The organism is Thiocapsa imhoffii, assembly GCF_016583985.1.
Lineage (GTDB): Bacteria > Pseudomonadota > Gammaproteobacteria > Chromatiales > Chromatiaceae > Thiocapsa > Thiocapsa imhoffii.
Genome location: NZ_NRSD01000001.1, coordinates 402,484 through 514,554 on the forward strand (window position 1 = coordinate 402,484; position 112,071 = coordinate 514,554).

The 112,071-nt window shown below is 62.5% G+C and carries 113 protein-coding genes, 2 tRNA genes and 1 other RNA gene (2 of these 116 cut by a window edge); 79 read left to right on the forward strand and 37 right to left on the reverse strand.

Going from position 1 to position 112,071, the window contains the following annotated elements:
• Positions 1-221, forward strand: the 3' end of a protein-coding gene (locus CKO25_RS01765; RefSeq protein ID WP_338115044.1) for a type III pantothenate kinase. Its footprint begins 547 nt before the window's first position; 221 of the gene's 768 nt are visible here — the last part of the coding sequence; the start codon falls outside the window, past its left edge; its stop codon occupies positions 219-221.
• 66 nt (positions 222-287) lie between these two features.
• Here the strand turns inward: CKO25_RS01765 and CKO25_RS01770 are convergent.
• From CKO25_RS01770 to CKO25_RS01780, 3 genes are all read right to left on the reverse strand, one after another.
• Positions 288-364 (reverse strand) — tRNA-Arg (locus tag CKO25_RS01770).
• A 148-nt stretch (positions 365-512) separates the two neighbouring features.
• Positions 513-800: a hypothetical protein gene (locus tag CKO25_RS01775; protein WP_200386160.1), complete on the reverse strand. Its 288-nt coding sequence runs from the start codon at positions 798-800 to the stop codon at positions 513-515.
• Between the two features lie 24 nt (positions 801-824).
• On the reverse strand, positions 825-2,033 hold the full coding sequence (locus CKO25_RS01780; RefSeq protein WP_200386161.1) for a geranylgeranyl diphosphate reductase: 1,209 nt from the start codon (positions 2,031-2,033) through the stop codon (positions 825-827).
• Between the two features lie 117 nt (positions 2,034-2,150).
• Between CKO25_RS01780 and CKO25_RS21535 the strand changes: the two genes are divergently transcribed.
• On the forward strand, positions 2,151-2,282 hold the full coding sequence (locus CKO25_RS21535) for a hypothetical protein (protein WP_276568995.1): 132 nt from the start codon (positions 2,151-2,153) through the stop codon (positions 2,280-2,282).
• A gap of 8 nt (positions 2,283-2,290) precedes the next feature.
• Here the strand turns inward: CKO25_RS21535 and chlG are convergent, their stop codons facing one another.
• Together chlG and ppsR are read right to left on the reverse strand one after the other, a co-directional pair.
• Positions 2,291-3,199: a chlorophyll synthase ChlG gene (gene chlG / locus CKO25_RS01785; protein ID WP_200386162.1), complete on the reverse strand. Its 909-nt coding sequence runs from the start codon at positions 3,197-3,199 to the stop codon at positions 2,291-2,293.
• 5 nt (positions 3,200-3,204) lie between these two features.
• On the reverse strand, positions 3,205-4,629 hold the full coding sequence (ppsR, locus tag CKO25_RS01790) for a transcriptional regulator PpsR (protein ID WP_338115045.1): 1,425 nt from the start codon (positions 4,627-4,629) through the stop codon (positions 3,205-3,207).
• A 621-nt stretch (positions 4,630-5,250) separates the two neighbouring features.
• Between ppsR and bchF the strand changes: the two genes are divergently transcribed.
• The 14 genes from bchF to CKO25_RS01860 all read left to right on the forward strand — a co-directional run bounded on the left by bchF (position 5,251) and on the right by CKO25_RS01860 (position 22,767).
• Entirely contained in the window at positions 5,251-5,730 is a 480-nt protein-coding gene (gene bchF / locus CKO25_RS01795) for a 2-vinyl bacteriochlorophyllide hydratase (RefSeq protein ID WP_200386164.1), read from the forward strand.
• Complete coding sequence (locus CKO25_RS01800) at positions 5,727-7,013, forward strand: ferredoxin:protochlorophyllide reductase (ATP-dependent) subunit N (RefSeq protein ID WP_200386165.1); 1,287 nt, start codon at positions 5,727-5,729, stop codon at positions 7,011-7,013. The genes bchF and CKO25_RS01800 overlap by 4 nt, the downstream gene beginning before the upstream one ends.
• A gap of 4 nt (positions 7,014-7,017) precedes the next feature.
• Positions 7,018-8,595, forward strand: a complete 1,578-nt coding sequence (gene bchB, locus CKO25_RS01805; protein WP_200386166.1) for a ferredoxin:protochlorophyllide reductase (ATP-dependent) subunit B — start codon at positions 7,018-7,020, stop codon at positions 8,593-8,595.
• Complete coding sequence (locus CKO25_RS01810) at positions 8,570-12,307, forward strand: magnesium chelatase subunit H (protein ID WP_200386167.1); 3,738 nt, start codon at positions 8,570-8,572, stop codon at positions 12,305-12,307. Before bchB ends, CKO25_RS01810 begins: the two co-directional genes overlap by 26 nt.
• Positions 12,304-13,215 (forward strand): ferredoxin:protochlorophyllide reductase (ATP-dependent) iron-sulfur ATP-binding protein, encoded by a 912-nt coding sequence (gene bchL / locus CKO25_RS01815; protein WP_200386168.1) that lies wholly within the window; start codon positions 12,304-12,306, stop codon positions 13,213-13,215. The genes CKO25_RS01810 and bchL overlap by 4 nt, the downstream gene beginning before the upstream one ends.
• Positions 13,215-13,916 (forward strand): magnesium protoporphyrin IX methyltransferase, encoded by a 702-nt coding sequence (gene bchM, locus CKO25_RS01820; RefSeq protein ID WP_200386169.1) that lies wholly within the window; start codon positions 13,215-13,217, stop codon positions 13,914-13,916. Before bchL ends, bchM begins: the two co-directional genes overlap by 1 nt.
• 275 nt (positions 13,917-14,191) lie before the next feature.
• The gene (gene puhA, locus CKO25_RS01825) at positions 14,192-14,959 is read left to right on the forward strand and encodes a photosynthetic reaction center subunit H (protein WP_200386170.1); all 768 of its coding nucleotides are present in this window, start codon (positions 14,192-14,194) and stop codon (positions 14,957-14,959) included.
• Positions 14,956-15,618, forward strand: coding sequence for a photosynthetic complex putative assembly protein PuhB (gene puhB, locus CKO25_RS01830; RefSeq protein WP_200386171.1), 663 nt, complete (start codon positions 14,956-14,958; stop codon positions 15,616-15,618). Before puhA ends, puhB begins: the two co-directional genes overlap by 4 nt.
• 55 nt (positions 15,619-15,673) lie before the next feature.
• Complete coding sequence (gene puhC / locus CKO25_RS01835; RefSeq protein ID WP_242467333.1) at positions 15,674-16,132, forward strand: photosynthetic complex assembly protein PuhC; 459 nt, start codon at positions 15,674-15,676, stop codon at positions 16,130-16,132.
• Positions 16,133-16,413: 281 nt separating this feature from the next.
• Positions 16,414-17,334 carry a putative photosynthetic complex assembly protein PuhE gene (puhE, locus tag CKO25_RS01840; protein WP_200386173.1) on the forward strand — a complete coding sequence of 307 codons (921 nt, stop codon included), beginning with the start codon at positions 16,414-16,416 and terminating at the stop codon, positions 17,332-17,334.
• Between the two features lie 366 nt (positions 17,335-17,700).
• A complete protein-coding gene (bchE, locus tag CKO25_RS01845; protein WP_200386174.1) occupies positions 17,701-19,356 on the forward strand; it encodes a magnesium-protoporphyrin IX monomethyl ester anaerobic oxidative cyclase in 1,656 nt (551 codons plus the stop codon).
• 13 nt (positions 19,357-19,369) lie between these two features.
• Complete coding sequence (hemN, locus tag CKO25_RS01850; protein WP_200386175.1) at positions 19,370-20,728, forward strand: oxygen-independent coproporphyrinogen III oxidase; 1,359 nt, start codon at positions 19,370-19,372, stop codon at positions 20,726-20,728.
• Complete coding sequence (gene bchJ, locus CKO25_RS01855) at positions 20,725-21,333, forward strand: bacteriochlorophyll 4-vinyl reductase (RefSeq protein WP_200386176.1); 609 nt, start codon at positions 20,725-20,727, stop codon at positions 21,331-21,333. Before hemN ends, bchJ begins: the two co-directional genes overlap by 4 nt.
• A 183-nt stretch (positions 21,334-21,516) precedes the next feature.
• Positions 21,517-22,767: an AMP-binding protein gene (locus CKO25_RS01860; RefSeq protein ID WP_242467274.1), complete on the forward strand. Its 1,251-nt coding sequence runs from the start codon at positions 21,517-21,519 to the stop codon at positions 22,765-22,767.
• A 45-nt stretch (positions 22,768-22,812) separates the two neighbouring features.
• Here CKO25_RS01860 and CKO25_RS01865 read toward each other — a convergent pair whose 3' ends face one another.
• Positions 22,813-23,685, reverse strand: a complete 873-nt coding sequence (locus CKO25_RS01865) for a carotenoid 1,2-hydratase family protein (protein ID WP_200386178.1) — start codon at positions 23,683-23,685, stop codon at positions 22,813-22,815.
• A 41-nt stretch (positions 23,686-23,726) separates the two neighbouring features.
• Entirely contained in the window at positions 23,727-25,223 is a 1,497-nt protein-coding gene (gene crtD, locus CKO25_RS01870) for a 1-hydroxycarotenoid 3,4-desaturase CrtD (protein ID WP_200386179.1), read from the reverse strand.
• Between the two features lie 166 nt (positions 25,224-25,389).
• Here crtD and CKO25_RS01875 point away from each other — a divergent pair, with 166 nt between their 5' ends.
• From CKO25_RS01875 to CKO25_RS01970, 20 genes are all read left to right on the forward strand, one after another.
• On the forward strand, positions 25,390-26,256 hold the full coding sequence (locus tag CKO25_RS01875; protein WP_200386180.1) for a polyprenyl synthetase family protein: 867 nt from the start codon (positions 25,390-25,392) through the stop codon (positions 26,254-26,256).
• A gap of 189 nt (positions 26,257-26,445) precedes the next feature.
• Positions 26,446-27,561, forward strand: a complete 1,116-nt coding sequence (locus tag CKO25_RS01880) for a methyltransferase (RefSeq protein ID WP_200386181.1) — start codon at positions 26,446-26,448, stop codon at positions 27,559-27,561.
• Positions 27,562-27,628: 67 nt separating this feature from the next.
• The gene (gene bchC / locus CKO25_RS01885) at positions 27,629-28,582 is read left to right on the forward strand and encodes a chlorophyll synthesis pathway protein BchC (RefSeq protein ID WP_200386182.1); all 954 of its coding nucleotides are present in this window, start codon (positions 27,629-27,631) and stop codon (positions 28,580-28,582) included.
• Between the two features lie 77 nt (positions 28,583-28,659).
• Positions 28,660-29,571: a chlorophyllide a reductase iron protein subunit X gene (locus tag CKO25_RS01890; protein ID WP_338115052.1), complete on the forward strand. Its 912-nt coding sequence runs from the start codon at positions 28,660-28,662 to the stop codon at positions 29,569-29,571.
• On the forward strand, positions 29,564-31,069 hold the full coding sequence (gene bchY / locus CKO25_RS01895; RefSeq protein WP_200386183.1) for a chlorophyllide a reductase subunit Y: 1,506 nt from the start codon (positions 29,564-29,566) through the stop codon (positions 31,067-31,069). The genes CKO25_RS01890 and bchY overlap by 8 nt, the downstream gene beginning before the upstream one ends.
• Positions 31,070-31,094: 25 nt before the next feature.
• The gene (gene bchZ / locus CKO25_RS01900; protein WP_200386184.1) at positions 31,095-32,537 is read left to right on the forward strand and encodes a chlorophyllide a reductase subunit Z; all 1,443 of its coding nucleotides are present in this window, start codon (positions 31,095-31,097) and stop codon (positions 32,535-32,537) included.
• A gap of 932 nt (positions 32,538-33,469) precedes the next feature.
• Positions 33,470-33,613 (forward strand): light-harvesting antenna LH1, beta subunit, encoded by a 144-nt coding sequence (pufB, locus tag CKO25_RS01905; protein ID WP_200386185.1) that lies wholly within the window; start codon positions 33,470-33,472, stop codon positions 33,611-33,613.
• A gap of 82 nt (positions 33,614-33,695) precedes the next feature.
• A complete protein-coding gene (pufA, locus tag CKO25_RS01910) occupies positions 33,696-33,908 on the forward strand; it encodes a light-harvesting antenna LH1, alpha subunit (RefSeq protein WP_200386186.1) in 213 nt (70 codons plus the stop codon).
• A 115-nt stretch (positions 33,909-34,023) separates the two neighbouring features.
• Complete coding sequence (gene pufL, locus CKO25_RS01915; protein WP_200386187.1) at positions 34,024-34,845, forward strand: photosynthetic reaction center subunit L; 822 nt, start codon at positions 34,024-34,026, stop codon at positions 34,843-34,845.
• Positions 34,846-34,860: 15 nt separating this feature from the next.
• A complete protein-coding gene (pufM, locus tag CKO25_RS01920) occupies positions 34,861-35,832 on the forward strand; it encodes a photosynthetic reaction center subunit M (RefSeq protein WP_200386188.1) in 972 nt (323 codons plus the stop codon).
• Between the two features lie 2 nt (positions 35,833-35,834).
• Positions 35,835-36,905, forward strand: coding sequence for a photosynthetic reaction center cytochrome PufC (gene pufC, locus CKO25_RS01925; protein ID WP_371829689.1), 1,071 nt, complete (start codon positions 35,835-35,837; stop codon positions 36,903-36,905).
• Positions 36,906-37,098: 193 nt separating this feature from the next.
• Complete coding sequence (gene pufB / locus CKO25_RS01930) at positions 37,099-37,245, forward strand: light-harvesting antenna LH1, beta subunit (protein ID WP_200386190.1); 147 nt, start codon at positions 37,099-37,101, stop codon at positions 37,243-37,245.
• 82 nt (positions 37,246-37,327) lie between these two features.
• Complete coding sequence (gene pufA, locus CKO25_RS01935) at positions 37,328-37,462, forward strand: light-harvesting antenna LH1, alpha subunit (protein ID WP_200386191.1); 135 nt, start codon at positions 37,328-37,330, stop codon at positions 37,460-37,462.
• A gap of 130 nt (positions 37,463-37,592) precedes the next feature.
• Positions 37,593-37,736 (forward strand): light-harvesting antenna LH1, beta subunit, encoded by a 144-nt coding sequence (gene pufB / locus CKO25_RS01940; RefSeq protein WP_200386192.1) that lies wholly within the window; start codon positions 37,593-37,595, stop codon positions 37,734-37,736.
• 88 nt (positions 37,737-37,824) lie between these two features.
• Positions 37,825-38,028 carry a light-harvesting antenna LH1, alpha subunit gene (pufA, locus tag CKO25_RS01945; protein WP_200386193.1) on the forward strand — a complete coding sequence of 68 codons (204 nt, stop codon included), beginning with the start codon at positions 37,825-37,827 and terminating at the stop codon, positions 38,026-38,028.
• A gap of 81 nt (positions 38,029-38,109) precedes the next feature.
• Positions 38,110-38,538, forward strand: a complete 429-nt coding sequence (locus CKO25_RS01950; protein ID WP_200386194.1) for a secondary thiamine-phosphate synthase enzyme YjbQ — start codon at positions 38,110-38,112, stop codon at positions 38,536-38,538.
• Between the two features lie 3 nt (positions 38,539-38,541).
• Positions 38,542-39,861, forward strand: a complete 1,320-nt coding sequence (locus tag CKO25_RS01955) for a RuBisCO large subunit C-terminal-like domain-containing protein (protein WP_200386195.1) — start codon at positions 38,542-38,544, stop codon at positions 39,859-39,861.
• Positions 39,862-39,904: 43 nt separating this feature from the next.
• The gene (gene idi / locus CKO25_RS01960) at positions 39,905-40,477 is read left to right on the forward strand and encodes an isopentenyl-diphosphate Delta-isomerase (RefSeq protein ID WP_200386196.1); all 573 of its coding nucleotides are present in this window, start codon (positions 39,905-39,907) and stop codon (positions 40,475-40,477) included.
• 392 nt (positions 40,478-40,869) lie between these two features.
• Entirely contained in the window at positions 40,870-41,865 is a 996-nt protein-coding gene (gene lipA, locus CKO25_RS01965; RefSeq protein WP_200386197.1) for a lipoyl synthase, read from the forward strand.
• Positions 41,852-42,718 carry a TVP38/TMEM64 family protein gene (locus CKO25_RS01970; RefSeq protein ID WP_200386198.1) on the forward strand — a complete coding sequence of 289 codons (867 nt, stop codon included), beginning with the start codon at positions 41,852-41,854 and terminating at the stop codon, positions 42,716-42,718. Before lipA ends, CKO25_RS01970 begins: the two co-directional genes overlap by 14 nt.
• A 105-nt stretch (positions 42,719-42,823) precedes the next feature.
• Here the strand turns inward: CKO25_RS01970 and CKO25_RS01975 are convergent, their stop codons facing one another.
• The 3 genes from CKO25_RS01975 to murU form a co-directional block, all read right to left on the reverse strand.
• Complete coding sequence (locus tag CKO25_RS01975; protein ID WP_200386199.1) at positions 42,824-43,864, reverse strand: M14 family metallopeptidase; 1,041 nt, start codon at positions 43,862-43,864, stop codon at positions 42,824-42,826.
• A gap of 310 nt (positions 43,865-44,174) precedes the next feature.
• Positions 44,175-45,590 (reverse strand): glutamate-cysteine ligase family protein, encoded by a 1,416-nt coding sequence (locus CKO25_RS01980; RefSeq protein ID WP_200386200.1) that lies wholly within the window; start codon positions 45,588-45,590, stop codon positions 44,175-44,177.
• Positions 45,591-45,665: 75 nt separating this feature from the next.
• Positions 45,666-46,355, reverse strand: a complete 690-nt coding sequence (murU, locus tag CKO25_RS01985; protein WP_200386201.1) for an N-acetylmuramate alpha-1-phosphate uridylyltransferase MurU — start codon at positions 46,353-46,355, stop codon at positions 45,666-45,668.
• A gap of 44 nt (positions 46,356-46,399) precedes the next feature.
• Here murU and CKO25_RS01990 point away from each other — a divergent pair, with 44 nt between their 5' ends.
• The 3 genes from CKO25_RS01990 to murI all read left to right on the forward strand — a co-directional run bounded on the left by CKO25_RS01990 (position 46,400) and on the right by murI (position 48,814).
• A complete protein-coding gene (locus tag CKO25_RS01990; protein WP_200386202.1) occupies positions 46,400-46,918 on the forward strand; it encodes a hypothetical protein in 519 nt (172 codons plus the stop codon).
• A gap of 17 nt (positions 46,919-46,935) precedes the next feature.
• Positions 46,936-47,754 carry an exodeoxyribonuclease III gene (xthA, locus tag CKO25_RS01995; protein WP_200386203.1) on the forward strand — a complete coding sequence of 273 codons (819 nt, stop codon included), beginning with the start codon at positions 46,936-46,938 and terminating at the stop codon, positions 47,752-47,754.
• Between the two features lie 163 nt (positions 47,755-47,917).
• Positions 47,918-48,814 carry a glutamate racemase gene (gene murI, locus CKO25_RS02000; RefSeq protein ID WP_200386204.1) on the forward strand — a complete coding sequence of 299 codons (897 nt, stop codon included), beginning with the start codon at positions 47,918-47,920 and terminating at the stop codon, positions 48,812-48,814.
• Positions 48,815-48,882: 68 nt separating this feature from the next.
• Here the strand turns inward: murI and mtaB are convergent, their stop codons facing one another.
• The 5 genes from mtaB to CKO25_RS02025 are packed head-to-tail and all read right to left on the reverse strand — an operon-like array spanning position 48,883 to position 52,441.
• Positions 48,883-50,289: a tRNA (N(6)-L-threonylcarbamoyladenosine(37)-C(2))-methylthiotransferase MtaB gene (gene mtaB, locus CKO25_RS02005; RefSeq protein ID WP_200386205.1), complete on the reverse strand. Its 1,407-nt coding sequence runs from the start codon at positions 50,287-50,289 to the stop codon at positions 48,883-48,885.
• Positions 50,286-50,684 carry a YybH family protein gene (locus tag CKO25_RS02010; RefSeq protein ID WP_200386206.1) on the reverse strand — a complete coding sequence of 133 codons (399 nt, stop codon included), beginning with the start codon at positions 50,682-50,684 and terminating at the stop codon, positions 50,286-50,288. Before CKO25_RS02010 ends, mtaB begins: the two co-directional genes overlap by 4 nt.
• Positions 50,685-50,702: 18 nt before the next feature.
• Entirely contained in the window at positions 50,703-51,308 is a 606-nt protein-coding gene (locus CKO25_RS02015) for a hypothetical protein (RefSeq protein WP_200386207.1), read from the reverse strand.
• Positions 51,309-51,322: 14 nt separating this feature from the next.
• Positions 51,323-51,898: a hypothetical protein gene (locus tag CKO25_RS02020; RefSeq protein WP_242467276.1), complete on the reverse strand. Its 576-nt coding sequence runs from the start codon at positions 51,896-51,898 to the stop codon at positions 51,323-51,325.
• A 9-nt stretch (positions 51,899-51,907) separates the two neighbouring features.
• Complete coding sequence (locus CKO25_RS02025) at positions 51,908-52,441, reverse strand: TlpA family protein disulfide reductase (RefSeq protein WP_338115046.1); 534 nt, start codon at positions 52,439-52,441, stop codon at positions 51,908-51,910.
• Between the two features lie 637 nt (positions 52,442-53,078).
• On the opposite strand from CKO25_RS02025, the gene CKO25_RS02030 reads away from it, so the two are divergent.
• The 10 genes from CKO25_RS02030 to trpC all read left to right on the forward strand — a co-directional run bounded on the left by CKO25_RS02030 (position 53,079) and on the right by trpC (position 63,547).
• On the forward strand, positions 53,079-53,744 hold the full coding sequence (locus CKO25_RS02030) for an energy-coupling factor ABC transporter permease (RefSeq protein ID WP_200386209.1): 666 nt from the start codon (positions 53,079-53,081) through the stop codon (positions 53,742-53,744).
• A 14-nt stretch (positions 53,745-53,758) separates the two neighbouring features.
• Complete coding sequence (gene djlA / locus CKO25_RS02035) at positions 53,759-54,565, forward strand: co-chaperone DjlA (RefSeq protein ID WP_200386210.1); 807 nt, start codon at positions 53,759-53,761, stop codon at positions 54,563-54,565.
• Positions 54,566-54,858: 293 nt separating this feature from the next.
• Positions 54,859-55,545 (forward strand): ribulose-phosphate 3-epimerase, encoded by a 687-nt coding sequence (gene rpe / locus CKO25_RS02040; RefSeq protein WP_200386345.1) that lies wholly within the window; start codon positions 54,859-54,861, stop codon positions 55,543-55,545.
• 161 nt (positions 55,546-55,706) lie between these two features.
• The gene (locus CKO25_RS02045) at positions 55,707-56,375 is read left to right on the forward strand and encodes a phosphoglycolate phosphatase (protein ID WP_200386211.1); all 669 of its coding nucleotides are present in this window, start codon (positions 55,707-55,709) and stop codon (positions 56,373-56,375) included.
• A gap of 102 nt (positions 56,376-56,477) precedes the next feature.
• Positions 56,478-57,956, forward strand: a complete 1,479-nt coding sequence (gene trpE / locus CKO25_RS02050; RefSeq protein ID WP_200386212.1) for an anthranilate synthase component I — start codon at positions 56,478-56,480, stop codon at positions 57,954-57,956.
• 377 nt (positions 57,957-58,333) lie between these two features.
• Positions 58,334-58,816 (forward strand): hypothetical protein, encoded by a 483-nt coding sequence (locus CKO25_RS02055; RefSeq protein ID WP_200386213.1) that lies wholly within the window; start codon positions 58,334-58,336, stop codon positions 58,814-58,816.
• 394 nt (positions 58,817-59,210) lie between these two features.
• Positions 59,211-60,566 carry a magnesium transporter gene (gene mgtE, locus CKO25_RS02060; RefSeq protein WP_200386214.1) on the forward strand — a complete coding sequence of 452 codons (1,356 nt, stop codon included), beginning with the start codon at positions 59,211-59,213 and terminating at the stop codon, positions 60,564-60,566.
• 475 nt (positions 60,567-61,041) lie between these two features.
• A complete protein-coding gene (locus CKO25_RS02065) occupies positions 61,042-61,620 on the forward strand; it encodes an anthranilate synthase component II (protein ID WP_200386215.1) in 579 nt (192 codons plus the stop codon).
• Positions 61,621-61,697: 77 nt separating this feature from the next.
• On the forward strand, positions 61,698-62,723 hold the full coding sequence (trpD, locus tag CKO25_RS02070; RefSeq protein WP_200386216.1) for an anthranilate phosphoribosyltransferase: 1,026 nt from the start codon (positions 61,698-61,700) through the stop codon (positions 62,721-62,723).
• Between the two features lie 17 nt (positions 62,724-62,740).
• Positions 62,741-63,547, forward strand: coding sequence for an indole-3-glycerol phosphate synthase TrpC (gene trpC, locus CKO25_RS02075; RefSeq protein WP_200386217.1), 807 nt, complete (start codon positions 62,741-62,743; stop codon positions 63,545-63,547).
• 41 nt (positions 63,548-63,588) lie between these two features.
• Here trpC and crp read toward each other — a convergent pair whose 3' ends face one another.
• A complete protein-coding gene (gene crp / locus CKO25_RS02080; RefSeq protein ID WP_200386218.1) occupies positions 63,589-64,245 on the reverse strand; it encodes a cAMP-activated global transcriptional regulator CRP in 657 nt (218 codons plus the stop codon).
• A 204-nt stretch (positions 64,246-64,449) separates the two neighbouring features.
• Here crp and CKO25_RS02085 point away from each other — a divergent pair, with 204 nt between their 5' ends.
• Together CKO25_RS02085 and speD are read left to right on the forward strand one after the other, a co-directional pair.
• Positions 64,450-64,899: an OsmC family protein gene (locus tag CKO25_RS02085; RefSeq protein WP_200386220.1), complete on the forward strand. Its 450-nt coding sequence runs from the start codon at positions 64,450-64,452 to the stop codon at positions 64,897-64,899.
• Positions 64,900-64,939: 40 nt separating this feature from the next.
• Positions 64,940-65,764 carry an adenosylmethionine decarboxylase gene (speD, locus tag CKO25_RS02090; protein WP_200386221.1) on the forward strand — a complete coding sequence of 275 codons (825 nt, stop codon included), beginning with the start codon at positions 64,940-64,942 and terminating at the stop codon, positions 65,762-65,764.
• Positions 65,765-65,858: 94 nt separating this feature from the next.
• Here speD and coq7 read toward each other — a convergent pair whose 3' ends face one another.
• Entirely contained in the window at positions 65,859-66,503 is a 645-nt protein-coding gene (coq7, locus tag CKO25_RS02095) for a 2-polyprenyl-3-methyl-6-methoxy-1,4-benzoquinone monooxygenase (protein WP_200386222.1), read from the reverse strand.
• Between the two features lie 262 nt (positions 66,504-66,765).
• Positions 66,766-68,076: a (Fe-S)-binding protein gene (locus tag CKO25_RS02100; RefSeq protein WP_200386223.1), complete on the reverse strand. Its 1,311-nt coding sequence runs from the start codon at positions 68,074-68,076 to the stop codon at positions 66,766-66,768.
• Between the two features lie 104 nt (positions 68,077-68,180).
• Between CKO25_RS02100 and CKO25_RS02105 the strand changes: the two genes are divergently transcribed.
• From CKO25_RS02105 to CKO25_RS02125, 5 genes are all read left to right on the forward strand, one after another.
• On the forward strand, positions 68,181-68,495 hold the full coding sequence (locus CKO25_RS02105) for a (2Fe-2S) ferredoxin domain-containing protein (RefSeq protein ID WP_200386346.1): 315 nt from the start codon (positions 68,181-68,183) through the stop codon (positions 68,493-68,495).
• Positions 68,496-68,778: 283 nt separating this feature from the next.
• Complete coding sequence (gene rplM / locus CKO25_RS02110) at positions 68,779-69,216, forward strand: 50S ribosomal protein L13 (RefSeq protein WP_200386225.1); 438 nt, start codon at positions 68,779-68,781, stop codon at positions 69,214-69,216.
• Positions 69,217-69,227: 11 nt separating this feature from the next.
• On the forward strand, positions 69,228-69,617 hold the full coding sequence (rpsI, locus tag CKO25_RS02115; protein ID WP_200386227.1) for a 30S ribosomal protein S9: 390 nt from the start codon (positions 69,228-69,230) through the stop codon (positions 69,615-69,617).
• A 133-nt stretch (positions 69,618-69,750) separates the two neighbouring features.
• Positions 69,751-69,824 (forward strand) — tRNA-Gln (locus CKO25_RS02120).
• A 792-nt stretch (positions 69,825-70,616) separates the two neighbouring features.
• On the forward strand, positions 70,617-72,002 hold the full coding sequence (locus tag CKO25_RS02125; RefSeq protein ID WP_200386228.1) for a porin: 1,386 nt from the start codon (positions 70,617-70,619) through the stop codon (positions 72,000-72,002).
• A gap of 125 nt (positions 72,003-72,127) precedes the next feature.
• Here the strand turns inward: CKO25_RS02125 and rpiA are convergent, their stop codons facing one another.
• A complete protein-coding gene (gene rpiA / locus CKO25_RS02130; protein ID WP_200386229.1) occupies positions 72,128-72,790 on the reverse strand; it encodes a ribose-5-phosphate isomerase RpiA in 663 nt (220 codons plus the stop codon).
• Between the two features lie 196 nt (positions 72,791-72,986).
• On the opposite strand from rpiA, the gene ilvA reads away from it, so the two are divergent.
• On the forward strand, positions 72,987-74,519 hold the full coding sequence (gene ilvA, locus CKO25_RS02135; protein ID WP_200386231.1) for a threonine ammonia-lyase, biosynthetic: 1,533 nt from the start codon (positions 72,987-72,989) through the stop codon (positions 74,517-74,519).
• Positions 74,520-74,683: 164 nt separating this feature from the next.
• On the opposite strand, the gene CKO25_RS02140 is transcribed toward ilvA, so the two are convergent.
• The 4 genes from CKO25_RS02140 to CKO25_RS02155 form a co-directional block, all read right to left on the reverse strand.
• Positions 74,684-75,292: a 5-formyltetrahydrofolate cyclo-ligase gene (locus CKO25_RS02140; RefSeq protein ID WP_200386233.1), complete on the reverse strand. Its 609-nt coding sequence runs from the start codon at positions 75,290-75,292 to the stop codon at positions 74,684-74,686.
• An 18-nt stretch (positions 75,293-75,310) separates the two neighbouring features.
• Positions 75,311-75,497: non-coding RNA, 6S RNA (gene ssrS / locus CKO25_RS02145), on the reverse strand.
• Positions 75,498-75,510: 13 nt separating this feature from the next.
• Positions 75,511-75,840, reverse strand: a complete 330-nt coding sequence (locus CKO25_RS02150; RefSeq protein ID WP_200386234.1) for a cell division protein ZapA — start codon at positions 75,838-75,840, stop codon at positions 75,511-75,513.
• Positions 75,837-76,046 (reverse strand): TIGR02449 family protein, encoded by a 210-nt coding sequence (locus tag CKO25_RS02155; protein WP_200386236.1) that lies wholly within the window; start codon positions 76,044-76,046, stop codon positions 75,837-75,839. Before CKO25_RS02155 ends, CKO25_RS02150 begins: the two co-directional genes overlap by 4 nt.
• 347 nt (positions 76,047-76,393) lie before the next feature.
• Between CKO25_RS02155 and CKO25_RS02160 the strand changes: the two genes are divergently transcribed.
• The 9 genes from CKO25_RS02160 to yihA all read left to right on the forward strand — a co-directional run bounded on the left by CKO25_RS02160 (position 76,394) and on the right by yihA (position 85,202).
• Positions 76,394-76,945, forward strand: coding sequence for a UPF0149 family protein (locus CKO25_RS02160; protein ID WP_200386238.1), 552 nt, complete (start codon positions 76,394-76,396; stop codon positions 76,943-76,945).
• Positions 76,942-78,258: a Xaa-Pro aminopeptidase gene (gene pepP, locus CKO25_RS02165; RefSeq protein WP_200386240.1), complete on the forward strand. Its 1,317-nt coding sequence runs from the start codon at positions 76,942-76,944 to the stop codon at positions 78,256-78,258. The genes CKO25_RS02160 and pepP overlap by 4 nt, the downstream gene beginning before the upstream one ends.
• A gap of 76 nt (positions 78,259-78,334) precedes the next feature.
• Positions 78,335-79,567, forward strand: a complete 1,233-nt coding sequence (ubiH, locus tag CKO25_RS02170; protein ID WP_200386241.1) for a 2-octaprenyl-6-methoxyphenyl hydroxylase — start codon at positions 78,335-78,337, stop codon at positions 79,565-79,567.
• Positions 79,560-80,846 (forward strand): UbiH/UbiF/VisC/COQ6 family ubiquinone biosynthesis hydroxylase, encoded by a 1,287-nt coding sequence (locus CKO25_RS02175; protein ID WP_200386242.1) that lies wholly within the window; start codon positions 79,560-79,562, stop codon positions 80,844-80,846. Before ubiH ends, CKO25_RS02175 begins: the two co-directional genes overlap by 8 nt.
• 255 nt (positions 80,847-81,101) lie before the next feature.
• Positions 81,102-82,355 carry a 6-phosphofructokinase gene (locus tag CKO25_RS02180; protein WP_200386243.1) on the forward strand — a complete coding sequence of 418 codons (1,254 nt, stop codon included), beginning with the start codon at positions 81,102-81,104 and terminating at the stop codon, positions 82,353-82,355.
• Positions 82,356-82,699: 344 nt separating this feature from the next.
• Positions 82,700-83,248 (forward strand): inorganic diphosphatase, encoded by a 549-nt coding sequence (ppa, locus tag CKO25_RS02185; RefSeq protein WP_200386245.1) that lies wholly within the window; start codon positions 82,700-82,702, stop codon positions 83,246-83,248.
• 103 nt (positions 83,249-83,351) lie between these two features.
• Positions 83,352-83,834: a cyclic pyranopterin monophosphate synthase MoaC gene (moaC, locus tag CKO25_RS02190; RefSeq protein ID WP_200386246.1), complete on the forward strand. Its 483-nt coding sequence runs from the start codon at positions 83,352-83,354 to the stop codon at positions 83,832-83,834.
• Positions 83,835-83,959: 125 nt separating this feature from the next.
• Positions 83,960-84,445 (forward strand): bacteriohemerythrin, encoded by a 486-nt coding sequence (locus CKO25_RS02195; RefSeq protein ID WP_200386247.1) that lies wholly within the window; start codon positions 83,960-83,962, stop codon positions 84,443-84,445.
• A 121-nt stretch (positions 84,446-84,566) separates the two neighbouring features.
• Complete coding sequence (yihA, locus tag CKO25_RS02200) at positions 84,567-85,202, forward strand: ribosome biogenesis GTP-binding protein YihA/YsxC (protein WP_200386248.1); 636 nt, start codon at positions 84,567-84,569, stop codon at positions 85,200-85,202.
• A gap of 59 nt (positions 85,203-85,261) precedes the next feature.
• Here the strand turns inward: yihA and CKO25_RS02205 are convergent, their stop codons facing one another.
• Positions 85,262-86,023 (reverse strand): hypothetical protein, encoded by a 762-nt coding sequence (locus CKO25_RS02205; RefSeq protein ID WP_200386249.1) that lies wholly within the window; start codon positions 86,021-86,023, stop codon positions 85,262-85,264.
• A gap of 584 nt (positions 86,024-86,607) precedes the next feature.
• Between CKO25_RS02205 and CKO25_RS02210 the strand changes: the two genes are divergently transcribed.
• The gene (locus tag CKO25_RS02210) at positions 86,608-88,101 is read left to right on the forward strand and encodes a phosphomannomutase (protein ID WP_200386250.1); all 1,494 of its coding nucleotides are present in this window, start codon (positions 86,608-86,610) and stop codon (positions 88,099-88,101) included.
• A 188-nt stretch (positions 88,102-88,289) separates the two neighbouring features.
• Here the strand turns inward: CKO25_RS02210 and ptsP are convergent, their stop codons facing one another.
• The 13 genes from ptsP to CKO25_RS02275 form a co-directional block, all read right to left on the reverse strand.
• Positions 88,290-90,032: a phosphoenolpyruvate--protein phosphotransferase gene (ptsP, locus tag CKO25_RS02215; protein ID WP_200386251.1), complete on the reverse strand. Its 1,743-nt coding sequence runs from the start codon at positions 90,030-90,032 to the stop codon at positions 88,290-88,292.
• Positions 90,029-90,298 (reverse strand): HPr family phosphocarrier protein, encoded by a 270-nt coding sequence (locus CKO25_RS02220; RefSeq protein WP_200386252.1) that lies wholly within the window; start codon positions 90,296-90,298, stop codon positions 90,029-90,031. The genes ptsP and CKO25_RS02220 overlap by 4 nt, the downstream gene beginning before the upstream one ends.
• Positions 90,299-90,416: 118 nt before the next feature.
• Complete coding sequence (locus CKO25_RS02225) at positions 90,417-90,848, reverse strand: PTS sugar transporter subunit IIA (protein ID WP_200386253.1); 432 nt, start codon at positions 90,846-90,848, stop codon at positions 90,417-90,419.
• A complete protein-coding gene (gene rapZ, locus CKO25_RS02230; RefSeq protein WP_200386347.1) occupies positions 90,845-91,702 on the reverse strand; it encodes an RNase adapter RapZ in 858 nt (285 codons plus the stop codon). The genes CKO25_RS02225 and rapZ overlap by 4 nt, the downstream gene beginning before the upstream one ends.
• A gap of 56 nt (positions 91,703-91,758) precedes the next feature.
• Positions 91,759-92,721 (reverse strand): HPr(Ser) kinase/phosphatase, encoded by a 963-nt coding sequence (gene hprK / locus CKO25_RS02235; protein WP_200386254.1) that lies wholly within the window; start codon positions 92,719-92,721, stop codon positions 91,759-91,761.
• 18 nt (positions 92,722-92,739) lie between these two features.
• Positions 92,740-93,189 carry a PTS sugar transporter subunit IIA gene (locus tag CKO25_RS02240; protein ID WP_200386255.1) on the reverse strand — a complete coding sequence of 150 codons (450 nt, stop codon included), beginning with the start codon at positions 93,187-93,189 and terminating at the stop codon, positions 92,740-92,742.
• Between the two features lie 223 nt (positions 93,190-93,412).
• Complete coding sequence (gene hpf / locus CKO25_RS02245) at positions 93,413-93,745, reverse strand: ribosome hibernation-promoting factor, HPF/YfiA family (RefSeq protein WP_200386256.1); 333 nt, start codon at positions 93,743-93,745, stop codon at positions 93,413-93,415.
• A 30-nt stretch (positions 93,746-93,775) separates the two neighbouring features.
• On the reverse strand, positions 93,776-95,260 hold the full coding sequence (locus CKO25_RS02250) for an RNA polymerase factor sigma-54 (RefSeq protein WP_200386257.1): 1,485 nt from the start codon (positions 95,258-95,260) through the stop codon (positions 93,776-93,778).
• Between the two features lie 434 nt (positions 95,261-95,694).
• Positions 95,695-96,432, reverse strand: a complete 738-nt coding sequence (gene lptB, locus CKO25_RS02255) for an LPS export ABC transporter ATP-binding protein (protein WP_200386258.1) — start codon at positions 96,430-96,432, stop codon at positions 95,695-95,697.
• Positions 96,429-96,959 (reverse strand): lipopolysaccharide transport periplasmic protein LptA, encoded by a 531-nt coding sequence (lptA, locus tag CKO25_RS02260; RefSeq protein ID WP_200386259.1) that lies wholly within the window; start codon positions 96,957-96,959, stop codon positions 96,429-96,431. Before lptA ends, lptB begins: the two co-directional genes overlap by 4 nt.
• Positions 96,956-97,570 carry an LPS export ABC transporter periplasmic protein LptC gene (gene lptC / locus CKO25_RS02265; protein ID WP_200386260.1) on the reverse strand — a complete coding sequence of 205 codons (615 nt, stop codon included), beginning with the start codon at positions 97,568-97,570 and terminating at the stop codon, positions 96,956-96,958. Before lptC ends, lptA begins: the two co-directional genes overlap by 4 nt.
• Positions 97,567-98,088 (reverse strand): 3-deoxy-manno-octulosonate-8-phosphatase KdsC, encoded by a 522-nt coding sequence (kdsC, locus tag CKO25_RS02270; protein WP_200386261.1) that lies wholly within the window; start codon positions 98,086-98,088, stop codon positions 97,567-97,569. The genes lptC and kdsC overlap by 4 nt, the downstream gene beginning before the upstream one ends.
• A 160-nt stretch (positions 98,089-98,248) precedes the next feature.
• Positions 98,249-99,268 carry a KpsF/GutQ family sugar-phosphate isomerase gene (locus CKO25_RS02275; RefSeq protein ID WP_200386262.1) on the reverse strand — a complete coding sequence of 340 codons (1,020 nt, stop codon included), beginning with the start codon at positions 99,266-99,268 and terminating at the stop codon, positions 98,249-98,251.
• A gap of 467 nt (positions 99,269-99,735) precedes the next feature.
• Here CKO25_RS02275 and CKO25_RS02280 point away from each other — a divergent pair, with 467 nt between their 5' ends.
• From CKO25_RS02280 to carB, 12 genes are all read left to right on the forward strand, one after another.
• Complete coding sequence (locus CKO25_RS02280; RefSeq protein ID WP_200386263.1) at positions 99,736-100,311, forward strand: hypothetical protein; 576 nt, start codon at positions 99,736-99,738, stop codon at positions 100,309-100,311.
• Positions 100,312-100,596: 285 nt separating this feature from the next.
• The gene (locus CKO25_RS02285) at positions 100,597-101,442 is read left to right on the forward strand and encodes an ABC transporter ATP-binding protein (protein WP_200386264.1); all 846 of its coding nucleotides are present in this window, start codon (positions 100,597-100,599) and stop codon (positions 101,440-101,442) included.
• Positions 101,442-102,224 (forward strand): lipid asymmetry maintenance ABC transporter permease subunit MlaE, encoded by a 783-nt coding sequence (mlaE, locus tag CKO25_RS02290; protein WP_200386265.1) that lies wholly within the window; start codon positions 101,442-101,444, stop codon positions 102,222-102,224. The genes CKO25_RS02285 and mlaE overlap by 1 nt, the downstream gene beginning before the upstream one ends.
• Before the next feature lie 5 nt (positions 102,225-102,229).
• Complete coding sequence (mlaD, locus tag CKO25_RS02295) at positions 102,230-102,694, forward strand: outer membrane lipid asymmetry maintenance protein MlaD (protein ID WP_200386266.1); 465 nt, start codon at positions 102,230-102,232, stop codon at positions 102,692-102,694.
• Between the two features lies 1 nt (position 102,695).
• Positions 102,696-103,325 (forward strand): MlaC/ttg2D family ABC transporter substrate-binding protein, encoded by a 630-nt coding sequence (locus tag CKO25_RS02300; protein ID WP_338115047.1) that lies wholly within the window; start codon positions 102,696-102,698, stop codon positions 103,323-103,325.
• A 14-nt stretch (positions 103,326-103,339) separates the two neighbouring features.
• Positions 103,340-103,636: an STAS domain-containing protein gene (locus CKO25_RS02305; protein ID WP_242467279.1), complete on the forward strand. Its 297-nt coding sequence runs from the start codon at positions 103,340-103,342 to the stop codon at positions 103,634-103,636.
• 100 nt (positions 103,637-103,736) lie between these two features.
• The gene (gene murA, locus CKO25_RS02310; protein WP_200386268.1) at positions 103,737-105,047 is read left to right on the forward strand and encodes a UDP-N-acetylglucosamine 1-carboxyvinyltransferase; all 1,311 of its coding nucleotides are present in this window, start codon (positions 103,737-103,739) and stop codon (positions 105,045-105,047) included.
• Positions 105,044-105,688: an ATP phosphoribosyltransferase gene (gene hisG, locus CKO25_RS02315; RefSeq protein ID WP_200386269.1), complete on the forward strand. Its 645-nt coding sequence runs from the start codon at positions 105,044-105,046 to the stop codon at positions 105,686-105,688. Before murA ends, hisG begins: the two co-directional genes overlap by 4 nt.
• Before the next feature lie 70 nt (positions 105,689-105,758).
• Positions 105,759-107,054 (forward strand): histidinol dehydrogenase, encoded by a 1,296-nt coding sequence (gene hisD, locus CKO25_RS02320; RefSeq protein ID WP_200386270.1) that lies wholly within the window; start codon positions 105,759-105,761, stop codon positions 107,052-107,054.
• A 6-nt stretch (positions 107,055-107,060) separates the two neighbouring features.
• Positions 107,061-108,137, forward strand: coding sequence for a histidinol-phosphate transaminase (gene hisC / locus CKO25_RS02325; RefSeq protein WP_200386271.1), 1,077 nt, complete (start codon positions 107,061-107,063; stop codon positions 108,135-108,137).
• A 219-nt stretch (positions 108,138-108,356) separates the two neighbouring features.
• A complete protein-coding gene (carA, locus tag CKO25_RS02330; protein WP_242467280.1) occupies positions 108,357-109,508 on the forward strand; it encodes a glutamine-hydrolyzing carbamoyl-phosphate synthase small subunit in 1,152 nt (383 codons plus the stop codon).
• Between the two features lie 17 nt (positions 109,509-109,525).
• A protein-coding gene (gene carB / locus CKO25_RS02335) for a carbamoyl-phosphate synthase large subunit (protein ID WP_200386273.1) crosses the window boundary here: on the forward strand, positions 109,526-112,071 show its 5' portion. The gene runs 664 nt beyond the window's last position; the window shows 2,546 of its 3,210 coding nt (coding positions 1-2,546); its start codon is at positions 109,526-109,528; the stop codon falls past the right edge of the window.

Genomic DNA, 112,071 nt, shown 5'->3' on the forward strand with positions numbered 1-112,071 from the left:
CCGCCGTCGCGGCTGGCAGCCTCCTGGCGATTTCCGCCCTCGCTAGCCGACTCTACGATCGGTTGCGCGAGGAGGTCGGGGCGGAGCCGAAACTGCTCTTGACGGGGGGCGATGCCGAGCGGGTGCAGCCTGCGATCGAGCGGCCTTGCGAGGTGCGGGAAGACCTCGTGCTGCGCGGTCTCCTCCAGGTTGCCCTCGATGAGACGGCGACGCTTGACTAAACGGGATCAGGACCGTCCCGGTTATGACGCTCGTACTCGGTTGACTCAAGGTGTGATGCAGCGAGATGGTGCCCTCGACAGGATTTGAACCTGTGACCTACCGCTTAGGAGGCGATCGCTCTATCCAACTGAGCTACGAGGGCAGCGAAGGGGCCGGTTGGCGATTGGCCATGAGCGCGTGCGATTGCAACACGACACGACTGGACTAGTGTACCCCAGCAGGTCGTTCCAGGCATGGCCTTCTGCTCCACCGAGATTGGCCTGATACCGGGCGATTGAACCATGAGGTGTTTAAGGTCGATCGCCGCGGGAGCCACGGCGCCAACGCATGATGAGATCAGCCAGGTGGGCGATCAAGGCTAGGGTCAGCCACAGTGCGATCCACTCCCAGCCCGCATGCTGCAAAGCGGCTCGCAGTGCCAGCAAGAGGAAGGCACCCGCCAGGAGCAGGCCGATGAGTTCGCGACCGGCAACGCCTTGCCCGGTCAGGCGATGCCAGAGCCACAGCCCAGCGCCCTCGACCAAGACCAACACCAGGATGAAGTCGACGAGCCGGGCGCTCGTTACCAAGTCCTCCATGGCAGCATCCGCTCGACGGCCTGCTCAGGAGCGCGCGGAGACGAGTCCGAACAGGTGGGCCATATCCTTCATGAAAATCCGCAGATGCGCGCCTGGCCGGGCTCGCACGAGGCGTTTGTTCATGTAGGCCTCCCAGGTCAGATACTGAACATCCGGGTCACGGCACATGCTCACGAATCGTTCGCGTCGTTTGTCGCTCGCGTACCAGAAATGTTGCATTATCCCGAGGACCCAGAAGACCTTGCCGTGCGCCTTCATAAACCGCTTGCGCGCGCTTTTCAGCGCACTGGCGTCGCCGGTGGTCAGAAAGGTGTCGACCGCATCGCCCGCGAGCCGACCACCAACGAGCGCGTAATAGATGCCCTCGCCGGATGCCGGCGCAACGACGCCCGCCGCATCCCCGGCGAGTAGCAGGTCGCGACCATTGTCCCACCGCCGCATCGGCTTCAAGGGGATGGGGGCCCCCTCACGACGCAGTGTCTCGGCGTCAGCGAGGCCCGCGCGGCGACGCAGTTCCGCGGTTGCCGAGCGGAGTGAAAACCCTTCCACGGCCGTGCCAACCCCCACGCTCGTCGTCTCGCCGTGGGGAAAGACCCAGCCATAGAAATCGGGTGAGATATCACCCTGGTAGTAGACGTCACAGCGGCTGCCGTCAAAGTCCGCAATGCCGCCGTTCGGGGGGGTGCGTACGATCTCGTGGTACGCCGCCACGTATTTGATTTTGTCGGCTCCCGGCACGCATTGTTTGCCAACGGTTGAGTGCGCGCCATCGGCACCGATCACGGCGCGCGCGCGGACCTGTTCGCTCGGGCTGTCATTGCGGCCCACTCCCGGGCGATAACGGATGATGGCGACCCCGTCCTGATCGCGCTCAAGGCGCTCGAAGGTGCCGGTCCGACGTTCCGCGCCCGCTTGAGCGGCGCGCTCGCGCAACCATTCGTCGAAATGTTCGCGATCGACCATGCCGACGTAACCACCGTTGATCGGCATGTCGACCCGTTGCTCGGATGGCGACACCATGCGCGCCGAGTTGACCTGATTGGCCAGCATCGACTCCGGGATGTCGAATTCGCGCATCGCTTGGGGCGGAATGGCGCCGCCGCAGGGTTTGATCCGCCCCCCACGATCGAGCAAGAGGACGCGGCGACCGCGCGCGGCGAGATCGGTTGCGGCCGTGGCGCCGGCGGGTCCACCGCCCACCACGACAACGTCGAAGGTATCAAGTTTGGTCATGGTGTGTTGGCCCTCAGCCGGGGTCATGCAGAGCAGTGTGTTGATCGGACGCCTCGGATCGAGACGCGCAGGTGTTGACGACGACATCCTTGTGGTGCTCGATCCTGATGTTACCGCATGGACTGCACATTCTGGATCCTCATCATCCAAGCACGGCGGCAACTTCGTCCAGACCCGTTCGACGGGGGGATCACGGTGTTCGATCGCCTAGAGAGCCGGGCGCCCGTGCCGGAGCGAACCACGCCATGACGCCGTGCTCAGCCCATCAGTGCCCGCACGGCGAACGCACTGATCATCATCCCGGTGACATAGACGCTGACACCGAGGCCGCTGAACCAGGTCGCGCGCTCCAGCGGGCTGCGCAGGAACCGCACCATGAGCGCGACTTGGATCAAGAGCACGATGGTGACCGCGATCCCGTGAGCGGGCTTGTCCCAGGCGAATAGGAAGGCGATCACGACGACCTGGGGCAAGGCCATCACGAGACTGGCCAGCCGGGCCGCGCCATCAACCCCCAATTGCACCGGGAGTGAGCGGACGCCCATTTGCCGATCACCCTCGATCGCTTTGAAATCATTCAGGGTCATGATTCCATGTGCGCCAATGCTGTAGAGCACGGCGAGCACCAGGATGCGCCAATCGGGCATCGCCCCGCCGAGCATCACCGCGGCCCCAGTGACCCAGGCGAGTCCCTCATAGGAGAAGCCAACCGCCAGATTCCCCCACCAGCCGTTGCCTTTGAGACGAAACGGTGGCGCGCTGTAGGCCCAAGCCAGGGCCATTCCAAGCAATGCCGCCCCGAAGACCCATGGCCCCAGGAACCAGGCCAACACCAGTGAGACCGTCGTCCAGATGAGGGCAAGATAGAGTCCCCAGCGTCCTGGGATGCGGCCGGAGGGGATCGGTCGATTGGGTTCATTGATCGCGTCGACATGGCGGTCGAACCAGTCGTTCACGACCTGGCTTGTTCCGCACATCAGGGGGCCGGCGAGCAGGACACCAGCGAGCAGCAGCCACCATTGCTGCAGGATCAGGGCGCCCGAGGACACGACACCGCAGGCGAACGCCCACATCGGCGGGAACCAGGTGATCGGGTGCGAGACCTCGAGAATGGCGGAGGGGGATAGCCTTGCGGGCGCGGCCGCAGCAGTCGGGCTCGGATTCATGCGGCTCACTTTTCGTCTGTCACAGTGGGGTCTGGGGTTTGATCAGAGATCCCGTAGCGGTCGATTTTGACGTATAGACTTTGACGGCTCAACCCCAGAAGCTCGGCGGCCGATGCGCGATTGTCGCCCGTCAGTTTCAGCGCGGCCTCGATGCATAGACGCTCGATGGTATCAGTTGATTCGCGCACCAGATCCTTCAGCGGCACGCGCCCGACTCGGTCGGTGAGTTGGTCGAGCCACCGGGGTTGCTCGGGACTCGAGGGCTGCTCGGCATTCAGGCGCCGCCCCACGTCACGAATGAAGAAACCGAAATAGGGGCGCTCGCCACTGCGCACCGCGGCCGCGGAGATCTCAACGTCCGTCGTCGAGCCGTATTCGCCGCGCAGGGTGGTGGCGAACAGCCGGACCGTATCATGTTGCCGCAGATTCGCCATCAGGACGTTCAGGTCGACCCCTGGGCGACCGAGCCAGCGATCTAAGGACTCGCCACGCGCCTGCTGCTCGGCGGCAATCTCGGTCAAGGCAAGGAAGGTATTGTTGGCGCTGAGAATGCGCCCCTCGGCGTCCGTGATCACGACACAGTCGGGGGCATTCTCGAGGACGCGCAGATAGCGCGCCCGATTCTCTGGCAAGGAGGCGCCGCTGGTTTCCGCGCGCAGGGGGGACAACCGCACCAGTAGGAACGACAGGTTCTCTTGTCGCAGCAATGAGGCGGACACCAGGAATTCCTGCAGCCCATCGGCAAGCTTGGCGCGCACGTCATCGGCGCGTCCGGCGGCGCGCACGCCAGCGAGGAGGCTATTGATCGCCTGCGTACCGTCGGTGTCGAAGCCTTCGGGAAAGGGTCTTCCGATCACGCGCGTGGGCGATTCGCCCAGGAGTTGACCCGCGGCCGGGTTGGCCTCGACGACCCGCTGGGTTGGGGCGTCGATGATCAGGATCGCTTCGGAGACCATCCGAAAGAGCAGGCGATAACGGGTCTCGACCTGGCGAAACCGCCAGTAATCCCGTTCCAGTGCCTGCTGTGCGTCAACCAGTTGTTGCTGCAAGGCAGCCATACCCTGAAGATTCCGGCCCATGGCCATGACGTTCGCGCCAACCCGCAGCGCGCGGTATTGGATGAGGATCTCGGAGCCGCGTACCGAAGGGTGGGTGACTTGGCGCCAGCGCGTGAGCTCTTCCGTGGTGGCTTCGTCCAACAAGGCTTCCACATTGGGGCGGCTCTCCGGGAGAACCGTGGTGAGCCAGGAGTGTCCAACCCAGTCCTGACTGAACTCATGCGAGAGATCCTCGCTGCCGAACGAGATGTCACGAACGATCCCGCTGGGGTCGATCACCAAGGCGATATCGGTCGCGCCCTCGACCAACGCCGTTGCGGCCGTGGCGTCAAGCGTACCGAGCATACGTTGTGGGGTTCTGAACGGACTCACGGCGACCGGACCCTCCCTTAAGACTCGAAGGCGTGCCCTAGCGACCCGAACGAGAGGTCGGCGGTGAGCGCGCTGAGAACGGTACGGCTCGTTGCGCTGTCCAGTCGCTGTGGGCGCCATCGGACTGCGGCGCGTCGTCTGGCGCGCTCGACATAGCCGTTAGGTTCACCGACGCCCTGCGAAATGGCGATGATCACGAAAGACTCTATTGCTCGTGCGCTGTGCGCTCTACTCTCGGGCTGGACAGCACGAAGGTCACCAGGCAGGGGCTGCGTCGAGGCGCTCGCGTAGGCGATCCTGACGAGCGACGTCGAGCTGCTGACTCTGAGTACTGCCGTTGTGCGAAGACCAAGTCGATGTTGTGCATCCTCGTCAGGACCCGGGCGTTGCGCGGGTCGAGGCATCGCTGCTGGGGAGGCCAGTGCACCCGTGTCGGGCTCGCTACCTTATTGTGATGCCTGGATCGGGGTTGTCAAGTCAGGTTTACGTAAAGTTTGGTTGACGCACCCGGGAAAGCAGACTAGATTCGTTGTATGTTGAAGCAAGACGTCGGATCATAACGTGGTTGGTGATCCCGGGCGGATCTTGACTTGGCCAAAGAACTAATTGAGTGTCCTGCGCATGCAAGCGTCACAGCCCAAACCTCTCTACACGCCGGAAGAACGCCGCCGCCGTGATCAGACCCCGTGGACCCTGGTTCAGGGGATCCTTGCGCCCGTGCAGTTCCTGATTTTTTTAGTCAGTCTCTACCTCGTCCTGCACTATCTGGTCACCGGGGAGGGTGCCTTCGCGGCCACCGTCTCGATCGTCATCAAGACCCTGGTCCTCTACGCGATCATGATTACGGGCGCGATCTGGGAGCGCGTCGTCTTTGGCCAGTATCTCTTCGCGCCGGTGTTCTTCTGGGAGGATGTCTTCAGTATGCTGGTGCTCGCCTTGCATACGGCCTATCTGATTGCCCTGGCCACGGCCGCGCTCGATACACAGGCCCTGATGTGGCTCGCGCTCGCGGCCTACGCGGCCTATGTCATCAATGCCGCACAGTTCCTGATCAAGCTGCGCGCGGCGCGACGTCAAGAGCACGCCGGGGCGTCCGCATGACGGTGGACGCGAATCCGGTGGATGCGCCAAGCGGCCCAGGTCCACGCTTGCCGGTGATGCGTGAGCGTGGGCAACGGCAAGTCTTCTGCGGGCTGGCCGGTATCGTCTGGCTGCACCGCAAGATCCAGGATGCCTTCTTCCTGGTCGTCGGCTCGCGGACGTGCGCGCACCTGCTGCAGTCGGCCGCCGGCGTCATGATCTTCGCCGAGCCGCGTTTCGCCACCGCGATCCTCCACGAACGGGACCTCGCCGGCCTGGCCGACTGCAACCAAGAGCTCGACCGAATCGTCGCTGAACTGCTCGGGCGGCGTCCCGACATCGGAACCCTGTTCTTGGTGGGGTCGTGCCCCTCCGAGGTGATCAAGTTGGATCTCGCCAAGGCGGCGGAGCGGCTCTCCGCGGCGTATCACGGACGGGTCCGGATCCTGGACTATTCGGCCAGTGGCCTCGAGACCACCTTCACCCAGGGTGAGGATGCCTGCCTCAGGGCGCTGGTGCCCGAGCTTCCGTCCCTGCCCGATGGGGCACGGTCGCTCCTCGTCGTCGGTACCTTGCCGGATGTCGTCGAGGATCAATTCGCCCGGCTGTTCGCCGAACTCGGGATCAGTCCGGTGCATTTCCTGCCGCCGCGCCACACCAGCGCCTTTCCTCCTCTAGGCAGCGGAACGCTGGTGTTGTTGGCCCAGCCGTTCGTGGGCGACACTGCCCGTGCTTGCCAAGCGCGTGGCGCGCGGATTCTGCAAGCCCCGTACCCGTTCGGGGTCGAGGGCACCCTGGCTTGGTTGCGTGCGGCGGCTCAGGCTTGGGGGATCGACGAGGAGGTCGTCACGGCCGTGACGGCGCCGGCGATCACGCGCGCCGAGCGCGGGCTTGCGCACCATCGCTCCGAACTCGCGGGCAAGCGCATCAGTTTCCTGCCCGATTCGCAGCTCGAGATTCCGCTGGCTCGCTTTCTTCAACGCGAATGTGGCATGACTCTGGTCGAGGTTGGGACACCGTTTCTCGATCGTCAGTTGATGGCCCAGGAGCTCGACCTCTTGCCGGATTCCGTGCGGCTGAGCGAGGGACAGGACTTGGAGCGGCAGCTCGACCGCCTGCGCGCCGATCAGCCCGACCTCACGGTCTGTGGGCTCGGCTTGGCCAATCCGCTCGAGGCCGAGGGGTTGCGCACCAAGTGGTCGATCGAATTGGTGTTCTCGCCGGTGCATGGATTTGATCAGGCGGCCGATCTCGCCGAACTCTTCGCGCGACCGCTGCGGCGCGGCGCACTGCTGCGGGTCTAACGCGATGCAGCTCACACTCTGGACCTACGAAGGACCACCACACATCGGCGCGATGCGCGTCGCCGCGTCGCTGGACGGGGTCCACCTCGTTCTGCATGCGCCCCAGGGCGACACCTACGCCGATCTCCTCTTTACCATGATCGCGCGCTCCGAGCGACGTCCGCCGGTGACCTATACCACCTTCCAGGCGCGCGAACTCGGTGGCGACACCGCCGAGCTGGTCAAAGCCAGCGTCAGCGATGCCTACGAGCGCTTCAAACCGCAAGTCCTGATGGTTGGCGAGGCCTGCACCGCCGAGCTGATCCAGGATCAGCCCGGTGCGCTGGCGCGCGGCATGGGGCTGCCGATTCCGGTTCTTTCGCTCGAGCTGCCCGCCTATGCACGCAAGGAGTGTTGGGGCGCCAATGAAACCTTCTATCAGCTGGTGCGCGGTCTCTTGCGCGCGCAGGTCCCGGAGGCGGGACGCAAGCCGGCGCCGCGTCCGGCGGGTCAGCGGCCACGTGCCAATCTGCTCGGCCCCACAGCCCTAGGTTTCCGCTGCCGCGATGATGTGATCGAAGTGCGGCAGTTGCTCGCCGCGATCGGAGTCGATGTGCATGTGGTCGCCCCCTTGGGCGCCAGCGCGCAAGATCTCCTGCGCATTCCCGAAGCAGACTTCAACGTCTGTCTGTATCCTGAGACGGCCGATCAGACCTGTGATTGGCTGGAGCGGATGTTTGGCATGCCGACCGTGAAGACGGTCCCGATCGGAATCGGCGCGACGCGCGACTTTCTCGATGAGGTGGGTCGGGTTACTGGAATCGATGTCGCTCATGCCAAGGCGCCGAATTCGTCTAGAATGCCCTGGTATTCGCGCTCGGTGGATTCGACCTACCTGACCGGTAAGCGAGTGTTCATCTTCGGCGATGCGACCCATGCCGTTGCCGCAGCGCGGATCTGCGCCGAGGAGCTTGGCTTCACCATCGTCGGCCTTGGGACCTATGCCCGTGAATTCGCACGCGACGTGCGCGAGTGCGCGCGGCGCTATGGGGTGGACCCCCTGATCACGGACGACTATCTTGAGGTCGAGGCGCGTGCCGCACAGTTGCAACCCGAGCTGATGTTGGGCACGCAAATGGAACGGCACATCGCGAAACGCCTAGGCGTTCCATGCGCCGTGATCTCGGCGCCGGTGCATGTGCAGGATTTCCCCGCACGCTATGCACCGCAGATGGGGTTCGAGGGCGCGAATGTCATCTTTGATACGTGGGTACACCCGTTGATGATGGGGCTTGAGGAACACCTCATCACCATGTTTCGGGAGGATTTTGAGTTTCATGATGCGGCGACGCCGTCGCATCTTGGCTCAGGAGCCGGGCGTGACCGGCCGTCGGCGATCGAGACCGGACCGACGGTCACACCCGCTGAAGCCAGCCATTCAGACATCAGGTGGGCAGCGGAAGCCGAACAGGAGCTGAAAAAGATCCCTTTCTTCGTGCGCGGCAAGGCGCGTCGGAATACCGAGCGCTTCGCGGAGGAACAGGGCATCCAGACCATCACTGTGGAGACGCTCTACGATGCCAAAGCGCACTTCGGCCGCTGACAACAAGCGCGCCTCGACGACTGATATCACCCCGGTTCGCGTCGTCATCGTGAACCTCGACGGGCATCTCGCCGGAACCACCGAGCGGGCCCGCCCCTCCCTGCAGCGCGACCTGCCCGGACTGCAACTTTCGCTGCACGCCGCCACGGAATGGGCCGAGTCTCCGGAGTCCCTTGAGCGATGCCTTGAGGACATCGCCCGGGGCGACATCATCATGATCACCATGCTGGTGATGGAGGAGCATTTCAAACCCATCCTGCCCGCGCTGGCGGCACGCCGGGATGCATGCGATGCCATGATCGTGTGCATGTCCGCCGGTGAGCTCATGAAGATGACGCGCATGGGTGGGTTCAAGATGGACGGCTCTCCAGGCGGCCCCATGGCGCTGCTCAAGCGCCTGCGCGGGAGCAAGGAGAAGAAGCAGAGCGCGGGCGCGCAACAGATGTCGATGCTCCGGCGCATCCCCAAGCTGCTGCGGTTCATCCCAGGGACCGCGCAAGACGTGCGAGCCTATTTTCTCACGCTCCAGTATTGGTTGGCGGGTTCCGACGAAAATCTCGGCAACATGATCCGGTTCCTCGTCGATCGCTACGCGGACGGTCCGCGTCGTCATCTGCGTGGGACGATCAAAGCCGCCCCGCCGGTCGAGTACCCGGAGGTCGGTCTCTATCATCCCAAGCTCAAAGGCCGCATCACCGAGGATCTGAACGCGCTGCCGGCGCTCTCGGCTCGTCCCAACGGACGGGTTGGGCTGTTGCTGATGCGCTCCTATGTGCTGGCTGGCAATGCGTCTCACTACAACGGCGTGATCGAGGCCCTGGAGGCGCGCGGGCTGCAGGTGGTCCCAGCGTTCGCGAGCGGTCTGGATGCGCGTCCCGCGATCGAGCGTTTCTTCCTCAAAGACGGTCGCGCCACGGTCGATGCCGTGATCTCGCTGACCGGTTTTTCCTTAGTCGGTGGTCCGGCTTATAACGACTCGAAAGCGGCCGAGGAGATCCTGTCGAAACTCGATGTGCCCTATCTCTCAACACTCGCGGTCGAGTTCCAATGCGTCGATCAATGGGAAAGCTCGAGCCAGGGGTTGCTCCCGGTTGAGGCAACCATGATGGTCGCGATCCCGGAACTCGATGGGGCGACCGGCTCGATCGTCTATGGCGGGCGCAGCGGCAGTGGTTCCAGCGAAGGCGGACGTGACATGCAGTCACACGCCGAGCGGGCGCGACGTCTGGCCGATCGCGTCGAACGACTCGTCCGGTTGCGCCGCACCAAACGTGCCGAACGCAAGGTCGCGGTGGTTCTGTTCAACTTCCCGCCCAATGCCGGCAACACCGGCACGGCCGCCTATCTGTCGGTCTTCGCCTCCCTGTTCCATACCCTGCGGCGGATGCAGGCGGAGGGCTATACCGTCGAGTTGCCCGCCGACGTCGATGCACTGCGAGAGCGGATCATCAATGGGAATGCCGGACGCTACGGGGCGCATGCCAACGTTCATGTCCGCATTCCGGTCGATGACCATGTGCGCCGGGAACCCTGGCTGTCCGAGATTGAGGCGCAATGGGGTGCCGCGCCCGGCAAGCAGCAGACCGACGGTGCTTCGCTGTTCGTGCTCGGTGCCCAATTCGGTCATGTCTTCGTGGGCATTCAGCCGGCTTTTGGTTACGAAGGGGATCCAATGCGACTCCTCTTCGAGAAAGGGTTCACGCCCACGCATGCGTTCACGGCCTTCTATCGTTGGATTCGCGACGATTTCGGCGCCCATGCCGTGCTGCACTTCGGCACCCACGGGGCGCTCGAATTCATGCCAGGAAAGCAGGCCGGACTCTCTGGCGCTTGCTGGCCGGATCGTCTGATCACGGATCTGCCAAACATCTATCTCTACGCCTCGAACAACCCCTCCGAGGGCACGATTGCCAAACGGCGCGCCGCGGCAACCCTGATCAGCTACATCACGCCCCCCATCGCCCATGCGGGTCTGTACAAGGGGTTGATCGATCTGAAGTCAACCATGGAGCGCTGGCGTGGCTTGCCGCCCGGTGAGGATGACGAGCGGGCCGAGCTGGCGGTGCTGATCCAGGCGCAGGCGGCGGAACTCGAGTTGGCTGAATTGGAACCGGCCTGGGGCGGGGATGTCGAGGCGCGCATCGCCAAGCTCAATGACCAGGTCCTGGAGCTCGAGTACACCCTGATTCCACATGGGCTCCATGTCGTCGGTGAGGCGCCGAGTGAAGCGGAGCGACTCGATCTATTGCTCGCGGTGGCCGAGGCGTCAAAGGATCTGCACCCGGCCCGTGAGGCAGTGGCCGCGCTGGTCGCTGGCAAAAGCCCCGAGAAAGCGCTCAAGGCCGGCGGCATGTCCGCGAGCCACGAGCATCTCGAACTCTTTCGTGAGTTGGCCGAGACAGACCGGCTCCTGGTGCAGGATAGTGAGACCCCGGCGCTGCTGCATGCGCTCGACGGTGGATTTATCCGTCCCGCGCCCGGTGGCGACCTGCTCCGGACCCCGGCGATTCTGCCGACCGGTCGTAATCTCCACGGTTTCGATCCCTTCCGGCTGCCGAGCCTCTATGCGATCAAGGACGGGGCACGTCAGGCTCAGCGTCTGATCGACCGCCATCTTGCCGAGGGTAACGGCTTCCCCGAGACGATCGCGTTGGTCCTGTGGGGGACCGACAACCTCAAGACCGAGGGTGGGCCGATCGGGCAGGCGCTAGCATTAATCGGTGCCCGCCCGCGGTTCGACAACTACGGCCGACTCGCGGGCGCGACGCTCATCCCCCTTGAGGAATTGGGGCGAGCGCGGGTCGATGTGGTCATGACCCTCTCCGGGATCTTCCGGGATTTGCTGCCCCTGCAGACACGTCTCCTGGCCGAGGCGGCCTTCCTCGCCGCACAGGCCGATGAGCCCTTGGAGCAGAACTTCATTCGCAAACATGCCCTGGCCTACCAGGAGGCGCAGGGTTGTGATCTGGAGACCGCGGCGTTGCGGGTCTTCAGTAATGCCGATGGGGCCTATGGTGCGAATGTGAACTATCTCGTCGACAGCAGTCGCTGGGACGGCGAGGACGAACTGGCGGAAACCTACACACGCCGCAAGTGCTTCGCCTATGGCCGCTCGGGTCAGCCGATGCGCCAGGCCGAACTGCTGAAGAGTGTGCTGTCCACGGTCCAACTGGCTTACCAGAATCTGGATTCGGTCGAACTGGGTGTGACCACGGTTGACCATTACTTCGACACGCTCGGGGGCATCACCCGCGCCGTCGGTCAGTTCAAGGGGGACGAGGTTCCAGTCTATATCGGAGACCAAACGCGTGGTGATGGGGTGGTCAGGACCCTCGCCGAGCAGGTCGCCCTCGAGACCCGGACCCGCATGCTCAATCCCAAGTGGTACGAGGGCATGCTCAAGCATGGCTACGAAGGGGTGCGTCAGATCGAGGTTCATGTCACGAACACCATGGGATGGTCGGCGACGACAGGTCAGGTGGCGCCCTGGGTCTACCAACAGCTCACCGAGACCTACGTGTTGGATGAGGAGATGCGCAATCGCCTCGCGCAGCTCAACCCCACGGCATCGGCCAAGGTCGCGAATCGCTTGATCGAGGCCCACGAGCGCAACTACTGGTCGCCCGATGCAGCGACGCTTGAGGCGTTGCGACAAGCTGGCGAAGAGCTCGAGGATCGCCTCGAAGGCATCGTCGAGGAGGCTGCCGCGTGACGATTCAACAGCTCCCAGCGGGCCTGTTCGACGAGGCTCCAAAACGTCCGGACGGGGAGGGCAGCGTGCAGGTCCAGCTCGACCCCGACATCCGGATCGATACCGCGAAAGTTTTCGCGGTCTACGGCAAGGGGGGGATCGGCAAGAGTACGACCTCCTCGAATCTGTCCGTGGCCTTCTCAAAGCTAGGCAAACGGGTGTTGCAGATCGGTTGTGATCCCAAGCACGACTCGACCTTCACCCTCACCAAATGCCTGGTGCCAACGGTGATCGACATCCTCGAGTCGGTTGATTTCCACGCCGAGGAGTTGCGCCCGAGCGACTATGTCTACGAGGGCTATAACGGGGTCATGTGCGTGGAGGCCGGAGGCCCGCCCGCGGGGACGGGTTGCGGTGGCTATGTCGTGGGCCAGACCGTGAAGCTTCTCAAGCAGCATCATCTCCTCGAGGACACCGACGTCGTTGTCTTCGACGTCCTTGGCGACGTGGTCTGCGGTGGCTTTGCCGCGCCTCTACAGCATGCCGAACGGGCCTTGATCGTCACGGCCAATGATTTCGACTCGATTTTTGCGATGAACCGAATCGCCGCGGCGATCCAGGCGAAGGCCAAGCACTATGGTGTGCGGATTGGCGGCGTGATCGCCAATCGCAGTGTCAACACCGACGAGATTGATCGGTTCAACAACGCGGTTGGACTGCGGCGACTCGCCCATCTCCCGGATCTCGATGTCATTCGGCGCAGCCGCCTCAAGAAATCGACACTCTTTGAAATGGACGATGCCCCCGGGCTCGACCAGGCACGTGCCGAGTACCTACGGCTTGCCGAGATGCTGTGGGAGGGCGTCGAGGCGCTGGATGCACAGCCGATGCGGGATCGCGATATTTTCGACTTCCTGGGGTTCGATTGATGGCTCATGGTTCGTATCAAGAACGTCGGCAGGCGATCGAGACCTACTTCAATCGCACGGCCGCGGACGCCTGGAAGAAGCTCACCTCCGATGCGAAGGTGAACCCGATCCGTGCGACCGTTCGGGCGGGACGCGACGCGATGCGCGCGACCCTGTTGGACTGGCTGCCGAGCGATTTGACGGGGCAGCGGCTGCTCGACGCCGGCTGCGGAACGGGCGCCCTGGCCATTGCCGCCGCGCGCCGAGGTGCTCAGGTCGTGGCCATTGATGTGGCGCCAACGCTGATCGAGATCGCGCGTGAGCGCACCCCGTCCGACATCGGGCCGGGCTCCGTGCGCTTCGAGGCGGGAGACATGCTGGACCCGGAGTTCGGGCAGTTCGATCACGTGGTCGCGATGGATTCGCTGATCCACTATGTTCCCGCGGATGTCGTGGCGGTGCTGAGCGGTCTCGCGAGTCGCACCAGTGGCTCGATCCTCTTCACCTTTGCGCCGCGCACACCCGCCCTCGCGCTCATGCATGCGGTCGGCCAGTGGTTTCCGCGCGGCAACCGTTCGCCGGCCATCGAACCGGTCGGCGAGCAGACCCTGCGGGCCCTCCTCGCTGAGGAGCCTGGCCTGGCAGGCTGGCGATCCGATCGCACCAAGCGGATCGCGGTGGGTTTCTATACCTCGCAGGCACTCGCGTTGGTGCCGGCGTGAGCAGTCGACCATGCCGTTTTGAGACTGCCGTTCGTGCACTCTGGCGCGCGTTGCCGATCGCTTCGGCACAGCGTCCGGATGCGATTTCGGCCCGGCTTGCGCCGGTCCTTTCACTGGCTAGGGAGTCGTCTATCACATCGAGATCCAGAGCAGCTTTTGCCACGTTGGTCGCCGTTTGTCCGCCCGTCACTCCGACGAGCTGGGTCATCGACGGTCATCGCGCTTCGGTCTAGCCGGCACGTCCGGTTAGCCTTTTGTCCTACGGAGGTCACATCATGTCTGCAGCCATCACCAGCTATATCGACGTCGCGCAGCTCGTTCTCTATGTCTTTTGGTTCTTCTTCGCCGGGCTCATCTTCTATCTCCATCGCGAGAACAAGCGGGAAGGTTATCCGCTGGAATCGACTCGTGGCGGTCGCGTCAAGATCGAAGGTTTCCCGGCAGTGCCGAAGCCCAAGACCTATGTGCTCCCACACAATGGTGGCACCGTCATGGCCCCACGGGTCGAAGCTCCGGAAACCGTCAATGCGACGCCGGCACAACCGTTCTCAGGTGCACCCTTGATCCCCAATGGCGATCCCATGCTGTCCGGCTTTGGGCCAGCGGCATCACCTGATCGCGCGAAGCACCCTGATCTGACGTTCGAAGGCGCTCCGAAGATCGTGCCGATGCGCGTCGCAACCGAATTCTCGATTGCCGAGAAGGATCCCGATCCACGCGGCATGACGGTCATCGGATTCGACGGCGAGGTCGGTGGCACGGTGACGGATGTTTGGGTCGATCGGGCTGAGCCACAGATTCGCTACCTGGAAATGAAGGTCGCGAAGGGTGGCAAGCAAGTCCTGTTGCCGATTAACCTTGCACGCTTCGATAAGAAGAACGGGCAAGTCAAGGTGAAGTCCATCATGGGCAAGCACTTCGTGAATGTCCCGACCTTGGCGAAGCCAGATCAAGTGACCCTCTACGAAGAGGACAAGATCTGCGCCTACTATGCCGGCGGACATTTCTATGCAACAGCCGATCGGTCAGAGCCTCTGCTGTGAAGGAATACGAGTACGAGCCCGTTCGGGGCTTGCCCGAGCATCTTCCTCCTGGTGAGGAGATGCTTTGGCAGGGTGCGCCACGCTGGACGACTCTGGCGCGGCGCGCCTTCCATAGCTGGAAGGTCGCACTCTATTTCGCCCTGATCATCGCCTGGCGGGTGCTGGCGGATCTCGCCGCGGGGCGGGCACTGGCAGAAGTCCTGGCCGGTGCGCTCTGGGTGCTCGTGCTCGGTTTGCTCGCCGTGGGTGGCCTGTCGCTGCTCGCCTGGGCGATGGCACGCGCCACGGTCTATACCATCACGACGCGACGGGTGGTGTTTCGGTTCGGCGTCGCCTTGCAGATGATCGTGAATTTTCCCTTTGCGAAGATCCAGTCGGCCGAGCTGAAACGGCACCTCGACGGCACGGGTGACATCCCGCTGCTGTTGGAACCATCCGAGCGGACGTCTTACATCTTGCTGTGGCCTCATGCTCGTCCCTGGCACTTCCGTCAGCCACAGCCGATGTTGAGGAGTATCCCGGATGTTGCGAAGGTTGCGGAGATCCTCTCGAACGCTCTCAATACCTATAGTTCGGAGACTGAATCCGCTGACGCCGCGGTTGCTGATGTGGCATCCGTGGAAGCCACCGGTGCCAGCGAAGGGACGACGACACCCTGAAGCAAAGGCATCCATTGAAGCCTGATTGATTCCGTGAGGCCGTCCCTTGAGTGACATGCACGATCGCCCCTTCCCGCGGGGCATCCTGATCGCCCTAGCCGCGTTGATCGCGTTCACGGTTCTTGCCGTGGGAATCGCGCGATTGAGTGGTTTCGATCCCAGTCAAGAGCCGCGGTCTCCAGCGACCGTGATGCGCGACGTGCGGTTTGTCGATGCCGATAATGGCTTCCTGCAGGTCTATGATTTCGATACCGGCGAACTTATCGAAGCCATCGAACCCAACGAGGATGGTTTTCTGCGCGGACTCCTGCGAACCCTGCTGCGAGAACGTCGGCTTCATCAAACCGACCTCGATGGCCCCTACCGGGTGAGTCTGCGTGAGAACGGGCACTTCACGATCGAGGATCTCTCGACTGATTTCTACGTTGATCTGAGGCCCTTTGGACGGGACAACGAAGCGGCAATCGGTCGCTTCGTCGCATCGCCCCAGACCTCATCCCAAATGTCACCCTAGCGGTTCGTGACGATCCCACACGCCCGTTGGCGAGTGCCGCCCGCGGCGTCGACGTGGATTGGGCGCAGGTCGGGGCGGGCTCTCTATCCCGACCTGGGCTCTTCACTGTTATCATCCCTCATCCGTGACCTCGTGGTCCGCTGCCGGCGTATTGCGGCAGACCGAGCACGAGCGTCTTGAGGTCCCTGATCCGGCTGCGTGGCCATCCGAGGTGGGCAGGGATGAGCGGCCCCGGGCTGTGACCGGTGGACCAGGATCGGCTGGAGAACAGGGCGCACGTCATGCTCGAATATGCCTTACCCGTCTTCTTTGCGCTCGCGCTCTGGTGGTTCAGTACGGGCGTGGTGCTGTTTCTCGACAACCTGCCAGGCCGGACCTTTGGTTGGACCATGCTGGGCGGGGCCGCGGTGTTGGCGGTCGCGATCTTCGCCGTGGTGGTGGTGAGTCCTGCCCACACGCTCGTTTCGGCCTATATCGGCTTCAGCGCCGGGATCTTGATCTGGGGAGTGCTCGAGATGAGCTACTTCACCGGGCTTCTGACCGGACCGCGCAAGCAGCCCTGTCCGGCGAATTGCGCCTCCTGGAAACGATTCGGACTCGCGATTCTGACGAGCCTTTATCATGAGTTGGCCGTTCTTGCGATGGTGGCGTTCCTCGTCCTGGTGACGTGGAATGAACCCAACCAAGTCGGCACCTGGACCTTCGTCGTTCTCTGGTTGATGCGCTGGAGCGCGAAGCTGAACCTCTTTCTCGGCGTGCCGAATCTCAACGATTGGCTGCCCGATCATCTTGCTTACCTGAAGACCTATATGCCGAAACGGAGCATGAACCTCTTGTTTCCGGTTTCCGTGACCGCCTCGACAGTGGTGGTCGTGATCCTGGTGGCCCAGGCACTGGGGCCCGGCGCGGATCCGTTCCTGGTCGTTGCGCTGTTGTTGGTGGCAACCTTGCTCGCGCTGGGCATCCTGGAGCACTGGTTTCTGGTCTTGCCCTTACCCGACGAGGCCCTGTGGGCCTGGGCCCTGCCACCGCGGGAGACCGAAATCCCGCCCAACCCTGGGCCTGAATCCGCTGCTCCCCCCGACAGTGTGGCCCCACGGCGCACGACGCGCGAGGGCGTCGTGTCAGTGGTGCCATCCCGTTCAGGGGATGCCATGCTGGAGCGCTCGCTTGCCTCGCGCAAGCACTCGAGCGAGGGATGACGAACTGCGGCATGCCGCCCGGGCAGAAGCGATCGCCGATCGTCTCACCAGCACCGTGCTCGCGCTCCGCGGCGGAGGCCTTCGCGAACGGCGGCCGGCAAGTGTCATGAGGTAGTGCGTTTGTTTTTGCTTCGATTCGTCGACTGGGCTAGGCTTGCACAAACGCGGCGCAAGTGAGGCACGATGCGGCGGGCGGTGCGGAATCGGTGCTCTCTTGACTCTAATCATATGGCGTTGCTAGGAGATCGGCTATCGTCCGAATCCTGATGCGTCGCAATCTGGATGCGTGCACGACCTGACTTGCTCAAATCGCAGTGCGACCGAGCCGGCACGGCCGCGTGCTCGAACCCTTTCCGAGGAATGCTCATGCGTATTTTGATGATCCAGCCGAACTATCACTGCGGCGGCGCCGAGATTGCCGGAAACTGGCCGCCGGGGTGGGTGGCCTATATCGGTGGTGCCCTGAAGCACGCGGGCATGACGAACATTCGTTTCATCGATGCGATGACCTACGATCTGTCGGATGACAAGCTCCGTGAGATCATTCGTGTCAATCAGCCGGACGTGGTGCTCGCGACCGCCATCACGCCTCAGATCTACAAGGCGCAAACGACCTTGCAGATCGCCAAGGAGGTGCTGCCGAGTGTCGTGACGGTGCTGGGTGGGATTCATCCAACCTTTATGTATACGCAGGTCTTCAGCGAGGCGCCTTGGATCGACTACATCGTGCGCGGTGAGGGCGAGGAGATCGCGGTGGCCTTGTTGAAGGCGATCGAGGCGGGCACGGATCGGAAGGATCGCAAGCGCATTTGGGGGATCGCCTTCATCGACGACGATGGGCAAGTCGTTGCAACCCCCGCCCGTCCCGTCATCGAGGATCTCGACACCCTGACGCCAGACTGGTCACTGCTCGATTGGGACAAGTACATCTACACGCCACTCAACTGCCGGGTCGCCGTTCCGAACTTCGCGCGCGGTTGCCCCTTTACCTGCCGGTTTTGCTCGCAGTGGAAGTTTTGGCGGAAATACCGTCATCGCGATCCGAAGAAATTTGTCGACGAGATCGAGACCCTGGTGCGTGATTACAACGTCGGCTTCATGATCTTAGCCGACGAAGAGCCCACCATTTTTCAGAAGAAATTCGTCGCACTCTGTGAAGAACTCATCAAACGCGACCTCCCCCTCTACTGGGGCATCAATACGCGTGTGACCGACATCATGCGTGACCGGGATCTCCTGCCACTCTACCGCAAGGCCGGTCTCGTTCATGTCTCGCTCGGCACTGAGGCAGTCTCGCAGCTCAACCTCGATACCTTCCGCAAGCAGACCACGGTCGAACAGAACAAGCTCGCGGTCAAGCTTCTGCAGCAAGCGGGCATCGTCGCCGAAGTCCAGTTCATCATGGGGCTCGAGAACGAGACGCCCGAGACCATCGAGGAAACCTACAAGCTCGCCCAGGACTGGAAGCCCGACATGGCGAACTGGAACATGTATACGCCATGGCCGTTCGCGGAGTTGTTCGAGGAGTTGGGTGATCGCGTCGAGGTGCGTGATTACTCGAAATACAACTTCGTCACGCCGATCATGAAGCCCGAGGCCATGACCCGCGAACAGGTTCTGAAAGGGGTGCTCAAGAACTATGCGCGGTTCTACATGCGCAAGAGCTTCTTGGAATATCCCTGGATTAAGGACAAGTTCCGTCGCCGCTACATGCTCGGTTGCCTGAAGGCATTCGCCAAGACCACGGCATCGAAAAAGTTCTATGATCTCGAACGGCTGAAAATGAAGGGAATGTCAGCCGAGGTCGATCTCGGTTTCGACGCCTCCAAGGTCCTGACCGCCGATGAGATCGCACAGTTGAAACGCGATCGCCCCGACCTCGCCGCCGATATGAACTTCAAGGGGACACCGCTTAAGGTAGTCGCCTGCGGTGCGCCGGACGATCTCAAGGTCTCCGAGGATGACTTGCCGCTGAAGACAACTGCCGGCAAGCCGAAGATGACAGCGGTGCAAACTGACTGACTGGGCCTCAGACATGGTGCCTCCATTACCTGCTCGTTTGCCGCCGGAACTGCTCGAGCGGTTCGGACATCCGACGCCCGGGCATGCTCAGTCGGTCATTCTCGGTGGTGACACCGCCTTCAGTGATGTCCACTATCGAGAGGCGCTGGTGGCCTTGAGCCAGCGCCCTCAGGACCACTTCGCGCTCTATGTACATGTTCCCTTCTGTCATGTGCGCTGTCTCTACTGCGCTTGCAATACCACGATTACGCACAGCGAGGAGCGGGTAGACCAATATCTGGATGCGCTGGATCACGAGATGTCGCTCGTTACCGAGATCATCGGCAAGCGGCGAGTCTCGGACCAACTCCACGTGGGAGGCGGAACGCCGAATCATCTGAACGAGCCGCAGCTCGCGCGACTCATGGAGATCGTCGAGCGGCATTTCGAGATCGCCGAGACGGCCTGTACCTCGGTTGAGTGCAATCCACGTCGAACCTCTGCCGGCCAACTCGATCTTCTCTACGGACTCGGCTTCCGTCGCATCAGCTTTGGTGTTCAGGATCTCAATGCCGATGTGCAGCGCGCGATCGGACGAGTCCAGTCCCTCGATATGGTGCGCGATGTCTTTCTCACGGCACGCGACACTGGTTTTGAAAGCATCAATCTTGATCTCATCTACGGTCTGCCGTTCCAAACCCTGGCGGGTTTCCAGCACACGCTCGATCAGATCGTTGCGCTCAGCCCCGATCGGATCGCCTGCTTCAGCTACGCTCATGACCCTGTGAGTCGTCCTCATCAGCACGCCATCCGTGCTGAGCATCTCCCCTCGATTGCCGAAAAACTCCAGTTGTTCCATCAAGCGGTTGAGTCCTTCTCGGCGGCGGGCTATCGCTGGGTTGGCACCGATGTGTTTGCTCGCGAGACCGATGAACTGACCAATGCGCAGAAAGAGCGGCGTCTGTATCGTAATGCGATCGGATACACGCCAGCGCCAGCGAAGCAGGTGCTGGCGTTCGGACCCAGTGGTATTGGCGAGGTCGGTGGGGTGCTGGTGCAGAACGCACCGGATCTGAAGACCTGGGAGCGGCAACTGGCGCAGGGGCTATTGCCGGTTGGGGGCGGGCGGCGGTTGACCGAGCAGGATCGGCGCAGACGTGAGGCCATCCTCTACCTGATGTGCAATTTGGAGTTGCCCGCGAGTTCGGCTAAGGGGCTGGAGCACGAATACGAAAGCCTGTGTCGCAATGGCGGCCAGGGTCTACTGGAGGTCACGAACGAGGGGATCCGGGTGACGCCCGAGGGACGTTATCTGCTGCATGGTCTCTGTGTCGAGCAGGATGCTTCGGTCGATTGGGGTAGCACTCAGTGGCGCGCGATGGTGTCACCATGACGCAGGTGGCCGCACCAGCGGCGGCGCGGGTCGGTCCGAATGCCATCATACGTGTTGCGGAGGTGTTGCGGGAGGTTGGGGAACCGGACTCGCTCAGTCTGATCCTCACCGCGGCCGGACTGGCTCCATACCTCGATGCCTTACCCGAGGAGATGGTCGAAGAGCATGAGGTCACCCGGCTGCAGGAGGCTCTGAGGACACATCTTGGCGTTGCTCAGGCACGCTCCGTGGCACATGACGCCGGGTTGCGAACAGGTGATTATCTCCTGGCCAATCGGATTCCCAAGCCGGTGCAGCGGCTCTTGAAGCTGCTGCCGGCGCGGCTTGCGAGCCGGATCCTGATCAAGGCGATCAGCCGCAATGCGTGGACCTTCGTGGGGAGTGGTCGCTTCGCGGGAACCCCGGGTCATCCAACCGAACTCAGCGTGGTCGATGGCCCGATCTGTCGCCAGGCGATCGCAGCCGAGCCCATCTGTGACTTCTACGCCGGGAGTTTCGAGCGCCTGTTCTCGACGCTCGTGCATCCGAACGCGCGCGTCACTGAGGTGGCCTGTCAGGCGATGGGCGCGCCGCGCTGCGTCTTTGAGGTGCGTTGGTCTGAGTGACGCGTGTGGAGCGTCTCGCTCCGCATCCTGATCGTCTCACTCATCCGCTAGGCTCCTGATCCCACGATCATGTCAGACGTGAATGCCACGGCAGGTCCAAGCGACTCAGGGCGTGTCATCCTGGCCGCTTCAGGGCGCTGGACGTCCACGTCATGGTCGAGCTGGGTGGCGACGCGAGCGTCCATGCTGCAACAGCAAGGTGTGCGCGCCCGGCAGGTCGTCATCTGCCCCGACTCACCCGCGCTCGACTTGGTGCTGATGCGTGAAGCGCTGATGCGACTGGGGGCGGCTCTGTTCCCGATGCGCAGCGGCATGTCCTCGGACGACATCTTGGTCTTGGCGTCCTCATGTGGCGCCGAGTGGCGTTGGTGTTCGAGGGCGGGTCTGGTCCAGTCCACGGGGGTCGCTGGGCCACCTGACGCCCCGGCGGCCGCGCTGCTGGTGAAAACGAGTGGGAGCAGCGGCGAGCCGAAGATCGTCATGCTGGCCAGGGACGCGTTGGATGCGGCTGCGGACATCGCCAACCATTGGCTTGCGTTTGGACCTGAAGATCGGTGGCTCTGCTGTCTGCGCCTGAGCCACATCGCCGGGCTCGCAATCCTGCATCGCTGGTGGCGCGCCGGTGCCGGTTTGGTGTTGCACGAGGGCTTTGATGCCGCGCGTCTGGCGCAGGATCTTCAGCGTCAGGCCGTGACCCATGTCTCCCTGGTCCCCGTGATGCTCGACCGGCTGCTGGCCATTGGTGCCCCACCGCCGGCATCGCTGCGGGTGGTCCTGATCGGCGGTCAGGCGCTCAGCACGCGCCTCGCGCGACGCGCCCTCGCCGCGGGTTGGCCGCTCTATCCGACCTACGGCATGACCGAAACCGGCGCACAGATCGCGACCTCCGCGACATCACTGACACAGATCCCGGAGGCTGGGCGTATCGGGCCTCTGTTACCCGGGGTGGAGATCGATCATCCGGGGACTGGCGATGAGCCGAAGCCGATTCGCATTCGTGGCCCCATGCTGATGGCGGGTTATGCCAATCCCGCACGCCGGCCGGGACAGGGGCTCCTGGGTGACTGGTTTGCAACCTCGGATCTCGGCTGGGTTGATCAGGACGGAACACTGACAGTCGTTGGTCGCGTTGATGAGATCGTCCTCATCGGGGGGCAGAAGATCGCACTGCCGCGGATCGCTGAACAGGTCCTGCGTGCGCCTGGAGTCCAGGAACTGGAGATTGTCGGTCTCGATGACTCGGTCTGGGGGTGTCGCCTGGTGGTTGTCTATGCGGGGACAATCGACGAAGCGAGGCTGGCCGCTTGGTGCAAACAGCAGCTTGCGGGTGCCGAGCGACCGCGCGCGTTCAAGCGGATCGCGGCACTTCCGCGACTCGCGACCGGCAAGCACGACCGGGTTGCCATCCGCGCCCTCGCTCAGGACGGGGTCTGAGCGAGAGCCGGGTCACAGCATGCACCTCATCTCGCGGCATGGACCTCAGCCGCTGACCCGGGGCATGCGAAACGGCAGCATCAGCTGCACCACCGGCGATGCAAAACGATCGAGTGAGAGGCTCTCGTGCACGCAGGTCGCCGTCTCGCCGAACAGTCGCGTCTCCACCAGCGATCGAGCATAGAACGGCGTGTCCTCCAGGGTTTCCACGACCCGAGCCTGATATCCTGGCTCGCATTGGGTACCGCGTTTGATCCGCCAGATCCCCGTGGTGGGTAGGCGTACGCGCGGTGGTGCTGGACACTCTTCGACCTCTCCCGCGGCGTTGAAGCGTAGGGCGAGGCTGGCTCCAGTTCCGGAGCGCGCGGTCACGTCATAGAGCATGCTGGTACCGCTCGGGGTGTTAGCGCGCGACCAGTCCCAACACTCGAAGGCGTCCTCGAGCGGTTCCTCTCCGCGATTCGAGTCGAAATAGCCTTGACCGCTCCACTGCAGATCCGGCTTCTCGAAGGCGACTTCCACACGCGAGATCGGGGCGATCGGCCACCAGATATGGCGCCCGGCAGAATCGAGCTCGAACTCACGTGGGTTCAGCGCCGCGGGGATCACCCGCACCCGCCCGCGCAGCCGCGACGGGATCGGCGCGGTGATCTCATTCACCTCGATGCTCAATGCGTTCCCGTCCCAACTGACATGGCTGGGGCCGATCTCGAGTCGGCTGGCCGTTTGGTGGAGCGCCTTGCGCCCACGCTCGGTCATCGCCCATCGTTTCCCCCCCTGTCCGTAGAGCGCGACATTAAGGGCGCAGTGGTTGAGCGGATCGGGCTGGCCGCGCCGTCGCGACCAGGCGTAATAAGGCGAGAAGACATTGCCAAGCATGGCGATGATGGTCAAGCCGTGAGCGCCATCATCGCTCAAGGCGTCGAGATACCACCAGAGATAGCCTCCTGGTGTGATCGTCAGGTCGAACCGAGGTCCCCCAGCAGGGTCGCGGCCGCGAGGCGCCCCGACATCGCTGCCATCGGCACTCCGGCTCCCGGATGCGCGCTCCCCCCCGCGAGGTAGAGCCCCGGGATCTTGCTGCGAGACGGAGGCCGCGTGAAGGAGGCCCGCCACCCGTGGGAGGCCTGGCCATAGAGCGCCCCCCCGGTCGCCGGGAAGAGCTGGTTGAAGACGGCTGGCGTCGTCACGACGCGCGCCTCGGGGTTGCGGTCGACCCGCAGACCGCAACGTTCCAAGAGAGAGAATGCCCGCTGCTCGCATTGTTCGATCTCCGCGCTATCGAATGGGTGCTGGTCACCCCGGGCTGGGGCGTTGAGTAGACAGAGTAGGCGCTCAGGTCCCCGCGGCGCGCTTGCGTCGTGATCGCCGCGATCCTGCGCGCAGATATAGATAGTGCCCTCACGCGGGACCTGTGAGCGTTCGAAAATATCCGCGAACTCGCTCGGATAGTCGCGACAGAAGAAGACACTGTGGCGCAACAAGGGGAAGCCCTCGGTCTTGGCGACGAGGCTCCAGGTGATCGCGGAGAGAGAGCGTTCGCGCGGGCTCGTCTTGGCGACTGCCCGCGTCACATCCGCGCCGAGAAACCCTTGGGCTAGGGCGGCAACATCACCATTGAAGACCACGGCATCGGCCGTGAGCGACTCCCCGTCACCCAAGCGGACGCCCCGCGCGCGTCCACGCTCGACCTGGATCTCGCTCACATCCGCGCCATAGGTGATGGTGGCACCCAAACGCTCAGCCAACCGCGCCAGCGCGACGGCCGTTTGATGCATCCCGCCTTCGACCGACCATACCCCTTGGCGTTCAACATGCGCGATCAGCATCAGGGTTGCCGGCGCGAGGAAGGGCGATGAGCCACAATAGGTCGAGTAACGCCCAAAGAGTTGGCGCAGGCGTTGATCCTCGAAATGCTCGCCGAGCGCCTGCCACAAGGTGTCGAAGGGCTTGATCTGGCGCAAGCCAGGGAAACCCTGCACGCCACAGCGACTGACGAGGCTGAGTGGATTGGGCCGCGACGAGCGGATGAAGGGTTGATCCAGGGTCTCGAAGATGGTGCGGGCGTGATCGCAGAAGCCGCGGTAGCGTTTCGCCTCGGCCGCGCCCGAGAAGTCACCGATCGCCTCAATCGTGCGCTCCTCGTCCGCATAGAGATCGAAGCGCTCACGCTCACTCCAGGCGTGGCGTGCTAAGATCTCGAACGGACGGAGGGTCAGATAGTCCTCAAGGGCGGCGCCCGCCTCGGCGAAGATCTCATCGAAGATCCAACGCATCGTGAAGACCGTGGGGCCTGCGTCGATCCGTTGATCGCCGATTTGGATCTCGCGCATCTTGCCGCCGGGCGCCGGTGCCCGTTCGAGCACCCGCACTTCGAGACCCCGCGCGGCCAATTGCACCGCGGTGACAAGTCCGCCGATCCCGGCGCCGACGACGATCACTGTGTTGGTGGGCATCGGATGCTGGCCTCTTCTTGAGATGGAGTGTGTCAGGAGGACTCGCCTGGGCGGCCACTGAGGACGCAATCCTCGGATTGACGTGAATGACCTTGATGTCTATTGTACATGACACAATCAAGTGTCAACTAAAATTTACATTCCGGTGACGACAGGGGACCCGGCGATGGACTTCACTGCGAAAATCGAACAAGCCTTGTCCACGGCACTGGGATCGGTCATCACCGATGCTTGTCCGCCCCGTTTGGCCGAGGCCGTGCGCCATGCTGTCTTTCCGGGTGGTGCGCGGGTGCGACCGCGGCTGTGCCTGGCTGTTGCGACGGCCTGTGGCAGCCCTGATGTCGAGATCGCCGCCGCGGTTGCGGCCTCCATTGAGTTGTTGCACTGCGCCTCGCTGGTGCACGACGACTTGCCCTGCTTCGACGATTCGCCCTTGCGCCGAGGGCTGCCCTCGGTTCATCGCGCCTATGGCGAGCCCCTTGCCGTGCTGGCGGGGGATGCTCTGATCGTGCTGGCGTTCGAGAACCTGGCCCGGGTCCTCGCGGAGGATCCGGCACGTCTTGCGCCACTGCTGCTCACGCTGGGACGCGCGGTGGGGATGCCGATGGGAATCGTGGCCGGTCAGGCTTGGGAATGTGAGCCGAAGGTGTCCGTCGCCGATTACCATCGAGCCAAGACCGGTGCCTTATTCGCCGCGGCGACCGCGGCCGGCGCGCAGGTCGCCGGTGCCGATGCCGAGGCGTGGCGCGTGGTCGGCGATCGGATCGGGGAGGCCTACCAGGTGGCCGATGACCTGCGCGATGTGGCCGCGAGTGCTCAGGAGGTCGGCAAACCGGTCGGGCGCGATGCGCTGCTCAATCGCCCAAGCGCGGCGGGTGAACTGGGTGTCGACGGTGCCGTGGATCTGCTCAAGGGGCTCGTGAAGGGGGCTGTCGAGGCGATTCCACCCTGTCCAGGTGCCGAGCAACTCGCCGCCGTGTTGGTTGCCGAATCGCGACACATCATGCCGAAGGGACTCGCGGATCGCGCCTAGTGCGCGCCGGCCACCTGCCTTCTTGCCCCGCGTCAGCAGGGCTCAGCCCTCGCACGCACCGCCAGCCGCGCGCCTCAGCCCGGTCTCGAATCGGGCCTGAGTGCACCGTCGTGGTCGCTCACGGCCCGAATTCCCGTTATCCTAGCCCGCTTCAATTTCAAACCCTGAATTCGAACGAGGTTCCCGGTCGTGTCGATTTTTGATTCCTGGCTGAATATCCGCAACGGTTTGCTTGCTCGTCCTGGTTTCCAACGTTGGGCCTCGGCGTTTCCATTGACACGACCGATCGCGCAACGGCGGGCGCGTGAGTTGTTCGATATCGTCGCGGGCTTTGTCTACTCGCAGGTGTTGTTCGCCTGTGTGCGTCTGAAGTTGTTTGAGGCCCTTGCCGATGGACCACAGAGTGTTGAGGTTCTGGCCGAGCGTCTTGAATTGTCTCCCGAGGCGATGACGCGCCTGTTGCGCGCGGCGGTCAGCCTGCGGCTGGTCGCGCACTGCGCGGATCAGCGTTATGCCCTCGGCGAACTGGGTGCGGCCATGATTGGTAACCCGGGGATCTCCGCGATGGTCGAGCATCACGCCATGGTGTATGCGGATCTCGCCGATCCGGTTGCGCTCCTGCGTGGCGAGTCGAAATCGACCGCACTCTCCAGCTATTGGGCCTACGCAGCGAATGCCGAGGCGGTGCATGCTGACGATCAAGCGATCGACGGCTATACCGCCTTAATGTCGGACAGCCAATCCTTGATCGCGGGTGATGTACTGGATGCCTATTCGCTAAAGGACCATCAGTGTCTGCTGGATGTGGGTGGTGGCGACGGCACCTTCCTGGTCGCCGCCGCGAAGCGCTGGCCCCATCTACGGGTGATCCTCTTCGATCTGCCGGCGGTCGCCGAGCGTGCGCGCGCACGGTTCGAGCGTGAGGGACTGGGTGAGCGCGCGACCGCGGTCGGGGGTGATCTGATGCGCGACCCCTTGCCAGAGGGCGCGGACATCATCTCGCTGGTCCGTGTGCTTCACGACCACAACGACGCCGAAGTGGACGCGATCATCAAGTCGGTGCGCCGGACCTTGCCATCTGGAGGCACGCTCATGGTGGCTGAGCCGATGTCGGGGACCCCGGGCGCCGAGCCGATCGGGGACGCCTATTTCGGTCTCTATCTCCTGGCGATGGGGAGCGGACGTCCGCGCACCCCGTTGGAGATCGAGAACATGCTGCGGTTGAATATCTTCGACCCGGTGCGCCTGGTCCCGACGGCACGCCCGATCCTCACACGTCTCTTGGTCGCCAATCGGATGGTCTGAACCAACGCACGAGGCGATCCAGTTTGGTTACACTGTGACCTCATCTTGCAACACTTCGGGCCGAACAGTGAATCTCGATACCATTGCCGTCGTTCTCGAGCAACCTGAATCACTGGCGCTTAAGCCACTGACACTGACGCCGCCGGGGGCGGCGGATGTCGTCGTCGACATCGAGTGGAGCGGGATCAGCACTGGGACCGAGCGCTTGCTGTGGTCCGGGCGCATGCCGAGTTTTCCAGGCATGGGCTATCCCCTGGTTCCCGGCTACGAATCGGTTGGGCGCATCACCTGGGCCGGCGCGGAGGCGGGGCTCACCGTGGGGCAGCGCGTGTTCGTGCCGGGTGCGCGCTGCTACAACGAAGCCCGTGGCCTCTTCGGTGGAGCGGCCTCGCGCGTGGTCGTGCCGGGAGCGCGATTGGTCGTGGTCGACGAGGCGCTCGGCGAGCAGGCGGTGCTGTTGGCCCTGGCGGCGACGGCCTATCATGCCGTGCGGAGCCTGACTGAAACGCCTCTCGATTTGATCGTCGGTCATGGGGTGTTGGGCCGTTTGGTCGCGCGCATCGCGGCACTGGCCGACGGAGCCGCGCCGGTCGTCTGGGAAACGAACCCCGAACGCGCGCACGGCGCCGAGGGCCACGGCTACGTCGTGATCGCACCGGATCAGGATCAACGCACCGACTATCGGCGCATCTGTGATGTCAGTGGTGATGCGGGTTTGCTCGACGCCTTGATCGCCCGGTTGGCCCCAGGTGGCGAGGTCGTCCTCGCTGGCTTCTACAGTCAGCCCCTGTCGTTCGCGTTCCCCCCGGCCTTTATGCGCGAGGCGCGGATCCAGGTCGCCGCCGAGTGGCGGCCACCTGATCTGGCCGCGGTCCAGCAGTTGGTCGACGCCGGGCGTCTCTCGCTCGCCGAACTCATCACCCATCGTCAACCGGCAAGCCGTGCCGATGCGGCCTATCGCACGGCATTCGGTGATCCCAATTGCCTGAAGATGATCTTGGACTGGAGATCGATCTCGTGAGTGAATCCGTCAAAATTCCGACCTCGGCGCTCGGCGCGCCACGCGATCGGGCGACCACGGATGCGGTTGCCGCACCCGTGATCACCCCCACCCAGATCATCGCCATTTACGGTAAGGGCGGGATCGGCAAGAGCTTTACCCTGGCCAACCTCTCCTACATGATGGCGCAGCAGGGCAAGAAGGTCTTGCTCATCGGCTGTGATCCCAAGAGCGACACCACGACGCTGTTGTTCGGCGGTCGCGCCTGTCCAACGATCCTGGGGACTTCGAGCGAGAAGAAGCGTGCGGGGGACGCGCTGACGATCAGCGACATTTGCTTCAAGCGTGATGGCGTCTTTGCCATGGAACTCGGTGGCCCTGACGTTGGGCGGGGCTGTGGTGGGCGTGGGATCATTCATGGTTTCGAATTGCTCGAGGGCATGGGCTTCCACGAGTGGGACTTCGACTATGTCCTGCTCGACTTTCTCGGTGACGTGGTCTGTGGTGGCTTCGGTCTGCCGATCGCGCGGGATCTATGCCAGAAAGTGATTGTCGTCGGATCAAACGATCTGCAGTCGCTCTATGTGGCAAACAATGTCTGTTCGGCCGTGGAGTATTTTCGACGTCTCGGCGGCAATGTCGGCGTGGCTGGAATGGTCATCAATAAGGACGATGGGACGGGCGAAGCGCAGGCCTTTGCCGCCGCGGTCGAGATTCCGATTCTCGCGACCATTCCCGCCCATGATGAGATCCGGCGCATGAGCGCGAACTATGAGATCGTGGCGCGCCCGGATGGTCCCTGGGGTTCCTTGTTCGAGTCGCTGGCGTCCAATGTCGCGCTCGCACCACCGATCCACCCCAAGCCGCTCGATCAGGACGGCTTGCTGGGTTTGTTCAAGGGCGATGTCGTTGGGCGTCACGTGACGCTCGAGCCCGCGCGACCGGAAGACATGTGTCCCGCGCAGGGCCTGACCAAGCCGTCGCTCGAGGTGATCTACGACGATGTCTAGACCAGATTCTGAAAACGGCCAGAGCGCGCCGCGTCCCGATCGGGTGCCGGCTGCTGCCGTGACGGGTGCGTCCGGTAGCGGATGTCACGGCGGGGCGGAGACCTTGCGTGCCGCCGCCGCGGCAGCCGGCAACGCGCAATTGTTGCAACGCTTCACGGCGGATTATCCCAAGGGGCCGCATGATCAGCCGCAGACCATGTGTCCGGCGTTCGGTGCCTTGCGCGTCGGGTTGCGCATGCGTCGTACCGCCATGCTGCTGGTCGGTTCGGGGTGTTGTGTCTACGGCCTCACCTTCACCTCCCACTTCTACGGCGCGCGCCGGTCGGTTGGTTACGTGCCCTTCGACTCCGAAACCCTGGTCTCGGGCGCCCTGTTCGAGGATGTGCGCGAGTCGGTGCTCAAACTCGCCGATCCCGCTCGTTACGACACCATCGTCGTGATCAACCTCTGCGTCCCGACCGCTTCGGGCGTGCCACTGCGCCTCTTGCCCAAGGAGCTCAACGGGGTGCGCATTCTCGGCATTGACGTGCCCGGTTTTGGGGTGCCGACACATGCCGAGGCGAAGGACGTCCTCGCTGGTGCCATGCTCCAGTATGCGCGCACCGAGGCGGAACAGGGACCGGTCCAGGCCCCGCGTGGTGGCCGCAGCGAGCGGCCAACCGTCACCCTGCTCGGTGAGATGTTTCCAGCGGACCCGGTCGGCATAGGCATGATGCTCGAGCCCATGGGGCTTGCGGCCGGGCCAGTGATCCCGACCCGGGAGTGGCGCGAGCTCTATGGTGCGCTCGATGCGCGCGTGGTCGCCGCGATCCATCCGCACTACGCCGCGAGCGCGCGCGAATTCGCCCTAGCGGGACGTCCGGTGATCGGTTCGGCGCCGGTTGGATGCGAGGGGACGGCGAGCTGGCTGGATGCGATCGGTGCTGCGTGCGGGATCGCGCAGGAGACCATCGATCTGGCCAAGAACCGGATCCTGCCAGCCATCCGGGGAGCCCTGTCGGGCAGCCCGATCAAGGGGCGCATCACGGTTTCCGGTTACGAGGGTTCCGAGCTCCTGGTCGCGCGACTGCTGATCGAATCTGGTGCGGAGGTGGCCTATGTCGGCACGGCCTGTGCTCAGACGCCCTGGTCGGCAGCGGATCTCGCCTGGCTCGAAGAACGGGGCGTGCCGGTACGGTTTCGCGCCTCATTGGAACAGGATCTCGCGGCGGTGGAGGCACTCGCGCCGGACTTGGCGATCGGGACAACTCCGGTCGTGCAGAAGGCAAAAGAACTCAGTATCCCCGCGCTCTACTTTACCAATCTCATCTCGGCACGCCCGCTGATGGGGCCGGCTGGGGCGGGCTCGCTGGCCCAGGTGATCAACACGGCCCTATCCAATCGGCACCGTTTCGAAACCATGCGTCGCTTCTTTGCGGGTGTGGGGACCGGCGAAACCTACGGGATCTCGGGCGAGACCTCTGGGGTTCCTAGCGGGTCTGAGGTCAAGCCACTTTGAGTCCGCGAGTGAGGACGTTCCACCCATGCTGATCAATGACCTCGACCGTGCTGGCGGATATTGGGGATCCGTATACGTCTTCACGGCCATCAAGGGCCTCCAGGTCATCATCGACGGACCCGTTGGCTGTGAAAATTTGCCAGTCACCGCGGTGCTGCACTACACCGATGGTTTGCCGCCCCATGAGTTGCCCGTGGTGGTGACCGGTCTCGGCGAGGAGGAGTTGGGGCAGAAGGGGACCGAGGAGGCGATGAGCCGGGCCTACGCGACCCTGGATCCGCACCGCCCCGCCGTTGTCGTCACCGGCTCGATTGCCGAGATGATCGGTGGTGGGGTGATCCCGGAAGGAACCAATATTCTCCGCTTCTTGCCAAGGACCATCGATGAGGATCAGTGGCAGAGTGCCAATCGCGCCATGTTTTGGCTCTGGAGCCAGTATGGCACGAAGAAAAAGGGCGCGCGCCCCAAGGCCCGACCGCGTACGGACGGGCAGCCGCCCCGGGTCAACATCATCGGTCCCATGTATGGCACCTTTAATATGCCGTCGGATCTGGCTGAGATCAGACGCTTGGTGGAGGGGATCGGCGCTTGCGTCAATCAGGTGTTTCCGCTTGGCAGCCATCTAGACCGGGTGCCCGAGCTGGTCGATGCCGATGTGAACATTTGTCTGTATCGCGAGTTCGGCCGCAGTCTCTGCGAGGCGCTTGAGAAACCCTTCCTCCAGGCTCCCATTGGTCTGCATAGCACAACGAAGTTCCTGCGCGCGCTTGGCGAACTGCTCGGGCTCGACCCCGAACCCTTCATTGAGCGCGAAAAACACACCACCATCAAACCGATTTGGGATCTCTGGCGGTCGGTGACCCAGGACTTCTTCGGCACGGCGAGCTTCGGTGTCGTCGCCACCGAGACCTATGTGCGCGGACTGCGGCATTTTCTCGAAGACGAGCTCGGCATGCCCTGCCACTTCGCCTTCTCGCGCCAGGCGGGCGTGAAACCGGACAATGATCAGGTCCGGGACGCCGTGCAAACCAAGACGCCCTTGATCGTCTTCGGCAGTTACAACGAGCGCATGTACCTGTCGGAAATCGCTGCCCGCGCAACCTATATCCCGGCATCCTTTCCCGGGACAGTGATCCGGCGGCATACGGGGACGCCTTTCATGGGTTACGCGGGGGCGACTTATCTGATCCAGGAGGTCTGCAATGCCCTCTTCGATGCGCTCTTCCACATCATTCCACTCGGCACCGATCTCGATAAGGTCGATGCAACGCCGGCGCGCTTCCATCGTGAGCTGCCATGGGATGATGACGCGCTTGCCGAGTTTGACCGAGTCGTCGAGGGCCAGCCGGTGCTGGTGCGGATCTCTGCGGCGAAACAACTGCGTGATGCCGCCGAGCGCGCCGCGCGTCATGACGGTGCTGCGCGGGTGCATCTGGCGCACGTGCGCGATCAGCGTTTGACCCCCTGAACCGGCTGGCCCTGCCTCGACGCGGCGAGGGTCCGACGGGCCCTCACCGCGCTCCGCGTGAACGTCGTCTCCCTGCGCGTTCCACCCGAACGACTGCTCGAACCCGAGTCTCGTCCATCGTCAGTTCGCAATCCGGGCGTCCATCCACCGATCGGCCGTGGGCACGGGCGACCGTCCACCACGCCTCATCTGCCGCGCCGGCTCAGCGTCCGCCAGCCGTTGAACCTAGATCCGGCCGTTGAACGGCCATCACCCAGCAGGTGAGTGTCAGATGACCCAGATCCTCAGCGCCGTCGAACCCTTGCATGCGGCACGAAGCGGTCAACTGCCGGATCGAGATTGAAACTCTGGGTGTTCCCATCACCCCTCCGTTCCCTGTCCCAGCCCGCTTGTCCGCTACAGCCCCCGCTAGGGAGCGGCTACCCGACCCTGTTTTAGGCCGAACCCACGTCCGTGACCGCGCAAGATCGCTAGCGCGCACGGCCCTGACACCCGTGTTGGACACCACGGACTTGTCCGTGAACAACTCGAGCGCATCTGGCGAGAAAAGATGTGTAAATGTAGATTGACATCTGCGGTAGTCAAGCTAGACTGACACCTGAATCCAGACAACCCCAAAGGCGTTCATAGCAAGCTCATGGCCCCCGACCTGAACCACAACCGAAGCGACCTGCACGGCACCGCACCACTGGTACGGACGTCAAGGCGCGATGCGGTCGAGGGGGAATTGATCAAGGTGTTGCTGGACTGCGCGGTCTTGGCTGCGTCGAAGATGACTTTAACGTCTCGACATCAGGGGCGATTGAGTCAAGAGGCCGTCACGCTGCAGCAGATGACCTCTCCGCCGTGGCTCATCGAGCCACGGCGAAACCCCCGCCGCACGGGGTCGGTGCGGCGTTACTTAGGTTCATCTCCTACTGGAGGATCGATCAATGGCTGAAAACACCAGCATGTCCGGACTGACCGAAGAAGAGGCGAAAGAGTTTCACGGCATCTTCGTGCAAAGCATGACCACGTTCTTCGGGATCGTGATCGTTGCTCACATCCTGGCGTGGCTGTGGCGCCCCTGGCTGTAAGGGATTCCTTGTGAGCGCTGGCGCCCGTCCAGGTGCCGGTCTCAAGGCACTCTAACCCGTACCTCATTCGTGGAGTAAGACTATGTTTTCGACCGAAAGCTTGTGGAAAATCTGGCTGATCATGGATCCGCGCCGCATCCTGGTCGCCCTGTTCGCCTTCTTGATCGTCCTCGGCTTGGCGATCCACATGATTCTGCTCAGCACCGATGACTTCAATTGGCTCGAAGATGGGATTCCGGCCAAGTCCGCAGTCAGCCAGATGCAAGTGACGCCGGTGGTGCCACAACGGCAATAGCGTCCTTTTCGGGGGTGGCAGGGGAGGCATGACTTGCTGGTCAGACCCCACCTACCGCCGACAGTGCTAAGAGGAGGCAGCCGGATTGGATGCCTCCCCAGCAGAGGATTTTACGATGGCCATGCTCAGTTTTGAGAAAAAATACCGCGTCCGTGGCGGGACGCTGATCGGGGGAGATCTATTCGACTTCTGGGTGGGGCCGTTCTATGTCGGCTTCTTCGGCGTCGCTACGTTCTTCTTCGCACTATTAGGAACGCTCCTCATCGTATGGGGCGCCGCTCTTGGCCCGACCTTCAATATCTGGCAGATCAATATCGCTCCCCCGGATCTAAGCTACGGCCTTGGGATGGCACCGCTCAGCGAAGGAGGTCTCTGGCAGATCATTACCTTCTGTGCCATCGGTGCATTCGTCTCATGGGCGCTGCGAGAGGTCGAGATCTGCCGCAAGCTCGGGATTGGCTACCACGTTCCCTTCGCCTTCGCCTTCGCCATTGGCGCCTATCTTACCCTTGTGGTCATTCGTCCCATTTTGATGGGCGCTTGGGGTCATGGTTTCCCATACGGAATCATGAGCCACCTGGATTGGGTCTCCAACGTCGGCTACCAGTACCTGCATTTCCACTATAACCCAGCGCATATGCTGGCGATCACCTTCTTCTTCACGACCTGCTTAGCGCTTGCGATGCATGGCTCCCTGATCCTGCAGGTGACGAACCCGAAAAAAGGTGAACCGGTCAAGACCGGTGAGCATGAAAATACCTTCTTCCGGGATCTGATCGGTTACTCCATCGGAGCGCTTGGGATCCATCGCTTGGGCCTCTTCCTTGCTCTCAGTGCGGTCTTCTGGAGTGCCGTTTGTATTGTGATCAGCGGACCCTTCTGGACGCGCGGTTGGCCAGAATGGTGGAACTGGTGGCTTGAGCTTCCGCTCTGGTAGGTCTAGGAGACAACAATGGCTGAATATCAGAACATTTTTACCAGCGTGCAGGTGCGCTCACCGGCTTATGCCGGGACGCCGATGCCGAAAGGCAATCTGCCGCGCCTTGGCAAGCCAATCTTTTCCTACTGGGCAGGGAAGATCGGTGACGCTCAGATTGGTCCTATCTACCTCGGCTTTACCGGTGTTGCTTCCTTGATCTTTGGTTTCATCGCCATCGAGATCATCGGTTTCAACATGCTGGCCTCCGTGAACTGGAATCCGATTGAATTCGTGAAACAGTTCTTCTGGCTGGCCCTTGAGCCGCCACCGCCGTCCTATGGCTTGTCGATTCCGCCCTTGACCGATGGCGGTTGGTGGTTGATGGCAGGGTTCTTCCTAACGGCCTCCATCATCCTGTGGTGGGTTCGCACCTACAAGCGAGCGGCTGATCTCGGTTTGAGCCAGTGGCTATCCTGGGCGTTTGCCTCAGCGATCTTCTTCTATCTGACTCTGGGCTTCATTCGCCCGGTGATGATGGGGAGTTGGGCGGAGGCGGTTCCCTTCGGGATCTTCCCCCACCTCGATTGGACAGCAGCCTTCTCGATCCGGTACGGCAATCTCTACTACAACCCGTTCCATATGCTGTCGATCGCCTTCCTCTATGGCTCAGCCCTGCTGTTTGCCATGCACGGCGCGACCATTCTGTCGGTGAGTCGCTTCGGTGGTGATCGCGAGATTGACCAAGTGACGCACCGTGGAACGGCTGCCGAACGTGCCGCGCTCTTCTGGCGCTGGACGATGGGCTTCAATGCTACGATGGAGTCGATCCATCGCTGGGCTTGGTGGTTTGCGGTCCTCACCGTGATTACCGCTGGGATCGGGATCCTGCTCACGGGCACGGTCGTCGACAACTGGTATCTCTGGGCTGTGAAGCATGGTGTCGCGCCGGTTTATCCGCTTGATGGCGCAATGGACCCAACGCTGATGCAGGGGGTAGCACAATGAACATGGCTAAGCACAGCTTGATTCCGCTTTCGGCCGTGGTGGCGTCCGTCCTCGTGACGGGCTGTGAAGCGCCTCCGCCCGAGACGGTGCAGTTGGGATATCGTGGGCTGGCCATGGAGCATGTGCAGAACCCACGTGATCTCGCTCGGAGCTTCAAGGCAAATCAGCCTCCAGAGGCACTCGAGCCGGCGGCTCCGGGTGGTCCGATGGTCTCGGATGTCTACGAGAACGTGCAGGTCTTGAGCGATCTATCGGTCGCGGACTTCACCCGTCTCATGGTCGCCGTGACGCTCTGGGTCTCGCCTGAGGAAGGCTGTAATTACTGCCACGTCCCTGGCAATTTCGCATCCGATGATATCTACACCAAAGTGGTGTCGCGGCGGATGTTCGAGATGACGCAACAGGCTAACGCTGAGTGGAAAGATCACGTCGCCGACACGGGTGTCACCTGCTATACCTGCCATCGTGGTAAGCCGGTTCCCGAGTATGTCTGGGTGACGGATCCAGGTCCGAAGCTGCCGTCTGCCGTGTCTCCAACCGGGCAGAATATCGCGGCGTCATCCGTGGCCTATTCGTCGCTGCCCTTTGATCCCTTCACACCCTTCCTCGATCAAGCAAACGAGATTCGGGTGATCGGTGATTCGGCGCTACCAAGCGGGAACTTGGCCTCGACAAAACAGGCGGAATGGACCTATGGTCTCATGATGCACATGTCCGATGCGCTGGGCGTGAACTGCACCTACTGCCATAACAGCCGTTCATTCTTTGCATGGGATCAGAGTACGCCGGCACGCACCACGGCCTGGTATGCGATCCGCCACGTGCGCGAGATGAATCAGGAATACATCTGGCCGTTGAACGATGTGTTGCCAGAGACACGGAAAGGGCCATTGGGCGACCCCTACCGGGTGAGCTGCTCGACCTGTCATCAAGGTGCTTACAAGCCGCTGTACGGTGCGCAAATGCTGAAGGACTACCCGGCTCTAGCCGGACCGACAGTGGGCGGAGCAATGGAAGACGCCGCGGAGCCGGAGACGGCAGCGGAGCCCGCGGCGCAGCCTGAAGCGCTTTGACGACACATGACCAGTTCGCTGGTCCTGGACAGGGAAGCCCAACAAGGGCGCGCCGGATTCCCTCCGGCGCATAAGATAAGGTTGAGATGTATCAGCAGGCTGTGCACGAGCGCATGTAGTCGCAGCGATCGGCGGGTGACGGAGCGGGTCGCTCCAACGCGTCAGCACAGGCTTGAGGTGTGAGGAGAAATCGATGACCGACCAGCACGTCACGGCGTCCGGACTGAGTGATAACGAGGCACAGGAGTTTCACGGAATCTTCGTCTCGACCTTCGTTGCCTTCACGTCCATCGTGGTTGTCGCGCACATCCTGGTTTGGTTGTGGCGTCCTTGGCTCTGACCGAGTCCTGGGCGGCGATTGAAGGCCCATCGGGCGTTTGCTGATAGAGCAACACCCATCCGTTCGACACTGGAGTAATCACATGCACAAAATTTGGCAGATCTTTGATCCGCGCAGAACGCTGGTTGGCTTGTTCGGGTTCCTGTTCGTGCTCGGGCTGTTGATCCATTTCATCCTGCTCAGTAGCCCTGGCTTTAATTGGCTCGGTGGCGTCTGATCGCAATGAACGCATCGGGGGACGTCTGGCGATCTAGACCAGATCAACGGATGTCCTGCTCTGGTCCCCGCCGCGGGGAAGATCGCGGTAACGGCCTACGGGCCAACACATGAAAAATGAGGGTATTTCCATGGCTGAAGAGAAAAGCATGTCCGGGCTGACCGAAGAAGAGGCGAAGGAATTTCATGGTATCTTCGTCCAGAGCATGACTGGATTCTTTGGTGTGGTCATCGTTGCACACATCCTAGCCTGGCTGTGGCGTCCCTGGCTGTAGTCGTTGAGGCAAGGTCCTCGTAATGGAATCCGACGGGAGGAGCGCAGAGAATCGCACCGTCCCGTGTCAAGTCTTTAGGAGATAACTCATGCATAAAATTTGGCAGATCTTCGATCCGCGCAGGACTCTGGTTGCCTTATTTGGTTTCCTGTTCGTGCTCGGTCTGTTGATCCACTTCATCCTGTTGAGCACGGCTGACTTCAATTGGCTCTCGGATGGGATTCCTGCTTCTGGTTCCGCTGCCGCGGTGACACCAGCCGCGCAGATGGCGCCCCTGCCCGCCGGCCGTTAGATAGGCCGCGCGTTGTGGTCGTGGGTGTGCGAGGTCAGTCAGTGCCGCACCCGTGACCACAACGCTCTCATCACTGAATTCATGTTCATTACGCACGATCAACTCATTCTCCAGACGCAGCGTCCGATTGATATCATCGACGTGACGGCGCCGATCCGGACACGTTTCGAGAACTCACGTGTGCTCGACGGTCAAGTGTTCTTGTTTTCGCCACACACGACCGCTTTCGTCTGCTTGAATGAAAAGGAAGCGATGCTCCAGCAAGACATGCTCGATTTCCTTGAACGGCTCGCGCCACCTGAAACGGCCTATCGCCATAACCAGGAGCCCGTCGACGGCCGGCTGAATGCGCACTCACACTTACTCGGACTGTTCATGAATGCCTCGGAGCGGATCCCGGTGGCCGGAGGACGTTTACTGCTCGGTGCTTGGCAGTCGATTTTCTTTGTCGATCTCGATGGTCCGAGGCCTGAGCGTACCTTACATATCCAGATCATCGGAGCGCAGTGATCCATGCAGACTGCTGATCTTGAAGGATTTTTTGCTCCGATCGAGACCCTTGACCCTGATTCCTATTTGTTGCTCGACTATGCCCTCGAATGTCGGGGAAACCCACGTGAGGCATTGGCTCATTTTTGCTCCGAGCAGTCGACGGCGCAGTGGCGACGCGTCGGCGTTGAAGAGGATCTACGGGGCGAATTTGGCGCGAAGGTCGTCGATTTCCGGGTCGAGGCGCGGCTCGACGCCTTTAGCTATGGCATCACTGCCCCGGGACAGGGTGAGATTCATGCGTGCTCTGTCACCATGGCCCATCCACACCGAAATTTCGGCACACGCATCCCGAATCTATTGAGCGCGGTTTGTGGCGAAGGGACCTTTTTTTCCCCGGGGATCCCCGTTGTCAAACTGCTCGATATCCGCTTTCCGGATACCTACCTGAAAGGATTTGAAGGACCCCAATTCGGTGTGCCAGGGTTGCGAGAGCGCTTGAATGCGGATGGGCGCCCGATTTTTTTTGGCGTCATCAAGCCGAATATCGGACTCTCGAGTGACGCAATGGCTGCCCTTGCGCTCGAGGGGTGGTTGGGTGGTCTGGACTTCGCCAAGGATGACGAGATGCTGTGCGATACGCACTGGTGCCCGCTGGATGAGCGCTCACGCCGGCTGGGTGAGACCGCCCGGGAGGCAACGCGGCGCACCGGCCAACCAAAGCTCTATCTCGCTAACATCACCGATGAGTCGTATCGTTTGTCCGAGTTGCATGATCTAGCGGTCGCCAATGGTGCGGGCGCCCTCATGATCAATGCTCTTCCGACCGGTCTGAGTGCCGTGCGCGCCCTCACCCGGACGACGCAAGTCCCTCTGGTGGCACATTTCCCAATGTTTGCCGCATTGAGCCGGTTGGAGCGGTTCGGGGTCAGCACGCTGGTGTTGACGAAACTGCAGCGGCTCGCCGGCTTTGATGTCATCATCATGCCGGGATTCGGTGCGCGGATGTTCACTTCCGATGACGAGGTTCGCCGCAATGCCCTTGCGTGCTTGGAGCCGATGGGTGATCTGCGTCCGAGCTTGCCCGTTCCTGGCGGGAGTGATTGGGCGGGGACACTGAAATCGGTGTATGACCAGCTCGGCACCTGTGATTTTGGTTTCGTTACAGGGCGGGGTGTCTTCGGTCATCCGCTCGGACCGCGTGCCGGTGCGATGAGCATTCGTCAAGCGTGGGACGCGATCCGCGCCGAGGTGCCGCTGCAGGTGTTCGCCCGTGATCATCTTGAACTCGCCCATGCGCTGAGCGCCTTCGGTCAGCCGGCCGATCCATCTGAGTCGGACTGACCCAGAATCTGTTTCTGTCTGACCATTCGATTGGAGAACTGGCGTGAGTGCTCAAATCGTACCGCCACTGATGGCGAACGAGCGAGAGGAGAGTCGGCTGCGCGATGCCGCCGAGCAACTGATTCTAGTCGACGAAGGCGACCGTGAGATCGGTGTTGGTGCAAAGATTGATGTCCACCACACGGGGCAACTGCATCGTGCCTTTTCGATTCTGGTGTTCAATGCCCGCGATGAGTTGCTCCTTCAGCGCCGCGCCAATATCAAGTATCACTTTGCGCAGCGATGGTCGAACACCTGCTGCGGTCATCCGCGTCCTGGTGAGGCGACGCTTGATGCGGCCGGGCGTCGCTTGATGGAAGAGTTCGGCATGAGCGTCCCGCTGATCGAGCGCAGCCAACTGATTTATCGCGCGGAAGATCGTGCCTCTGGGTTGATCGAGCATGAGTATCTGCACGTCTTTTTTGGTCTTGATAGCGAGCGGCCTCGTCCCGACCCAACAGAAATCGGTGCTTGGCGCTGGATGTCGATCCCCGTCATCCAACGTGCTCTTCGCCAACGGCCGGACTGGTTCACACCCTGGTTTGCGCTCTTAATGGAACGCCTCTTCCCGAACTGATCCCGAGCCCGATCGGGCGCGCGATGGTTTCAAGTTGATGCGATCTCTCGTCTGACGGAAAGCACCTGGAAGTCGCTTCCAGCGAACTCGGCTGTGTCGGTTTCCCGCAGCGATCATCTCCCTGTTCCGTCGATGGTTGCTTGATTGTCCAGGACTGGTGATTGGTTGGTTCAATCCCAAAATCATCCGACGATCGCGACCACCGATCTGGTGCGGAACGCGGAAACTGGCTCGCATCCCGATGCACAGTCTCATCGTCCAACTGACGATCCCGCAATCCATTTTCCCGAATGCTTGAGCGGGTCGCGGCCTGAACTCGAGTGCACGGGTCACCTCGAGGCCGTGAGCACGGGTTTCATTCCCCTTTATTAACCACGATGTCCCGAGCGCCTATGACCGTCGAACACTCCTACCAAGCGCCATCCCGGAACACGCCTGAGACCCATCAGCGTGGCCATGAGAAAGTGTCGCGGATCCCGGTCAAGATCGAACCCGCACCCGTGCTGCGCAAACCATCCTGGATTCGCGCCAAGGCGCCGGTCGGTGAGGGGGTAACGCGGATCAAATCCTTGCTGCGGCAGGCGAAGCTGAACACGGTCTGCGAGGAGGCGATGTGCCCCAATCTTGGGGAGTGCTTCAGTCACGGGACCGCGACCTTCATGATCCTAGGTGATCTTTGTACGCGACGTTGTCCCTTTTGTGATGTGGCACATGGTCGGCCACAGCCCGTTGACCCGAATGAGCCGACCTTGCTTGCCGAGTCCATCGCCGCGATGCGCTTGCGATACGTGGTCATCACTTCCGTGGACCGCGATGACTTGCGCGATGGTGGTGCGTCGCACTTTGCTGCCTGCCTGAGCGCGGTCAGAGCGCAGGATCCAACGATCAAACTCGAGGTGTTGGTCCCGGATTTTCGCGGCCGCGAGGACACCGCCCTGGATCAGTTCGTTGGCGATGGGATCCCGGATGTGTTCAATCACAACCTCGAAACCGTCCCCCGTCTCTACCGGGAGGTTCGGCCAGGCGCCGACTACCTGGGGTCACTGCGGTTGCTCCAATCCTTCAAAGCGCGACACCAGACGGTTCCAACCAAATCCGGTTTGATGCTCGGTTTGGGAGAGACCCTGAGTGAAGTCCAGCAGACGCTGCGCGATCTACGCGATCATGGATGCGACATGCTCACGCTCGGTCAGTATCTTCAGCCCAGTCGAGATCATCTCCCCGTGAAGCGGTTCTGGACACCAGAAGAATTCGATGATTTACGTCGGTTCTCCGAGTCGATCGGATTTTCCAGCGTTGCCAGTGGTCCGATGGTTCGATCCTCGTATCACGCGGACCAACAGGCTCGTGAACTGCTAGGTGGGAGTGACGACCATGTTTCATTCTGATCACAACGACCTGACACCGAGCGATGCCACCATCATGGCAACCGCAACTGGCGAGGTTGCTATGCATCCGCAACTCTCTGGCGCGGGGGATGCTGAGTCAGCCGCGACCAAGGCATGCCGGGAGGGAGGAGAGCCGCCGCTGCTCGGGCCGCGTCGCTTCGCGGCGCGCTGCCGGCAGTTGTTCGCGTTACGCCGACGCCGCTGGGTCGTCTGGTCGGTGCGGTTGTTTGGTCTTCTGACACTCGTGCTCATTGGAGCCTGGCTGTGGTCTGCCTATGGTTGGGGCCTGGCCACCTTTTGGGATTGGACGAGCCACGCGCATCCAGTGCCCTTTTTCGTACTGCTTGCGCTCCTGCCCGCGATCGGATTTCCGACCTCGCCCTTCTATTTGCTCGCGGGGGCAACCTTTGGAACCAGTGTGGCACTGATCGGTTCGGCGCTCAGTCTTGCCGCCTACCTTATGTTGTCCTGGTGGATCGGGCACACGGGGCTGCGCCCATGGATCGAACGACGTCTTGCACGAACGTCGTTCAAAATGCCGACCTTGGCCTCTCCTGCTCAGGCGATTCAATTCGCACTCCTCGTCAAGATGGCCCCCGGCGTGCCAGCGACTCTGAAAACCTACGTGCTGTGCATCAGCGGGATCCGCTTTGCGGTGTATTTCGTGGTCTCCTTCACCGTATCGCTCCTGTATGCCGGTCTCTTCATCCTGCTCGGTGAATCCATGTTGGAGCATGATTTCGGTCGTCTCGGCGGGGTGCTGCTTGCGATCGGGTTCCTTGGCGCGCTGATCTGGTGGGTCCGTCGACGCCTCAGCGCAGCGGGGAAGCCAGGCCTAACCCGTCAGTCGTAGCGGCTTGCAGGTGAACGACGGTTCGGTGACCTACTCGTCGTTTGCCGTTTCGCCCCTCGGCCGGTCCCAGGTTGCGTTGGGCAGCGTGGCGCGCCGTCTTCCCGGTCACCCTTGGCCCTCGGGAGGCAGATGTGCGCTGTAACGCTCCATGAGATAGCACAAACAATCTTGCCGAATGACGACTTCATTGCGGGTTAGCATTGAGGGCATCACGGATTGACGCAGCCGGAGTTCTTGGCCCTGCACGTGGAAAAACTGCGAGCCGACGTCGCGGCCCTGCTCATCACGGACATCCAAGAGGATGTCGGTCCCCTGTGCGATGCGTCCAAATGCCATGCCCGCTGGCAGTTCGCAAAAATTGAGCTGCTCAAGACTCGGGCTCAACTGCAGTGCGGCCTCATCAGGGGCGAAGGCGAATGCAACCTCGTCGCGGATCTTGACCTGGGCGACGGTATGAAAGAGATCAATATCTTGTGGTGCAACCGGATGGGGTGAGATGCGGGCAAGATGGAGTGCCGCGTCGATGAAGCGACGCGCGTGTTCAACCCCCTGCTTCTCACCGACCTTGCCGCATTCAACCGTGACGGACGGGCCGAGTTCCGCCATTGCCAGCGACTGCACCCCGGTCGGTCGGATGAAATAGACCAGCGTCCGTCCGAACAGGCTCGCAAGATTCAGAAAGCGATGATCGATCCGATTGATGCACGCATAGTGCGGGTTCAGTCCGGTGTTGTTGTGGAGGTCGAGACTGGCGAAGATGCCCCGGCGCGCCATGATGTCGACGACGCGGGCCATCAGATCATGCTCGGGTGTATGCGGTAGATGCGTGCCGGGCCAGACGCGGTTGTAATCCGGTTGCCCCGGCAGATGTCGCACCCCCGCGGCGGCGGCACTGACGTTCCCGATGAAGAGGCTCAAGGCCCGCGGCAGCCGCGGTTCGCCGTAGCGTGCAAGTCGCTCGCTCAGGAGCGCTCGCACGGCATCCCAGCCGACGGGTTCGTTCCCGTGCAACAGGACCGAGACGAACAGCGCGGGCTCACGCGCACCAGGGAGATGGATCAGGGTGGGGGCGCCGAGTAATGCATTCAGTTCATGACTCGTCGCGTCGAGGATCCCGCTCGGAAGCTGGTCGAACTCTTGCAGCATGATGTCTTGTCGTCGATATGGTTGCCACGCGATCGCCGCTCGTGGTGACGGCGTTCAGTGCTCACTCGGGGCGGTCCTCACGCCTGTTCGGTGGAGTCAACCTGGTTTGGTCCGGCCGCCCTCGATCCATAGAGACCATACCATCTCGACGGTGCGTTCGCCCGCTTTCAGTGCGCGCCGCGCGAACGCCGCCTAGACTGAATCGTCCCGGCGACGGACCGGACCGAGCCGCGGTGAATCGATGTTGGCTCGGCGCAGGATCTGCCGTTGAGCTGGCTCCGCTGACATCCGATGGGGTTGGCTGGAATCGCTAGACCCATTCATGAACCGGCGTTCCTCGACGTTGTCGCTCGAGATAAGCGGCCGTCAGATCGCTCAGATCTCGGCGATGTTGCGCGACCCATTGGCGCTGCCAGGATGAGCCCGTGCGCTCGTTCCGGACCCGGCCCGCGATGATCCCCAACCAGTATTGAGCCTCCGCCGGATCGACTCCAAGCCGTCTGAGACCGCGCGCGGCGCGGGGAACAAGATCTTCCCGCAGAATCTGAACGACGGGTTGCTGGTGGCCATCGAGCCACTGGATCTCGGCGTCGAGACCGTCGCGGGCGCAACGATAGAAGGCGACCCGGCTTTGCGCGAAGGGGATGCGTCGTTCGGGGGGCTCGTCCTGCTGCGCCAAATCGCTGACCGCGCCGAGATAGAGGGCGGCGTTCGCCACCATATCGACGACGGTTGGCCCGGCGGGCAGCACTCGGTGCTCGATTCGGAGGTGGGCACGGCCATCCGGATCAAAGCCTAGTAGAGGTCGATTCCAACGCCAAATGGTGCCGTTGTGAAGACGCAGATGGGGCAGGCTGTGCGTGGCGTCCTCGAGACGCGCCGGAAGCAAAATCGGGTAACGATCGAGATTGGCGCGGAAGGTCTCCATGATCGAGCACTCGGCGTAGCGAAAGCCGAAGTTAACGCGCTCCTGTAAAATAGGGCCACCGATGGACACGGCCTGCTCGAACAGCGGGATCCGTGTTTCACTCCATAGATCGCGACCGAAGAGATACGGCGAATTGGCGCTGATCGCGACCATCAAACCACTGATGATTTTCGACGCGTTGTAGACGCGGGCCGCGGTCTCTGGCGTGACGCGGAGATGGATCTGGAAGGAGGTGGCGGCAGCCTCCAACATCACATCATGTCGCGTCAATTCGAGACGCTCGTGCCCATCGATGACGAGCCCGAGCGGGAGTCCTCGGCGGAGCGAGAAAATTCGTTGGTTGAGCGCTTGATAGCGCAGTCTTGGGGTCATGGCCTCCAGGGTGAGGTGTTCAGGCAGCACCGTCGGCAAGATCCCGATCATCATCAGGCGTGTCCCGAGCCCGGCGGCAACCCGGTTGCAGCGCTCCAGTGTCCGCGTCAGGGCTTCGGCGAGGCGGGTGAGACTGGCACCGCGCAATGGGACGGGGGCACCATTGATCTCGACGTTGAAGCGCGCCAGCTCGGCGACCACCAAGGGATCGTCGAGACCGGCGAGCAAGGTCTCTGCCTTGGGAGCCGGCTGCATCTGTGGATCGACGAGCCAGGTCTCGAGCTCGAACCCCACGGTCGGTTCCGCCGTGGCGAAACGTGCCGACGCGAACCACTCTTCGAGCTGGTCGGTCTCGGCGTTGAGTCGGGAGGCGAAGCGTTCGAAATCCTCCTCGGTGAAGGCGGCCTGACTGATCTCCTGGCCCATGTCCAGTCTCCGCGTCCATCCAAGATACCCACTAGTATGGTTGGGGTTTGCTCAAACCGATAGGGGGCGGTGCCGTCAAGCGCGCGGCGAGGTTTGCGCCACGGGAGCGCGGAGCAGGAAGCGGTCGAGTTGCGCCAGCCGCTCGGGGGTGCCGATATCGAACCAGTTGCCGCGATGATGTTGTCCACCAACCCGGCCCGAGTCCATTGCCCTACGCAGCAATGGGGCGAGCGGAAAGGCCCCAGCTTCGCAGCCGTCGAACAGAGCGGGGTGATAGAGGCCAATGCCGCTGAAGGTCAGCCGTTCCGTTCCCGTGTCGTGAACACGTCCGGCGCGCAAGGAAAAGTCCCCTCGAGGATGCTGGGGTGGGTTGTCCACCAGCACCAGTTGCGCGAGATCGCCTTGCGCTAAGCGCAGCGCGCCGGGATCGAAATCCGACCAGACATCGCCGTTGAGGACCACGAAGGGGTCGGGGCCCAGGAGCGACAGAGCATTGAAGATCCCCCCGCCGGTTTCCAGGGCGGTCCCTTCACGCGAGTAATGAATCCGCAAGCCAAACGAGGTGCCGTCGCCGAGTGCCTGCTCAATCTGTTCGCCGAGATGGGCATGGTTGATGACGATGTCGCGGATATTCGCATCCGCCAATCGCAGCAGATGGTAGTGGATCAGGGGCCGACCACCTGCCTCGAGCAAGGGCTTAGGGGTGTGGTCCGTGAGGGGCCGCATGCGATTGCCGCGGCCCGCGGCGAGGATCATGGCGTTCATCGTGTATCCCGAGCAGTGGTTTGGCGCGAGTGCGAATGCAGTGAATGATGATCGACGCTTTGGCCGCGCGGTTCAGCCATCTGAGCGGTGTCGGAATCAGCACCAGTGTCTGCCGCTCCTCTCAGCTCTTGTGGTCAGACCGATTCGTCCGTTTTCACCTTGGGCGCCAACATGGTAGCCTGCGTCTCCAGCCTTGCTCGATCGCGCTATCGAGCGACCATGCCACGACGCTTGCGATCAATTGGGTTGCTGGTTCGATGACGGAGTCCACAGCACATCTCAGTGACATCTTGCCGATCCTGGTTCGGCTTTGCGCCGATCTCTATTCAGAAACGGCGGGGTTCAGCGAACAAACAGCCGACGCGCAGCTTTGGTACAACCGCGGTTATGCCAACGGACTCGCCGCCGCTCTGCACGAGTGTGGTCACGGCGATGCCCTCTCGTCAATCGGGGTCCTCGACCCACCCGATGTGGTTTCCCCACACGCTCTGCTGCCGTGGGGTAAGGCCTATCGACACGGCTTCGAGATGGGGCACCGTGAGACCCTCGATGTGATGGGATAGGATAGGATAGGATCAGAGTGTTTAAAATCATCTCGTTCAATATCAATGGAATCCGCGCACGACCACACCAGCTGGAGGCCATTCGGTCCATCCACGATCCCGATGTGGTTGGTCTGCAAGAGTGCAAGGTGGCTGATGAATCCTTCCCGGCGGAACAGGTGCGCGAGCTGGGCTTCATGCCGCACTTTCACGGGCAGAAGTCCCACTATGGCGTCGCACTGCTGAGTCGGCACGAACCGCTAGCGATCGAGAAGGGGTTTCCGGGTGATGCGATCGATGCGCAACGACGTGCCATCACCGGCCGCTACGCACTGCCGAACGGTGGCGAAATCACCGTGATCAATGGCTATTTTCCGCAAGGTGAAAGTCGCAATCACCCGACGAAGTTTCCGAACAAACGCCAGTTCTACGCCGATCTTGCGGCCTATCTTCGGGAGTGCTGCTCGCCCGATCAGAACCTCGTGGTCCTGGGTGATATGAATGTTGCGCCACTCGATCTGGATATCGGAATCGGTCCCGAGAATGCGAAACGTTGGCTGCGGACCGGGAAATGCAGTTTCCTGCCGGAGGAGCGTGAATGGCTGCGCGGCCTGATGGACTGGGGGCTCTGGGATGCCTATCGCTTGGTCCACCCAGACGTCAGCGATCGATTCAGTTGGTTCGATTACCGTTCCCGCGGGTTCGAGCGTGAACCCAAGCATGGGCTCAGGATCGATCATCTGCTCGTGTCCGCGCCACTGCGCGAGCGCCTGTTGGAGGTCGAAATCGACTACGAGACCCGGAGCATGGAGAAACCCTCCGACCATTGTCCGGTATGGGCCACGTTCGATCTCTGAGGCGGAGGGCCGGTCATGCGCGGGCATGTGTCACCTCTGGTGAAGCGATGACGCGGGACGCTCGGTGGGCGGCGTCCCTCTTCCTCACTCCTAGTTCGGGCGCGGACGGGATAAGTCCGACACGGCCACGATGGGCAGGCCGACTCGCGCACGGGATCGCCCGATGGACGCTGTGACGACGACCGCGCGTCACCCCATCGGCGTCTTCGATTCGGGAGTGGGTGGCCTGTCCGTGTTGGCCGAGATTCGCCGCGCCTTGCCGGATGAAGACCTGCTCTATGTCGCCGATTCGGCGTACGCGCCCTATGGTGATCAAGCACTCGCGATGATCGAAGGGCGCTCGGTGGCCATCAGTTCCTTCCTGCTTACGCAGGGGGCGAAGGCGATCGTGGTGGCCTGTAACACCGCGACGGGCGTGGCGGCGCGGGTCTTACGCAGTCGCTTCAAGGTTCCCGTGATTGCGATGGAGCCGGCGGTCAAACCGGCGGTGGCGCGCACGCGCAGCGGTGTCGTCGGCGTCCTGGCGACGCGTCGAACGCTCATGAGCGAGACCTTTGCACAGTTACGCGAGCGGCTCGACACAAGCGTGATGATTCTCCCGCAAGCCTGTCCTGGATTGGTCGAGCGCGTCGAGGCGGGTGATCTCGATGGCAAGCACACCCGTGCGCTCTTGCTCAGCTATCTCGAACCCCTGTTGTATCGCGGTGCCGATACGCTGGTGTTGGGCTGTACGCACTACCCGCATCTGAGTGCAACGATTCGTGATCTCGTCGGGCCAGAGATCCAACTGCTGGACTCGGGTGCCGCAGTCGCGCGCCAGGTGCGGCGGCGTCTGGCGGAACAGGGACTGGTCGCGCCGCCGGGACGTCCCGGTCGCACGCGTTTTTGGACGAGCGGCCAGCCCGATCGGATCGCGCCGGTGATGGCGCGCCTGTGGGGCGCGGAGGTGGCGCTCGAGCTCCTCTCGCCCGCGGTGTGCGGAGCCGATGTCGCAGCCGACTGGCCACCAGAGCGGTCTGCAAACTGGATCGGTTCCGCAGCGAGCGACAGCGTCTGCTGACGATCAGCGCGCCCGGCAGCAAGACGCCGTGACCGATCAGAGGACCGCGGATGCACGGAGCACCGATCTCAACGACGCCTTGAGGGCGGGTGTGGCTCGCTGTGGGCTGGGGGGCAAGGCCGTGCGCGGTGCGCGGTCGCGGCGTCCTCGATCGGCTCGCCGACCAATGATTGGCCATCGCCGGTCAGACCGCTGAGTTGGACCTCGAGGATCTGATTCACCTGGATCCGGCTCCCGGCTGTTGCGATCCGCACAGGCAGATAGTCGTCGCTGTAACCCAGCAGCCAGTCCGGCTGAGACGTCCCGGAATGGCCTTCGCAGAGCACCCGGGTGCGCTGGCCGACACGGCGGCGGAGTCGCTCATGTCGCATGGATTGGGCGAGGGCGCGCAGTTCGGTGAGACGCGCTGCTTGCGTGGCGGGATCGACGCGGTGTGACAACTCGGCGGCACGGGTACCGGGTCTTGGGGAGAAGCCGAAGGCATGGATGTCGCCGAATTGCATGGCTTGCGCGAAGCTTAGAGTCTGCTGCCAATCTTGATGCGTTTCTCCAGGGAAGCCGACGATGATGTCGGTGGTGATGTTCAGGGCGGGCACCAGGGTCCGGGCTTGCGCGACGAGACGCGCGAAGTCCTGGGTCTTGCATCGCCTGGCCATGCGTCGCAAGACGGCATCGGACCCACTCTGGAGTGGCAGATGCAGATGCGGCAGGAGGCGAGGATCCTCGAACAGTCGCCAGAAGGCATCCTGGAGGTCCCAAGGCTCGAGCGAACCAAGACGGAGCCGGCTGACGTCCGTCTCACGCAGGATGAGGGTGATGAGTTCGACGAGATCCGGCCCGCGCTCACCGCCATAGCCACCAAGCTGGACCCCGGTGAGCACCACTTCGGTGATGCCCTGTGCGACGAGTCGTTCGATCTGCTCCAGGATCTGTTCGGGCGCGCGGCTGCGTTCCTCGCCGCGTGCCTGCGTGGTGATGCAGAAGGTACACTGGTAGCGGCAGCCATCCTGAACCTTGATGAAGGCGCGCTGACGACCGCGCGCGAGCAGCAGCCCGGCATCGTTCGGGGTCTCGAGCGGGTCGGGCCGGTCTCGGATCCTTTCCGGTGAGCGGTTCAGTGTCTGCAGCGCGAGTTCGACGAGCCGCTCTTTGTCGTCATTCACCACGACCAGATCGACCGCGCCGGCTGATTCGATGCTCGGGTCGCCGAGTGTGGCCACACAACCGCTGAGCGCCACGCGCGCTGCTGGATCGGCGCGTTGGCTACGCCGCAAGAGCTGTCGGGATTTGCGCACGGCGGTGTGTGTCACCGCACAGCTATTGATCACGATCAGATCGGCGTCCTCATTTGTGTCAACGATTTGACACCCCTGATCACGAAATTGTCGTGCCCACTCCTCGGCCTCGGCTTCGTTGAGTCGACAACCAAGCGTTGCGATGCGCACGCGCGCGCCCCGGGTCGCATCTCGACTCATCCGGTGGGACCAGGCAGCGGCGGCGGGGATGGTGAGTTTTGGTGCAAAATCAGGCGCCATCCATCAGGGTCCTTGCGGAAGAGGTTCAGACCATAGATGGGCGGTGCCGTCTGCCCGGGCGCGCTGTCTTGCGTGCGCTCCTCGATGAGATGCGCGGCCATCTCATCGGTCTCGATCCAGAGCAGGTGTCGGACCTGAATGTCGAAACCGCCGGCTTGTTCGAAGATGGATTGCCAGAGCCGCAGGACGTCCGTGCCCGTGACCAGCGGGGTCATGGGCAACACGCAAGCGATCTCCGCTGAATCAGCCCACACGTGCGCCATGGTGGCCGCGTCGCCTGCCTCCAGTGCGTCGTAGAAGGCATCCTCTGCATCCTGGGCGGTTGCGAAGGGCATCGGGGTGGACTCTCCCATCTAGTTGATACGTGGAATGCGCAGGTTGATCCGATCAGCCGTGATCTCGCGCGACATGGACGCGAGGTGGGCATCGGCTGGGAAACGCAGTGTTTGACTCGCCGAGCTGCTGCTGAAGGCGTTGGGATAGCCATTGCCGCGGCCGGCTTGCGCCTGGAGCTGGTAGCCGATTCTCAGCGCATGTCCCCAGGGCTCGATCCGCACCACGCCCGGGTCGATGTTTCGGAGCCGGATCTCGACGAGATAGGCATCGGGCTGTACCCGCCGTGCGATCGAAAGGGCACGATGGCCGCGGGAGGGATCGCCATAGAAGGTATTCGGGGCAGGGTTGCCGAAGCCCGGCGCGACCCATTCTGGGGGCGTCTCAGGGGCAGGAGGGATGAGCCATGGTGAGCGCATCGGCGCGCCTGGGACCTGCCCGCCCGGATGGTTCCAGCCGGGTCCGACGTGACCGGTTGGCGGCCAGCCAGGAGGCGGGGACCTGAGGCCGCCCCAATGTGGTGGCGGTGAGACCATGCCTGGTGGCGGTGCGTTGGGGTCCCAGGCCCCCGCGGGGACGCACGAGAGCATGAGCAGGGCCGTCAGGGTGAGTCGTGTGAGATGCATGCCGTTCACCTCCTTCAGGGTTGAACCCCCGCAACGGTTTTCGTAACGAGCGCACGCGGATCATCGCGAACGTGCCAAGTGGGATGACCATTCGGCATGATGATGCCATGTCGAACGAGCCACGCGCGCGCATCCTCGGCATCGTCCTCGAACCACGCCCGCGCCGAACCAAGACGAAAATGATAGCCCCAAGCGTCCATATCCGCGAACAATCGCGTGCGTCCTAAGCCTGGCACCCAATCCGCGAGTAGGACCTGTAGATAGCAGACGGCATTCTCCTCCGCATCGTCACCACCCGCATCCGTGTGAAGATGGCAGCGACGGGGCGCGTCGAGACAGATCCAATGGCACGCCTCGTGGAGGACCGAATGCAGGGGCGTCAGGGCGCTCGCATGGAGACGATCACCAATCAACCCGGCCTCGACATCGCCCCAGTAGGATCCCGGGATGGGACCAGTAGTGTCACCGATCTCCAAGGTCAGACCGAAGCGGTCAAGGAGGGAGGAGAGACCCTGAAGCGTTGGAACGATGTCGGCGATGATCCGCACCTGAGGTGCCGTCGTTTCGCGTTCCAACTCTGGGTGTACCATGATGCTGGTTCAGGGCGTTGGTAGGTACGTCCGCAATCGCTCGATCAGTTCGGGCTCATCGAACTCGGTGCCCCCCTCCGCGCGCATCACCAATTTGCCCTCGGTGTCGACGACGAAGCTCGTTGGGAGACCCTTGACACGCCACTCCTGGGTTGCCCTGGAGTCCGGATCGAGGAGGAGTGGAAAGGTTGGTGCGGGCTCCAATTGATTGGTGAACGCGACAACCGTGTCGGCATCCTCCCCGACATCCACCGCGAGGATGGTCAGCCCACGCGACTCCAACTGGCGATGGAGTCGTTCCATTGAGGGCATTTCCTGGCGGCACGGTGGACACCAAGTCGCCCAGAAGTTGACCAGCACCACCCGGCCCTGGAGTTCCGCTAAATCGTAAACGACTCCATCGACAGCGGGCAGGCGCAACGGCGGTGCCGGGATCGGCTCATCGATCGGCTTGAAGCGGTGAGTGAGCGGAGGCGGATCCGCGGCTTCCACCGGGGCGACGCTGATCATTAGGAGCAGCGTGAGCAGAACGCCAGTCGGCACGGCGGCGGATCGATAGCATGCAGTCGGAGCAGCGAACATCGGTGAGTCTCAACTCCTGTCGGTGGCCCGCAAACGTCTGGCGGGCGATGAGATCGATTGTGCGTCCAGGCGGGAGTTCTGTCACCAGCATCCCCGACGGGGCGATGGAATCCGTTCTCGCGCGCCATAGGGGAGCAGGGGGCCGCGATGAGGCTGAGTCCCTTGCGGTGGAGGGCCTGCGACACCCCGCATCACGCGGAGCCAATCAGGATTAACCGTCAGGATCGCGGAAAGACATGAGGTCTCAGTATAGGTGCTTGGTGGCGCGGGCGCGACCCTTCAATTGGGCGCGCTAGTGCGTCAACCCTGGCCCTTCAGCAGGGCGGCTCTCGGCAAGTGGTGGATCCTGATCCAGGTCAGGACGGCGGGCGGATCCGCGTCGGACTCGACGCAAACGGCCCTGCCCAAACGAGCCGAGCGGATCGCCTGGTCCGTGACTCCGGTCGGGGTGGCGGGCCGGTGAGTGGTCAAGCGCGTGGCGGTGGCCTGCTGAACGCCCCACGCGTCTAACCGTGGAGCACGGTTGATCCGGTCGTGATCCTGCCTCACCTTCAAAACATGCGGTCGTGTTGACCGTGACAGAGATCAGGGGCTCGCCATGACGATTGACGGTACGCTCTTTCCAATGCCCCTCATTTGGGTGGCGACCCTGCTCTATGTCCTCACCTTGGCGCTGGCCGGTCGGTTGGCGCCGTGGCGGAAACTGCGTGACCTTGAACAGTTGAATGTGTTTCTCGGTGCGGTCGTGGCCTTGCTGATACTGTGGCACATGGATGTGCAGGTCCAATCTGGTTTGTCCTTCCACCTGCTTGGGGTCACCGCAATCACCCTCATGTTTGGCTGGTCATTGGCAGTGATCGGCGCATCGCTGGTGTTGCTGGGCGTCACGCTCAATGCGGGGGTCGGTTGGGAGGGCTTCGCGCTCAATGCCATCCTCGCGGGCGTGGTTCCGGCGACCTTGACCCAGTGCTTTCTCATCCTCATCCGCTGGTATCTGCCCAAGCAGTTCTTCGTGTATGTGCTCGTGAATGGTTTTCTGACCGCCGGGGTCGTTGGGGTGTTGAGCGGCTACCTCGCAACCTCGCTCCTGGTGGTGAGCGGCGCTTACAGTTACGCCGACTTGCGCGAAACGGTGCTACCCTTCTTCCCTTTAATGTTCATGCCTGAAGCCTTCTTGAACGGCTGGATCCTGGCGATCCTGGTCGCGTTCAAGCCGCAATGGGTGTATTCGTTCAGCGATGAGCAATATCTGAAAGGAAAATAAGGGAGTTTACGAATATGCGGTGGCTGGGTACGGCCGTCGGCGGCACCATCGGTCTGGTCGTGGGCGGGCCGGTCGGAGCAGTCTTTGGCGCTGCGTTGGGACAGGGTGTCGATCGCGGTTGGCTCGGTGCCTTGCGACCCGCTATGACCAGTGGGCAGCGGGCGCGCATCCAAACGCGTTTTTTTGAGACGATCTTCGCCGTCATGGGGCACGTGGCAAAGGCTGACGGGCGTGTGAGCGAGGCCGAGATTAGCTTGGCGAAGACGGTCATGGATCGGATGTCACTCGACCCCGTCCAGCGTCGTGCCGCGATCGACCTCTTCAATCAGGGGAAGTCACCCGATTTCGACCTTGCCGGGGCGATCGCCGCGCTGCGCAAGGTCAGTCAAGGGCAGCCGACCCTTACGCATTTGTTCATCGAGGTCCAGTTGCTCACCGCCTACGTCGATGGCCCACCCTCGCCACAGCAGGTGCGTCTCCTAGAGTCGATCCGCCGTGGTCTGAATGTCTCGACTTTCGCCTACCGCCAACTCGAGAACCTGCTGCTGTTGCAACAGCGGATCCGCGGCGCGGCCGGCCAGCGCGCGTCGGCGCCTACCCCGAAAAAACCACCGCTTGCGAGTGCCTACGCGACCTTGGGGGTCGAGCCAAAGGCGAGTGATGCCGAGGTCAAGAAGGCCTACCGTCGACTCATGAGCCAACATCACCCGGATAAGTTGGTGGCGCGTGGCCTTCCCGAGGAAGCCCTGCGCATGGCGTCGCAGAAGACCCAAGAGATTCGCAAGGCCTACGAGACCATCTCGGAGGCACGCGCGGCCTAGGATGACGCGCCCGGGCGTGGCTCCGGGCGCATTCTTCGCTCGCTTCGCGTCGTCGACATCCCGGCCTCGCGTCGAGCAGTCACCGCGACACCAACGCCAACCGTGGCCTGCCGGATCGCCTTCATGGCCTCCAAGCGAGGCCCCGTCCCCCTGTTGGCCCAAGCGACGTTCGTGGATTGCGTTGACCCGTGAAAATCCGCACCGCTTCGGTTAGAGTGCAGCACCACCGTATCCGACAATCGATCCGGGTCGAGGGCCGTTCGCTCTGCGTCCAGGGATCTCAGAGGACCATCATCATGGCGCCTGATTTGATCGCACCGTCCATCCTCTCGGCTGACTTTGCCCGTCTTGGCGAAGAGGTCGACCATGTCCTGGCCGCTGGGGCCGACATCGTCCATTTCGATGTCATGGACAATCACTATGTCCCGAACCTCACCATCGGCCCCCTGGTCTGCGAAGCGCTGCGCAAGCATGGCGTCACCGCGCCGATCGACGTGCACCTGATGGTCAAGCCGGTCGATCGGATCATCCCGGATTTCGCTGCCGCGGGCGCGACCTACATCACCTTCCATCCCGAGGCCAGCGAGCATATTGATCGCACATTACAGTTGATCCGTAACGAAGGCTGCAAGGCTGGTCTGGTGTTCAACCCAGCAACCTCACTGAGTTACTTGGACTATGTGATGGACAAGGTTGACATGGTCCTGTTGATGTCGGTGAATCCCGGTTTTGGCGGTCAGAGCTTCATTCCGGAAACCATGGAGAAGCTGCGGCAGGCGCGCAAACTGATCGATGCCTCAGGTCTGGAGATCCGGCTCGAGGTCGACGGCGGGGTGAAGGCTGACAACATCGGCGCCATCAAGGCCGCGGGAGCCGATACCTTCGTGTCGGGTTCGGGCATCTTTGGCAAGGGCCGCGACAGCGATCCACACCGTTACGACAGCATCATCCAGGAGATGCGCCAAGAGTTGGCGCGCTGAGGGACCGCGCGGTCGCGGTGCGGTCATGACGCCGGCCGGGTGTGCGGCACGGCAGTCCGCGAGCGGGCGTGATGCAAGAGCGCACCCGGACGCAGGGCGAGGTGCGCAAAGCGACACGCCCGGCCGGATGGACATGGGTTTGAGCCAGGAGTTGCGGTGGCATGTTGCAGCCGAAGATGATCCTGATCGATGTGGATGGCACCCTGGTCGACAGCGTGCCGGATCTCACCTACTGTGTCGACGTCATGATGGAACGGCTCGGGCGTCCACCTCGCGGCGAGGCCGCGGTGCGCAACTGGGTGGGTAACGGTGTGGAGCGCTTGGTGCGTCGCGCGCTCTTGGGTCGACTCGATGGTGAGCCGGATGAGGCGGAGGTTGCGGTGGCGCTCCCGATCTTCCTGGAGCTCTATGCACAGAACGTCTCTCAGCGCTCGCTCCTCTACCCGGGGGTCCGCGAGGGTCTCGCCTTCATGACCGGCGCCGGCTATCCCTTGGGTTGTGTCACCAACAAGGCCGCCCGATTCACCGAACCCTTGCTGCGTGATCTGGGGATCCGCGACCAGTTCAGCCTGGTGGTCAGTGGTGATACCTTACCCCTGAAGAAACCCGACCCCATGCCGCTATTGCACGCGGCCGCTTTCTTTGGGGTGGATCCCGCCCATGCGCTCATGATCGGTGACTCGGTGAGTGACGTGAAGGCCGCGCGTTCAGCCGGCTTCGGCATCATCTGCATGAGTTATGGATACAATCACGGCCAGGATATTCGCGCGGCCGAGCCGGACGCGGTGATCGATTCGATGAGCGAACTCAAGGGATTATTGGCCGCTTAGGCGCGACATCATGGCCGTTCTGAAGCGATCCCGCTGCGCGAGGCGATGGCACGGGTGCGAGCAACTCCCAACCGCACCTCGTCACTGGTCCGGAGACTGTGCATGACACCTGCTGCCTTTCGAGCCCTAGCCGATCAGGGCCATAACCGAATTCCGATCCTCCGCGAGGTCCTTGCCGACCTCGAGACCCCGCTCAGTGTCTATCTCAAGTTGGCGGAGGGGCCTTACTCCTACCTGCTGGAGTCGGTGCAAGGTGGTGAGAAATGGGGGCGTTACTCCATCATTGGCCTCCCGTGCCGGACCCTCTTGCGGGTGCAAGGCCATGGCGTTCAGGTCGAGCGTGACGGGGTCGTGATCGAAGCGGTCGAGACACCGGATCCATTGGCTTGGATCGAGGGCTTCCAAAACCGCTTCGTGGTCGCTGATCTGGACTGTCTACCCCGTTTTACCGGCGGGCTCGTCGGTTATTTCGGCTACGACACCATTCGGTACATCGAGCCGCGTCTCGCGCGCTGCCCGAATCCAGATCAGTTGGGTACGCCGGATATCTTGCTCATGGTCTCGGACGAGGTGATCGTCTTCGACAATTTGCGTGGGCGGATGTACATCATCCTGCATCTGGATCCACAGGCGGGCGATACCCTGCAAGCGGGTGAGGCCCGCATCGATGACCTCTGCGAGCGGATGCATCATGCCGCGCCTCGTCGTCGGCCGGGTCCGGGCACCAGGGTTAGCGAGACCGATTTCAACTCGGGATTCACCGAGGGGGCCTTCAAGCAGGCGGTCGCGCGCATCAAGGACTATGTCCTCGCCGGCGACTGCATGCAGGTGGTCATCTCGCAACGTCTCTCCATTCCCTTCCAAGCGCCGCCACTCGATCTCTATCGCGCGCTGCGCGGTCTCAATCCATCCCCTTACATGTATTTCCTCGATCTGGGTGACTTCCAGATCGTGGGCTCATCGCCTGAGATCCTGACGCGACTCGAGGATGGCGTGGTGACGGTGCGGCCCATCGCGGGCACCCGCCGCCGCGGTGAGACCGAGGCTGAGGATCGCGCGCTGGAGGCCGATTTGCTGGGCGATCCCAAGGAGTTGGCCGAGCATTTGATGCTGATCGACCTGGGGCGCAATGATGCGGGACGCGTGGCCGAGATCGGCAGTGTGCGGGTGACTGACAAGATGATCGTCGAGCGCTATTCGCATGTCATGCACATCGTCTCCAACGTCGTCGGCGAACTGCGTGAGGGCCTGAATGCCATCGATGTCCTGCGCGCGACCTTCCCGGCTGGCACGGTTTCAGGCGCACCCAAGATCCGCGCGATGGAGATCATCGACGAACTCGAGCCGGTGAAGCGGGGGATCTACTCCGGCGCGGTGGGCTATCTCTCCTGGAACGGGAATATGGATACCGCGATCGCGATTCGCACCGCTGTGATCAAGGACGGTCTACTCCATATCCAGGCTGGTGCCGGCGTCGTCGCCGATTCCGTGCCGGACCTGGAGTGGAAGGAGACCATGAACAAGGGGCGTGCCGTGTTTCGTGCGGTGGCCTTGGCGGAGGCCGGGATCGAACGGGCCTGATGTTCCAGACAACGCCAGGGCGTGGGCAGGGTTGACAAGGCCTGTTCAGCCGCCTGAAAATGGGCGCTTGTTCAACCACGGAGAGTCGTGTGAGTACTGATTCAAGTGACAGATGTCGGTCATTCGCCGACACCATCGCCTGAGGGGCTCGCCGCGTTCCGTTCCGCCGCGTCCCGCCCGGGCGCGGTCTCGAGCCGATCCGCACCAGATCGGCTTCCCTGAGACCAACCTGTCTCGATTCGACATCCGCATCAGCTCGCGATCGCTTGGAGCCATCCAAGCGAGACCATCAGCGATCCGAGCGCGCCGGATATCGTGAATCCAGTCTCGCCGTGACTCCCTCAGCGATGCTATCGCGCAGTGAAGAGGAGACGGTCATGACACTCGAGATTGCGGCAACGCCTCGCCCCCGCACCCCCGCGATCAACACGAAATGGGGCCGCTGGCGGAGCTGGTTCGCTCCAACGACCCCATCAGGCGCACACCATGACGTGGCCTCCACCATGAGCGACGTAGGCCCAACCCGGGCGTGCGAGCCGGCTGCACACGCCGCCCGCTCCATCGGCGCCACGTGCTCGTCAGGTCAGCCCTATCGGCTGTTCATTACCAGTGACTCGCGTGCGATCGCACAGAGAGCACTCGCCATGCTGTGGGCGAGCACGGGCGAAAACCGTCTCACGCCTGAGCGGGTGTCCCTGCGCACGGAGGCCACCACCGGGTTGTCACGCCTGTCGATTCGGGTGGTCTGCGATGCATCCCAGCGCCGTCACTTGGCGCAGTTCGTCCATCGTGCGAGCGAACTGCGGGGGATTCGCCGACTCCACTGGGAGACCGTGCCCCCAAGTGAGCGGATGCTCTAGCACACGACACGGGGTTTGCGAGCAGGACTTAAGGGTGTTGACTCACGCCCGCCCCGCATTGCTCCGCGAGCTTGACGCACTGTCGCCAGCGGCGACGAGGAGGCTACATGGACCCAGGACCTAGACGCGTGGCACCCGGATCGACCCTCGACTGACCCTCCCGCCAGACTGCGAGCATGGGTTGATCAGTCGCTGATCCCCGTGCCACCTCAAGACTCGGACCCGGCACTGCGTGCCCGTTGCATGCAGCTCGCCGCGGACTCTAACCCTATTGTGCGTGCGCGGTCGCCGTGCTAATCGGTGCATCGGCTCGGTGCGCGTTTGGTCGAGTCATCGGCTGGCGCGCGCAGCCGCTGGTGCGTTGTGCGCCGCGCACGCCAGTCGAGGTGACAGCATGGATTACATGGAAATCGTCTTCGCGCTGAAGGCCATCCTGGCCAGCAACGATGCAACGGAGTTCGCTATTGTTGAGCGACATTCGCATCCAGCCGATCTCGCCGCGGCACTCGCCAAACTCACCACGGCAGACCAATGTCGACTGCTCGGCATGGCGTCGCCGGCGGTGCGCGCGCAGGTCTTCGGCTATCTGTCCGCAAAGCAGCAGGGTGCCTTGACCGCGCAGTTCGATCGGACCCGTCTGGCCGAGCTGCTCCTGCACATGCATGCCGATGAGCGTGCCGATCTCTACAATCAACTCCCCGAGCCGCAACGCGATGCCGCGCTGCCGGCGTTGGCGCAAGTCGAGCGTGAGGACATTCGACGCCTGGCCTCCTATCCGGAGAAGACCGTCGGCGCGGTCATGACCTCGGACTATGCCACCTTGCCGCCCGATCTCACGGCGCGCGAGGCGATCGAGGAATTGCGGCGCATCGCCCCCGACACCGAGACGATCTACCAGTCCTACGTGATCGATGCGTCTCGGCGGTTGATGGGGACCGTGTCGCTGCGTGAATTGATCGTTGCCGCGCCGCATGCCCGGGTCGGTGATCTCATGACCCCGGATCCGGTCTCGGTACCGGCGAACGCGCCGCGCGAGGATGCCGTGCGTTTGATCGCGAAATACGATCTGCTGGCCCTGCCAGTGATCAATGGTGGTGACATGATGGTCGGGATTGTCACCTACGACGATGCGATGGATATCGAGCAGGCCGAGACCGACATCGACTTCCGTAAAGTGGGCGCGGTCAGTGAACTCGGCAAAGGATTAAAGGAGGCCTCGATCACACTCCTGTATCGCAAGCGGGTCTTTTGGCTGGTGCTGCTAGTCTTCGGGAATCTCTTCTCCGGGGCCGGTATTGCCTATTTTGAGGACACCATCCTCGCCTATGTGGCGCTGGTGTTCTTCCTGCCGTTGTTGGTCGACAGTGGTGGCAACGCGGGCTCGCAGTCAGCAACCTTGATGGTGCGGGCACTGGCCACGGGTGATGTGGTGATCAAGGATTGGGCTGGGATGTTGGGTCGCGAACTGGTCGTCGCGGGTCTGTTGGGTGCGACCATGGCACTGGCGGTCTCAGGACTCGGTCTTTGGCGCGGCGGCCCCGAGATCGCGCTGGTCGTTGCCCTCTCAATGCAATTGGTGGTCATCGTCGGGAGCGTCATTGGGATGTCGCTGCCCTTCCTACTGAGCAGGCTCAAACTCGACCCCGCGACCGCGAGCGCGCCCTTGATCACCTCGATCGCGGATGGGACGGGCGTGCTGATCTATTTTGCGATCGCGACGGCGGTGTTGGGCTTGCCGGGCGTGGATTGACTCCGCGCGTGTTGCTCACCGAGCGTGATGTCATGGTGGGGAGAAAGCGGACGGTGGCGATGGCGGAGGGTCTCTTATCCGCAGAAGATGCATGTCGCCATCGCCGCCGAACTGTCGGTGCTGTCTCCTCGAACATCGAGCGGGATCAGGGCCCGAGGATGTCAGAACCAGGTGAGCTGATCGTCGCTCTGGTAGGATTGCGACATGAATAGGAGCGGGGCGGCGCGCGCTGCGCTCGCGCCTCGTGTCCCGAAGCCCCTGCCATCTGATCGCCATCCGTGTACGCTGATTGGGCGGTGTTCGAGTGGGGCCGAGCCCCTCCTCGGTGTGAGGTCGCGGCCTGGTTTGCGCCGTGGGCTGGTTGCCGATGCGCGGGCACGGGCGGCCGGGAACCCCCGCTGAACGGGCGCTGCGCCACTTGCCTCTCGCCACCGGTTCACAATGATGCACTGATGACTCATGGGTGATCGCAACGATGCTGCTGATGATCGACAATTACGATTCCTTCACCTACAACCTGGTGCAGTATCTAGGTGAGTTGGGTGCGCCGGTGCGGGTGGTGCGCAACGATGAACTCGGGCTCGACGAGGTCATCGCACTCGCGCCCGAACGTATCGTGATCTCACCTGGCCCCTGTACGCCGAATGAGGCCGGGATCTCGGTGCCCTTGATCAAGGCGATGGCCGGGCGGGTCCCGATCCTGGGGGTCTGTCTGGGGCATCAGGCGATCGGCCAGGCCTTCGGTGGGCGGATCATCAAGGCGCCCAGCGTGATGCACGGGAAGACCTCGCCGATCCATCACCGGAACATCGGAGTCTTTCGTGGTCTGAACAATCCGTTCGAGGCAACACGCTATCATTCGCTGGTGATCGAGCCCGAGACCCTTCCGGAGTGTTTGGAGGTCACGGCTTGGACCACGACTGACAGTGGTGAGCGTGAGGCGATCATGGGCGTGCGTCATCGCACCCTGTCGGTCGAAGGCGTGCAATTCCACCCGGAGTCGATCTTGACCCGGCACGGGCATGATCTGTTGCGTCATTTTCTCGAAACCTGAGTGGGCCTGGTGCGCGCGCTCCCGGTCCGGGATGGTGTCGAACACCAACATCATTTGAGTCAAGCGGGGGCGAAGGAATGGAGTTGAATGAGGCGATCGGTCGCTGTCTGGAGCGACAAGATCTGACGGGCGAGGAGATGACCCGTGTGATGCGCACCATCATGACGGGGGGCGCTACCTCGGCGCAGATCGCGGGGTTCCTGATCGCCTTGCGCATGAAAGGTGAATCGGTTCCCGAGATCGCGGCCGCGGCCGACGTGATGCGTGCGCTGGCCGCGGGCGTGAACATCGATGGGCTCGAACATACCGTTGATATCGTGGGAACCGGGGGCGATGCCTCGGGGACGTTCAATATCTCGACCACCAGTATGTTCGTCGCGGCAGCCGCCGGCTGCCGGGTGGCTAAGCATGGCAATCGATCCGTTTCGAGCCGCTCGGGTGCCGCCGATGTCCTGGAGGCCGCCGGCGTGCGCCTGGATCTCACCCCGGCGGAGGTCGAACGTTGTGTGCGCGAAGTCGGCGTGGGTTTCATGTTCGCGCCGAGCCACCACAGTGCGATGAAGCACGCCATTGGTCCGCGCAAGGAACTTGGCGTGCGCACCATCTTCAATGTGCTCGGACCCCTGACCAATCCGGCTGGGGTGGTGAATCAGGTGCTCGGCGTCTTCAGCGCCGAGTTGCTGGAGCCGCTGGCGCTGGTGCTGCAACGTCTCGGCAGTCGTCACGTCCTGGTCGTGCATGCTCGCGATGGGCTCGACGAGATCAGCCTCGGCGATGTCACCGACGTGGTGGAGCTGAAAGATGGCGTCATCCACCGTTTCACCATCCACCCTGAGGATTTTGGTTTCGAACGCGCCGCGTTGGCAACGATCCAAGTCCAGAATCCAGCTGAGAGTCTCGCCGTGATGCGGGGCGTGCTCGCCAATAAACCAGGGCCGGCACGCGATATCGTGCAACTGAACGCGGGTGCCGCCATCTATGCCGCGGGACGCGCCGAGAGCTTGGCCGATGGGTTTGCGCAAGCTGCGGCGGTGCTTGCAAGTGGTGAGGCGGCGCGCCGTCTCGAGCAGCTCGTGGCGTTGACGACGCGCCGCGGTGCGTGACGAAAGGGTGAAAAATCGTGTCCGAGACACCTGATATCCTCAAGACCATCATGCAGCGCAAGGTCGTGGAGGTCGCGCAACGCCAGGAGCACACTGCCCTTGCGCGACTCCAGGCTGAGCTGGAGTCGGCGCCCCCGCCACGTGGATTCGCCGCTGCGTTGATGGCAAAGGTGAGCGCCGGTCAGGCTGCGGTGATCGCCGAGATCAAGCGGGCAAGCCCAAGTAAGGGTCTGCTGCGGGCTGATGTTCGCCCCGCTGAGATCGCCGCGAGCTATGCCGCGCAGGGGGCGGCTTGTCTGTCCGTGCTGACGGATCAGGACTTCTTTCAGGGGCGCGATGCGGACCTGGTGGCCGCGCGCGAGGCCTGTGCACTGCCGGTGATCCGCAAGGATTTCATCATCGACCCCTACCAGGTCTATGAGGCACGCGTCCTCGGGGCGGACTGCATCCTGCTGATTGTGGCCTGTCTGAGCGACCAGCAACTCGCGACGCTCGCCGCGCTCGCGCACGAGCTGGGATTGGATGTGCTGGTTGAGGTTCATGATGCCGAGGAATTGGCGCGGGCGCTGGTGCTGCCAGGACGCCTGATCGGCATCAACAATCGGAACCTGCGCACCTTTGAGGTGAGTCTGGAGACGACGCTCGGTCTCCTCGAGCGGATTCCGAACGATCGGCTGGTGGTGACCGAGAGTGGCATCCTAACGCCCGCGGATGTCGCCTTGATGCGTGCGCATGGGGTACATGCCTTCTTGGTTGGCGAAGCCTTGATGCGCGCGGCGGATCCGGGGCAGGCGTTGGCGCGCTTGTTCGCCACCGGTATCTGAGGGGGCGAGTCGCCGCGGTGGATGCCGCGTCCGAATCTGGCTCAGCGCGTCCCGAACACCACGATCGTCTTGCCTTTGGCACTCACCAGACCCTGTTCTTCCAGGCTCTTGAGCACCCGGCCGGCCATTTCGCGCGAGCATCCCACGTTGCGCGCGAGTTCCTGGCGGGTGATGCGAATCTGCATCCCGTCGGGGTGCGTGATGGCATCCGGTTGCTGACACAGATCCAGTAGCGTCCGGGCGATCCGCCCGGTGACGTCTAGAAAGGCGAGATGTCCGACCTTGCGGCTGGTTTGACGCAGTCGTTGCGAGAGCTGGAGCCCGATGCTGTAGAGAAAGTCCTTGGCGTAATCCTTGAGGTCCGTTTCGAGGAGGCGATCTAAGCGCTGGTAGGTGATTTCGGCAACGCGGCATTTGGTGCGGGTTCTGACGACAACGCTGCGTGTCTTTTGTGGGACGAAGAGACCCATCTCACCAATGAACTCACCCTTATGCAAATAGGCGAGCAAGAGGTCACGGCGCTCCTCGGGGTCGTCGAGCATGGCCGCAACGGACCCTTCGATGAGATAATAGAGCGTATCGGCGGCTTCGCCTTGACGAATGAAATCGACGTTTTTCTCGTAGCTCTTGATGTGACAATGACGTAGCAGTGGCTCCAGCCAGGATGGGTCGTTTAGAGGTGGCTTGAGAATCGTCATGACCTGATCTGATGTGACCTCAATCTCACTCGCGCATGGGCCTCGGATTCTAGGCGTCCGCTGGCGGCTTGTCGAACGCGTCGACTGAGTTCCGGGTTGTCATGAGGTGAGCGTGCCGGGTGATTCGGGGACACGCCGAGCCCCGTTGAGCGTCCCGAGTCAAGAGTCAAGAGTGAGTCGCGGTCGGTTCAGAGAGGAGTGGTGATGAAGGCACGAGTGAAATGGATCGAAGGGACCGCCATGCTAGCCGAATCCGGCTCGGGTCATGCGGTTGTCATGGATGGGCCGCCCGAGTTGGGTGGACGCAACATCGGGGTGCGGCCGATGGAGCTGTTGCTCATGGGCTTGGGTGGCTGCACACAATTTGATGTGCTATTGATCTTGCGCAAGGCCCGGCAGCCGGTCTCGGATTGTGAGGTCGAGCTGACGGCGGAGCGTGCCGCGACCGATCCGAAGGTCTTCACCCGCATTCACGTGCACTTCATCGTCACCGGTCATGGGCTGGACCCGCGGCGCGTCGAGCGGGCGATTACGCTGAGTGCGGAAAAATACTGCTCCGCCTCGATCATGCTGGGCGCCATGGCGGCCATCTCCCACGACTTTGAGATTCGCGAGGCCGCCGCGCCCCTTGCGTCCATCGAGACCCGAGGGTAGCGTGCGCGGTCCGGTCGGCTGTTCAGGAGAGTTTTCGCCGATGCCCACGACTTTGAGAAAGTTACGTTTGGAGGGGTTCAACAACCTCACCAAGACGCTCAGTTTCAACATCTACGACGTTTGCTATGCGGATTCGGATGAGCAGCGCGAGGCCTACATTCAGTACATCGACGAAGCCTACAACGCCGAACGCTTAACCGCGATCCTGACCGATGTCGCTGAGATCATCGGGGCGACGATCCTGAATGTCGCGCATCAGGATTACGACCCCCAAGGCGCCTCGGTCACCATGCTGATTTCGGAGGAGCCGATCGCGGCGGGGCAGCTCTCGAACACGGCATCCCCCGGCCCGTTACCCGAGGCGGTGGTCGCGCATCTGGATAAGAGCCACATCACCGTGCATACGTATCCGGAGAGCAACCCCCAGACTGGTATCAGCACCTTTCGCGCGGACATTGATGTGTCGACCTGCGGGCGGATCTCGCCGCTGCGCGCGCTCAACTATCTCATTCACGCGCTCGAGTCGGATGTGGTGATCATGGACTACCGAGTGCGCGGGTTCACGCGCGATGTCGGTGGGCGCAAGCATTTCATCGACCACAACATCAGTTCGATCCAAAATTATCTGTCGCGTGATACCAAGAATCGCTACCAGATGGTCGACGTGAACGTCTACCAGGAGAATCTCTTCCACACCAAGATGGTCATCAAACATTTCAGGCTTGATGACTATCTCTTCTGTATCAAAGCCGATGATCTCTCGGAGCGCGAGCACAAACGCATCCAGAAGCTGCTGCGCCGCGAATTGTCCGAGATCTTCTATGGTCGTAACCTCGGTCGCAACCTGGAGTTCATGGGCTGCTGAGGGCGAACCGCCGCAACCATGACTCTTGGTGGTGAGGTGGTCGCGTGCGCGATGTCACTGACCACCGCTGATTGAGCGATGGCCACGATTCACCTTAAACCCAGTAGACCGTCCTCGTCATCACCTTTGAGGTCAGGCGCATCGCCGAGCGGATCGGTGCCGGGAGTTCGGCGCCTCCCGCGGCATGCGCGATCTGCGCATGGTGCACCTCGTCCGCCTTCATCTGTTCGAGGATCGTGCGGGTTTTCTGATCCGCGCTGGGGATCTGCTCGAGATGCTCATCGAGATGGTTCTCGACTTGACGCTCGGTCTCCACGACGAACCCAAGGCTCCACTTGTCGCCGGCGAGTCCGGCGGCCGCCCCCATGGCAAAGGAACCGGCATACCACAGAGGATTGAGGAGACTCTTGCGATCACCGAGATCCTCGAGACGGCTGGCACACCAGGCGAGATGATCGTTTTCCTCTCGCGCCGAGCGTTCCATCCGCTGGCGGGTATCGGGCAGTTTGGCGGTGAGGGCCTGGCCCTGGTAGAGCGCCTGCGCACAGACCTCCCCCGTGTGGTTAATGCGCATCAGTCGCGCTACGTGGCGACGTTGTTCCTCTGTCAACTCAGCTTCATCAAGCTCGGTCGCCGGGTTGGGGCGCTCGGTCGTCTGGGGGCGCCCGAATAGGGTCCGCAGGGCATGATCGACATTGATTAGCAGATGATCAATGGGTGTGAAACGACGGGTGCTCATGATGCCTCCAGCGCTGTGCGATCGGTTCGTGAATCTCACCTGATCCGCGTGTATGGACTCGGTTCGGGACGAAGGTGGGGCCGGTGGGTGCAATTTTCGCCGGATCGTGCGGGCATCACCAACCGTCTGTCAGTGCGATTCCCAGCCGCCATTGGGCCATCATACCGCAGCCACGGCGCCGCTCGGACCGAGCCAGCGAGGGGGGATACGCTCGGACCGGTTGGCACGTGCCAGGGGAATGCCCAGGCATGATCCGTTGGTGTCAAGGCGCCGAGCGGGGCCCCGCCAGTGCTCGGTCGATGAGTTCCACCGGATGTAAGATCTCGACCGCAAGGCCCGCATCGCGAACCCCAGCCGCAAGATGGAGGGCGCAGCCGGGATTGGTCGTGACGATCACCTCTGGTGGCCGTGCGCGGATGGGCTCCAGGAGCCGGTCCAGCAATGCCTCGGCCATGCGGGGCTGTTGCAGCAGGTAGGTCCCGGCCGCTCCGCAGCAGCCATCGCCAGGAGGCAAGCGCTGGAGATCGAGCCCAGGGATGCGTGCTAGGAGACGATGCACGGCGCCATTGCCACCGAGGCGGTTGCGATGTGAGCAAGGCTCGTGGACGAGCACGCGGGCGGCGATCCGCTGCAGTGACGCGGTCTCGGGCCACGTCAGGCCATCGAGATAGTCGCAGAGTTCAAGGGGGTTGGCCGCCGCGGGATCCTCACGGAGTTCGGCGACGCAGGCGCTGGCCAACCCCACGAGTTGACGCGGGTTTTGGGAGCCAAGTGCGCGCGCGCGCGTGGCATCCGCCGCCGCTGGAAAGCCGTTGTGTCTGAGCATGGCGCCACAGCAGGATGCGGGGGCGGCCACTCGCAGCGGTGCGCCGAGTCGCGCGGCGACGCGCAGGGTCGCCGCAACCGCGGATCCTTGTAGGGCCTCTGCGGTGCAGCCGAGAAAGAGTTCGGCGGCAGGGGGGGGGCTCGTATGCAGTGGTGTCGCGCGCGGTGCCGGTCGTGTTCGCGCCACGACCCCCGTCAGGCGCCGATAAGGGGCCAGCCATGGGAACCGCGCGAAGACTGGATGTTCGGCGAGGCGGGCAACTCCGCTCCAATCGGCAAGGCGCGCGAAGCGGCTCAGTATGGCCATGCCGCGCGCGCTGGAGAGCATGCCGAGCAGTAAGCGCGTGATGTGGCGCCGAGACGCTGGCATGGCCGTCGTGCACATGGCCTTGGCGCCGTCGATCAAGCCTGCGAAGTCGACTTCCGAAGGGCAGGCCCGCTCGCAGTTGAGACAGCCGAGGCAGCCGTCGAGGTGTGCGGCCAAGGTTGGCGTCATCGCCAGCTGACCCTCGACCCAACCCTGAATGAGTGCGATGCGGCCACGCGGTGAATCGGCTTCATCGCGTGCCTGGCGAAACGTCGGGCAATGTGGCAGACAGAGGCCGCACTTCACGCATTGGTCTGCGAGCGTTGCGAGTTGGTGCGCGCAGACCGGGCTAGGCGACCGCGGTTGGGGCCAGCGTGCGGACGCGCCCTGAGCGGCGTCGGATTGGCGCGGGTTCTGGAGTTGGTCGGTTGGGGTCTTCAAGTGCGGGGGGATCCGAACGGTGAGGGTGGGCTGCGGAGCGCGGCGTTGCCAATGATTATGGTACTCTCATGGCCACAATCCTGGGGTCAATTCAGGTCATTGAGATGTCGTTCTACCGTTATCACGTCTTTCTGTGCACCAACCAGCGCGAGGATGGCCGTCAAAGCTGTCAGCAGTGCGACGCGACCGCCATGCGCGACTTCCTGAAACAACGCACCAAGGAATTGTCTCTCACGGGTCCGGGTGGGGTGCGCATCAATACCGCCGGCTGTCTCGATCGGTGCGCCGAAGGTCCGGTCATGGTGGTGTATCCCGAAGCCATCTGGTACACCTACGTGGATCGCGAAGACCTCGAGGACATCCTTCAAGACCATCTCATCGGTGGCCGCCCGGTCGAGCGCCTCCGGCTGCCGGATTAATCCCGGCCTTGGTGGCGGGCGGACGTGCCGGCATCCTCGCGACGGAGTACTGGTTCGACCCTAGGCCCACCCCCATGATTCAGATGAGTGCGGGGTGCGCATCCTCGGCCAAGTCGCTGGGCTTGCGTGGTGTCTCGGTGTCACGTAAACTTCGCGGTCTTTCCAAATCAGTTCACGATCTCAGTCGCTGGCATTCTTGCATCGACTTCCCCGTGTCGTCACTCACTCTCGAGGTGTCGGCGGGGTAAGCCGCAGCGTCGAGATCACCCCGGAGCGAAGGACAATGACGACGACAGTGAGTGCGAAACCCGCGGAGGTGCGCCGCGCCTGGTATGTAGTCGATGCCGATGGCAAGACCCTCGGTCGTCTCGCCAGTGAGCTGGCGCTTCGGCTCCGTGGCAAGCACAAGCCGCAGTACACTCCCCACGTTGATACCGGGGATTACATGATCGTCGTGAACGCTGGGAAGGTTCGCGTGACCGGCAACAAACGTCAGGACAAGATGTATTACCGACATACTGGTTATGTTGGGAATCTCAGGTCGACGAGTCTTGAAAAGATGCTCCAGACCAAGCCGGAGCGGGCTATCGAGATCGCTGTTAAAGGGATGTTGCCACGTGGTCCGCTCGGCCGCGCCATGTTCCGGAAGCTGCGCGTCTACGCCGGCCCTGAACACGGCCATCAGGCGCAACAGCCGCAGACCCTGGATCTCAACGTTTAGGAATCAATCGCATGTCGGAAAGACTTCTCGCCACCGGTCGTCGTAAGACCTCTGCCGCCCGCGTCTTCTTAACGCTCGGCTCGGGGCAAATCACGGTCAACCACCGCCCACTCGATGAGTTTTTTGGGCGTGAAACGGCTCGTATGGTCGTTCGCCAACCCCTTGAAACCGCCGGTCTGCTCGATCGTGTCGATGTCACGGTCACCGTGAATGGTGGTGGGAATACCGGTCAAGCTGGTGCGATTCGTCATGGCATCGCTCGCGCCCTCGTGAAGTTCGATGAGAATCTGCGCTCCCCGATGCGGCGAGCCGGTTTTCTAACTCGTGACGCACGCGAGGTCGAACGGAAGAAAGTCGGGCTGCACAAGGCGCGGAAACGGCCTCAGTTCTCCAAGCGCTAACCCGATGTGGTATCGGCTTGGTCAGTTGATCGCTGGCCTCGCCCATGCCCCTGTCGATCCTGGCCGTGATGCGATGCCGCAAGTTTGGCTTGGCTCCTCATAGACTAGGGCGACAGTCAAGATCCAACGCTTCTGGGGGATCGTCTAGTGGTAGGACAGCGGACTCTGACTCCGTCAACCTAGGTTCGAATCCTAGTCCCCCAGCCACTTGCTGCCCATCATCAGGTGGCTCGTACTGCCTGACCTGAGCGCTATTCGATCCGCGCAAAGCACTGCGTCCCTGGATCGATGCGAATGCGCCTTTCCAAGACGGATCACCTCCTCATACTTCAGCACTTTCGGATTCATGCGTGTCACGCGCTTTCGTTCGTGCGATTCCTTCATCTTCCCCAATCAGGCGATCCATCAGAATCGCGGTCACAGGGTCGCGCGCGTTCTCGAGATGTGCGTAAAACTAATCCGTTTCGTTGGTGAAACGCCAGCTCGGGCAGCCTTAAGCGGATCGCCGAGAGCGCATGAGATCCTGATCCTCCGTATCGGGGGCGGCGTGTCGCGGGGTCAGTCGGACTGACTGTATGTTATACGCAACATCTTGCCAGCCCATGGCCTCCTCGTCGATCGAGCCCGGCCCTTGCCGGGTGCGGTGGCGACGCACCGGGCGGCTCGGGGTTGCGAAAACGGATCGGAACCTGCTCAGCCGTCCGATTGTTCTCGACCCTCACCCGGCGCGCATCGTCCAGGTCTCTCCTTCGATAGCCTCGATTGCCGATCTGCCACATGGCCGCCCCCGCAGTGCCTTGAACGAAGACGCCGTCGAGCGGGTCCGTGGTCGCTCCTGAACCGATTCGATGTAAAAAAGCAACAGGTCACTCATCTGTGTCTTTTTTTGCCTCACGCTGTTGCAAAACACTCTTCCGTGCACTATAGTTTGACTCGCAAAGCAGGATTGCGTTTGGTTTCTGCAGTCTGACTGACAAATTCACAACAGCGGAGAACAGCATGAACAAGAAGCTCCTCAGCCTGGCAATCGCCGGCGCGATGGTTGCTCCGAGCGTCGCGATGGCCGAAGCGGTCCTCTACGGGCGCTTGAACGTTTCTCTTGACTACGCCGAAGTCAAGAACGTCATCCTTCCGACCTACGGTTTTGCCCGCAACGATCAAGGCGAGGTGATCCTTGACGATAATGGCAACCCGACCCTGGTACAGCTCACCAACGGCGTCGATTTCGACGGTTGGGGCATGTCCAGTAATGGCTATATCCCCGGCGTGAACCGTTCCAACCGAATCGGTGTGAAGGGCTCGGAAGACTTGGGCAACGGCCTGAAGGCGATCTACCAGGTCGAGCTGGGCATCAACCTGGACGACACCAACAACAACGTCCTGAATAACAACGACACCATCTCCTACCGGAACACCTTCGTGGGTCTCGCGGGTGAGTGGGGCACCTTCTTGGTGGGTCGTCATGACACGCCCTTGAAGATCTCCACCGGCAGGCTGGATCTCTTCTCCGACACCATGGCCGACTACAATGGCACCGTCGGCTTCCGTGATCTGCGTGCCGACAACGTACTGGCCTACATCAGCCCGAGTCTCGCTGGCTTCCAGTTCTCCGGTGCAATCGTCCCGGCCGGTGGCGCAACTGGTGGTGGTCAGGGTTTGAACCTGAATGAGAACAGCCTGGCTGGCGCCTACTCGCTCGCGGGTATCTACAGCAACGGTCCCTTCTACGCGTCCGCTGCCTATGAGTCCCTTGGCAACCAGCATTTCAACACCCAAACTCAGAGTGTTTTCGGAAGCAACTGCCCGGTCGAGTTCCCGCCGCGCGACGTGCGTGACCCCAATGCGATCTACGGCGTGAGCTGTGACTTCCAAAGCAGTGATGCGACCGCTTGGCGCTTCGGTCTTGGTCTGCTCGATTGGAACGGCTTCACCTTGACCGGTATCTACGAGAACCGTGACGGCGAACCCTTCACCGATAAGTATTCCGGTGTCATTGATCCGACGGATGCCGCCAATAGCTTCCTGTTCAACCAGCCCTTCGCCGGTGGCGCTGCCGGTAAGGCCGAACTCTGGCAGATCCAAGCCGGTTATGCCTTTGGTAACAACATGGTCAAGGCGATGTATGGCCAGGCCGACTACTCCGCCGGTGGAAACTTCTTCTACGGCAGCGAGGTTGCCGCGAGAGATGGTGGCGCCTTGGCGTTCAACAATGAAAATACGCTTCGCAACTACAAGGTTGACACCTGGGCCGTTGGTTTCGATCACAACTTCAGCAAGCGCACCAAGGTGTATGCCCTCTACACCGACGTGTCGAACGATGCCAAGAACGTGATCTCGGCTTCCGAGTGGAACGGCTTCTCCTTAGGGATGATGCACAGCTTCTAAGGTTCGAGCCGAGCTGGACTTGAGGATGCTGGACGGGGCCTTCGGGCCCCGTTTTTTTTGTCCGTGAGACGGGGTGTGTGAGAACGTCTTGGTTGGCTATCGCGCCTGCCCGCTCGCGATCTCTGTCATGCGGGATGAAGCGTTTTGGGGCCGTCCGCTGTGCCAAGGATGAGGAGGTCCGCGGGACGCAGCGCGAAAATGCCAACCGTTACCACGCCGGCGATGTTGTTGATGGCCTGCTCGAGTGTGACGGGGTCGATGAGATCGAGATTCTGCACATCAAGAATGAGGTTTCCGTTGTCGGTGATGACGCCTTCGCGCCAGACGGGGGTGCCGCCGAGCTTGACGAGTTGACGCGCCACATGGCTGCGCGCCATGGGGATGACCTCGACGGGGAGTGGAAAGGCGCCTAGGACATCGACGAGCTTGCTCTGGTCAGCGATACAAACGAACTGACGACTCGCCGCGGCCACGATCTTCTCGCGGGTCAAGGCACCACCACCGCCCTTGATGAGTTGCAAGGCATGATTGGCTTCGTCGGCCCCATCGACGTAGAGTGACAGCTCCCCCACCGCGTTGAGATCGAACACCCTGATCCCATGTCCTTCAAGTCGTTTGGTGGAGGCCTCGGAGCTGGAGACGGCGCCCTCAATGCGGCCCTTGATCCGGGCCAGCGCGTCGATGAAGTGATTGACGGTCGAGCCGGTCCCGACCCCGATGACGCCGCCCTCGGCATAGGTGAGCGCAGCCTCCGCGGCCTGTTGTTTCATTGCGTCTTGGTTGTTCATGCGGTCCTCCAGCGAGCGGTTGGCTCGATTGATTGCGAAGCGGGGATGGGGGGCCATTGACTGGATGGATGACACCCAAGGCGTTCTCGGGTGATGTCCAATGACGAGATCCCGGGGTTTGGCGACCCTGCCAGGACAGCCCTTCTTTCAAATCAGCCGTTCATCATAGCAGAGCCCTGCGAGTCCAGAGAGAGCCATGCCAGACGCCTACATCGAACGGATCTTGCGCGCGCGTGTGTATGACGTCGCGCGTGAGACCCCCCTCTCGCATGCGCCACAGCTCTCCTCGCGCCTGCACAACGAGGTCTTTCTCAAGCGTGAGGATCTTCAACCGGTCTTTTCCTTCAAGCTCCGAGGCGCTTACAACAAGTTGATCAATCTGGACCCCAAGATCCGGGCGCGGGGTGTGATTGCCGCGAGTGCCGGGAATCATGCGCAGGGTGTGGCACTTGGTGCCGCGAAACTTGGGATTTCCGCCACGATCGTGATGCCACGCACGACCCCCGGGATCAAGGTGCGCTCGGTGCGGGGCTTCGGCGGGAAAGCGGTTTTGCATGGTGATTCCTATGATGATGCCTTCACCCACGCCATGACCCTGGTGCGGGAGAAGGGCCTGACCTTCTTGCATCCCTTCGATGATCCAGACGTCATCGCTGGCCAGGGAACCATCGGGATGGAGATCCTGCGTCAGCATCCCGAGCCGCCATACGCCATCTTTGTGCCAGTGGGTGGCGGTGGGCTGATCGCGGGGATCGCGGCCTATGTGAAATGGTTGCAACCCAGTGTCCGCATCATCGGGGTGGAGCCGGAGGATGCTCCAACCCTTCACCATGCCCTGGCGGCAGGGCGTCGCGTTGAACTCGATCGTGTTGGCCTCTTCGCCGACGGTGTCGCGGTGAAGTTGATCGGTGAAGAGACCTTTCGGGTTGCGCGCGAGCGGGTCGACGAAGTCATTCTGGTGAGCGCCGACGAGATCTGTGCCGCGGTGAAGGACATCTTCGATGACACGCGCGGCATCGCGGAACCGGCTGGCGCTCTGGCTGTGGCCGGGTTGAAGCGCTATGTGGCCATGAGGCAGATTCAAGGTCGGCATTTGGTCGCGATCGAGAGCGGTGCCAATGTCAACTTCGATCGGCTCCGTCACATCGCCGAGCGAGCGGAGCTCGGTGAGCGGCGTGAGGCCCTACTCGCGGTGGAGATTCCGGAGCGGCCGGGTAGCTTCCTCGCCTTCTGTCGCGTGCTTGGGCGACGCCAGATCACCGAATTCAATTATCGCTACAGCAATGCGCAGCGTGCCCAGGTCTTTGTTGGTATCGAGCTGACACGCGGCGACGAGGAGCGTGAAGAGTTGATCGAGCGGCTCGTCGAGAAGGGACTCGGGGTTCTCGACATGACCGAGAATGAAATGGCCAAGCTCCACATCCGCCATATGGTGGGCGGCCATGCCGATGAACTCGACACCGAGACACTGGTGCGGTTCGAATTCCCAGAACGCCCTGGCGCGCTGCTCGACTTTCTCTCCGCGTTGGGCAAGCGTTGGAATATCACCTTGTTTCATTACCGCAATCATGGTGCGGCCTATGGGCGGGTCTTGATGGGTGCGCAGGTGCCTGCGACCGAGGCCACCGCATTTCGTGAGGCGCTTGATGGATTGGGCTATCGCTATCAGGATGAGACCGAAAACCCCGCCTACCGTCTGTTCGCGGGATCCCGGGCCAACCCGCGCTGACCCCGCGGCTCCAAGGCTGATTGGCGTGCGGATCCAGTCATTCGAGGTGGTGGCGCGCAGCCCGGGACTTGCGGTGTCTCACCCGCGGTGGCGGCCGCTGACCGATGGTCATGGTGTGTCGTGGGTCTTTCAGAACCCGTGAGACAGGCCATGGTGGTGCCCGCTCAACTGCGTCTGTCGGGGATCTCAAGGCACCTCTCGGTTGCCACCAGATCGAGCCGGACATCCCAGGGGCGTGCGTCGAGTTGGGGAACACGCTGGCACTCGTGGGCAATGCCGATCAAGCGAGGGCGGCGCCAGAGCCGGCGTTGATTGAGCCGTGCGAGGGTGCGGTCATAGTAGCCACCGCCCATGCCGAGCCGATTTCCCGCACCGTCGAAGCCAACCAATGGCATCAGGAGGATATCGAGATCACGTGCGCGTTGTCGATGGCGGCGGTCAACGGCCGGTTCTAGGATCCCGAAGCGGTTGGGGCGCATTGGCATGCCGGGTCGATACGGCGCAAACAGCAGCGGGGTTCGCCGACTGCCGAGGCCGCGCGCGAGCACGGGAAGATAAAGAGACTGCCCGCGCTGTTGCGCGCGCCGCATCAGTGGCCGTACGTCGAGTTCACCGTCACAGGGCCAGTAGGCCGCAATCCGACGCGCACGGACGAAGGGGTAATGGCGCTGTAGGGTGCGGGTCAGCTGTCTGGCATGTGCACGCTGATCGTCGCGTGACAAGGCGCGGCGGGCGCGTCGCAGTGCTGTGCGCAGCGGTGCGAGATGAGACATGCTTCGAGTAAAGGAGGGACACCCCCCATATGTGCCGTTTAAGGCCTTTTGTTCTTGAACCAGGAGGTTCAAGTGGGGACACTCGACAAGGCTTCAGGCTTCCCGCTCGGTGACGGACATGCACAACCGCCTCGCTTCTGCGACCCCAGGGTAGTCATTAGGCTCAAGAAAATACCCAGGCCACACTCGAACACGACAGGGGGTGTCTAGAACCTAGGCTATACCCTTTCGTTCTGCGCGTCCAGGGCTTGATTGGTTGCAAGCGCGTCGACGATCCGGTCCTGGAGTCGGGCAAGGCGTTGTTCGTTCTCGGTTGGATCTCCCCCGCGCAACCGCTGGAACTGGTAGAGCTCGTGCGCGATATTCAGGGCGGCCATCACAGCGATGCGATCACTGCCGATCACCCGGCCGGTCTTGCGAATTTCGCGCATCTTCCCGTCGAGTAAGCGGGCCGACTCGCGCAGACCCTCTTGTTCGCGGGGCTCGCAGGCGATGCGGTAGTCCTTGTCGAGGATTCTGATGCTGACTTGAATTGGCTCTTCGCTCACAGGCTCTCCTCCATGGCACGCAGTCTTGAAAGCATGGCCTCGACACGGCTACGTGCCTGTTCAGTCTTTTCGATCAACTCACCGCGCTCGGCGACGAGGATGTCCTGACGAGTCCGGAGCGATCGGTTTTCTTCACGCAGGCGCTCATTGATGCGGATCAAGTCGTCCACCTGCTGTTCCAATTGGGCAAGATCAAAAATAGCCAAAATTTTCTGACTCCGATAAGGTTCCGCGCACTATAGAAGGCGTGCGAGGGACGGTCAATCGCGAGGATGTGCATGCTATGATCGGACGCGATATGCGGTGGACAAGTCCGCTTTCCGAGCGCACTCGGGGCACTGGGATGGTGCCTCAAATTTCGCTGAAAGCGCTCCCTAGACGGGCCTGACGGGTGTTGACGAGGGGCCAGCGAGCTGTCCTGGTCAACCCACGTGTTTTGGTGGTCGCCTGCTCGCGCCAACCACGATCGGGCAAGGTCCGCGCATTCCGCAATAACGTGTTCGGATCAGAGCCCAAAGCCCGCGCGAGCGGGTCGCGGTGCCGTGTGGAGACCATGACCAGAATCGACCCTGAACGTTTTGCCCGCGCATTGAGCGAGTCCGAGCTCTGTCCAACGCCCAGTGAAGCGCACGGCATTCTCTGTGCGCTCTTCTGTGGTGGTGACCTCGAGCCCGAGGTCACCTGGACGGGGTTGCTGATCGCGCGTGTCCCTGATCGTGATCTGCTTGCCGCCGAGAAGCAGGCGACCTTAGCCGAGGTCGCGCGGGAGGTCCGGGCTGCGTTTGAAGAACCCGACCTCGGTCTCACACTCTATACAGTGGGCGAGGATCGGCCCCTTGCCGAACGGGCATCCGCGCTCTATGACTGGACGAGAGGCTTTCTCTTCGGTTGGGCGTTGCTCGAGGAGAAGGGAACCACGACCTCGCCGGTGATCCGGGAGGTCCTGCATGATTTCGCTGAGATCACACGCATGGATCTCGATCAACTCATCGAGGACGAACAGCATGAGGAGGCATTGACCGAGGTGACGGAATTCATTCGCGTTGCGGCCATGCTGATCCATCAGGAGCAGGTCGCCGTCAACACTGACGCATCCCCGCCATGACGCGGACCGAATTCAAACGGCGGCGTCGTGCGCTAGCGCGAGCGATCGGACCGCGTGGCATTGCCGTGATTCCCGCGGCACGGGAGGTGGTGCGCAATCGCGATGTCCATTATCCCTTTCGACAACACAGCGATTTTGTCTACCTCACGGGCTTCCCCGAACCTGATGCGGTGGCGGTGATCACTCCTCAGCATGAGGGGGGGGAATACCATCTCTTTTGCCGACCGAGCGATCCTGAACGTGAGCAGTGGGACGGCCGTCGCGTGGGCGTCGAGGGCGCACGAACGCTGTTCGGTGCCGATGCGGCCCACCCCGTGAGTGAGCTCGATGAGTTGATGCCGACCCTGCTCGACGGGCGAGAGCGACTCTTCTATCCCATTGGGGCGGACCCAGCGTTCGATGCCCGGGTGATGGGCTGGATCAATCGGGTTCGTGCCAATGTCCGCACGGGCGCCCTGGCGCCGGAGACCTTGGTGACGATCGAATCGGTGCTCCATGAACTGCGCTTGCGCAAGAGTGCGCAAGAAATCAAGTTGATGCAACGCGCTGCCGGGATCTCGGCGGCGGCGCATTGCCGGCTGATGCGGATGTGCCGACCCGGTCTCAACGAGGCGGACCTGGAGGCCGAATTTCAACATGCCTGTGCCACCGCGGGCGCGCGCCATCAAGCCTATCCGCCGATCGTTGGTGGGGGACGCAATGCCTGTGTGCTCCATTACACCGACAACTGTGCGCCCTTGCGTGACGGCGACCTGGTCTTGATCGATGCGGGTTGTGAGTTGGAAGGGTACGCCTCGGACATCACGCGAACCTTTCCCGTCAATGGCCGCTTCAGCCCACCGCAACGACAGCTCTACGAGCTGGTGCTGGAGGCTCAGCGCGCGGCGATCGCGAAGGCAACGCCCGGCCAGCGTTGGAACGAGCCCCATGATGAGGCGGTCAGGGTGCTGACCGAGGGGCTGATCAGGCTCGGCGTGCTCAAGGGCGAACTCGCGCAACTTCTCAAGGACGAGGCGCACAAGCCCTACTACATGCACCGAACCGGTCACTGGTTGGGAATGGACGTGCACGACGTCGGGCGCTACAAAGTGGCTGAAGAGTGGCGAACCTTCGAGCCGGGGATGGTCTTGACGGTCGAGCCTGGGCTCTATCTTGCGCGGGACGATGCGATTCCAGAGCCATACCGTGAGATCGGCATTCGCATTGAGGACGATGTCCTGATCACCGAGACCGGTCACCAGATCCTTTCGCACGAGGTCCCGAAGGATCCGGACGCCATCGAGTCGCTGATGGCGACGGCGCGACCGGCCTGATTGCGCGCGCGGGTGCCAGAAGGCGTTCCGGACTCACAGAATAACGGTTCGAGAGGAGCCCGAGGGCAAGAACAACATGCTTGAATATGATCTGGCGATCGTGGGCGGTGGTTTGGTCGGCGGGAGTCTGGCCTCTGCCTTGTCGGGGAGTGGCCTGCGGGTTCTCGTTGTTGAGGCGGTCCCAACGGGTGCCGCGCATCAGCCGAGCTATGACGAGCGGGTGATCGCATTATCCTGGGGAAGCCGGCGTATCTTCGAGGCGATCGGGTTGTGGTCAGCCATGGCACCGGATGCCGAGCCGATTAGACAGGTGCATGTCTCGGATCGCGGTCATTGCGCCTTCACCCGGATCAATCAGTCCGATGGCGATGTCGGGTCGCTTGGGTACGTCGTGCCGGCGCGCGTGATCGGACAGGCCATTGGCGTGCAGCTCGCCGATGCTCCCGAGATCGAACTGCTGTCCCCGGCCCGGCTGCTCGACCATCGGGTCACGCCCGGGCAGGTCGAACTCCACATCGATGGTGCGGCGGGACCCCTGACCGTGAGGACGCGCTTGCTCGTTGCGGCCGACGGGGGTGATTCGGCGGTGCGTCAGCGCCTCGATCTCAAAATGGATGAGACGCGTTACGACCAAGACGCACTCATCACGACGGTTTCAGTCGACCGGCCCCGTCCCGGTGTGGCCTTCGAGCGCTTCACCGAGAGTGGGCCGCTGGCCCTGTTGCCCATGACCGAAGGACGCTATTCCGTGGTTTGGACGTGCCAGCGCGATGACACCGACCGCCTGCTCGCTTTGACCGACGAGACCTTTCTGAAAGCGCTCCAGGAGCGCTTCGGTTACCGACTCGGACGCTTCACGCAGGCCGCGCCGCGCCGCGCCTACCCGCTCATGCTGCGCCTGACCCGCAATCCAGTGCAGCCGCGTGTGGTCCTCATCGGCAATGCCGCACATACGCTCCATCCAGTGGCCGGGCAGGGGTTCAACCTAGGACTGCGCGATGTCGCGGCTCTCGCGGGCGTGGTGACGCAGTGCGCGCGCGCCGGTGCTGATCTCGGTGGTCCGGCGGCCCTCGCAGACTATCGCGCATGGCGGGGGCGTGATCAGTTCGCGACAGCACGGCTCACGGACCTGCTGGCGCGCGTCTTCATCAACCCCTGGCCGCCGCTACGACTGGCGCGTGGTGCGGCGATGCTCGGTGTCGACCTGATCCCCCCGGCGCGTCGGCGTTTGGCCCAGCGCTTCATGGGCGTCAGTGGTCGGCTCCCGCGACTGGCGTGCGGCGTCCCCTTGGAGAAGGCCGATGTCTAATCCGGATGTTTCGACTCCCGCGGCGTATGCTCCGTGCGCGTCTGGTGCGATCGAGGTGAACGCGCGGCTGACGTATGATGTGATCGTGGTTGGCGGCGGGATGGTTGGCGCGGCACTGGCCCGTGCGTGCGCTGGCCAAGGGCTGCGGATCGCGGTCGTCGAGGCCCGGGAACCACAGCGTGAGTGGCCGCGGGGCGAGATCGATCTGCGGGTCTCGGCGCTCAGCCGGGCCAGTCAGCGCATCCTGGAACGATTGGGTGCCTGGGGGCGCGTCAGTCAACTCGGGGCGAATCCCTACCGTTCCATGGTGGTGTGGGACGCGTTGGGTGGTGGCCGGATCGAGTTCGATGCCCACTCGCTCGGGGAGCCTGATCTCGGACATATCGTTGAGAACCGAGTCATCCAACTGGCCTTGTGGGAAGCCCTCGAGACGGCACCTGATGTGACGCTCTATTGCCCCGCCACGATCGCTGATCTGGTACGCCACGATCGGGAGTCGCATCTGTTGCTGAGCGATGGGCGGAGCTTGGAGGCGCGCCTGGTGGTCGCGGCCGACGGTCGCGATTCGCTGGTACGAGACTTGGTTGGCATCGAAACCACGGGGCACGACTACGAGCAACGCGCCCTGGTCGCGAATGTGCGCCCGTTGGAATGGCATCGCGAGACGGCGTGGCAGCGGTTCCTTCCGACCGGGCCACTGGCCTTGTTGCCGTTGGCGGATGGGCGTTGTTCGATGGTCTGGTCGGCGACGGAGGAGCGCGCGAGCGAACTCCTGGCGATGACCGACCGTGAATTCTCGCACGCGCTCTCGGATGCCTCCGAGGGGCGGCTGGGGTCGCTGGTGGTCGAAGGTTCTCGCGCGGCCGTGCCCTTGCGGGCGCAGCATGCAAAGGAGTACGTGCGCCCGGGGCTAGCGTTGGTGGGCGATGCGGCGCATGCGATCCATCCCTTGGCCGGCCAGGGGGTGAATCTGGGGTTTCTCGATGCCGCGGAGCTCGCCGCGGCGATCGCGCTGGCCGGCCAGCGCGGGCGTGAGATCGGTGGTCTCTGGGCGCTCCGCCGCTACGAACGTGCCCGGCGAGGTGATAATGCGGCCATGTTGGCCGCCATGGATCTCATCAAACGGGTTTTCGGGGATGTCGCGCCGCCAGTGGCCAAGGCACGCAGTCTCGGCCTGAGCCTAACTGACAAGATTGAACCACTGAAGCAGGTGTTCATGGAGCGTGCCCTAGGGCTGCATGCGTCTCTCCCACCCTTGGCTCGACCATTGGAGCCATGACCGCGGGTTGGGGTGCGACGAGAGGGCGACGGGCCCGCACGCTTCGAAACGGCCGAAATCGTCTTGGGCCCAAGTCCTTGCGCGAGTCTGATGGGCACGCGCGACCCGGTGTGTTCGCGGATGTCTGGGTACGGCCGCCGGCGCTGCGCGGTGGCCCAGGAGACGAGCGGCATCCGTTTGCGCGGTGGGTGAAACAACTGGCCGAGCGTGACAGCGAAGCGTGATACTTGTTTATTTCGGATCAGGGGGACGACGATGACAGCTCAAAATGCCTTCTATGCGCAATCAGGTGGCGTGACCGCCGTGATCAACGCCTCGGCCTGTGGCGTGATCGAGACCGCACGACTGCATCAGGATCGCATCGGTAAAGTGTTCGCGGGGCGCAACGGGATCATCGGGGCCTTGACCGAGGATCTCATCGATACCAGCCTGGAGACCGCCGAGGATATCGCGGCCCTGCGCTACACTCCGGCTGGGGCCTTCGGTTCTTGCCGCTACAAGTTGAAGAGTCTCGAGGCCAACCGGCGCGAATACGAGCGGCTGATCGAGGTCTTCAAGGCGCACGAGATCGGTTACTTCTTTTATAACGGTGGGGGTGACTCGGCCGATACCTGTTACAAGATCTCCCAACTCTCGGAAACCATGGGTTTTCCGGTCCAGGCCCTGCATGTGCCCAAGACCGTCGACAACGATCTCCCCATCACCGACAACTGTCCAGGCTTTGGCTCCGTTGCGAAATACATCGCAACCTCCGCCTTGGAGGCCTCTTTCGACGTGCGCTCCATGGCCAAGACCTCGACGAAGATCTTCGTCCTCGAAGTCATGGGGCGTCACGCCGGCTGGATTGCCGCGGCGGGCGGGTTGATCGAGGATCATGGGATCCCGGTGATGATCCTTTTCCCGGAGATCGAATTCGATCAGGCGCGGTTTCTCGCCGCGGTGCAGGAGAAGGTCGCCGCTCATGGCTATTGCACCATCGTGGTCTCAGAAGGCGCGAAATACCCCGATGGGCGATTCTTGGCCGAACAAGGCACCCGGGATGCGTTTGGGCATGCACAACTCGGCGGGGCGGCCCCGGTGGTCGCAAACATGATCAAGGAGGCCACTGGCTACAAATTCCACTGGGCCGTTGCCGATTATCTTCAGCGAGCGGCCCGCCACCTCGCCTCGAAGACCGATGTGGAACAGGCCTATGCGATGGGGCGTGCCGCGGTCGAATTCGCGCTCGCCGGGCACAGTGCCGTCATGCCGACGATCAAGCGTGTGAGTCAGGACCCCTATCGCTGGGAAGTTGGCGAAGCGCCGCTCTCCGAAGTGGCCAACGTCGAGAAATTCATGCCGCGCGAGTTCATCTCCGAGGATGGGTTCGGCATCACGACCTCCTGCAAGGAGTATCTGATTCCACTGATCCAGGGCGAGGACTATCCGCCCTATGAGCGGGGTATGCCCAAGTATGTGACCTTGAAGAACGTTGCGGTCGAGACGCGGCTGCCCGCCTTCGAGCTCTGACCATCAGGCGCGAGTGCGCTGGGGCATGAAACGTGCCGCGGCGCCGTTCCCGCGCGGCTCCAACCGAGCCGACTGTCCACGTCTCGGTGTGATCCCGCACCCCCGACACCGCAACGGCTCGCGAAGAGCCGTTGCAAGTGGGTGCGCGCCCCGCGAGGCAAATCCGTCGCGGCCGCATCAGCGCCACGACGGCACGACCGCAACGCTGATCATTGGGATTTCACGGCCGGTGATGGGCTACAATCGGGCTATGATTTTCAGTTCTCGCCTGCGCTGGAGCGGCCATGATTGATCATGACCGCGCCTGGTTCGGCGATCGTACCCGCACCTCATGAGGTTGAGCTATGGACCCGAAACGCGTTCCGCGTGGCGATAATATCCCGAACGAGATCAATGTCATCATTGAGATCCCGTCGCATGCCGAGCCCGTCAAGTACGAGATGGATAAGGCAACTGGCGCCATGTTCGTGGATCGCTTCATGTCGACCGCGATGCACTATCCCTGTAATTACGGCTATGTGCCCAATACCCTTTCGGCGGATGGTGATCCGGTTGACGTGATCGTGGTGACCCCCTACCCATTGATCTCAGGCTCGGTCATCAAATGCCGACCGATCGGGGTGCTGAAAATGACCGATGAGTCGGGCGACGATGCCAAAATCTTGGCATTGCCCATCGACAAATTGTTCAAGGGCTATCGGAGCATCGAGAGCTTCCGCGACATGCCCCCTCATTTACTGGATCAGATCGCTCATTTCTTTGAGCACTACAAGGATCTCGATGAGGGAAAATGGGTGCGGGTCATGGGCTGGGGTGGACGCGAGGAGGCTCGCGAGGAAATCATGAACAGTGTTCGCATGTTCGAAGAGGCCCCCGAGAAGCCGGCCTTCTAGAGTGAGCGGGTCCCCGATTTGGTCCATCAGGTCGTCCCGTGCGCGGTGCCTCGGTACTCTCGGTGACTGAGTCACACGCTAGCACCGACCGCATGAGGAAACGATGACACTGACTCATTTCGATGAACGTGGCGCGGCACAGATGGTCGATGTGGGTGGCAAGCCCGAGAGCTGGCGCCGCGCCGTTGCCGTGGGGATGATCCGCATGGCGCCTGCGACACTGGATTTGATCCTCTCTGGTGGGCATGCAAAGGGAGACGTTTTGGGCGTTGCGCGGATCGCGGGGATCATGGCCGCGAAGCGGACCAGTGAGCTGGTCCCACTCTGTCATCCTTTGATGCTCACCCGGGTCGCACTGGATCTTGAGCCGGTGCCAGATGCGTCTCTGGTGCGGTGTCAGGCTACTATCGAAACGCGCGGTACGACTGGGGTCGAAATGGAAGCACTCTGCGCGGTGCAGGTGAGTCTCTTGACCATTTATGACATGTGCAAGGCTGCTGACCGTGGCATGATCATCGACGGGGTCTGCCTGCTGGAGAAGGAGGGCGGGCAGTCTGGACACTGGGTCCGGACGCTGCAAGCCTGACATGGACGCGACGCCCGATTGCGCGCGCCCATCATCATCGGTCCGGTCCCCGAGGGCGATCGAGACGAAACAGAGCTCATCACACAAGGTTGGCACATGGCGCATTTGGTGTACTGGAGCACATCGTGGGAGATGACGTGACCTGGTCGCTTGCGTTGAGTGTCGGCATCGATGAACTCGATGCGCAACACCGTGCGTTGCTCGACCTCCTCAATCAATTGCACTCATCCGTGACCGACGGTCTAACACGACAACGTCAACTCGAACTCCTCGGAGAGCTTGCCGAATATACGAAGATCCATTTCGCGGTCGAAGAAAGCTTGATGCGCATCTTTGGGTACCCCGACTACGAACGTCACAAAACCCAGCATGAGGGCTTGATTCGCAACATGGTCGACCTGCAGCAGCGGCTCGATCAGGGGCGTGAAGAGGTCGATGCGGCGCTGATGCGCCATCTCCGTCATTGGTTGATCGACCACATCCTGCAAAGCGATCAAGACTACAGTCGCTTCTTCCTGGCTGCGGGGGCCCTCGCGAAACACGCCAAGCCATCATGGTCGACCCGCATCTGGGATCATCTGCAGTTTTGCAGCGCAAAGTGCTGGAGTTGACCTCGGTTCCTAGTCTCGCCTGACCGTCGCCCAGAGTCCGTGACGTGGCCTGCCAGAGTGGCGCGCATGGTGCGTCGGCCACGCCTCCATTGCCATTGCCGGTTGCGGCGAGGGTTCCATTATGCATCCAATCTATCAGGGCGCACGCTTCTTAACCGCGGCTGCCCGTCTCGAACAGTGTCCAGTCGATCAGGGGCGAGAAGTGGCCTTCTCGGGTCGCTCAAACGCTGGGAAATCGAGTGTAATTAACACGATTTGCCACCAGAATGCCTTGGCGAGAACGAGCAAGACGCCTGGGAGGACGCAGCAAATGGTGTTCTTTCAGCTCGACGATTCGCGCCGCTTGGTCGATTTGCCGGGCTATGGTTATGCGAAGGTTCCAGAAGCGCTAAAGCGTGATTGGCAAACGCAGATGTCGGCCTATCTCGAGCAGCGACGATCGCTCGTTGGGCTGGTGCTGGTCATGGACATTCGGCATCCCTTGACCGAGTTCGACCAACACATGCTGCGTTGGGGCGGCCGTGCGAATCTCCCGATCCTAGCCTTGTTGACGAAGGCCGACAAACTCAAATCGGGTGCCGTACGGACAGCGGAACGGATGGTGGAGCGGGTCGTCACCGCTGAACAGGAGGCGAATCAGGTCGCGACCTTCTCGTCGCTGCGACGCCATGGGGTCGGGGTCGTGCATCATATCTTGGATCGCTGGCTCGAGATCGATCCGGTTGCGGAACGGTCTACCCCGCAACCCACGGCCTAGGGCCGCGCTCGCGCGCGAAACCCTAAGCCGTCGAGCTTGCGTGAGTGACGTTGTGACGTTTACTCAGCGTCTTGCGGCATGCTCGGCGCTCCGTAATACGGCATCATGGGACCGTACCCCATCGCGCGCGGATCGCCGCCGTAGGGCATTCCGCCTGGATGGCCGCCGTAGGGACCGTGACCGTAACCCTGATGCGGCATGCGCTTGGGCATCGGGGGGAACTGGGGCATGGGCGGTGGGCTGCCGAACAGCACGCGCGCGGCCTCGATCTGTTCCTCCGTCATGGCATCGATGGTCTGCCGATACTGCTCAAGCTGTTCTTCCATGGCTTTGCGCCGCTGCTCGGCCTCGACCCAAGGTGGCGTCTCCGGCATCTCGATACCCCGTTCGGCGGCATCCGCACGCATCTGTTCCCAGTGCGCCTCTCGCATGGCGCGACGCTCCTCGGGTGACATGGAGCGCATCTTCTCCATCATCGCTCTGCGCTGCTCGCGCATGGCATCAAGATCCTCCGGCGACATCCCGAAGCGCTCCGGCATCGGGGGTGGCTCAGGCATGGCGGGGGCCGCGAGCCAGGGTGGTGTCTCTGGAAGCGCTAGGCCGATCTCGGCGGCACTGGCGCGAAGTTCCTCATAGCGTTTCTCACGCTCTGCCGCATCGGCGGGCGATGCGGGTGCGGCGACCGCGGCGGGTTCGCTCGCCGGCGCTGCCTCCGCTGGGCTGGCTTCGGGCGTAACCGTCTCGGCGAACACACCCTGGCTGATCACCAGCGCCAGCGTCGCAGCCGAGACAATCGGAATCAAGCGAGACGTTTCGTGCATGAAGTCGTCCTCTTAGTGATGAAATGGTGGTTGGAGTGAAGACATCGGATGCGTGATCCGTGGCCGCCTGGTCATCAGGTCACCACGGAGCTCCGATCACCCCTCATCTGCGCCGCCCCTGTCGGGGTGACGTCGTCGCAGATCCAGGTCGCGCGGCACGCTCTTGGGGCGCTGACCTCGCGACAAGGCGGTCGACCGTGACAGGTCTTTTGGGCGCGATTCGTGCTGACGGTCGCTCTGACGTGCATCGTACCCCGCTTCTCCTGTCCTGGCTGATTCAGGCGTTCCGTGCTGCCTTGCGACCCGTCCCCTCGCAACCACGACCGCAACCCGCATGGGTTGCGATCACACACATGCCGGACCGGGCAGACAGACCCAAACGCTGAGTCGACGACCAGTGCTAGGGTAACCGATCCGAGAGTCCAGGGCACACCCCTTTGCGATCCTTTTCGTCGTGGTTCCCGGATGGGGTACGTATCCTCCACCATCCTAGCGTGCCATTATGCTGGTTTGAGGATGCCGGCAGGGGCGGCGGCTGTTGGAGTGAGTTCTGGGTCGCTCAGATCCTAACCTGAGGAGTGTTCATGCAGATCGGTGACTTGATGAGGATGAGTGGAGTGGCCTTTGGCACGAGCGGGGCGCGTGGTTTAGTGCAAGAGATGACGGACCGTGTCTGTTATGCCTACACCACGGGATTTCTGTGCGCTCTGCGCGAGGCTGGGTTGCTCGCCCCACCGAGCGCGGTCGGGATCGGTGGCGATCGACGGCCGAGCACCAGGCGGATCATGACCGCTTGCGCGCGCGCGGTGGTGGATCAGGGGTGCCAGCCCAGCAATCTGGGTCTGATTCCGAGCCCAGCGGTCGCCGCGTGGGGATTGGCGCGCTCGGTGCCCACACTCATGGTCACCGGGAGCCATATTCCGGATGATCGCAACGGGATCAAGTTCAATCTGCCAACCGGGGAGATCCTAAAACGCGACGAAGCGCGGATTCGTGCGCAACGCATGACACTCGATGAGGATCTCTTCGACGCGAGCGGGGCCTTCCGCCATGATCAGACGGGTGTGCTACCGCGCCTGGATGTGCGTGCGGAACGGGACTACCAGCGGCGGTATCTGGATTTTTTCCCAGCAGCTTGCCTCAATGGGCTGCGGGTTGGTGTCTATGAGCACTCGAGTGTGGCAAGCGACTCTTACGTGGCTGTGCTCGAAGGCCTTGGAGCGCGCGTGACCCGTCTTGCACGCTCCGAGGTCTTCGTCCCCGTTGATACCGAGGCAGTCCGTCACGAGGACATGGCGTTGGCTCGGTCCTGGGCCGCGCAGGGTGACTTCGATGCCCTGGTGTCTGCCGACGGCGATGGCGACCGCCCCTTGATCAGCGACGAGACCGGTGCCTGGTTGCGTGGTGATCTCGCCGGCTTGCTGTGCGCGCTGCAGCTCGGTGCGCGTGGGGTGGTCACGCCCGTCAGCAGCAATACCGCGGTAGAGCGCTGCGGTTGTTTCGAGCAGGTTGTGCGCACGCGCATCGGTTCACCCTTCGTGATCGAGGGGATGGAAGATCTGCTTGCGCGCGGGGTGTCTCCAGTGGTGGGCTACGAGGCCAACGGTGGCTTCATGCTGGGCAGTGATCTCGTGCGCGAGGGGCGGGTCCTGCCCGCGCTACCAACGCGCGATGCCATCCTGGTCGCGCTGGCCATCCTAGAGGCCGCCGTGCGGCAGGGCAAACCGGTTTCGGCGCTTGCGCGAGGTCTGCCGGCCCGCTTTACTCACAGTGACCGACTCACGGACTTTCCGAGCGCTCGGGCACAATCGCAACTGGCCGCGCTCGACAGCGGCGATCCGTTGCGTGATCGAGCCGCTGTCGAGGATCTCTTCGCCGCGGCCTTCGGCGCCGTTGCGAGTCTCGACCGGACCGATGGACTGCGTATCTCCTTCGCCAGTGGTGAGATCGCGCATCTTCGGCCCTCGGGTAACGCCCCGGAACTGCGTGCATATACCGAGGCCGACAGTGCAGAACGGGCGCAGGCCATGAATCGGATCTGCTTAGCGATCCTGTCGCGCTGGCGTGATGCGGACTGATGCGGTCACGTCCCGCCTGGTCGCGAACCGGTGGGGGAACACGGCCCTTGGTAGGACGGGATGGTCCGCGAGCGGTTCCTGTCTTGCGGGATGGCGTCTTCGGCGGGTCGAACGGGTTGTTGGTGGAACGCGGGTCAGGTGGCACGGAGGGGAGAGGCGTTCACTCGGGGGCGAGCGGATGGGCATCGTCAGGGGGTGTTCAGTTGATCGATCAAGTCTCCCAGATCGGCCTCATCGATGCGCGAGAGGATGTGCGTGCAGCGCCGATTGAGGTCGTGGGTATCCGCCTGGAGTACATGCTCCTTGACATCGAGGATGGCTCCTGGATGCATGCTGAACTCACGCAGCCCCAGACCCAGGAGGAGTCGGGTAAAGCGCGGATCGCCGGCCATCTCGCCGCACATACTGACGGGGCGGTTCATCTCACGGGCCGCCACGATCGTCATATGGATCAGGCGCAAGATGGCAGGGTGGGTGGGATCGAACAGGTCGTTGACGCTGTCGTCGAGCCGATCGATCGCCAGGGTGTACTGAATCAGGTCGTTCGTCCCGATGGAGAGGAAATCCAACCGTCGGGCAATGGTCCGAGCAATCAGTGCGGCCGCTGGGACTTCGATCATGGCCCCGACCGGTAACATCGGGTCGAATTTCAGTCCCTCGTTCTCGAGCTGGGCCTTGAGTTCGCGGATCAAGGCGATGACGGTTTCAACCTCTTGGATGTTGGACACCAAGGGCAGCATCAGGCGCACTGGGCCGAGCGCGGAGGCGCGCAGGATCGCCCTGAGCTGAGGCCGAAAGAGGTCGGGCTCCTTGAGACACAGACGGATCGCGCGCAGACCCAGCGCTGGATTCGAGCCCGCCGGGCTGCTCGCCGGGACCGAGTCGACGCGTTTGTCGACACCCAGGTCAAGCGTGCGAATGGTGATCGGGATTCCGCCGAGGCCGACGATCATCTCGGCATAGCTGGCGAGATGTTCCTCCTCATCCGGGAGATCGCGGCGGTTCATGTAGAGGAATTCGGTGCGATAGAGACCGACCCCACAGGCACCGTTCGCTTGTGCCAACGCAATGTCGCTGGGGAGTTCCAGATTCGCCATGAGGCTGACGGCCACGCCGTCGCGCGTCACCGAAGGTTGTCCGACAAGCTGCCGCAGACGGATCCGATGAACCTGCGCGTGCTGCAGGCGCCGGCGGAAGTCCTGCAGCGTCAGTGGGTCGGCGTCCGCGGTGATGGTTCCGCTCTGGCCATCGATCAGGAGCAACTCGCCCTGCTGGAGATAGGCGGTAATGTCATGGACACCCATGACGGCTGGAATACCCAGGCTGCGTGCCAGGATCGCCGTGTGCGACATGGGCCCGCCAAACTCGCTGATGATGGCCACCGCGCCACGATGATGCCAGAGGATGAGATCGGCCGGGGCCATGTCACGTGCGACGATCACATGTCCGGCGAGATCCTGTGTCCCATGCTCGGGTAGTGGAAAGGAGCCTTGCAAGAAGGTCTGGATCTGTTCGACGACGTGCTCAATGTCGTCGCGGCGGGTGCGCAAATAGGGGTCGTCGATCTCGTCGAAGATGCGCACCAGCGTGTCGCATTGCACTTGCAGGGCCCACTCAGCGGTGCAGTGTTGTTCGGAGACGATGCGCCTGACTTCATCAACCAGGGCCACATCCTCCAACATCAACAAATGGGTGTCGATGAAGTCGGCGATATTCAGTGGCGTGTGTTGCGGGATCTGTTCGCGGATGGCACGCAGGCCGGTGTGAGCCGCCGCGACGGCCTGATCGAGTCGCTCGATCTCGGTCGGGATCTGCTCGGGCGCGATCCATCCGCGCGCGATGTTACGCCGGCGCCGGCCATCGATGAAGGCCGGTCCCAGCGCCAGTGATTGGCCGGTGGAGATGCCGATGCCCTGGAACGATGTCGTCATTCCGCCTCCCCGAAGCGATTGCCGATCAAGTTGACAATCGCCGCCATGGCATCGTCCTCGTCGGCACCGTCCACGACCACGAGGATCTGGGTTCCCTGGCTCGCGGCGAGCATCATGACCCCCATGATGCTCTTACCGTTGACACGTTGCCCGCGTCGTTCGATGTCGACGCGGCTCGTGAACCGTGCCGCACATTGAACGAGTTTCGCGGCCGCTCGGGCATGCAGCCCGAGCTTGTTGAGGATCTCGATCTCTTGCGTGATCATCTGGCGTTCAGTGCGCCGTATTCGCGCTCGCTCGGATCGTGCGAGGGGCGCCGATCAGCCCGTGGCAGCAGCGGTCGGGAACCGATGCGCCAGATCGCTTGACCAGATGCGTTCATGCTCACGCTGACTCCATGGGTTCATGTGCGGTGGGCGCGTCACGGGGGAGACAACGCAGTACCCCGTCACGCCCGCCTTGCAAGGCCTTCTCGGTGACCGTGTCAAGATCACTCGAGCAATAGGTCCAGGCCCGCAGTAGCATCGGCAGATTCAGTCCGGCGAGAACCTGCACCCGCTCTTCGTGCGAGAGTAGGGTGACCGCGACGTTCGCCGGGGTGGCACCGAAAAGGTCGGTCATGACCAAGACTCCAGAGCCGGTGTCGAGGTGGCGGAGATGTTCCCGCGCCTCGGCCAACAGGCAATCGCACGGCACATCGTTCACGACCTCCATGGCCGCGATTCCCGGTGGCAAGGCCCCAAGGATGGACGTGGCGATCCGCAAGAGATCGCCGCCGAAGGGCTGATGGGTAATCAGTAAGAGTCCAACGCTCAAGAGAGCTCCCGATGACGCACAATGACCTGATGGCCGTTGGTTTCGAAGTGGTGCCGCAGCGACTCGGCCATGTAGACGGAACGGTGTTGTCCACCGGTACAGCCGATGGCGATGGTGAGATAGCTGCGACCGTCGGTCTCGAAGCGTGGGATCCAATGATCGAAGAAGCCTTGGAGATCCCGACGCATCCGTTGAAACGCGTCACTGGCGTCGAGGAAATCCATGACCGGTCGGTCCCGTCCAGTCAGATGTTGCAGATCCGGCTGCCAATGCGGGTTGGGCAGGCTGCGCAGATCGAAGACGAAGTCGACGTCGTGGGGAACGCCATATTTGAAGCCGAACGACTGCAACAGAATCGATGCCTTCGGTGAAAGACCCTCGGCAACGCGGTTGCGAATGGCATCCCGCAACTCGTGGACATTGGTAAGCGAGGTGTCGATCCGCATGTTCGCACAATCGGAAATCGGTTCCAATAGGGTGCGTTCGAGTCGCAGCGCCTCCGCAAGCGAGTGCTCCCGACCAGTCAATGGATGCTTGCGTCGGGTTTCGCTGAACCGTTTCATCAGGGTCTCGGTCTGCGCGTCGAGAAAGAGCACATCACAGCGAATGCCACGGTCGCGCGCGGTCTCGACCAGCGCCGGTACGTGCCGCAACTCATCGGAACAGGTGCGCGCATCGACTCCAATCGCCGTTTTCGCGAAGACCGCATCGATGCCGGCGCGCAGTCCGAGGATGAGATGTTCCAGCAGGAACAAGGGCAGGTTGTCAATGCAATAGAAACCGATGTCTTCCAGGGTATGGAGCGCGACGCTCTTGCCTGAACCAGACAGACCACTAACGATCACGAGGCGCATCGCGTCCGCGTCGGGTTGCTCCAGGGCAGCGGGCGCGGCAGAGAAGGTCGCATCACTCATCGGATTGACCTCGGTGGGTCGGGTCGGTCGAGACTGATGGCGCGGGCTTGGCGATCGACGAAGTCGACCCCGGCGTCGTAGCCACGAATGCGCAGGATCTGATGGCGAACCGCAGCCTCGACGAGGATCGCCAGATTGCGTCCCGGCGCGACTGGCATGGTGATGCGCGGGATCACGACGCCCAGGATGGTGCAGGTCGAGAGGCTGCCGCTGAGCCGGTCGATGCTCTGCAGTTGCTGATGGTCGAGTGGCTGGAGATCGATGATGAGGTTCAGGGTCTTGCTTCGCACCACCGCCCCCTCTCCAAACATCGCGCGGATGTTGAGGACGCCCAGACCGCGCACCTCGAGAAAGTCCCGGAGGGTCTCCGGACAGGTCCCCTCCAAGGTCTCGGGTGCGATCCGTGCGAAGCGTGGCGCATCATCGGCGATCAGACGATGGCCACGTGCGACCAGGTCGAGCGCGAGTTCACTCTTCCCCACCGCAGGGTCGCCGACCAGCAACACTCCCATGCCCAGTACCTCGATGAAGACGCCGTGGAGCGTCAGGCGATCGGCGAGGGCGTGCGTGAGGAAGTAACGCAGATGGTTGATCAGTTCCTCATCACCGAGCGCGGAACCCAACAGCGGCGTCGAGGATTGCACGGCAGCCTCGCGAAGGCCCGGATCCGGCTCGATCCCGTCGGAGAAGATGACCGCGGTCGGACGATCGGTGAAGAGTTTCTTGACGGTTTCGGTGTAGGCGGTGCGTCCGAGTTCGTTCAGATAGAGGATCTCGGCATGGCCGATCACCTGCAGTCGGTTGGGGTGAATGCAGTTCAACGACCCGATCAGTGACTGGCGCGCACGCCCAGGATGATCATCACGCAAGGGCCTCGGCGTAACCGGCTCGGGCGTCAGCCATTGGAGCTTCAGGCGTGAGCCGGTCTGGGCGATGAGGGATTGGAGGCTCTCGATCATCAGATGGTGCGATGCCCTTCAGGTGCCTTGCAGCAGTTGCAGGATCGCCGTCGTCGAATCCGCTTCGCGAAGATGCTTGCGTGTCGCTGCTTCACTGAAGCGGCGCGCCAAGTAGGCGAGCAACTGCAGGTGTTCCTCGGTGGCGGTCTCTGGAACCAGTAGGGCGAAGGCGAGATCAACCGGTTCACCATCGGCGGCATCATAGTCAACGCCACGGTTGGTTTGAATGAAGGCGCCGAGCACCTGAGTCACCTCCTTGATGCGCGCGTGTGGCAGACCGACGCCATGGCCGAGCCCGGTGCTGCCAAGGCGCTCACGCTCAAGCAGACGCTCGAAGACCGTTTCGGTACTCAAGCGCGGATGGTCTTTGGCAAGGAGTTCGGCCAGTGATTCGAGCAGTCGCTTCTTACTCGAGATGTCCATTCCGTGGCCGACGCGGTTCGCGTTGATCAGGTCAGGGCTGAGCATGGGCTCGGCTCCCATCCGCGACGGCCATGATGGGCCGAACGTGATTGTCGACGGCTCGCCTCGCGCCTGGCGGCAGCGATGTGTGCTGACTGGTCATGGTTGCTGAGGACCCCCGGTTCGAGAGCACGCGACCCAGCGGTCGGTGCCCTGTTCCCTGTCGATTGAGCCGACGGGTGGATGACCCCGTCGGTGAGCTCGGATCAGTGTGCCGAAGGGGCAGGCTTTAGCCCTGATCGGATGCATCCGTTACCACTTTCGGTGTATTTCCGCGATGATCGTTGCGTTTATCCTTGTGCCGGAGAACCTGGCGATCAAGCTTGTCGATCAATCCATCGATCGCGGCATACATGTCCTCGTGCACGGAGTCAGCGAAGATCTTGCTGCCGTTGACGTGTAAGGTCGCTTCGGCTTTTTGAGCCAGCTTCTCGACGCTCAGGATGACGTGGGCATTGATGACGTGATCGAAGTGCCGAGCGAGGCGCTCGAACTTGGTGTCGACATAGCCCCGCAGCGCATCGGTGACATCGATGTGGTGACCCGTCAAGTTGATTTGCATCTTGTGACTCCTAGTGGTTCAAACGGCCTGTCAATCCAGGCGCCTGCGCTCATTCGAGGGTGGAACCCCCATGGCCTCGCGGTACTTCGCAACGGTTCGCCTCGCGACCTTGATGCCTTGACCGGCCAACTCTTCAGCGAGTTTGCTGTCGCTCAGTGGTTTCTTCGCGGACTCGCCCGCGATCATTTTCCGGATCAGGGCCCGAATGGCGGTTGACGAGCACTCGCCGCCGGAGGCGGTATTCACATGCGAGGAGAAGAAAAATTTGAACTCGAAGGTCCCGCGTGGCGTGTGCATGTATTTCTGTGTGGTGACGCGCGAGACAGTCGATTCATGCAGTTCGAGGGCCTCTGCAACGTCGCGCAGCACCATCGGCTTCATGGCCTCTTCGCCGCGATCGAAGAAGTCCTGTTGCATCTCGACGATCTTCGCACCGACCCGGAGCACCGTGTCATTCCGGCTCGCGAGGCTTTTGATGAACCAACGCGCCTCTTGCAGATGGCTTTTCAGTGTCACGCCATCCGCGCTGTGATCGGCGCGTCGGATGAGCCGCGCATAGTCAGCATTTACCCTGAGTTTGGGCGTGGACTCTAGGTTGAGTTCGACCACCCAGCGTCCCTCACGTTTGCGTACGAACACATCTGGAATGACATATTGCGCGGGTGCGCCAGCGATCAGGCTGCCGGGACGGGGGTTGAGTGTCCGGATCAAGGCCAGCGCCTCGATGATGGCCTCTTCAGGTTCCTTGAGACGACGCATCAAGGCCGCGAGATCGCGTTTCGCAAGGAATTCGAAGCCCTCGCGGCAGATTCGCAGGGCCGGATCCCGCCCCGGGATTGACGCCGGCAATTGACGCAACTGGATCACCAGACACTCGGCGAGATGGCGGGCGCCGACACCGGGTGGGTCGAACGACTGGACCCGATGGATCAGGGTTTCGATCTCCTCGGCGTTGACCGCGGGATGGTCGATTGTCTGGAGCAACTCCTCGACGTCGCTGCGCAGGTAACCATCTGGGTCGATGGAGTCGATGACGGCTTGCGCGATCATGTTGTCGCGCTCGCTCAGGCGACAGAGGTTGAGCTGCCAGGCGAGATGATCAAGCAAGGTTTGCGGTCGCGTCTGTTGTGCAAAGGGGTCAAAGTCAGATCCATCGTCACCACCGCGCGAGCTGCCTGGCAGATAGCTGTCGAAGACGTCCGTCCAGAGTGTGTCAACCGGCAATTCATCGGGAATCTCAGTCGACTCGGCACGCACTTCGCGGTCGGGCGCCATGTCGCCTGGCTCGTGCTGGATCTCGATGGTCTCGCTTTGGATGGTTCCTGACTCGGGGGCGTCGGTGGCGCTGAACCGGTCGGTCTCGTCCCCTTCCTCGAGCATGAGATTGGTATCGAGCGCCTCTTGGATCTCTTTTTGAAGTTCGAGTGTCGAGAGCTGCAACAGACGAATCGCCTGCTGCAACTGCGGTGTCATCGTCAGGTGTTGACCGAGCCGAAGCTGGATGGATTGCTTCATGGATCGCGGATGCGTTCTCGAGATGGTCGATCGGGTCGCCCGTCCTAATCCCGTCTAGACTCGCTTCTAGCCGGTGCCTCGTGATGCCATGTGACGGCAAGGGGCGTTCATCATCTTACACCGATCATCCGAGAAAAAGCAGCCAAGCATCCGCCGAAGCCGCACGGGTCAGTCTGATCCCGTCGCCCAGCCTCGCCCTGCTTGCCGCCAACAGCCCGCGCACCCCCCGCGCCATCGTCACCACGGATGCTCGCCCCGGTGCTCGGCGGCGCGCCGGTCCTGGTCAAGGCGCAAGCCGCTTCGGGTCGCTGGGTTCGTCGCCAGGCGGACCCCTAGTTCGCAGGCGCCTGGCGGCGATCCGGTCGTGCTGTCGCGTCAGGGCAATGACTTGGCGGGTGCGAGACCCACTTGTAACCGCTCCCGTTCGAGCGTGCTCACATGGAGAAATCCGCACCGAGGTAAACATCACGAACCTGCTGATTTGCCAGCAATTGCGTTGGGACTCCAGCCGCGATCACACGCCCGGAACTGATGATATAACCACGGTCGCAGATATCGAGGGTTTCGCGCACATTATGGTCTGTGATCAGCACCCCGATGCCGCGGTCGCGTAAATGGGACACGATGGACTTGATGTCGCCGACCGCGATGGGGTCGACCCCGGCGAAGGGTTCGTCGAGGAGCATCACCAGCGGGTCGACGGCAAGCGCGCGGGCGATCTCGAGGCGCCGGCGCTCACCGCCCGATAGGCTCAATGCGAGGGATTCGCTGACATGGGCAATCCCTAACTCCTCGAGCAAACGCGCGCAACGCAGGTTGCGCTCGGCGCGCGGGAGATCGCCGCGCGCCTCCAGGATGGCAAGAATGTTGTCGCGCGCTGTGAGTTTGCGAAAGACCGAAGGTTCCTGTGCCAGATAGCTCAAGCCGGCACGCGCGCGACCATGCATCGGCGTGAGCGTGAGGTCGCGGCCGTTCAGTAGGATCCGCCCCTCATCGGCGGGGATCAGCCCAACGATCAGGTAAAAACACGTCGTTTTCCCCGCGCCGTTCGGTCCCAACAGACCGACGACCTCGCCGGCATCGACGCTGACGCTCACGTCGTGCAGGACGATTCGCCCCCGATAACTCTTTCGGAGATGCTCGGCATGCAGTCGACTGGAGGCTTGAGTCATGGCTCGGTCGCCTCATCGGGCGTGATGGTGATCTGGACGCGACCGCCACCGCCAGCCCGGAAGTGAGCACGTGCCCGATCATAGACGATCCGTTCTCCGGTCAGACGGTCGGCGCCCTGAATCAACAGGGCCTCGTCGATCAGGGTGAGTTCGTCCTTGTCGGCGTCGTACTCCATGCGTCTGGCGAAGGCTAGGACCTCACCCTCATTGTCATCCATGAGTTGCCGGAAACTGGCGGGGGCGCCGAGCGCGATAATGAGACGCGGGCGACGGTCTTCGCGATGATGCACGGTGACATGGTCTCCGCGCAGTTGCATGCTGCCTTGGTCGACTTGAACTTGGCCGACATAGATGCTGGTGCGCTCGGACTCCAGGACCTCGACTTCGTCGGCTTCGATCAGAATCGGTTGTTCACTGTCGTCTGGGCGCGCGGCAACCGGGCCGGTGCTCACGAGCGCGGCGATCCCGAGGCTGATCAGCCAGCCGCGGAGGCTCGGGCGAGGGGCGTGAATGGGGTCGTGATTCATGGCGTGTCGGTCTGCTCAGGGGCAATGTAGATGTGCGCGCGGCCATCGAACAGCGCGCGCACGGGGTCGTCGTACCATAATCGCATCCCGGTTGCGATCAGGCGGTCTTGCTCGCTGCTGACCTGGATTGCCCGATCGGTCTCGGCAAAGCCGCGAGTGTGGAAGATCCGTAGGAGTTCGGTCTCGAGGTGCGTTGCCCGGTCGGTTGCATTGCCGTCGCGTTCGAGCTCGACATTGCCCTCGAGTTGGATCTCCTCGCCACCGGGCAGGATCAGCCCCGTTGCGGCTCGTGCCTGCCAGGGCTCGCCGTTCTCCTGATACAGCGTGATGCGCGGTTGATCGAGCTCGGAGAGATCCTCGGCGACGAATTGTCTCAGTTCATCCGCGACCAAGCGCCGTTTCGGGCGGCCCGCCTCATCGGTCTCGAGCGCGGTGAAGGCCGTGACGATGTAGTCAGGCAACCGCCGCGCCTGCTCCTCGCTCGGTGGGTCGCTCGTCTCGGGATCCAGCAGCCACCAGGACAGCAGTCCGGAAGCGGCGAAGAACGCGCCCAAGGCCCACTGTGACCAGGACCAGCCCGGTCCCCGTTGGGGGCGTGGCGCGTCACTCATGCGTGACTGGAGACCATGCGTTGCCAGGTTCCTTGCGCTTCCATGATGAGTTCGCAGACCTCGCGCGCGGCGCCACGTCCGCCGCCGGCCTGGGTGCAGAGATGGGCGTGTCCGCGCACCAGGTGATGGGCATCCGCGACGGCGATGGCCAACCCGACGCGCCGCATGATCGGTAAATCGACCAGGTCATCTCCGACATAGGCGATCTCCGTGTCCGCCAGTCCGAGATCGCTTTTCAACGCTTCGTAAGCCGGTAACTTGTCGCGGCAGCCCTGATAGAGATGGGAGATCCCCAGGCTCTCCATGCGGATTCGCACCACCTGCGAGGTGCGCCCCGTGATGATCCCGATCACGACGCCGCTCTCCTGGAGCAGGACCATGCCGTGTCCATCCCGTGAATTGAAGGCCTTATATTCTTGGCCGTCGTCTCCGAGGTAGAGACTGCCGTCGGTCAGAACGCCGTCGACGTCGAAGATGACCAGGCGAATGTGGGCAGCGCGATCGAAGATTTCTTGCATCGTGTCGTCCTTATCTGATGGTCGATTCGGATTCAGTCGAGCGTGTCGTGGTCGGACCAGCGCTGACTCATCCAGTGGTCAAATGGTTGCCAGTGCGTCAGCCCCAGCGTCTCACCCCATCACCAGGCACCAGCGAGACACCCCCGGTCCTGGCGCTCCGCTACATGACTCCGGCCTTGAGCAGGTCGTGCATGTTCAGTGCGCCGACCGGTCGAGTGTGCGCATCGACCACGAGCAAGCCGTTAATGGACAGCTGCTCCATCAATTGGAGCGCCTCGACGGCCAAGGCCTCGGCGGTAATGGTGACGCAATCGCGCGTCAGCACCGCATCGATCGCGGTCCGATGGAGATCGATCCCCCGATCCAGGGCGCGGCGCAGGTCACCATCGGTGAAGATCCCCGCCAACCGCCCCTCCGCATCGACAATCGCGGTCATCCCCAGGCCCTTGCGCGACATCTCCTCCAGGCTCGCGCGCAGGGTCGTGCCCAGCGTCACGCGCGGCAGGCGCTCATCACGATGCATGATCTCACCGACACGCAGCAGTAAGCGCCGACCGAGCGCGCCCGCCGGATGCGAGCGCGCGAAATCTTCGGCGGTGAAGCCGCGGCTCTCCAGCAGCGCGATCGCCAAGGCATCACCCATCGCCAGGGTCGCGGTCGTGCTGGCGGTCGGCGCCAGACCGAGTGGACAGGCCTCGCTCGGGACACTGACGTCCAGATGCACATCACTCTCACGGGCGAGCGTCGAGCGTGGTTTGCCGGTCAGGCTGATCAGGGGGACGCCAAGGCGTTTCAGCAGTGGTAAGAGCCTCAGCAGCTCCTCGGTCTCGCCCGAGTTCGACAAGGCCAGCACCACATCGTGCGCCGTGATCATCCCCAGGTCGCCATGGCTGGCCTCGCCAGGGTGGACGAAGAAGGCGGGGCTCCCCGTGCTCGCCAGGGTCGCGGCAATCTTGCCTCCGATGTGTCCGGACTTGCCCATGCCCAACACAACGATGCGTCCCGCGCAGGCCAGCATGTACCGGCATGCGGTGACGAAGGTCGCGTCGATGCGGGCGGCCAGCGCCGTGACGGCGGCGGCCTCGGTTTCGATCACGGCACGTCCCAGGGCCATCATCTTGTCGGGCTCACCGAGCGCGAGTCCAGGCTTCGCGGTATCGATTCTGTGCCGATCGATCATCTTGGGCAAGGATCCTCCGATGGCGACAAGGGGTCTCCGCGACAGCGCCCAGCACGGATTGGGGCGAATCCTGCGGCAGGTTCCCGTCGCGGGCAAGCCCTGAGCAGGATCAGCGCGCGAGATCGCGGGTGTGGCGATGACGCCAGGAGTGTGTCGTGGCCGGGGATTCCGTTTAATCTATCCCCGGCCACGGGCGCTGCTCTGCGCCAAGTGGCGTTGCGCTAGCGCGCCCGCCCGCCAACCCTCAACATGTGCTTCGAGGCACCTGAATGGACAACGCATCGGCGCGCCGAGATGCGTTCCACGTGGGTCGGTGGCGCTTGGTCATGAGCGGCACGGCGTCGAGGGCCAGTGCGGAGTTCACATCAGCAGCAGACATCAGGCGAGACAGGCCAGGAATCCATGACCTTAAGGATACAAGAGGAGGCGGGGTTGAAGCACACCATCAGCGACGGTCAGGCCCCACGATGAGACACGCCATCGTGCCCCTGCGCAGCGGGTGGGATCAGGGTTGCGGGGACGCGTTCTTCTATCCGGAGGATCTCCCCGAGGAGTGGCGTCTCACCTATTTTTCAAATGAACTGCAAGGGGTTGTGGTCGAGCCTCAGGCCTGGGTTCCGGTTGAGCCGGCACGCTTGCGGGAATGGACGGGGGAGGTGTCGAGCACCTTCCGATTCTATCTCAGGTCGCCGGTGTCTCCACCCTGCTCGCAGGCGTGTCGGCGAGCACGCCAAGCGCTCGGGTCTCACTTTGGCGGCTGGATTTTGTGGCATGCGCTCGACATTGGGGCGGATCTCGAGATCGCAGACGACGCCCCAATCTATCGGGAAATCGAAGCTGAGTCAGAGGTGCCCGCCGAGGCAGCCGCGTTGGCCTGGGAGGTGCCGGCATCTGCGCGGGCCGATCTGCGCGGCGGGCGCGCCTGGCTTGAGGACTATGCGCGGGTGGCGGCCGGACGCCCGGCGTTGGCGCTGATGGGAACGGCTTCGGTGGAGACCGTGAAGCGCTGGCAAGCGCTGATTCAACTCCTCGGACTTGGTTGACGCCGTGGCGATCAGCCAAGACAATGCCCGGTTTGGTTGCCTTGGCATACGCATGCCACATCTGATCAACTCTGTGGACGCTCGGGATGTTAAACGTCGCGTCATGATTCCGGTGTGGACATCCAGCCAGGGATCCGCTCCCGTTGATCTCGGGGTGTGGCAAGACCGTCCTCGAGCGGTCAGTGTGCCGCAGGGCAATAGGTGTGGTCCTGTTCGTCGCACCGCCCGGGCAACTGGATCCGGCGAACGGGCGACCACCATCACGCAAGGCGTGCGAGGCAACAGATGACGGAGAATGCGAGCGCTGGTGACCTCCGTTCCCAGTCCGATGACATCATCGTCAAGATTCGTGGTCTGAGTTTTCGGCGCGGGCGTCTGGTCGTCTTCGATCAGGTCGACATGGATATCCGTCGCGGCGAGGTCACCGCGGTGATGGGTCCGAGCGGGACCGGAAAGACCACGCTGTTAAAATTGATCACCGGCCAGCTGCGCCCAGACGCCGGCACCATTGAGGTCGACGGCGAGTCGGTCCATGCTCTGGAACGCTCGGCGCTCTACCGTCTGCGTCGACGCATGGGGATGTTATTTCAAAGCGGGGCACTCCTGACCGATCTGAGTGTGTTCGACAATGTCGCCTATCCGCTGCGCGAGCACACGAACCTGCCGCCATCGATGCTACGCAAGCTGGTGTTGCTGAAGCTCGAAGCCGTGGGCCTGCGCGGCGCACGTGATCTGATGCCCAACGAATTATCCGGCGGCATGGCCCGCCGAGTCGCCTTGGCGCGCGCGATTGCGCTGGACCCTGACCTGGTGCTCTATGACGAGCCCTTCACCGGGCAGGATCCGATTTCCAAGGGGATGTTAGTCACCTTGATCAGACACCTGAACGACGCGGTGGGCCTGACCAGTATCCTGGTTTCTCACGACGTCGCGGAGACCGCGCAGATCGCTGATCAGATGTATGTCATCTCACACGGCGAAGTGATCGCGCAGGGCCCCCCAGCGGCGATCGCGGCGGACGGTTCGGCGTGGGTGCGGCAGTTCATGGATGGTCTGCCCGACGGTCCCGTGCATTTCCATTACGAGGCTCCGGCGCTGGTCGATGACCTCCTCGCACGGAGGGTGCGTTGATGCTCCTGGAGGGTCTGGCACGACTCGGCCGCAGCGGTCTCGGGGTGCTCGCGCGCCTCGGACGTGGCCATCAACTGCTGGGCGCGATGCTACTGGGTGTCGGTGAACTGCTGCGGCGTCCGCGCCTCTTGATCGTTCAGATCTTCAACGTCGGCGTCTTGTCAATTCTCATCATCGTGGTGTCCGGCTTATTCGTCGGCATGGTCCTGGGTTTGCAGGGCTACTATGTGCTGTCGCAATTCGGCGCGGCGGAGAGCCTCGGTGTCATGGTCGCCGCATCCCTGGTGCGCGAACTCGGCCCGGTGGTGACCGCGTTGCTGGTGGCCGGGCGTGCCGGATCGGCCCTGACCGCCGAGATCGGCCTGATGAAAGCCACCGAGCAACTCTCGGGTCTGGAAATGATGGCCGTCGATCCGGTGCGCCGTATCCTGACGCCGCGGTTCTTCGGTGGTGTGATCGCCATGCCGCTGCTGGCGGCGATGTTCAGCGCGGTTGGGGTGCTCGGCGGTTATTTCGTCGGGGTCGGGCTTTTGGGTGTCGATGCTGGATCCTATTGGAGCCAAATGCAGTCGAAAGTTGACTTCGACCAAGACATTGTGAATGGGGTGATCAAGAGTGTCGTGTTTGGGGTGGTCGTGACCTGGATCGCCCTGTTTCAAGGCTACGATGCCGTCCCGACCTCGGAGGGTGTCAGTCGTGCGACGACCCGCTCAGTGGTGCATGGGGCACTGGCCGTCCTGGGTCTCGACTTCGTTCTCACCGCATTGATGTTTGGAGATTGAATGACATGGGCAAACAACGGGTCGTCGAGATCATGGTCGGTCTCTTCATGGCCGCGGGCTTCGTTGCCTTGTTCTTCCTCGCGATGCAGGTCAGCAACCTGAGCGCGGCGGTGAACAGCGACGGCTATCAGTTGAGTGCGCGCTTTTCGAACGTCGGCAGTCTGAAAGCGCGTGCGCCCGTCACCATGGCCGGGGTGCGGGTCGGTCGCGTCGAGCGTGTCGAGTTCGATACCCAGAGCTACGAGGCGGTCGTGACGCTGCGGATCCAGGCCGAGGTCGACACCATCCCGGACGATACCTTCGCCAACATCTTTACCGCGGGCCTGTTGGGTGAACAGTACATTGGCCTCGAACCTGGTGGCAGTCTCGATTATCTCCGTGATGGCGACGAGATCGCTTATACCCAATCGGCACTCATCCTGGAGCAGATGATTGGACAATTCCTCTTCAGCAAAGCAGGAGGCGATTGATATGACGATGCGCTCGGTTGCTCGTCTTTCCTTCCTCACCGTCCTCGCCGCCATCGCCCTTGGTTGGGCGACGCTCGGCATGGCCTCCGCCGAGGAGGCGACGGCCTTGGTCCAACGCACGACCGATCAGATGCTACGCACCCTCGAGGCACGGCGTGCCGAGGTCGAGCGAGATCCATCGCTGATCTTCAACATGGTCGAGAGCAGCGTGGCACCGCACTTCGATTTCGAACGCATTACCCAAGGTGCGGTCGGGCAGGCCTGGCGCGAGGCGACCCCCGCGCAGCGTCGTGCGCTCGTCGACGCATTCAAACAGGTTCTCATCCGCACCTATGCGCGCTCACTCCTGAGCTATGCGGGAGAGGAAATCCGCTATTTGCCGGCGCGGCCAGGTCGACAGCCCTCGACGGTCACGGTTTCGACCGAGATCAATGCGCCGGGCTCCGCCCCGATCCCCGTGGATTATCGGATGTATCAAGCCGCGCGTGGTTGGCAGGTCTACGACGTGGTGATTAACAATGCGAGCTTGGTCGGAAACTATCGCACGAGCTTCGCCAATGAGGTGCGTCGCGCCGGGATCGACGGCTTAATCGCGACGCTCAATGACATGAATGCACGGTCCGGCGAATGACGACGGGTGCGCGCTTGCTCGAACTGGACGCAGGGCACTATCGACTGGAGGGTGTCCTGGACTTTTCGACCGTGGTCCCCGTTGCCGTCGCAGGACAGGCGCTGTTGCAGCGTGATGTCTCGATTCACATCGACCTATCCGCCGTGACCGGGGCGAATAGCGCCGGGCTGGTGTTATTGCTCGAATGGATGGATCTGGCGCGCGCACGCCGGGCACGCTTGACCTATTCGCACCTCCCCGCGTCGCTCGCGCGTATCGCCGGGATGTCCAATCTCACCGACCTGTTGCCGCTCGCACCTCCGCGCGCTTGAGCGAGGCGATGTCGTTCCGGCTTCGACGACACCAGCCGGCCGCCCAGCGCACCGCTTGGCAGCGCGGCGGTGCATCTCTTAATCCGAATCAGAGTTCGCGATGGATAAGCTTCTCATCACGGGTGGCAGGCCCTTAACGGGACAGGTTCGTGCCTCGGGCGCGAAGAATGCCGCCCTGCCGATCCTGGCCGCAACCCTCCTGGCGGGCGCCCCCGTGACGCTCGGGAACGTGCCGCCCTTGCGTGACATCGAGACGACCTTGCGGCTGCTCCGCCGCATGGGGGCGGAACTCGAACTGCTTACCGAGGATCGCGTGGCGGTGGCGGCGGGTGAGTTGAAGAGCTTTGCGGCCCCCTATGATCTGGTCAAGACGATGCGCGCCTCGATCTTGGTGCTCGGACCCGTATTGGCCCGCTACGGGCAGGCCGACGTCTCCCTGCCGGGCGGCTGCGCGATCGGCGCGCGCCCGGTCAACCTGCATCTCGATGGCCTGCGGGCGATGGGCGCGGACATTCATGTCGAAGGTGGCTATATCCGTGCTCGCGCCAAGCGGTTGCATGGGGCCTGCATCGTGATGGATATGGTGTCGGTAACCGGGACCGAGAACCTCATGATGGCGGCAACCCTGGCGCAGGGTGAGACCCTCATCGAAAATGCCGCGCGCGAGCCCGAGGTCGTGGATCTTGCGGCATTCCTCTGCGCGCTCGGGGCCCGCATCGAAGGCGCCGGGACCGATCGCATTCGCGTGCAGGGTGTCGCGTCGCTGGGTGGCGCGCACTACGAGGTCATGCCCGACCGGATCGAGACCGGCACCTTCTTGGTGGCGGCGGCCATGACGGGCGGGTCCATCAAGGTCACGCACACGCGTCCCGACCTGTTGGACGCAGTGCTGCAGAAATTGCGCGAGGCCGGGGCGCAGATCGAGTCCGGGGACGACTGGATCAGCCTGGATATGCGCGGCCGGCGACCCCGCGCGGTCGATCTGCATACCGCGCCTTATCCGGCGTTCCCAACCGACATGCAGGCCCAATTCTGTGCGATGAATGCCATTGCCGAGGGGGTTGGAGCCGTCACCGAAACGATCTTCGAGAATCGCTTCATGCATGTCCTCGAACTGCAACGGATGGGGGCGAAGATCCGCATCGAGGGCAATGTCGCGATCTGTGTCGGCGTCGAGGCCCTCACCGCCGCGCCGGTCATGGCGACGGATCTGCGGGCCTCGGCGGGTCTGGTGCTGGCCGGACTGGTCGCCTCGGGGGAAACCCTGATCGACCGCATCTACCACCTCGACCGTGGTTATGACAAGATCGAGCACAAGCTCTCGGGCCTGGGCGCGGCGATTCGCCGGACCTCTGGCTCAACAGCCGACGCGACGAGTGGCGCAGGCGTCACGGGATCACCGACACCATGACCGATCACATGCTGACGATCGCCTTATCGAAAGGGCGGATCTTCGATCAAACCATGCCGTTGCTCGCGCAGTCCGGGATCACGCCGTTGGATGACCCCGAGCGCAGCCGCAAGCTGATCCTGGAGACCAACGCGCCCCGGGTCCGATTCCTGATCGTGCGCGCGAGTGATGTCCCGACCTATGTGCAATATGGCGCGGCTGACCTGGGTGTTGCTGGCAAGGATGTCCTGCTCGAACATGGCGGGGCTGGATTGTACGAGCCATTGGATCTCGGAATCGCCCGCTGTCGTCTGATGGTGGCCGGATTGCCCGATGTGGCCGCGCCGGCGACGGGGCGCCTGCGTATCGCCACCAAGTATGTGCGCAGCGCGGAGCGTTATTACGCCTCCAAGGGCGAGCAAGTCGAGATCATCAAGCTCTATGGTTCGATGGAATTGGCGCCCTTGGTGGGGCTTGCCGACCGGATCGTCGACTTGGTGGAAAGCGGCAATACCCTCAAGGCGAATGGTCTGGTGCCACTGGAACATATCGCGGACATCAGTTCGCGGCTGGTGGTGAATAAGGCCGCCTGGAAGATGAAACACACCGCCGTGAACGCACTCCTAGATGGTTTGCGCGCCGCCGTTGCGGGTCGTGCTTGATCATCCTGGTTGCATCGAATCGGATCCCGGCCAGGTGGGTGGTCGGGGAAGTGGAGGACTCTTCAACGTGATGAGACGCCTTTCGACGACAGACTCGGATTTTGATCCGGCCCTCGAGCAACTGCTCGCCTGGGATCTGGTTTCGGACCACCAGGTACGCCAGCGTGTCGATGACATCATCCAGGACGTGCGTCAACGTGGTGACCTCGCCGTGCTTGATTACACGGCTCGCTTTGATCGGTGGAGTCCGGCCTGCGCGGCCGACCTGCGGATTCCGCACGCGCGCCTGGCCGCGGCTTGGGAGCAGATTCCCGGCGCGCAGCGTGACGCACTCGAGCAGGCCGCGGCCCGCATCCGTCACTACGCCGAGCGCCAAAAGCTCGCGGATTGGAGCTTTACCGAGGCCGATGGCACCGTCCTCGGCCAGCAGGTGAGTCCACTCGATCGGGTGGGCCTCTATGTCCCGGGCGGCAAGGCCGCCTATCCCTCCTCAGTGCTCATGAATGCCGTTCCGGCGAAGGTCGCGGGTGTTGGCGAACTCATCATGGTGGTTCCGACACCTGCGGGAGAACTGAACGATCTCGTCTTGGCCGCGGCGCATGTGGTGGGCGTGGATCAGGCGTTCGCGGTGGGCGGTGCCCAGGCGGTCGCCGCGCTCGCCTACGGGACCGAGACCATCCCGGCGGTCGACAAGATCGTGGGTCCCGGCAATATCTACGTCGCCACCGCGAAGCGGGCTGTCTTCGGCCAGGTCGGCATCGATATGGTCGCCGGACCCTCCGAGATCCTGATCATCTGTGATGGGAAGACCGACCCGGACTGGATTGCGATGGATCTCTTCTCGCAGGCCGAGCACGATGAGGATGCGCAATCCATCCTCGTCAGTTGGGATGCGGATTATCTCGACCGGGTCGCCGCAAGCGTCGAGCGGCTGCTGCCGACTCTGGAACGCGAGGCCATCATTGCCACCGCGCTGCGTCAGCGCGGGGCGCTGATCCTGGCGCAGGATCTCGATGACGCGATCGCCGTGGCCAACCGGGTCGCGCCCGAGCATCTGGAATTGTCGGTGGCACAGCCCGAGTCGATCCTGCGGCAGATCCGACATGCCGGGGCGATCTTCATGGGACGCTATACCGCCGAGGCTATCGGGGACTATTGTGCTGGGCCGAATCATGTGCTGCCGACCTCGCGGACGGCGCGTTTCTCCTCGCCGTTGGGGGTCTATGATTTCCAGAAGCGGTCGAGTCTCATCATGGCCTCGCCAGCGGGCGCGGCGCGTCTGGGCCAGACCGCGTCCGTGCTGGCGCGGGGCGAGGGGCTGACCGCGCATGCGCGCTCTGCCGAGTATCGTGGCGAGGTGGGTTGACGCGCCATGCACGATCTGATCGAGACACTCATTCGCCCTGAGATCCGGGAGCTGGCGGCCTATCACGTCGCCGATGCATCCGGCCTCGTCAAGTTGGACGCGATGGAGAACCCCTATGTCTGGTCCGAAGCCATCACCGCCGAATGGCTCGAGGGCTTGCGCGACGTCACCCTGAACCGCTACCCCGACCCGCATGGGACTTGCGTCCAGGCGGCCTTGCGCGAGGCAATGGAGATTCCATCCGAGATGGGACTGTTGCTGGGGAATGGTTCAGACGAACTGATCCAGATGCTGGCATTGGCGCTCGCGCGGCCCGATCGCACGGTGCTTGCCCTGGAACCCGGTTTCGTCATGTATCGCATGATTACCGGGTTCATCGGCATGCGGTATTGTGGGGTGCCGCTTGATGCCGATGATTTCTCAATCGACTTACCGGCCGTGTTGGAGGCGATCGAGCAAGAGCAGCCCGTCCTGATCTTTCTCGCCTACCCCAATAATCCCACGGGCAACCGCTTTGATGCCGACGACATGGTTCGGATCATCGAAGCCGCGCCCGGTTTGGTGGTGGTTGATGAGGCCTATGCGCCCTTCACCGACCGCAGTTTTCTCGGTCTGCTGGGCGATTGGCCCAATCTGCTGGTGATGCGGACCCTATCGAAGATGGGGCTCGCGGGACTGCGGCTGGGTTATCTCGTCGGTCCCCATGCCTGGCTCCAACAGATCGATAAGGTCAGACTGCCATACAATATCAATGTCTTGACCCAGGCCTCCGTCGCTTTTGCCTTGCGTCATCGGGCTCTGCTCGACGAGCAGGCACTGGCGATCCGCGCCGAGCGGCAGCGTCTGCTGGCCCATCTTACCGACCACTTTCCCGTTCATGCCTATCCGAGCGAGGCGAATTTCATCCTCTTCCGCGTCGCTCCGGGACAAGCTGATGCTGTTTTCGCGGGTTTGAAGGCGCGCGGGATCCTCATTAAAAATCTTCACCATGCGCATCCCTTGCTCGCCGATTGCCTGCGGGTCACGGTCGGCCTTCCAGAGGAGAACCGCGCCTTCCTGCAGGCGCTGGGAGCTTGTCTCTAGCCCCGTCGCGCGTGCCCTAGCCGTTGCAGGAGGCGCGGCTGCGCGCGATTCGCGGGTGCGCATCCGCACCGCCCGCATGGACACCCGGGCCTGGGTTACCTTAGAATCTTCCCAATCGGGTCGAGGTCAACGGCGCGTTCGATGGGCCATGCCACATCGCGCGAGGTTGCTTCCGACCCCGTCGCGCCTGCTGCATACCCGCCCGGATCGGAGAAACCCTTGACCAAACCCGCGGTACTCGTCCTGGAGGACGGCTCTGTCTTCCGGGGAACGTCGATTGGCGCTGATGGATCGAGCGTCGGTGAGGTGGTATTCAATACCGCCATGTCCGGCTACCAGGAGATCCTCACCGATCCGTCCTACCTGCGGCAACTGGTGACGCTGACCTATCCGCATATCGGCAACGTCGGGACCAACCCCGAGGATGAGGAGTCCACGCGGATCCAAGCCGCTGGCCTGATCATTCGCGATCTGCCCATACAGCCCAGCAACTTCCGCATGCAGGAGCGTCTCGACGATTATCTGCGGCGCCACGGGGTCGTGGGGATCGCTGGGATCGATACGCGACGCCTGACCCGCCGGCTGCGTGAACAGGGGGCGCAGAACGGATGCCTCATGGCCGGTGATGCGATTGACGAGGCCGCGGCCTTACGCGAGGCCAGGGGATTCCCAGGACTCCAGGGCATGGATCTAGCGCGGCTTGCCTCGACCCCAGAGGCGTATCCCTGGACGCAGGGTGTCTGGGCACTCGAGACCGGGCACGGAGGGCATTGCGCGTCGTCCCCGCCAGAGGGACAGCGGCCGCTTCAGGTCGTGGCCTATGACTTCGGCATCAAGCGCAATATCCTGCGCATGCTCGTCAGCCGAGGTTGCCACGTGACCGTGGTTCCCGCACAGACGCCAGCGGCGACAGTGCTCGCGCTGGAGCCAGACGGTGTCTTCCTCTCCAACGGACCGGGTGATCCTGAACCTTGCGACTATGCCATCGCGGCGATTCGCACACTGCTCGAGGCTGACATGCCTCTGTTTGGAATCTGTCTCGGTCATCAGTTGCTCGGCCTCGCGTGCGGCGCGCGGACTCAGAAGATGAAATTTGGCCACCATGGTGCGAACCATCCGGTGCAGGATCTCGCTACCGGCGCGGTCATGATCAGCAGCCAAAACCACGGGTTCGCGGTCGACGAGCAGAGTCTGCCGGTGCATCTCGAGGCCACGCATCGGTCCTTGTTCGACGGGAGCCTGCAAGGCATTCGCCACCGTGATCGACGCGCGTTCGGATTCCAGGGTCATCCCGAGGCCAGTCCGGGTCCTCATGATCTCGCCCCTTTGTTCGACCATTTCATCGAACTCATGCGTACCCGTCAGGACTAATCGGCGATCCAAACCTCATGCCCAAGCGTACCGACCTCTCCAGCATCCTGATCATCGGCTCAGGTCCGATCGTGATCGGTCAGGCATGTGAATTCGACTACTCCGGCGCGCAGGCCTGTAAGGCCCTACGCGAGGAGGGCTATCGCGTCATTCTGGTCAACTCCAACCCGGCGACCATCATGACCGACCCGGAGATGGCCGACGCGACCTACATCGAGCCCGTCACCTGGCGGGTGGTCGCCGCCATCATCGAGCGCGAGCGGCCCGATGCCCTGCTGCCGACGATGGGTGGGCAGACGGCACTGAACTGCGCGCTCGACTTGGTGCGCGAGGGCGTGCTCGAGCGCTTCGGCGTGGAGATGATCGGCGCCTCGCGCGAGGCGATCGATAAGGCCGAGGACCGTGATCTCTTTCGCCAGGCGATGCGCAAGATCGGCTTGGACATGCCGCGCTCGGCGATGGCCCACAGTCTGGAAGAGGCCATTCAAGTCCAGGCATCGATCGGCTTTCCGACCATCATTCGACCATCCTTTACGATGGGCGGCAGCGGTGGTGGTATTGCCTACAACCAGGAAGAGTTCGAAACGATCTGCCGGCGTGGGCTCGATCTCTCGCCCACGAAGGAACTCCTCATCGAGGAGTCGGTGCTGGGTTGGAAAGAGTTTGAGATGGAGGTCGTGCGCGATCGCGCCGACAATTGCATCATTATCTGCTCGATCGAGAACTTCGATCCGATGGGGGTCCATACGGGCGATTCCATTACGGTCGCTCCGGCCCAGACCCTCACGGACAAGGAGTATCAGATCATGCGCAATGCCGCGATTGCGGTCTTGCGCGAGATTGGGGTGGATACCGGAGGCTCGAACGTGCAGTTCGCCATCAATCCACTTGATGGCCGAATGATCATCATCGAAATGAATCCGCGGGTGTCGCGTTCATCAGCCCTGGCGTCGAAGGCGACCGGCTTCCCGATCGCGAAGGTCGCCGCGAAGCTCGCGGTTGGCTTCACGCTGGACGAACTGCGCAATGAGATCACCGGTGGCGCAACGCCGGCTTCGTTCGAGCCGAGCATTGACTATGTCGTCACCAAGATTCCACGTTTCGCCTTCGAGAAATTCCCGCAGGCTGATGCGCGCTTGACCACCCAGATGAAGTCGGTCGGCGAGGTCATGGCCATCGGCCGGACCTTCCAGGAATCGCTCCAGAAGGCCGTGCGTGGACTCGAAATCGATTGTTATGGGCTCGACGAGATGGTCGATGCGAGCGAACCGGATGCGGCCAAGCGCGTTCGTCACGAATTGCGCCAGACTGGTGCCGAACGCCTCTTTTATCTCGCCGATGCCTTCCGGCTCGGCATGAATCTGACCGACATCCACGCCCTCTCGAAGGTCGATCCCTGGTTCCTCGCGCAACTTGAGGATCTGGTCGCGACCGAGTCCCGAGTCAAGGCTGAAGGGCACGCTGGGCTGACGCCCGCGCGCTTGTGGGAACTCAAACGCAAGGGGTTCTCCGATCGGCGCATCGGGCGTCTGCTCGCGCGACCGGAGCAGGAGATTCGTGCCCAACGCCAGGCCTACAAGATCCATCCCGTGTTCAAGCGGGTCGATACCTGCGCGGCCGAGTTCGCCTCCACCACGGCTTATCTCTACTCCACCTACGAAGAAGAGTGCGAAGCGGAGCCCAGCGACCGCGATAAGATCATGGTGCTCGGTGGTGGCCCGAATCGGATTGGTCAGGGGATCGAGTTCGACTACTGCTGTGTGCATGCCGCACTTGCACTGCGCGAGGACGGTTACGAGACGATCATGGTCAACTGTAATCCCGAGACCGTCTCGACTGACTACGACACCTCGGACCGACTCTATTTCGAGCCGCTGACCCTTGAGGATGTGCTGGAGATCGTCGCGAAAGAGCATCCGCTCGGCGTGATCGTTCAGTATGGTGGTCAGACTCCCTTGAAGCTCGCGCGCGACCTCGAGGCGGCGGGCGTGCCCATTATCGGCACGAGTCCCGATAGCATTGATCTGGCGGAGGATCGTGAGCGTTTCCAGCGGATGATCCAGACCCTAGGGTTACGTCAGCCGCCGAATGCCACGGCGCGCAGCGAAGAGGAGGCGGTCGAGCGTGCGGCCGGGATCGGCTATCCTCTGGTGGTGCGGCCATCCTATGTGTTGGGTGGGCGCGCCATGGAGATCGTCTACGACGAGTCCGAACTCAATCGCTATATGCGTGAGGCGGTGCGTGTCTCCAACGAATCCCCCGTGCTGCTTGACCGGTTCCTCGACGACGCGATCGAGGTCGACATCGACGCCATTTGCGATGGCCAGGATGTCCTCATTGGCGGAATCATGGAACATATCGAACAAGCAGGTGTGCACTCTGGTGATTCGGCCTGTTCGTTGCCGCCCTACACCCTCTCACCCGCGATCCAGGATCGGATGCGTGAGCAAATGGCGAACATGGCCCATGGGCTGAGCGTGGTGGGTCTCATGAATGCCCAGTTTGCCGTGAAGGGCGAGGATGTGTATATCCTCGAGGTCAATCCGCGCGCCTCGCGGACGGT

What these genes read in the sequence shown, in the direction of transcription:
- CKO25_RS01775 (WP_200386160.1), bottom strand. Translation starts at nt 800, where the DNA reads ATGGAGGACTTGGTAACGAGCGCCCGGCTCGTCGACTTCATCCTGGTG.
- CKO25_RS01780 (WP_200386161.1), bottom strand. Translation starts at nt 2,033, where the DNA reads ATGACCAAACTTGATACCTTCGACGTTGTCGTGGTGGGCGGTGGACCC.
- CKO25_RS21535 (WP_276568995.1), top strand. Translation starts at nt 2,151, where the DNA reads ATGGACTGCACATTCTGGATCCTCATCATCCAAGCACGGCGGCAACTT.
- chlG (WP_200386162.1), bottom strand. Translation starts at nt 3,199, where the DNA reads ATGAATCCGAGCCCGACTGCTGCGGCCGCGCCCGCAAGGCTATCCCCC.
- bchF (WP_200386164.1), top strand. Translation starts at nt 5,251, where the DNA reads ATGCAAGCGTCACAGCCCAAACCTCTCTACACGCCGGAAGAACGCCGC.
- CKO25_RS01800 (WP_200386165.1), top strand. Translation starts at nt 5,727, where the DNA reads ATGACGGTGGACGCGAATCCGGTGGATGCGCCAAGCGGCCCAGGTCCA.
- bchB (WP_200386166.1), top strand. Translation starts at nt 7,018, where the DNA reads ATGCAGCTCACACTCTGGACCTACGAAGGACCACCACACATCGGCGCG.
- CKO25_RS01810 (WP_200386167.1), top strand. Translation starts at nt 8,570, where the DNA reads ATGCCAAAGCGCACTTCGGCCGCTGACAACAAGCGCGCCTCGACGACT.
- bchM (WP_200386169.1), top strand. Translation starts at nt 13,215, where the DNA reads ATGGCTCATGGTTCGTATCAAGAACGTCGGCAGGCGATCGAGACCTAC.
- puhA (WP_200386170.1), top strand. Translation starts at nt 14,192, where the DNA reads ATGTCTGCAGCCATCACCAGCTATATCGACGTCGCGCAGCTCGTTCTC.
- puhC (WP_242467333.1), top strand. Translation starts at nt 15,674, where the DNA reads ATGCACGATCGCCCCTTCCCGCGGGGCATCCTGATCGCCCTAGCCGCG.
- puhE (WP_200386173.1), top strand. Translation starts at nt 16,414, where the DNA reads ATGCTCGAATATGCCTTACCCGTCTTCTTTGCGCTCGCGCTCTGGTGG.
- bchE (WP_200386174.1), top strand. Translation starts at nt 17,701, where the DNA reads ATGCGTATTTTGATGATCCAGCCGAACTATCACTGCGGCGGCGCCGAG.
- hemN (WP_200386175.1), top strand. Translation starts at nt 19,370, where the DNA reads ATGGTGCCTCCATTACCTGCTCGTTTGCCGCCGGAACTGCTCGAGCGG.
- bchJ (WP_200386176.1), top strand. Translation starts at nt 20,725, where the DNA reads ATGACGCAGGTGGCCGCACCAGCGGCGGCGCGGGTCGGTCCGAATGCC.
- CKO25_RS01860 (WP_242467274.1), top strand. Translation starts at nt 21,517, where the DNA reads ATGCTGCAACAGCAAGGTGTGCGCGCCCGGCAGGTCGTCATCTGCCCC.
- crtD (WP_200386179.1), bottom strand. Translation starts at nt 25,223, where the DNA reads ATGCCCACCAACACAGTGATCGTCGTCGGCGCCGGGATCGGCGGACTT.
- CKO25_RS01875 (WP_200386180.1), top strand. Translation starts at nt 25,390, where the DNA reads ATGGACTTCACTGCGAAAATCGAACAAGCCTTGTCCACGGCACTGGGA.
- bchY (WP_200386183.1), top strand. Translation starts at nt 29,564, where the DNA reads ATGTCTAGACCAGATTCTGAAAACGGCCAGAGCGCGCCGCGTCCCGAT.
- bchZ (WP_200386184.1), top strand. Translation starts at nt 31,095, where the DNA reads ATGCTGATCAATGACCTCGACCGTGCTGGCGGATATTGGGGATCCGTA.
- pufB (WP_200386185.1), top strand. Translation starts at nt 33,470, where the DNA reads ATGGCTGAAAACACCAGCATGTCCGGACTGACCGAAGAAGAGGCGAAA.
- pufA (WP_200386186.1), top strand. Translation starts at nt 33,696, where the DNA reads ATGTTTTCGACCGAAAGCTTGTGGAAAATCTGGCTGATCATGGATCCG.
- pufL (WP_200386187.1), top strand. Translation starts at nt 34,024, where the DNA reads ATGGCCATGCTCAGTTTTGAGAAAAAATACCGCGTCCGTGGCGGGACG.
- pufM (WP_200386188.1), top strand. Translation starts at nt 34,861, where the DNA reads ATGGCTGAATATCAGAACATTTTTACCAGCGTGCAGGTGCGCTCACCG.
- pufC (WP_371829689.1), top strand. Translation starts at nt 35,835, where the DNA reads ATGGCTAAGCACAGCTTGATTCCGCTTTCGGCCGTGGTGGCGTCCGTC.
- pufB (WP_200386190.1), top strand. Translation starts at nt 37,099, where the DNA reads ATGACCGACCAGCACGTCACGGCGTCCGGACTGAGTGATAACGAGGCA.
- pufA (WP_200386191.1), top strand. Translation starts at nt 37,328, where the DNA reads ATGCACAAAATTTGGCAGATCTTTGATCCGCGCAGAACGCTGGTTGGC.
- pufB (WP_200386192.1), top strand. Translation starts at nt 37,593, where the DNA reads ATGGCTGAAGAGAAAAGCATGTCCGGGCTGACCGAAGAAGAGGCGAAG.
- pufA (WP_200386193.1), top strand. Translation starts at nt 37,825, where the DNA reads ATGCATAAAATTTGGCAGATCTTCGATCCGCGCAGGACTCTGGTTGCC.
- CKO25_RS01950 (WP_200386194.1), top strand. Translation starts at nt 38,110, where the DNA reads ATGTTCATTACGCACGATCAACTCATTCTCCAGACGCAGCGTCCGATT.
- CKO25_RS01955 (WP_200386195.1), top strand. Translation starts at nt 38,542, where the DNA reads ATGCAGACTGCTGATCTTGAAGGATTTTTTGCTCCGATCGAGACCCTT.
- lipA (WP_200386197.1), top strand. Translation starts at nt 40,870, where the DNA reads ATGACCGTCGAACACTCCTACCAAGCGCCATCCCGGAACACGCCTGAG.
- CKO25_RS01970 (WP_200386198.1), top strand. Translation starts at nt 41,852, where the DNA reads ATGTTTCATTCTGATCACAACGACCTGACACCGAGCGATGCCACCATC.
- CKO25_RS01975 (WP_200386199.1), bottom strand. Translation starts at nt 43,864, where the DNA reads ATGCTGCAAGAGTTCGACCAGCTTCCGAGCGGGATCCTCGACGCGACG.
- CKO25_RS01980 (WP_200386200.1), bottom strand. Translation starts at nt 45,590, where the DNA reads ATGGGCCAGGAGATCAGTCAGGCCGCCTTCACCGAGGAGGATTTCGAA.
- murU (WP_200386201.1), bottom strand. Translation starts at nt 46,355, where the DNA reads ATGAACGCCATGATCCTCGCCGCGGGCCGCGGCAATCGCATGCGGCCC.
- CKO25_RS01990 (WP_200386202.1), top strand. Translation starts at nt 46,400, where the DNA reads ATGATGATCGACGCTTTGGCCGCGCGGTTCAGCCATCTGAGCGGTGTC.
- murI (WP_200386204.1), top strand. Translation starts at nt 47,918, where the DNA reads ATGGACGCTGTGACGACGACCGCGCGTCACCCCATCGGCGTCTTCGAT.
- mtaB (WP_200386205.1), bottom strand. Translation starts at nt 50,289, where the DNA reads ATGAGTCGAGATGCGACCCGGGGCGCGCGCGTGCGCATCGCAACGCTT.
- CKO25_RS02010 (WP_200386206.1), bottom strand. Translation starts at nt 50,684, where the DNA reads ATGCCCTTCGCAACCGCCCAGGATGCAGAGGATGCCTTCTACGACGCA.
- CKO25_RS02015 (WP_200386207.1), bottom strand. Translation starts at nt 51,308, where the DNA reads ATGCATCTCACACGACTCACCCTGACGGCCCTGCTCATGCTCTCGTGC.
- CKO25_RS02020 (WP_242467276.1), bottom strand. Translation starts at nt 51,898, where the DNA reads ATGGTACACCCAGAGTTGGAACGCGAAACGACGGCACCTCAGGTGCGG.
- CKO25_RS02030 (WP_200386209.1), top strand. Translation starts at nt 53,079, where the DNA reads ATGACGATTGACGGTACGCTCTTTCCAATGCCCCTCATTTGGGTGGCG.
- djlA (WP_200386210.1), top strand. Translation starts at nt 53,759, where the DNA reads ATGCGGTGGCTGGGTACGGCCGTCGGCGGCACCATCGGTCTGGTCGTG.
- CKO25_RS02045 (WP_200386211.1), top strand. Translation starts at nt 55,707, where the DNA reads ATGTTGCAGCCGAAGATGATCCTGATCGATGTGGATGGCACCCTGGTC.
- trpE (WP_200386212.1), top strand. Translation starts at nt 56,478, where the DNA reads ATGACACCTGCTGCCTTTCGAGCCCTAGCCGATCAGGGCCATAACCGA.
- CKO25_RS02055 (WP_200386213.1), top strand. Translation starts at nt 58,334, where the DNA reads ATGACACTCGAGATTGCGGCAACGCCTCGCCCCCGCACCCCCGCGATC.
- mgtE (WP_200386214.1), top strand. Translation starts at nt 59,211, where the DNA reads ATGGATTACATGGAAATCGTCTTCGCGCTGAAGGCCATCCTGGCCAGC.
- CKO25_RS02065 (WP_200386215.1), top strand. Translation starts at nt 61,042, where the DNA reads ATGCTGCTGATGATCGACAATTACGATTCCTTCACCTACAACCTGGTG.
- trpD (WP_200386216.1), top strand. Translation starts at nt 61,698, where the DNA reads ATGGAGTTGAATGAGGCGATCGGTCGCTGTCTGGAGCGACAAGATCTG.
- crp (WP_200386218.1), bottom strand. Translation starts at nt 64,245, where the DNA reads ATGACGATTCTCAAGCCACCTCTAAACGACCCATCCTGGCTGGAGCCA.
- CKO25_RS02085 (WP_200386220.1), top strand. Translation starts at nt 64,450, where the DNA reads ATGAAGGCACGAGTGAAATGGATCGAAGGGACCGCCATGCTAGCCGAA.
- speD (WP_200386221.1), top strand. Translation starts at nt 64,940, where the DNA reads ATGCCCACGACTTTGAGAAAGTTACGTTTGGAGGGGTTCAACAACCTC.
- coq7 (WP_200386222.1), bottom strand. Translation starts at nt 66,503, where the DNA reads ATGAGCACCCGTCGTTTCACACCCATTGATCATCTGCTAATCAATGTC.
- CKO25_RS02105 (WP_200386346.1), top strand. Translation starts at nt 68,181, where the DNA reads ATGTCGTTCTACCGTTATCACGTCTTTCTGTGCACCAACCAGCGCGAG.
- rplM (WP_200386225.1), top strand. Translation starts at nt 68,779, where the DNA reads ATGACGACGACAGTGAGTGCGAAACCCGCGGAGGTGCGCCGCGCCTGG.
- rpsI (WP_200386227.1), top strand. Translation starts at nt 69,228, where the DNA reads ATGTCGGAAAGACTTCTCGCCACCGGTCGTCGTAAGACCTCTGCCGCC.
- CKO25_RS02125 (WP_200386228.1), top strand. Translation starts at nt 70,617, where the DNA reads ATGAACAAGAAGCTCCTCAGCCTGGCAATCGCCGGCGCGATGGTTGCT.
- rpiA (WP_200386229.1), bottom strand. Translation starts at nt 72,790, where the DNA reads ATGAACAACCAAGACGCAATGAAACAACAGGCCGCGGAGGCTGCGCTC.
- ilvA (WP_200386231.1), top strand. Translation starts at nt 72,987, where the DNA reads ATGCCAGACGCCTACATCGAACGGATCTTGCGCGCGCGTGTGTATGAC.
- CKO25_RS02140 (WP_200386233.1), bottom strand. Translation starts at nt 75,292, where the DNA reads ATGTCTCATCTCGCACCGCTGCGCACAGCACTGCGACGCGCCCGCCGC.
- CKO25_RS02160 (WP_200386238.1), top strand. Translation starts at nt 76,394, where the DNA reads ATGACCAGAATCGACCCTGAACGTTTTGCCCGCGCATTGAGCGAGTCC.
- pepP (WP_200386240.1), top strand. Translation starts at nt 76,942, where the DNA reads ATGACGCGGACCGAATTCAAACGGCGGCGTCGTGCGCTAGCGCGAGCG.
- ubiH (WP_200386241.1), top strand. Translation starts at nt 78,335, where the DNA reads ATGCTTGAATATGATCTGGCGATCGTGGGCGGTGGTTTGGTCGGCGGG.
- CKO25_RS02175 (WP_200386242.1), top strand. Translation starts at nt 79,560, where the DNA reads ATGTCTAATCCGGATGTTTCGACTCCCGCGGCGTATGCTCCGTGCGCG.
- CKO25_RS02180 (WP_200386243.1), top strand. Translation starts at nt 81,102, where the DNA reads ATGACAGCTCAAAATGCCTTCTATGCGCAATCAGGTGGCGTGACCGCC.
- ppa (WP_200386245.1), top strand. Translation starts at nt 82,700, where the DNA reads ATGGACCCGAAACGCGTTCCGCGTGGCGATAATATCCCGAACGAGATC.
- moaC (WP_200386246.1), top strand. Translation starts at nt 83,352, where the DNA reads ATGACACTGACTCATTTCGATGAACGTGGCGCGGCACAGATGGTCGAT.
- yihA (WP_200386248.1), top strand. Translation starts at nt 84,567, where the DNA reads ATGCATCCAATCTATCAGGGCGCACGCTTCTTAACCGCGGCTGCCCGT.
- CKO25_RS02205 (WP_200386249.1), bottom strand. Translation starts at nt 86,023, where the DNA reads ATGCACGAAACGTCTCGCTTGATTCCGATTGTCTCGGCTGCGACGCTG.
- CKO25_RS02210 (WP_200386250.1), top strand. Translation starts at nt 86,608, where the DNA reads ATGCAGATCGGTGACTTGATGAGGATGAGTGGAGTGGCCTTTGGCACG.
- ptsP (WP_200386251.1), bottom strand. Translation starts at nt 90,032, where the DNA reads ATGACGACATCGTTCCAGGGCATCGGCATCTCCACCGGCCAATCACTG.
- CKO25_RS02220 (WP_200386252.1), bottom strand. Translation starts at nt 90,298, where the DNA reads ATGATCACGCAAGAGATCGAGATCCTCAACAAGCTCGGGCTGCATGCC.
- rapZ (WP_200386347.1), bottom strand. Translation starts at nt 91,702, where the DNA reads ATGCGCCTCGTGATCGTTAGTGGTCTGTCTGGTTCAGGCAAGAGCGTC.
- hprK (WP_200386254.1), bottom strand. Translation starts at nt 92,721, where the DNA reads ATGATCGAGAGCCTCCAATCCCTCATCGCCCAGACCGGCTCACGCCTG.
- CKO25_RS02240 (WP_200386255.1), bottom strand. Translation starts at nt 93,189, where the DNA reads ATGCTCAGCCCTGACCTGATCAACGCGAACCGCGTCGGCCACGGAATG.
- hpf (WP_200386256.1), bottom strand. Translation starts at nt 93,745, where the DNA reads ATGCAAATCAACTTGACGGGTCACCACATCGATGTCACCGATGCGCTG.
- CKO25_RS02250 (WP_200386257.1), bottom strand. Translation starts at nt 95,260, where the DNA reads ATGAAGCAATCCATCCAGCTTCGGCTCGGTCAACACCTGACGATGACA.
- lptB (WP_200386258.1), bottom strand. Translation starts at nt 96,432, where the DNA reads ATGACTCAAGCCTCCAGTCGACTGCATGCCGAGCATCTCCGAAAGAGT.
- lptA (WP_200386259.1), bottom strand. Translation starts at nt 96,959, where the DNA reads ATGAATCACGACCCCATTCACGCCCCTCGCCCGAGCCTCCGCGGCTGG.
- lptC (WP_200386260.1), bottom strand. Translation starts at nt 97,570, where the DNA reads ATGAGTGACGCGCCACGCCCCCAACGGGGACCGGGCTGGTCCTGGTCA.
- kdsC (WP_200386261.1), bottom strand. Translation starts at nt 98,088, where the DNA reads ATGCAAGAAATCTTCGATCGCGCTGCCCACATTCGCCTGGTCATCTTC.
- CKO25_RS02275 (WP_200386262.1), bottom strand. Translation starts at nt 99,268, where the DNA reads ATGATCGATCGGCACAGAATCGATACCGCGAAGCCTGGACTCGCGCTC.
- CKO25_RS02280 (WP_200386263.1), top strand. Translation starts at nt 99,736, where the DNA reads ATGAGACACGCCATCGTGCCCCTGCGCAGCGGGTGGGATCAGGGTTGC.
- CKO25_RS02285 (WP_200386264.1), top strand. Translation starts at nt 100,597, where the DNA reads ATGACGGAGAATGCGAGCGCTGGTGACCTCCGTTCCCAGTCCGATGAC.
- mlaE (WP_200386265.1), top strand. Translation starts at nt 101,442, where the DNA reads ATGCTCCTGGAGGGTCTGGCACGACTCGGCCGCAGCGGTCTCGGGGTG.
- mlaD (WP_200386266.1), top strand. Translation starts at nt 102,230, where the DNA reads ATGGGCAAACAACGGGTCGTCGAGATCATGGTCGGTCTCTTCATGGCC.
- CKO25_RS02300 (WP_338115047.1), top strand. Translation starts at nt 102,696, where the DNA reads ATGACGATGCGCTCGGTTGCTCGTCTTTCCTTCCTCACCGTCCTCGCC.
- murA (WP_200386268.1), top strand. Translation starts at nt 103,737, where the DNA reads ATGGATAAGCTTCTCATCACGGGTGGCAGGCCCTTAACGGGACAGGTT.
- hisG (WP_200386269.1), top strand. Translation starts at nt 105,044, where the DNA reads ATGACCGATCACATGCTGACGATCGCCTTATCGAAAGGGCGGATCTTC.
- hisD (WP_200386270.1), top strand. Translation starts at nt 105,759, where the DNA reads ATGAGACGCCTTTCGACGACAGACTCGGATTTTGATCCGGCCCTCGAG.
- hisC (WP_200386271.1), top strand. Translation starts at nt 107,061, where the DNA reads ATGCACGATCTGATCGAGACACTCATTCGCCCTGAGATCCGGGAGCTG.